104 protein-coding genes, 2 tRNA genes, 1 pseudogene and 1 riboswitch (1 of these 108 cut by a window edge) are annotated in these 112,792 nt (G+C 61.7%); of the genes and pseudogenes, 57 read left to right on the top strand and 50 right to left on the bottom strand.

What is annotated here, in order from left to right; translation table 11 throughout:
* From HAQ05_RS15415 to dnaQ, 6 genes are all read left to right on the top strand, one after another.
* Nucleotides 1-389, top strand: partial view of a FecR domain-containing protein gene (locus tag HAQ05_RS15415; RefSeq protein ID WP_190422114.1) — the 3' end only. 562 nt of this gene lie to the left of the window's left edge; only the last 389 of its 951 coding nucleotides appear in the window; its start codon lies beyond the left edge, outside the window; it ends in the stop codon at nt 387-389.
* 86 nt (nt 390-475) lie between these two features.
* On the top strand, nt 476-3,067 hold the full coding sequence (locus tag HAQ05_RS15410) for a TonB-dependent receptor (protein ID WP_238935061.1): 2,592 nt from the start codon (nt 476-478) through the stop codon (nt 3,065-3,067).
* 16 nt (nt 3,068-3,083) lie between these two features.
* Nucleotides 3,084-4,487: an arylsulfatase gene (locus HAQ05_RS15405; RefSeq protein ID WP_190422112.1), complete on the top strand. Its 1,404-nt coding sequence runs from the start codon at nt 3,084-3,086 to the stop codon at nt 4,485-4,487.
* Nucleotides 4,484-5,416: a formylglycine-generating enzyme family protein gene (locus HAQ05_RS15400; protein ID WP_190422110.1), complete on the top strand. Its 933-nt coding sequence runs from the start codon at nt 4,484-4,486 to the stop codon at nt 5,414-5,416. Before HAQ05_RS15405 ends, HAQ05_RS15400 begins: the two co-directional genes overlap by 4 nt.
* 439 nt (nt 5,417-5,855) lie before the next feature.
* The gene (locus HAQ05_RS15395) at nt 5,856-6,245 is read left to right on the top strand and encodes a response regulator (protein WP_190422108.1); all 390 of its coding nucleotides are present in this window, start codon (nt 5,856-5,858) and stop codon (nt 6,243-6,245) included.
* Nucleotides 6,246-6,369: 124 nt separating this feature from the next.
* Complete coding sequence (gene dnaQ / locus HAQ05_RS15390) at nt 6,370-7,110, top strand: DNA polymerase III subunit epsilon (protein ID WP_190422105.1); 741 nt, start codon at nt 6,370-6,372, stop codon at nt 7,108-7,110.
* Nucleotides 7,111-7,115: 5 nt separating this feature from the next.
* On the opposite strand, the gene HAQ05_RS15385 is transcribed toward dnaQ, so the two are convergent.
* Together HAQ05_RS15385 and HAQ05_RS15380 are read right to left on the bottom strand one after the other, a co-directional pair.
* Nucleotides 7,116-8,009: a LysR family transcriptional regulator gene (locus tag HAQ05_RS15385; RefSeq protein WP_190422103.1), complete on the bottom strand. Its 894-nt coding sequence runs from the start codon at nt 8,007-8,009 to the stop codon at nt 7,116-7,118.
* Nucleotides 8,010-8,203: 194 nt separating this feature from the next.
* The gene (locus HAQ05_RS15380; protein WP_190422101.1) at nt 8,204-8,425 is read right to left on the bottom strand and encodes a hypothetical protein; all 222 of its coding nucleotides are present in this window, start codon (nt 8,423-8,425) and stop codon (nt 8,204-8,206) included.
* A 335-nt stretch (nt 8,426-8,760) separates the two neighbouring features.
* Between HAQ05_RS15380 and brnQ the strand changes: the two are divergent.
* A pseudogene (gene brnQ, locus HAQ05_RS15375) lies at nt 8,761-10,073 on the top strand (branched-chain amino acid transport system II carrier protein).
* Between the two features lie 42 nt (nt 10,074-10,115).
* On the opposite strand, the gene HAQ05_RS15370 reads toward brnQ, so the two are convergent.
* Nucleotides 10,116-10,373 carry a hypothetical protein gene (locus tag HAQ05_RS15370; RefSeq protein ID WP_190422099.1) on the bottom strand — a complete coding sequence of 86 codons (258 nt, stop codon included), beginning with the start codon at nt 10,371-10,373 and terminating at the stop codon, nt 10,116-10,118.
* 214 nt (nt 10,374-10,587) lie between these two features.
* Here HAQ05_RS15370 and htpG point away from each other — a divergent pair, with 214 nt between their 5' ends.
* Together htpG and HAQ05_RS15360 are read left to right on the top strand one after the other, a co-directional pair.
* Nucleotides 10,588-12,495 (top strand): molecular chaperone HtpG, encoded by a 1,908-nt coding sequence (gene htpG / locus HAQ05_RS15365; RefSeq protein ID WP_190422097.1) that lies wholly within the window; start codon nt 10,588-10,590, stop codon nt 12,493-12,495.
* A gap of 76 nt (nt 12,496-12,571) precedes the next feature.
* On the top strand, nt 12,572-13,306 hold the full coding sequence (locus HAQ05_RS15360) for a dienelactone hydrolase family protein (protein ID WP_190422094.1): 735 nt from the start codon (nt 12,572-12,574) through the stop codon (nt 13,304-13,306).
* 56 nt (nt 13,307-13,362) lie between these two features.
* Here HAQ05_RS15360 and fabB read toward each other — a convergent pair whose 3' ends face one another.
* The 3 genes from fabB to HAQ05_RS15345 all read right to left on the bottom strand — a co-directional run bounded on the left by fabB (nt 13,363) and on the right by HAQ05_RS15345 (nt 17,256).
* Nucleotides 13,363-14,583, bottom strand: a complete 1,221-nt coding sequence (gene fabB / locus HAQ05_RS15355) for a beta-ketoacyl-ACP synthase I (RefSeq protein WP_190422092.1) — start codon at nt 14,581-14,583, stop codon at nt 13,363-13,365.
* A gap of 11 nt (nt 14,584-14,594) precedes the next feature.
* Nucleotides 14,595-15,110, bottom strand: coding sequence for a 3-hydroxyacyl-[acyl-carrier-protein] dehydratase FabA (fabA, locus tag HAQ05_RS15350; RefSeq protein ID WP_190422090.1), 516 nt, complete (start codon nt 15,108-15,110; stop codon nt 14,595-14,597).
* Nucleotides 15,111-15,354: 244 nt separating this feature from the next.
* Nucleotides 15,355-17,256: an ATP-binding protein gene (locus HAQ05_RS15345; protein ID WP_190422088.1), complete on the bottom strand. Its 1,902-nt coding sequence runs from the start codon at nt 17,254-17,256 to the stop codon at nt 15,355-15,357.
* Between the two features lie 193 nt (nt 17,257-17,449).
* On the opposite strand from HAQ05_RS15345, the gene HAQ05_RS15340 reads away from it, so the two are divergent.
* The 8 genes from HAQ05_RS15340 to HAQ05_RS15305 all read left to right on the top strand — a co-directional run bounded on the left by HAQ05_RS15340 (nt 17,450) and on the right by HAQ05_RS15305 (nt 23,545).
* A complete protein-coding gene (locus HAQ05_RS15340) occupies nt 17,450-18,475 on the top strand; it encodes an NAD(P)H-dependent glycerol-3-phosphate dehydrogenase (protein ID WP_190422086.1) in 1,026 nt (341 codons plus the stop codon).
* 12 nt (nt 18,476-18,487) lie between these two features.
* Entirely contained in the window at nt 18,488-18,835 is a 348-nt protein-coding gene (locus HAQ05_RS15335; protein WP_190422084.1) for a DUF4389 domain-containing protein, read from the top strand.
* Entirely contained in the window at nt 18,832-19,293 is a 462-nt protein-coding gene (gene sixA, locus HAQ05_RS15330) for a phosphohistidine phosphatase SixA (RefSeq protein WP_190422083.1), read from the top strand. Before HAQ05_RS15335 ends, sixA begins: the two co-directional genes overlap by 4 nt.
* A gap of 16 nt (nt 19,294-19,309) precedes the next feature.
* Nucleotides 19,310-19,753: a hotdog fold thioesterase gene (locus HAQ05_RS15325; protein ID WP_190422080.1), complete on the top strand. Its 444-nt coding sequence runs from the start codon at nt 19,310-19,312 to the stop codon at nt 19,751-19,753.
* Nucleotides 19,754-19,915: 162 nt separating this feature from the next.
* Nucleotides 19,916-20,731: an alpha/beta fold hydrolase gene (locus HAQ05_RS15320; protein ID WP_190422078.1), complete on the top strand. Its 816-nt coding sequence runs from the start codon at nt 19,916-19,918 to the stop codon at nt 20,729-20,731.
* 1 nt (nt 20,732) lies between these two features.
* Nucleotides 20,733-21,584, top strand: coding sequence for an alpha/beta hydrolase (locus HAQ05_RS15315; protein ID WP_190422076.1), 852 nt, complete (start codon nt 20,733-20,735; stop codon nt 21,582-21,584).
* 73 nt (nt 21,585-21,657) lie between these two features.
* Nucleotides 21,658-22,476 (top strand): DUF4892 domain-containing protein, encoded by an 819-nt coding sequence (locus HAQ05_RS15310; RefSeq protein WP_190422135.1) that lies wholly within the window; start codon nt 21,658-21,660, stop codon nt 22,474-22,476.
* A 22-nt stretch (nt 22,477-22,498) separates the two neighbouring features.
* A complete protein-coding gene (locus HAQ05_RS15305) occupies nt 22,499-23,545 on the top strand; it encodes an AI-2E family transporter (protein WP_190422074.1) in 1,047 nt (348 codons plus the stop codon).
* A gap of 27 nt (nt 23,546-23,572) precedes the next feature.
* Here HAQ05_RS15305 and xopAW read toward each other — a convergent pair whose 3' ends face one another.
* The 9 genes from xopAW to ppsR all read right to left on the bottom strand — a co-directional run bounded on the left by xopAW (nt 23,573) and on the right by ppsR (nt 32,845).
* Nucleotides 23,573-24,262: an EF-hand domain-containing protein gene (gene xopAW / locus HAQ05_RS15300; RefSeq protein ID WP_190422072.1), complete on the bottom strand. Its 690-nt coding sequence runs from the start codon at nt 24,260-24,262 to the stop codon at nt 23,573-23,575.
* A 239-nt stretch (nt 24,263-24,501) separates the two neighbouring features.
* On the bottom strand, nt 24,502-25,599 hold the full coding sequence (locus tag HAQ05_RS15295; RefSeq protein ID WP_190422070.1) for a sensor histidine kinase: 1,098 nt from the start codon (nt 25,597-25,599) through the stop codon (nt 24,502-24,504).
* Nucleotides 25,599-26,351 carry a response regulator gene (locus tag HAQ05_RS15290; protein WP_190422068.1) on the bottom strand — a complete coding sequence of 251 codons (753 nt, stop codon included), beginning with the start codon at nt 26,349-26,351 and terminating at the stop codon, nt 25,599-25,601. The genes HAQ05_RS15295 and HAQ05_RS15290 overlap by 1 nt, the downstream gene beginning before the upstream one ends.
* Before the next feature lie 235 nt (nt 26,352-26,586).
* Nucleotides 26,587-27,321: a phosphoadenylyl-sulfate reductase gene (locus tag HAQ05_RS15285; RefSeq protein ID WP_190422066.1), complete on the bottom strand. Its 735-nt coding sequence runs from the start codon at nt 27,319-27,321 to the stop codon at nt 26,587-26,589.
* 63 nt (nt 27,322-27,384) lie between these two features.
* Complete coding sequence (gene pabB, locus HAQ05_RS15280; RefSeq protein WP_190422064.1) at nt 27,385-28,734, bottom strand: aminodeoxychorismate synthase component I; 1,350 nt, start codon at nt 28,732-28,734, stop codon at nt 27,385-27,387.
* A 21-nt stretch (nt 28,735-28,755) separates the two neighbouring features.
* Nucleotides 28,756-29,733, bottom strand: a complete 978-nt coding sequence (locus tag HAQ05_RS15275) for an alpha-L-glutamate ligase-like protein (RefSeq protein ID WP_190422062.1) — start codon at nt 29,731-29,733, stop codon at nt 28,756-28,758.
* Entirely contained in the window at nt 29,733-31,274 is a 1,542-nt protein-coding gene (rloB, locus tag HAQ05_RS15270) for an osmotic stress tolerance membrane protein RloB (RefSeq protein ID WP_190422060.1), read from the bottom strand. Before rloB ends, HAQ05_RS15275 begins: the two co-directional genes overlap by 1 nt.
* Before the next feature lie 5 nt (nt 31,275-31,279).
* A complete protein-coding gene (locus tag HAQ05_RS15265; RefSeq protein ID WP_190422058.1) occupies nt 31,280-31,813 on the bottom strand; it encodes an ATP-dependent zinc protease family protein in 534 nt (177 codons plus the stop codon).
* A 213-nt stretch (nt 31,814-32,026) separates the two neighbouring features.
* The gene (ppsR, locus tag HAQ05_RS15260; RefSeq protein WP_190422056.1) at nt 32,027-32,845 is read right to left on the bottom strand and encodes a posphoenolpyruvate synthetase regulatory kinase/phosphorylase PpsR; all 819 of its coding nucleotides are present in this window, start codon (nt 32,843-32,845) and stop codon (nt 32,027-32,029) included.
* A 176-nt stretch (nt 32,846-33,021) separates the two neighbouring features.
* On the opposite strand from ppsR, the gene ppsA reads away from it, so the two are divergent.
* The 12 genes from ppsA to HAQ05_RS15200 all read left to right on the top strand — a co-directional run bounded on the left by ppsA (nt 33,022) and on the right by HAQ05_RS15200 (nt 45,292).
* Nucleotides 33,022-35,391 (top strand): phosphoenolpyruvate synthase, encoded by a 2,370-nt coding sequence (ppsA, locus tag HAQ05_RS15255; RefSeq protein WP_190422054.1) that lies wholly within the window; start codon nt 33,022-33,024, stop codon nt 35,389-35,391.
* Between the two features lie 165 nt (nt 35,392-35,556).
* Nucleotides 35,557-36,045, top strand: a complete 489-nt coding sequence (gene rraA / locus HAQ05_RS15250) for a ribonuclease E activity regulator RraA (RefSeq protein WP_190422052.1) — start codon at nt 35,557-35,559, stop codon at nt 36,043-36,045.
* A gap of 16 nt (nt 36,046-36,061) precedes the next feature.
* Nucleotides 36,062-37,057 carry a zinc transporter ZntB gene (locus HAQ05_RS15245; protein WP_190422050.1) on the top strand — a complete coding sequence of 332 codons (996 nt, stop codon included), beginning with the start codon at nt 36,062-36,064 and terminating at the stop codon, nt 37,055-37,057.
* 81 nt (nt 37,058-37,138) lie between these two features.
* Nucleotides 37,139-37,384 (top strand): CrfX protein, encoded by a 246-nt coding sequence (locus tag HAQ05_RS15240; RefSeq protein WP_190422048.1) that lies wholly within the window; start codon nt 37,139-37,141, stop codon nt 37,382-37,384.
* A 2-nt stretch (nt 37,385-37,386) separates the two neighbouring features.
* Nucleotides 37,387-38,211, top strand: coding sequence for a mechanosensitive ion channel family protein (locus HAQ05_RS15235; protein ID WP_190422046.1), 825 nt, complete (start codon nt 37,387-37,389; stop codon nt 38,209-38,211).
* Between the two features lie 113 nt (nt 38,212-38,324).
* Nucleotides 38,325-38,891, top strand: coding sequence for an RNA polymerase sigma factor SigX (gene sigX, locus HAQ05_RS15230; protein WP_190422044.1), 567 nt, complete (start codon nt 38,325-38,327; stop codon nt 38,889-38,891).
* Nucleotides 38,892-39,002: 111 nt separating this feature from the next.
* Nucleotides 39,003-40,055, top strand: coding sequence for an OmpA family protein (locus tag HAQ05_RS15225; RefSeq protein WP_190422042.1), 1,053 nt, complete (start codon nt 39,003-39,005; stop codon nt 40,053-40,055).
* Between the two features lie 257 nt (nt 40,056-40,312).
* Nucleotides 40,313-41,089, top strand: a complete 777-nt coding sequence (locus HAQ05_RS15220) for a hypothetical protein (RefSeq protein WP_190422040.1) — start codon at nt 40,313-40,315, stop codon at nt 41,087-41,089.
* Nucleotides 41,090-41,177: 88 nt separating this feature from the next.
* Nucleotides 41,178-41,711: a hypothetical protein gene (locus HAQ05_RS15215; protein WP_190422039.1), complete on the top strand. Its 534-nt coding sequence runs from the start codon at nt 41,178-41,180 to the stop codon at nt 41,709-41,711.
* A gap of 70 nt (nt 41,712-41,781) precedes the next feature.
* The gene (locus HAQ05_RS15210) at nt 41,782-41,973 is read left to right on the top strand and encodes a PLDc N-terminal domain-containing protein (protein ID WP_190422036.1); all 192 of its coding nucleotides are present in this window, start codon (nt 41,782-41,784) and stop codon (nt 41,971-41,973) included.
* A gap of 70 nt (nt 41,974-42,043) precedes the next feature.
* Nucleotides 42,044-42,904 carry a polyamine aminopropyltransferase gene (gene speE, locus HAQ05_RS15205; protein ID WP_190422034.1) on the top strand — a complete coding sequence of 287 codons (861 nt, stop codon included), beginning with the start codon at nt 42,044-42,046 and terminating at the stop codon, nt 42,902-42,904.
* 294 nt (nt 42,905-43,198) lie between these two features.
* A complete protein-coding gene (locus HAQ05_RS15200) occupies nt 43,199-45,292 on the top strand; it encodes an LTA synthase family protein (protein ID WP_190422032.1) in 2,094 nt (697 codons plus the stop codon).
* Nucleotides 45,293-45,349: 57 nt separating this feature from the next.
* Here the strand turns inward: HAQ05_RS15200 and HAQ05_RS15195 are convergent, their stop codons facing one another.
* From HAQ05_RS15195 to HAQ05_RS15180, 4 genes are all read right to left on the bottom strand, one after another.
* Nucleotides 45,350-46,714 (bottom strand): MFS transporter, encoded by a 1,365-nt coding sequence (locus tag HAQ05_RS15195; RefSeq protein WP_190422030.1) that lies wholly within the window; start codon nt 46,712-46,714, stop codon nt 45,350-45,352.
* A gap of 331 nt (nt 46,715-47,045) precedes the next feature.
* Nucleotides 47,046-47,219 (bottom strand): con-10 family general stress protein, encoded by a 174-nt coding sequence (locus HAQ05_RS15190; protein WP_190422028.1) that lies wholly within the window; start codon nt 47,217-47,219, stop codon nt 47,046-47,048.
* 172 nt (nt 47,220-47,391) lie between these two features.
* Entirely contained in the window at nt 47,392-49,500 is a 2,109-nt protein-coding gene (locus HAQ05_RS15185) for an acyltransferase family protein (protein WP_190422026.1), read from the bottom strand.
* A 319-nt stretch (nt 49,501-49,819) separates the two neighbouring features.
* Nucleotides 49,820-50,818 (bottom strand): sulfate ABC transporter substrate-binding protein, encoded by a 999-nt coding sequence (locus tag HAQ05_RS15180; RefSeq protein ID WP_190422024.1) that lies wholly within the window; start codon nt 50,816-50,818, stop codon nt 49,820-49,822.
* Nucleotides 50,819-51,019: 201 nt separating this feature from the next.
* Here HAQ05_RS15180 and HAQ05_RS15175 point away from each other — a divergent pair, with 201 nt between their 5' ends.
* The gene (locus HAQ05_RS15175; protein ID WP_190422021.1) at nt 51,020-51,379 is read left to right on the top strand and encodes a hypothetical protein; all 360 of its coding nucleotides are present in this window, start codon (nt 51,020-51,022) and stop codon (nt 51,377-51,379) included.
* A gap of 20 nt (nt 51,380-51,399) precedes the next feature.
* Here HAQ05_RS15175 and HAQ05_RS15170 read toward each other — a convergent pair whose 3' ends face one another.
* From HAQ05_RS15170 to HAQ05_RS15160, 3 genes are all read right to left on the bottom strand, one after another.
* On the bottom strand, nt 51,400-51,969 hold the full coding sequence (locus tag HAQ05_RS15170) for a GNAT family N-acetyltransferase (protein ID WP_190422019.1): 570 nt from the start codon (nt 51,967-51,969) through the stop codon (nt 51,400-51,402).
* Between the two features lie 141 nt (nt 51,970-52,110).
* On the bottom strand, nt 52,111-52,851 hold the full coding sequence (locus tag HAQ05_RS15165; RefSeq protein ID WP_238936538.1) for a CbtA family protein: 741 nt from the start codon (nt 52,849-52,851) through the stop codon (nt 52,111-52,113).
* A gap of 42 nt (nt 52,852-52,893) precedes the next feature.
* Entirely contained in the window at nt 52,894-53,112 is a 219-nt protein-coding gene (locus HAQ05_RS15160) for a CbtB domain-containing protein (RefSeq protein WP_190422015.1), read from the bottom strand.
* 216 nt (nt 53,113-53,328) lie between these two features.
* Between HAQ05_RS15160 and HAQ05_RS15155 the strand changes: the two genes are divergently transcribed.
* Entirely contained in the window at nt 53,329-54,102 is a 774-nt protein-coding gene (locus HAQ05_RS15155) for an ABC transporter ATP-binding protein (protein WP_190422013.1), read from the top strand.
* An 84-nt stretch (nt 54,103-54,186) separates the two neighbouring features.
* Nucleotides 54,187-54,939, top strand: coding sequence for an SRPBCC family protein (locus HAQ05_RS15150; RefSeq protein WP_190422011.1), 753 nt, complete (start codon nt 54,187-54,189; stop codon nt 54,937-54,939).
* Between the two features lie 71 nt (nt 54,940-55,010).
* On the opposite strand, the gene HAQ05_RS15145 is transcribed toward HAQ05_RS15150, so the two are convergent.
* Nucleotides 55,011-55,502: a SprT family zinc-dependent metalloprotease gene (locus tag HAQ05_RS15145; RefSeq protein WP_190422009.1), complete on the bottom strand. Its 492-nt coding sequence runs from the start codon at nt 55,500-55,502 to the stop codon at nt 55,011-55,013.
* A 168-nt stretch (nt 55,503-55,670) separates the two neighbouring features.
* On the opposite strand from HAQ05_RS15145, the gene ttcA reads away from it, so the two are divergent.
* Nucleotides 55,671-56,495: a tRNA 2-thiocytidine(32) synthetase TtcA gene (gene ttcA, locus HAQ05_RS15140; RefSeq protein WP_190422133.1), complete on the top strand. Its 825-nt coding sequence runs from the start codon at nt 55,671-55,673 to the stop codon at nt 56,493-56,495.
* A gap of 11 nt (nt 56,496-56,506) precedes the next feature.
* Here ttcA and HAQ05_RS15135 read toward each other — a convergent pair whose 3' ends face one another.
* Nucleotides 56,507-57,067 carry a flavin reductase family protein gene (locus HAQ05_RS15135; protein WP_190422007.1) on the bottom strand — a complete coding sequence of 187 codons (561 nt, stop codon included), beginning with the start codon at nt 57,065-57,067 and terminating at the stop codon, nt 56,507-56,509.
* 130 nt (nt 57,068-57,197) lie between these two features.
* Nucleotides 57,198-57,593, bottom strand: coding sequence for a ketosteroid isomerase-related protein (locus tag HAQ05_RS15130; RefSeq protein WP_190422005.1), 396 nt, complete (start codon nt 57,591-57,593; stop codon nt 57,198-57,200).
* Between the two features lie 109 nt (nt 57,594-57,702).
* On the opposite strand from HAQ05_RS15130, the gene HAQ05_RS15125 reads away from it, so the two are divergent.
* The 3 genes from HAQ05_RS15125 to HAQ05_RS29500 all read left to right on the top strand — a co-directional run bounded on the left by HAQ05_RS15125 (nt 57,703) and on the right by HAQ05_RS29500 (nt 60,010).
* Complete coding sequence (locus tag HAQ05_RS15125; RefSeq protein ID WP_190422002.1) at nt 57,703-58,287, top strand: GNAT family N-acetyltransferase; 585 nt, start codon at nt 57,703-57,705, stop codon at nt 58,285-58,287.
* Nucleotides 58,284-59,156 carry a carbon-nitrogen hydrolase family protein gene (locus HAQ05_RS15120; RefSeq protein WP_190422000.1) on the top strand — a complete coding sequence of 291 codons (873 nt, stop codon included), beginning with the start codon at nt 58,284-58,286 and terminating at the stop codon, nt 59,154-59,156. Before HAQ05_RS15125 ends, HAQ05_RS15120 begins: the two co-directional genes overlap by 4 nt.
* Before the next feature lie 83 nt (nt 59,157-59,239).
* Complete coding sequence (locus HAQ05_RS29500) at nt 59,240-60,010, top strand: RHS repeat-associated core domain-containing protein (RefSeq protein ID WP_190421999.1); 771 nt, start codon at nt 59,240-59,242, stop codon at nt 60,008-60,010.
* Nucleotides 60,011-60,464: 454 nt separating this feature from the next.
* Here the strand turns inward: HAQ05_RS29500 and HAQ05_RS15110 are convergent, their stop codons facing one another.
* A complete protein-coding gene (locus HAQ05_RS15110; protein WP_190421998.1) occupies nt 60,465-60,632 on the bottom strand; it encodes a DUF2897 family protein in 168 nt (55 codons plus the stop codon).
* A gap of 126 nt (nt 60,633-60,758) precedes the next feature.
* On the opposite strand from HAQ05_RS15110, the gene pyrF reads away from it, so the two are divergent.
* The gene (gene pyrF / locus HAQ05_RS15105) at nt 60,759-61,454 is read left to right on the top strand and encodes an orotidine-5'-phosphate decarboxylase (RefSeq protein ID WP_190421997.1); all 696 of its coding nucleotides are present in this window, start codon (nt 60,759-60,761) and stop codon (nt 61,452-61,454) included.
* A 42-nt stretch (nt 61,455-61,496) separates the two neighbouring features.
* On the opposite strand, the gene HAQ05_RS15100 is transcribed toward pyrF, so the two are convergent.
* Nucleotides 61,497-62,798, bottom strand: a complete 1,302-nt coding sequence (locus HAQ05_RS15100) for a PQQ-dependent sugar dehydrogenase (RefSeq protein WP_190421996.1) — start codon at nt 62,796-62,798, stop codon at nt 61,497-61,499.
* A 99-nt stretch (nt 62,799-62,897) separates the two neighbouring features.
* Nucleotides 62,898-63,096: riboswitch (cobalamin riboswitch) on the top strand.
* A 107-nt stretch (nt 63,097-63,203) separates the two neighbouring features.
* On the opposite strand from HAQ05_RS15100, the gene cobO reads away from it, so the two are divergent.
* From cobO to HAQ05_RS15050, 10 genes are read left to right on the top strand one after another with little or no spacing between them, the layout of a single operon-like run.
* The gene (cobO, locus tag HAQ05_RS15095) at nt 63,204-63,815 is read left to right on the top strand and encodes a cob(I)yrinic acid a,c-diamide adenosyltransferase (RefSeq protein ID WP_190421995.1); all 612 of its coding nucleotides are present in this window, start codon (nt 63,204-63,206) and stop codon (nt 63,813-63,815) included.
* Nucleotides 63,812-65,137, top strand: a complete 1,326-nt coding sequence (locus tag HAQ05_RS15090; protein ID WP_190421993.1) for a cobyrinic acid a,c-diamide synthase CobB — start codon at nt 63,812-63,814, stop codon at nt 65,135-65,137. The genes cobO and HAQ05_RS15090 overlap by 4 nt, the downstream gene beginning before the upstream one ends.
* Nucleotides 65,134-65,784, top strand: coding sequence for a 5,6-dimethylbenzimidazole synthase (bluB, locus tag HAQ05_RS15085; protein ID WP_190421991.1), 651 nt, complete (start codon nt 65,134-65,136; stop codon nt 65,782-65,784). Before HAQ05_RS15090 ends, bluB begins: the two co-directional genes overlap by 4 nt.
* Nucleotides 65,781-66,689 carry an adenosylcobinamide-phosphate synthase CbiB gene (gene cbiB, locus HAQ05_RS15080; RefSeq protein WP_190421986.1) on the top strand — a complete coding sequence of 303 codons (909 nt, stop codon included), beginning with the start codon at nt 65,781-65,783 and terminating at the stop codon, nt 66,687-66,689. The genes bluB and cbiB overlap by 4 nt, the downstream gene beginning before the upstream one ends.
* A complete protein-coding gene (gene cobD / locus HAQ05_RS15075; RefSeq protein ID WP_190421985.1) occupies nt 66,682-67,665 on the top strand; it encodes a threonine-phosphate decarboxylase CobD in 984 nt (327 codons plus the stop codon). Before cbiB ends, cobD begins: the two co-directional genes overlap by 8 nt.
* Nucleotides 67,662-69,134, top strand: a complete 1,473-nt coding sequence (locus tag HAQ05_RS15070; RefSeq protein WP_190421983.1) for a cobyric acid synthase — start codon at nt 67,662-67,664, stop codon at nt 69,132-69,134. Before cobD ends, HAQ05_RS15070 begins: the two co-directional genes overlap by 4 nt.
* Nucleotides 69,122-69,643, top strand: a complete 522-nt coding sequence (gene cobU / locus HAQ05_RS15065; RefSeq protein ID WP_190421981.1) for a bifunctional adenosylcobinamide kinase/adenosylcobinamide-phosphate guanylyltransferase — start codon at nt 69,122-69,124, stop codon at nt 69,641-69,643. The genes HAQ05_RS15070 and cobU overlap by 13 nt, the downstream gene beginning before the upstream one ends.
* Nucleotides 69,640-70,689, top strand: coding sequence for a nicotinate-nucleotide--dimethylbenzimidazole phosphoribosyltransferase (gene cobT / locus HAQ05_RS15060; RefSeq protein ID WP_190421979.1), 1,050 nt, complete (start codon nt 69,640-69,642; stop codon nt 70,687-70,689). Before cobU ends, cobT begins: the two co-directional genes overlap by 4 nt.
* Nucleotides 70,686-71,261: a histidine phosphatase family protein gene (locus tag HAQ05_RS15055; RefSeq protein ID WP_190421977.1), complete on the top strand. Its 576-nt coding sequence runs from the start codon at nt 70,686-70,688 to the stop codon at nt 71,259-71,261. The genes cobT and HAQ05_RS15055 overlap by 4 nt, the downstream gene beginning before the upstream one ends.
* Nucleotides 71,246-71,968 (top strand): adenosylcobinamide-GDP ribazoletransferase, encoded by a 723-nt coding sequence (locus HAQ05_RS15050; protein ID WP_190421975.1) that lies wholly within the window; start codon nt 71,246-71,248, stop codon nt 71,966-71,968. Before HAQ05_RS15055 ends, HAQ05_RS15050 begins: the two co-directional genes overlap by 16 nt.
* Before the next feature lie 45 nt (nt 71,969-72,013).
* On the opposite strand, the gene HAQ05_RS15045 is transcribed toward HAQ05_RS15050, so the two are convergent.
* From HAQ05_RS15045 to HAQ05_RS15025, 5 genes are all read right to left on the bottom strand, one after another.
* Nucleotides 72,014-73,291: an OmpP1/FadL family transporter gene (locus tag HAQ05_RS15045; protein ID WP_190421973.1), complete on the bottom strand. Its 1,278-nt coding sequence runs from the start codon at nt 73,289-73,291 to the stop codon at nt 72,014-72,016.
* Between the two features lie 151 nt (nt 73,292-73,442).
* Nucleotides 73,443-73,928 carry a hypothetical protein gene (locus tag HAQ05_RS15040; protein WP_190421971.1) on the bottom strand — a complete coding sequence of 162 codons (486 nt, stop codon included), beginning with the start codon at nt 73,926-73,928 and terminating at the stop codon, nt 73,443-73,445.
* A gap of 198 nt (nt 73,929-74,126) precedes the next feature.
* Nucleotides 74,127-74,351, bottom strand: a complete 225-nt coding sequence (locus HAQ05_RS15035) for a hypothetical protein (RefSeq protein WP_190421970.1) — start codon at nt 74,349-74,351, stop codon at nt 74,127-74,129.
* 815 nt (nt 74,352-75,166) lie between these two features.
* On the bottom strand, nt 75,167-78,643 hold the full coding sequence (locus HAQ05_RS15030; RefSeq protein WP_190421969.1) for a hybrid sensor histidine kinase/response regulator: 3,477 nt from the start codon (nt 78,641-78,643) through the stop codon (nt 75,167-75,169).
* A 126-nt stretch (nt 78,644-78,769) separates the two neighbouring features.
* Nucleotides 78,770-79,315 (bottom strand): TetR/AcrR family transcriptional regulator, encoded by a 546-nt coding sequence (locus HAQ05_RS15025; RefSeq protein WP_190421964.1) that lies wholly within the window; start codon nt 79,313-79,315, stop codon nt 78,770-78,772.
* 94 nt (nt 79,316-79,409) lie between these two features.
* Here HAQ05_RS15025 and HAQ05_RS15020 point away from each other — a divergent pair, with 94 nt between their 5' ends.
* Both HAQ05_RS15020 and HAQ05_RS15015 read left to right on the top strand, forming a co-directional pair.
* Nucleotides 79,410-80,582, top strand: coding sequence for an MFS transporter (locus HAQ05_RS15020; RefSeq protein ID WP_190421962.1), 1,173 nt, complete (start codon nt 79,410-79,412; stop codon nt 80,580-80,582).
* Between the two features lie 145 nt (nt 80,583-80,727).
* The gene (locus HAQ05_RS15015; RefSeq protein WP_190421960.1) at nt 80,728-82,596 is read left to right on the top strand and encodes an MFS transporter; all 1,869 of its coding nucleotides are present in this window, start codon (nt 80,728-80,730) and stop codon (nt 82,594-82,596) included.
* A gap of 58 nt (nt 82,597-82,654) precedes the next feature.
* Here the strand turns inward: HAQ05_RS15015 and HAQ05_RS15010 are convergent, their stop codons facing one another.
* Both HAQ05_RS15010 and rdgC read right to left on the bottom strand, forming a co-directional pair.
* A complete protein-coding gene (locus HAQ05_RS15010) occupies nt 82,655-83,581 on the bottom strand; it encodes a bile acid:sodium symporter family protein (RefSeq protein WP_190421958.1) in 927 nt (308 codons plus the stop codon).
* A gap of 32 nt (nt 83,582-83,613) precedes the next feature.
* Nucleotides 83,614-84,534 carry a recombination-associated protein RdgC gene (rdgC, locus tag HAQ05_RS15005; RefSeq protein WP_190421956.1) on the bottom strand — a complete coding sequence of 307 codons (921 nt, stop codon included), beginning with the start codon at nt 84,532-84,534 and terminating at the stop codon, nt 83,614-83,616.
* Between the two features lie 163 nt (nt 84,535-84,697).
* On the opposite strand from rdgC, the gene HAQ05_RS15000 reads away from it, so the two are divergent.
* Nucleotides 84,698-84,773, top strand: a tRNA-Val gene (locus tag HAQ05_RS15000).
* A gap of 21 nt (nt 84,774-84,794) precedes the next feature.
* Nucleotides 84,795-84,871 (top strand) — tRNA-Asp (locus HAQ05_RS14995).
* A 377-nt stretch (nt 84,872-85,248) separates the two neighbouring features.
* Here the strand turns inward: HAQ05_RS14995 and kdgR are convergent.
* Nucleotides 85,249-86,046 (bottom strand): DNA-binding transcriptional regulator KdgR, encoded by a 798-nt coding sequence (kdgR, locus tag HAQ05_RS14990; protein ID WP_190421954.1) that lies wholly within the window; start codon nt 86,044-86,046, stop codon nt 85,249-85,251.
* Nucleotides 86,047-86,198: 152 nt separating this feature from the next.
* Here kdgR and HAQ05_RS14985 point away from each other — a divergent pair, with 152 nt between their 5' ends.
* From HAQ05_RS14985 to uxuA, 6 genes are all read left to right on the top strand, one after another.
* Nucleotides 86,199-87,200 (top strand): sugar kinase, encoded by a 1,002-nt coding sequence (locus tag HAQ05_RS14985; RefSeq protein ID WP_190421952.1) that lies wholly within the window; start codon nt 86,199-86,201, stop codon nt 87,198-87,200.
* Between the two features lie 4 nt (nt 87,201-87,204).
* Nucleotides 87,205-88,416 (top strand): D-mannonate dehydratase ManD, encoded by a 1,212-nt coding sequence (manD, locus tag HAQ05_RS14980; protein ID WP_190421950.1) that lies wholly within the window; start codon nt 87,205-87,207, stop codon nt 88,414-88,416.
* A 66-nt stretch (nt 88,417-88,482) separates the two neighbouring features.
* Nucleotides 88,483-89,514, top strand: coding sequence for a Zn-dependent oxidoreductase (locus tag HAQ05_RS14975; RefSeq protein ID WP_190421948.1), 1,032 nt, complete (start codon nt 88,483-88,485; stop codon nt 89,512-89,514).
* A gap of 67 nt (nt 89,515-89,581) precedes the next feature.
* Nucleotides 89,582-90,874 carry an MFS transporter gene (locus tag HAQ05_RS14970; protein ID WP_190421946.1) on the top strand — a complete coding sequence of 431 codons (1,293 nt, stop codon included), beginning with the start codon at nt 89,582-89,584 and terminating at the stop codon, nt 90,872-90,874.
* Nucleotides 90,875-90,901: 27 nt separating this feature from the next.
* Nucleotides 90,902-92,359: a mannitol dehydrogenase family protein gene (locus tag HAQ05_RS14965; RefSeq protein ID WP_190421944.1), complete on the top strand. Its 1,458-nt coding sequence runs from the start codon at nt 90,902-90,904 to the stop codon at nt 92,357-92,359.
* A 17-nt stretch (nt 92,360-92,376) separates the two neighbouring features.
* Nucleotides 92,377-93,552 carry a mannonate dehydratase gene (uxuA, locus tag HAQ05_RS14960; protein ID WP_190421942.1) on the top strand — a complete coding sequence of 392 codons (1,176 nt, stop codon included), beginning with the start codon at nt 92,377-92,379 and terminating at the stop codon, nt 93,550-93,552.
* 133 nt (nt 93,553-93,685) lie between these two features.
* Here uxuA and HAQ05_RS14955 read toward each other — a convergent pair whose 3' ends face one another.
* From HAQ05_RS14955 to HAQ05_RS14885, 15 genes are all read right to left on the bottom strand, one after another.
* Nucleotides 93,686-94,507: an ABC transporter ATP-binding protein gene (locus HAQ05_RS14955; protein WP_190421940.1), complete on the bottom strand. Its 822-nt coding sequence runs from the start codon at nt 94,505-94,507 to the stop codon at nt 93,686-93,688.
* Nucleotides 94,508-94,538: 31 nt separating this feature from the next.
* On the bottom strand, nt 94,539-95,315 hold the full coding sequence (locus HAQ05_RS14950) for an ABC transporter permease (RefSeq protein ID WP_190421938.1): 777 nt from the start codon (nt 95,313-95,315) through the stop codon (nt 94,539-94,541).
* A complete protein-coding gene (locus HAQ05_RS14945) occupies nt 95,312-96,148 on the bottom strand; it encodes an ABC transporter permease (protein ID WP_202988085.1) in 837 nt (278 codons plus the stop codon). Before HAQ05_RS14945 ends, HAQ05_RS14950 begins: the two co-directional genes overlap by 4 nt.
* A 32-nt stretch (nt 96,149-96,180) precedes the next feature.
* Nucleotides 96,181-97,299 carry an ABC transporter substrate-binding protein gene (locus tag HAQ05_RS14940; protein WP_190421934.1) on the bottom strand — a complete coding sequence of 373 codons (1,119 nt, stop codon included), beginning with the start codon at nt 97,297-97,299 and terminating at the stop codon, nt 96,181-96,183.
* Complete coding sequence (locus HAQ05_RS14935; protein ID WP_190421932.1) at nt 97,296-98,132, bottom strand: class II aldolase/adducin family protein; 837 nt, start codon at nt 98,130-98,132, stop codon at nt 97,296-97,298. The genes HAQ05_RS14940 and HAQ05_RS14935 overlap by 4 nt, the downstream gene beginning before the upstream one ends.
* Entirely contained in the window at nt 98,129-99,502 is a 1,374-nt protein-coding gene (locus tag HAQ05_RS14930; protein WP_190421930.1) for an LLM class flavin-dependent oxidoreductase, read from the bottom strand. The genes HAQ05_RS14935 and HAQ05_RS14930 overlap by 4 nt, the downstream gene beginning before the upstream one ends.
* A 248-nt stretch (nt 99,503-99,750) precedes the next feature.
* Nucleotides 99,751-100,311, bottom strand: a complete 561-nt coding sequence (locus tag HAQ05_RS14925) for an RBBP9/YdeN family alpha/beta hydrolase (RefSeq protein WP_190421928.1) — start codon at nt 100,309-100,311, stop codon at nt 99,751-99,753.
* Nucleotides 100,312-100,466: 155 nt separating this feature from the next.
* On the bottom strand, nt 100,467-102,641 hold the full coding sequence (locus HAQ05_RS14920) for a TonB-dependent receptor (protein ID WP_190421926.1): 2,175 nt from the start codon (nt 102,639-102,641) through the stop codon (nt 100,467-100,469).
* A gap of 362 nt (nt 102,642-103,003) precedes the next feature.
* Entirely contained in the window at nt 103,004-104,662 is a 1,659-nt protein-coding gene (locus HAQ05_RS14915; RefSeq protein ID WP_190421924.1) for an ABC transporter transmembrane domain-containing protein, read from the bottom strand.
* Between the two features lie 148 nt (nt 104,663-104,810).
* Nucleotides 104,811-106,550: an ABC transporter ATP-binding protein gene (locus HAQ05_RS14910; RefSeq protein ID WP_190421922.1), complete on the bottom strand. Its 1,740-nt coding sequence runs from the start codon at nt 106,548-106,550 to the stop codon at nt 104,811-104,813.
* A gap of 75 nt (nt 106,551-106,625) precedes the next feature.
* Nucleotides 106,626-107,615: an aldo/keto reductase gene (locus HAQ05_RS14905; RefSeq protein ID WP_190421921.1), complete on the bottom strand. Its 990-nt coding sequence runs from the start codon at nt 107,613-107,615 to the stop codon at nt 106,626-106,628.
* A gap of 155 nt (nt 107,616-107,770) precedes the next feature.
* Entirely contained in the window at nt 107,771-108,124 is a 354-nt protein-coding gene (locus HAQ05_RS14900) for a c-type cytochrome (protein ID WP_190421919.1), read from the bottom strand.
* Nucleotides 108,121-109,893, bottom strand: a complete 1,773-nt coding sequence (locus HAQ05_RS14895) for a GMC family oxidoreductase (RefSeq protein ID WP_190421917.1) — start codon at nt 109,891-109,893, stop codon at nt 108,121-108,123. The genes HAQ05_RS14900 and HAQ05_RS14895 overlap by 4 nt, the downstream gene beginning before the upstream one ends.
* Complete coding sequence (locus tag HAQ05_RS14890; RefSeq protein WP_190421916.1) at nt 109,890-110,600, bottom strand: gluconate 2-dehydrogenase subunit 3 family protein; 711 nt, start codon at nt 110,598-110,600, stop codon at nt 109,890-109,892. The genes HAQ05_RS14895 and HAQ05_RS14890 overlap by 4 nt, the downstream gene beginning before the upstream one ends.
* Nucleotides 110,601-110,631: 31 nt before the next feature.
* Nucleotides 110,632-112,792, bottom strand: a 2,161-nt coding sequence (locus tag HAQ05_RS14885) for a TonB-dependent receptor (RefSeq protein WP_190421914.1), incomplete at its 5' end; no start/stop codon positions are given.

The following is a 112,792-nucleotide window of genomic DNA, read 5'->3' as shown; positions in this document are numbered from 1 at the left end:
GCCAAGAACTTGCCGGGTGGTGGGTGCTGGCGCAACAATCGCCGGTGCAGCTCATCGACGCCAAGGGCCTGGCCCAGCCACTGAAGGCCGGGCATTGGGCGCGCTTCAATGCACAGGGCCTATACGACAGTGGCCAAGCCGGGGGTGGGGAGGGCGACTGGGTGCGGGGCCTGCTCAATGCCAACGACCTTACGCTTGCACAGGTCGTCGAAGCGCTCAGGCCGTACCACCGTGGCGTATTGCGGGTGGCACCGCCGGTGGAGCACTTGCGGGTCAGCGGTATTTTTCCGCTGGACGACAGCCAGCATGCATTGCGAATGCTCACCGGTATTTTGCCGGTGCGCTTGAGCCGCATCACCGACTTCTGGATCACCCTCGAGCCGGCATAAGGTTAGATGAAAAGAGTCTGGGCCCGCGCTGGAAAACCGCGTGGTGATTTCGTCAACAGCGCGAGTTCACCCACCAGGACCACGCGATGAGTCACCTTCGTACACCCTTCGTTTGTAACCCGGCGCGCATGCCGCTCAATGGCTTGGTGCTGTCCATGGCCCTGGCGTGCGGCAGCGTGCTTGCGGGCTTGGCCAATGCGGTTCACGCCGCTGAGCAGCGCCAACATTTTGCGATTGCCGCGGGTTCGCTCGGCTCGATTTTGCTGGCTATCTCCCAGCAAAGCGGTCGGCTGATCGCATTCGACCCACGTGACGTGGATAACCTGTCGGCACCGGCGATCACTGGCAACCTGAGCTTCGATGAAGCGTTGGGCATCGCCCTGCACAGTACGCCTTTGCACTACAGCCAGGACGATAGTGGCGCGGTGAGCATCCGCCAAGGCCCGGCCGGTGCCGCCTCGGCACCGGTGGCCGCCCCGGCGCAAGCACTGAAAACCGTGACGGTAACGGCGCGCCGCCGCGAAGAACGTTCTCAGGACGTGCCCACCGCCATGAGTGTGCTTGGCGGCGATACCCTGGAAACCCAACGCAACTATCGCATCCAAGACATCCAGCAACTGGTGCCGAGCACCACCGTTGCCTATGTTCATCCGCGGCAGTCCAGCGTGGCGATCCGCGGCCTCGGCAACAATGCCGCGAGCGATGGCTTGGAGGGGAGTGTCGGCGTTTACCTGGATAACGTTTACCTGAGCCGGCCCGGCATGGCAGCTTTCGACCTGTTGGACATCGAGCAGATCGATGTGCTGCGCGGGCCGCAGGGCACGTTGTTCGGCAAAAACACCACCGCGGGCGTGCTCAACGTTAGCACCCGGGCGCCGACCTTTACCCCGGAACGCACCGTTGAAGTGTCCGCCGGGCAACGCGGTTATTTTCAAACGCGCGCTACGATTTCCGGGCCCTTGAGCGACACCTTGGCGGGTAGGCTTTCCGCCACCCGTACCCGTGACGATGGTTACATCAAGAACGAATATGACGGCCACGAACTCAACGGCGGCGAGCGAAACGGTGTGCGTGGGCAATTGCTGTACAAACCCAGTGATGCATTCAGCCTGCGCTTGATCGCCAGCTATAACGACGAAGACTCCAGCAGCGGTACCTTCCCGCTCTACAGCACCGGCCCGACTATCAACGGGGTTAACCGTTATGAGCAACGGGCCGCCGCCGCCGGCGCGCATCTGGTATATGGGCGCAAGGTCAACATCGATTCGGGGCAGAGCATCAGCGTGCATCAAAGCGGGCTCTCTGCCGAGGCCAACTGGAAACTGGATAACGATTTCACACTGACCAGCATCAGTTCTTATCGCACCTGGAACTTCAAACCGAGTAACGATGATGGGCTGGATGTGGCCGCTTATTACGGCACAGGTGTCGATGTGCGTGACCGCGAATGGTCCCAGGAGCTACGGCTGGCCTCGCCCAAAGGCGATAGGTTCGATTACGTGGTAGGTGCCTACTACTTTGGCCAAAGCCTGAAGAACCGATCGTTCACCGACTATGGGCCGAAAGCCGACATTTGGACCGGTACCGCGGACGGTGCGCTCAATAATGTCTCGTCCTATGGCCATGGCCATATCGATGTGGACAGCTTCGCGTTGTTCGCACAGGGCACCTGGCACTTGACCGACAAGCTGGATTTCACCGCAGGGATTCGCGGTACTTACGAAGAGAAAAGCGGCTGGGTCGACCGCGATGCGCCTGTCGGCGGCGCGGCGGTGAGTGGGGCGGCAGCCTCTGCGCGGCGCGCGCAGGTCGGCGCTTACGATTCAGGCGGCATCGGCTTGCACGCGTTCAGCCCGTCCGGGCTGCTGAGCCTGAATTATCACTTTACCGACCAGGTGATGGGGTATGCCTCGTTGGCCCATGGCGAAAAATCTGGCGGTATCAACCTCACGGTCGCCAGCGCCCCCACGGCCGGGGCCAACAGCCTTCTGGTGGGCAGCGAACGCGCCAATGACGCCGAATTGGGCATCAAGACCAGTGGCTGGAACAACCGCTTCATCTTCAATGCCGATGTGTTCTGGACCCAGGTCGATGGGTACCAAACCAATGCCTATGATGTCGCCAGCACCTCGTTTTACTTGACCAACGCCGGCAGTGTGCGCTCACGTGGTATCGAGTTCGATGCCTCGGTACTGCCGTTGCGCAACCTCACCCTCAACCTGAATGGTTCCTACAACGACGTCACTTACCTGGATTACAAAGACGCCCCCTGCCCAACGGAAGTCAGCTTCCAGCCCAATGCGCCGAAGACCTGTGACCTCACCGGCCACACCGTGGCCAACGCGCCGAAGTGGATCGGCAACATCAATGCCGAGTACCACTGGAATCTCGAAGGCGGGCTAGTGCCCTACGTGACTGGCAGTTACTCGTATCGCGGCAAGGCACCAGGAACACTGGACGATTCCAGTTATGCGCAGTTACCGGCCTATGAGCTGGTCAACCTGAGCACGGGCCTGCGCGGCACCCTGCCAAAAGGCCAGTGGGACGTGTCGCTGTGGGCCAAAAACGTATTTGACCGCCGCTACTACACGGGGCTTTCAAACAAGAACAACGGCGGTTTCGTCTCGTTCGTGGGCGACCCGCGCACGCTCGGTGTCACTGCCCGTTACGACTTCTGAGCCAGGAACCTACCGCATGAGTGATTCAATGTACGACCTCGATCGCCGCCGCTTTTTGCAGCTTACCGGCACCGCCCTGGCGCTGGCCACACTCCCGGCCCTTGCCAGCGAACGCCGCAAAGCACCCAATATCATTTTCATTCTGGCCGATGACCTTGGCATCGGCGACGTTGGCTGCTATGGCCAGACGCGGCTGCGCACCCCGAACATCGACCGCTTGGCGCAGGAGGGCAAGCTATTCACCCAGGCCTACGCCGGGGCGCCGATTTGTTCGCCCTCTCGTTGCACGCTGATGACCGGTTTGAACACCGGCCACAGCCGGATACGCGGTAATTTTGCGTTGGCCGGCGGGATTGTCGGCAGCAAGGGCAGCGAGCGTGTACGGCGCACCAATTTGCAGCCACAAGACATCACCGTTGCCCAGCAGTTGCGGGCTCTGGGCTACCACACGGGGTTGATGGGCAAATGGCACTTGGACGGCTATGACCCCGGGGCGACGCCCCTGGACCATGGCTTTGACGAGTTTCGCGGCTGGCTCATTCAGGCGCCATCGACCCAGGGGTATTTTCCCACCCAGCGCTACCACCAGCGCGAATTGGTCGATATCCCGCAGGCGCTGGGGCAGACCGCCGCCCATTACGAGACGGACCTGTGCACGGATGATGCCTGCGATTTCATTCGTAGAAACGCCGCCCAAACGGCACCGTTCTTCTTGTTCCTTGGTTATTCCGCGCCGCATAGCCCGTATATTTCGCCCAGTTACGGATCCTTTGCCGGTGAACCCTGGACGCAGGACCAGAAATCCTATGCGGCGATGATCGAGCTGATGGACCAGGGTATCGGCAGCGTGCTGCGGACCCTCAAAGAGCAGGGCGTGGATCAAGACACCGTGGTGTTCTTTGCATCCGACAACGGCGCACGTTCCGAAGCGACGCCCGAGCAAACAGCCGTCGTTGAGTTTTTCGCATCCAGCGGGCGCTATCGAGGCTATAAGCGAGACCTTTATGAGGGCGGTATCCACGAACCGTTCATCGTGCGCTGGCCCGGCACCATCAAGGCCGCCAGCACCAGTGACGAGCCGGTGTACTTCCCGGACTTCTTGCCCACGGCGCTAGCCTTGGCGGGTGGCACCGCAAGTACCACCGATGGGGTGGATTTCAGCCCATTGCTCAGTAATGACGGCGCCCGTTTAAAGCCTAGGTATTTCTACTGGGAAACCTATGAGCCGGAATTTCGCCAGGCGGTCCGGCGCGATAACTGGAAGGCGATCCGCCTAAGTGCCGGGGCCCCGCTGGAATTGTACGACCTGAAACAAGACCCCTCGGAAACCCACAACATCGCGAGCCTGCACCCACAGGTCATCACTGAGCTGGAACAGTATTTGTCGACCGCCCGCACCTCGTCGGTGGAGTACCCATGACGCGCAGTTGCTGCACACCTTCACGAGAAAGAAACGAAGCCCCCTTAGCCGAAGCGAAGGTGCTGATGACCGGGGCGGGCAGTGACGGGCAGATGCTGGCGATACCTGCCGGGAGCTACTGGCTGGGGGGCGAAGGGCCGCAGTGCAATGCGGGCGACGGTGAAGGCCCGGTACGGGACGTTTGGGTCGATGGCTTTCTGATGGACGTTACCGCGGTGACCAACGCGCAGTTTGCCCTTTTCGTCACGGCCACGGGGTTTCGTACGGACGCTGAGCGTTTTGGTGAGTCGTTCGTTTTTGCGGGTTTGTTGGGGGACACGCAAGCACCCTCGGTGGCGCAGGCGCCTTGGTGGAAGCGAGTACCGGGTGCTTATTGGCGAGCCCCGGAGGGGCCGGGCTCGACAGTGGCTAGGCGCGCCCAACACCCGGTGGTGCATGTGTCCTGGCGCGATGCCAGCGCCTATGCGCAGTGGTGCGGTAAGCGTTTGCCAACCGAAGCCGAGTGGGAGGCGGCGGCCCGGGGCGGCCGCGTGGGGGGGCTGTTTCCGTGGGGCGATGAACTGGTGCAAGGCGGCGTTCATCGCTGCAATGTGTGGCAAGGTCGTTTTCCGGACCATGACAGCGGCGAAGATGGCTTCGTCGGCACAGCACCGGCCAATAGTTTCGAACCCAACGGTTATGGTCTGTACAACATGCTCGGTAATGTCTGGGAATGGTGTGCAGACTACTGGAGCCATCACGCACATTCGAACGCATCGCCACAACACCGGCATAACCCTGGCGGCCCGGCACAGGGCACCTCGCGGGTGATCCGGGGTGGCTCATACTTGTGCCATGCGTCGTACTGCAACCGATACCGCCTTTCGGCCCGCAGCCACAATACGCCCGACAGCAGCACTGGCCACATGGGGTTTCGTTGTGTGATGTAGCCGGCGCGCCGTTATCCGGTGGCAGTTCGGCGCTGCCACGGGCCGCGGGCCAGTGTTCGTACATCAAGTTAGCGATGCGAAGCATTTAAGCCCGACCATCGCCGCTGGCAACCGGGCCGGCGGTGCACTCACCTTGAGGCTTGGTTTGCGCAATAGGTTATGCCAGCGCAATGGTAGCGGCTGCGCCGATTATTGCCCCAGGGCAGAACGGGGTCGGCGCCGGGCGCGCATGTTCGTGGCGCCGGTGTGATGGCGCGGTACGCGCTACCGGCCACGCCGGCAGAAGGTTGCGCATGGAAAATGCGCCACGCCAAAAATACCCGGTAGGCATCGGCCCACGGTCGGTGGTACACAGCCGCGTGTCTAAAACGCAGTGCAATTGAGCACAAGCGTTAGTAGGCTAAATAATTGCGGTGAAAGCGTAGCAAGCGGAGCATAGATGAAAGGTGTGTTGGTTGTGGACGATGATTCGCTCATCCGGGTAATGATGTGCGAGGCATTCAAGGAGGAGGGTTACGAGGCTTATTCGGCCGAAAACGCCGATGATGCCCTCATGGTGTTGGCGAGCCGCTCGCACTCCATCCATTTGGTTGTGACGGATGTGCAAATGCCAGGTTCGATGGATGGCTTGCAATTGGGCCACGTGGTTGCTGAGCGCCATCCAGACGTCGCGGTGTTGACCATGACGGGCTATACGCTAAAGGAAAAAGCTCAACAGGCCATCGGCCCGTTGCTGCAAAAACCATTCGACATCGAGCAGTTGATGCAAACCGCTGCGGTCATCATGGAAAAAGGCCGTTTCTGGCGGAACATGATGAGGGTGCGTTGATACGCCCCTGGCTCGCTGTAGGCCTTTTGCGCGACCTCTATGTTATTCTCGCCGGCGATGAACGGCGGCGGCCGTGTGGTCGCGCCGCTAACGTTGTATTGCGCTGGTTTGAGAAGAGAGCAGCATGGCAGTGAACACCCCGGGCGAACGCTGGGTAGTCCTCGATACCGAAACCACCGGCATGCCGGTGACCGATGGCCACCGCGTGTTGGAAATCGGCTGCGTCGAAGTGGTGCGCCGCCGCCTGACCCGCCACAATTTCCATGTGTACCTGCAGGCAGACCGTGAAAGCGACGACGGCGCCATCGGCGTGCACGGTATCACCAGCGAGTTTTTGCGCGACAAGCCGCGCTTTGCCGACATCGCTGATGAGTTCTACGCGTACATTCACGGCGCCACGCTGATCATCCACAACGCGACGTTCGACATTGGCTTTTTGAACAACGAATTCGCCTTGCTTGGCCAGCACGACCGCGCCGACATCAGCCAGTACTGCACCATCATCGATTCGTTGGCGGTGGCCCGCGCCCGCCACCCCGGCCAGCGCAACAGCCTCGATGCGCTGTGTAAGCGTTATGGTATCGACCTCTCGGAGCGTACCTTGCACGGCGCCTTGCTCGACTCCGAGCTGCTGGCAGATGTGTACCTGGCCATAACCGGCGGGCAAACCAGCTTGTCGCTGGCCGGCAGTGGTGGCGACAACGACGGGGCCGGCAACCAGGTCAGTACCATCCGCCGCCTGCCACCCAGCCGCCAGCCTTCCCGGGTCATCATGGCCAGCGAAGCGGAACTGGCCGAGCACGCCGCGCGCCTCGAAGTGATCGCCAAGGCCGCCGGCGGGCCGGCGCTCTGGGCACAGCTCTGATTCGTTCAGTTGCCGGCGCTACCCGCTTTTTCCGTGACGATCTCCAACAGTGCGCGCATGGCCGCGCCCTGCGGCGCTTGGCCATGGCGGGTGAGGGCATACACCGGCACATCGATTGCCGGTGAAACAGGGCATACATCCAACCCGCTGGCGCGCGCTGCTTGCGCCGTGAAGGGGTCGACCAGGGCCAACCCTTCGCCGGCCTCCACCATTGCCCGCAGCCATTGGTAACTTTGCACACGGATACGCACCCGCGGTGCCGGTGCGACCTTGCGCAACCGTTGTTCCAAAGCGATGGCCAGCCCATCGGGCTGCTGCAACCCGAGCATGCCTTGCCCAGCAAGGGCGGCCAGCCCTATATGGCGCTGGCGCGGGCCCAACCAGCCATGGGGCGCGAGAAAGTGCACCTTGCCCACGGCCAGGGTGGTGCTATGGATGTGGGGGTGTTCGGCCGGTTCGAGGGCCAGCGCCAGGTCGCATTCGTGCAGCAGTAAGGCGTGCTCCATCGCCGGTAATGCATCGCTGGCCAGTTGGCAGGTGACGTCGGGAAAGCGTTTGCGCAGCGCCGCCACACTCTGCGCCAGCAGGTGCGCCACCAACGGTTCGCTGCACATCAGCCGCAGTGGCGGGGCTTGATGCTCGCGCAGGGCTTCGACCTGCCGGCGCAACGGTTCGAGCCCGCCCAGTACGTATTGAATATGGGGCTGCAGGGCCAGCAGGTCAGGGGTGGGCTGCAAGCGCCCCCGGCTGCGGGAAAACCACAACACACCATTGTCGCGCTCGGTTTCGGCCAGCCGGCTTTCTACTTCCAGAGGGCCCAGGCCCAACCATTCAGCCGCCGCGTTAACGGTGCCGGTGCGCAGCAGTGCATCGATCACTTCGAGGTGGCGCAAGTGCATGGGGTGCGTCCTTACCGAACAGCCCCCATGCTAATGGGGTGTTTCAGGCCTTGGCTAGACAATTTTCGGCGGTGCCTTTTGCGGCCGGGCCGCGTAGCCGCGCCCCGCCAGAGCGTGGCTATGGCCCGTAAGGTACGGGCCAATGCTCGTGCGGACGCCTACCACACCGCATCAGGGCATTGGGCGAGGAGGGCTCATGGAAGATCCCGGGTAAGTTCGACGCCGCTTCGCAACAGTTTGAAACGGTCATCGCCCAGGTGCGTCACCCGTTCGCCAATGGCCAGGCGATAAGTGACTACCGGCGCGCTGGGCTGGCTGCCGTCTTCGGCTTGGGGCAACTCATGAAATTCATGCACCGGGTAGACGCGCCCCTCGGCGTCACGTGCGTGGAAATGCGCTACCAGAATTGCACTCATGTTGCGTCAACCTCTGAAACAATGCGCGTTAAGCGGTACGCAGGTAGACCCTTGTTTTTTCGACAAGTTTTACCAGGGTAAAAAAATACTACAGCCGGCCGAAATCGGCGTCGCTCTTCAGGAATGCTCTGAAAGGAGGCGCCAAAGGCCGGATTGCGACTACTGGTGCCCCGCAAAGGTGCGCGGACGGGGGTTTTGCGGTAGGCTTGCCGCCCTGCGCTGGCCGCTTCATAAGAGCAGGCTGGCCTGGCGCCCTACGTGGGCGCACCGCTTCAGCCAACCCACAAGGTCAAGCCCCTTCCCAGACGTCTTTCGCAGTGTGGTTTTGCAAACAAATGAACGTGTTGAAAGGCCAGGATATCCTGGCGCTTGGTTTTATGACTTTCGCCCTGTTCGTGGGCGCTGGCAATATCATTTTCCCGCCGATTGTCGGCCTGCACGCTGGGCCCTGGGTATGGGCCGCCGCCGCTGGCTTTTTGATCACTGCCGTGGGTTTGCCGGTGATCACGGTCATCGCCCTGGCCAAGGTCGGCGGTGCGATGGATGCCCTGAACTCGCCCATCGGGCGCACGGCCGGCACGCTGCTGGCGGTAGTGTGTTATTTGTCCGTTGGGCCCCTGTTCGCCACGCCGCGCACGGCCACGGTGTCTTTCGAGGTGGGTGTGGCACCGCTGACCGGCGATGGGCCGCTACCGCTGTTTTTTATAGCCTGGGTTACTTTTTGCTGGTGCTATGGGTGTCGCTGTACCCTGGCCGGTTGCTCGACACGGTAGGGCGCTTTCTCGCGCCGCTGAAAATCGCCGCCCTGGCGGTGCTCGGTGGTGCGGCGTTCATGCTGCCCGCAGGGCCGGTGGGCGAGGCCATCGAGGCCTATGCCGCCTCGCCGTTCTCGCAGGGTTTCGTCAATGGTTACCTCACCATGGATACCTTGGGTGCACTGGTGTTCGGTATCGTCATCGTCAATGCCATCCGTTCCCGTGGGGTACAGGCACCGCACCTGATCACCCGTTACGCGATCATCGCCGGCCTGATCGCGGGCTTGGGGCTGGTGTTGGTCTACGTCAGCTTATTCCGCCTGGGCGCGGGTAGCCATGCGATCGCCGCCGGCGCCAGCAACGGCGCGCAAGTGCTGCACGCTTATGTACAGGCAACCTTCGGTACGCTGGGCAGCGGGTTCTTGGCCGTGTTGATCGCGTTGGCCTGCCTGGTGACCGCGGTCGGCCTGACCTGCGCCTGTGCTGAGTACTTCGGGGGCTTGCTTGGGGTTTCGTATAAGGCGCTGGTGGTGTTATTGGCAGGCTTCTCGCTGCTGGTGTCGAACCTGGGCCTGACCCAACTGATCCACTTCTCGGTGCCTGTGCTGACCGCGATCTACCCACCCTGCATCGTGCTGGTGGCGCTGAGTTTCTGCCATCGGCTTTGGCGCTCGCCGCAGGTGGTGGTCGGCCCGGTGATGCTGGTGTCGTTGGCGTTCGGTATGGTCGATGCGCTCAAGGTGGCTCGGCTCGACGCTTGGCTGCCGCAGGCGGCCGAGCACTTGCCGTTATCCGAGCAGGGCCTGGCTTGGCTGGTGCCGGTGGTTGTGTCGCTGGCAGTGGCGGCGCTATGCGACCGGCTGATCGGGGCCCAAGCCTTGCGCAAGGCCTGAGCCTGCCACCGCCAGCCGCGTTGGGCGGCTGGCGGTAGGCGGTTACGGCTGCTTGGGCGTTGTGCTGTCCGGGGCCGGCGTGCTTTCTTGCTGGGCCTTTTCTTGAGCTTGGCCTGCATCTTTGTTGCCTTCGGCGTTTTCTTTCGCCGCGTCGTTCAGATGCTCCTGGGCTTTGTCCATCTGCTCCTGGGCGGCTTCCTTATGGTCCTGCGCGTCCTTGGCCTTGTCGGAGGCGTTGTCGCAGGCGGCCAGGCCCAGTGAAGCAGCGAGAATCAGGGCAGTGGCAAGTGTTTTTCTCATGGGTGTTTCTCCTTATGGTGATTTGTGCCTTTCAGAACCTGGAGCGCGCCATAGGTTCAATTGTTTCGCCCTTATAACTAATGGATACGTAAGGGTATTTTCATCGCGCTCAAGGCCTTGAAATTGAAAGGCGCGGGCCCCATTTGCTTGTCATCGCGCCGGGTAACCGGTACCGACCCAATAGCCAGAGCCATCCGATCGGAGTGACAAGAGCATGAGCGTGGAAACTCAAAAAGAAACCCTGGGCTTCCAGACAGAGGTGAAGCAACTGCTTCACCTGATGATCCATTCGCTGTATTCGAACAAAGAAATCTTCCTGCGCGAATTGATCTCCAACGCTTCCGACGCCGCCGATAAGCTGCGTTTCGAAGCGTTGGCCAAGCCTGAGCTGCTCGAAGGTGGCGCCGAGCTAAGGATTCGCGTGTCGTTCGACAAGGACGCGCGCACCGTCACCCTTGATGACAACGGCATCGGCATGAGCCGCGATGAAGTGGTCACGCACCTGGGTACCATCGCCAAGTCAGGCACCGCCGACTTCATGAAGAACCTTACGGGCGACCAGAAAAAAGACTCGCACCTGATCGGCCAATTTGGCGTAGGCTTCTACTCGGCGTTCATTGTCGCAGACCAGGTTGACGTCTACACCCGCCGTGCCGGCCTTCCCGCCAGCGAGGCGGTGCACTGGTCGTCGCGCGGCGAGGGTGAGTTCGAGGTCGCGACCATCGACAAGCCCGAGCGCGGTACCCGTATCGTCTTGCACCTGAAGGCCGATGAAACCGAATTCGCCGATGGCTGGCGCCTGCGCAACGTTATCAAGAAGTACTCCGACCATATCGCCCTGCCTATCGAATTGCCCAAGGAGCAGGCGCCCGCCGAGGGCGAAGCTGCACCGGCCGAACCGGAGTGGGAAACCGTCAACCGCGCCAGCGCGTTGTGGACCCGCCCCCGCGCCGAGATCAAGGACGAGGAATACCAAGAGTTCTACAAGCACATCAGCCACGATTTCGAGAACCCGCTGAGCTGGAGCCACAACAAGGTCGAAGGCAAGCTGGAGTACAGCTCGCTTCTGTACGTACCGGCCCGGGCACCGTTCGACCTGTACCAGCGTGAGGCGCCGCGCGGCCTTAAGCTGTATGTTCAGCGCGTGTTCATCATGGACCAGGCCGAATCGTTCCTGCCGCTGTACCTGCGCTTCATCAAGGGTGTGGTCGATTCCAACGACCTGTCGCTGAACGTGTCGCGGGAGATCCTGCAAAAAGACCCGATCATCGATTCGATGAAGTCGGCGTTGACCAAGCGCGTGCTCGACATGCTCGAGAAGCTGGCACAGAACGAGCCGGAGCAATACAAAACCTTTTGGAAGAACTTTGGCCAGGTGCTCAAGGAAGGCCCCGCCGAAGACTTCGCCAACAAGGAAAAGATCGCCGGCCTGTTGCGTTTCGCCTCTACCCAGGATGACAGCGGTGAGCCGACCGTGGGGCTGGCCGAGTACTTGGCGCGTGCCAAGGAAGGGCAGGACAAAATCTATTACCTCACTGGCGAAAGCTACGCCCAGGTCAAGAACAGCCCGCATCTGGAGGTGTTCCGCAAAAAAGGCATCGAGGTGCTGCTGCTGACCGACCGTATCGACGAGTGGCTGATGAGCTACCTCACCGATTTCGACGGCAAGGGCCTGGTCGATGTTGCCCGCGGCGACCTGGACCTGGGTAAGCTCGACAGCGAAGAAGACAAAAAAGCCCAGGAAGAAGTCGCCAAGAGCAAGGAGGGCTTGGTGGAGCGCCTGAAGGGCGCCCTGGAGCAATCCGTGAGCGAAGTGCGGGTGTCTCACCGCCTGACTGACTCGCCCGCGATCCTGGCAATCGGTGAGCAGGACTTGGGCCTGCAGATGCGCCAAATCCTCGAGGCGAGCGGGCAGAAAGTGCCGGATTCCAAGCCGATTTTCGAGTTCAACCCAGCCCACCCGCTGATCGAAAAGCTCGATGCCGAGCCTGACGAAGACCGTTTCAACGATTTCGCCCATATCCTGTTCGACCAGGCCGCCTTGGCGGCGGGTGATAGCCTGAAGGACCCCGCGGCGTATGTGCGCAGGCTGAACAAGCTGCTGATCGAGTTGTCGGTGTAAAACCGCTACGCTAAAGCCCGCTTCGGCGGGCTTTATCTTTTTGAGGTTTTTTAACAGGGGTTAATGAGGAGCAGCCATGAGCGCGATCACCCTAGAATCGCTGGTGTACCAGATCGACGGCACGGCATACGAAAGCCGCTTGGTGTTCGATGCCAATATCAGTTCCCCACGCCCCGGCCTGGTCATGGCGCCTAACTGGATGGGTATTACCGAGGGTGCCGAACGCATTGCGCAAGCGGTGGCATCCCAGGGTTATGTAGTGCTGCTGGCCGACCTGTATGGGCAGGGCGTACGCCCAAGCAGCCCCGGCGAAGCCGTGGCGGCGATGACGCCGCTGAAGAGCGACCGTGCTTTGCTACGCAAGCGTATGAAACAAGCACTGGAACAGTTGAAAGCCCAAAAGAGCGCCAGCGTAGACACGGCCAACCTTGCAGCCTTCGGCTTTTGTTTCGGCGGCGCCTGCGCCTTGGACTTGGCCCGGGCCGGTGCCGAGCTTAAGGCGGCGGTGTCGTTCCATGGCACCCTCGATGCACCGGACCCAGCCGACGCCAAGCGCATTACAGGCTCGGTGTTAGTGCTGCACGGCGAGGCCGACCCTTTGGTGCCCAGGGAGCAGATCCCAGCCTTCATCGATGAAATGAACGCCGCCGGCGTAGACTGGCAGTTGGTCAGCTATGGTGGCGCATACCATTCGTTCACCGACCCCGAAGCCAACAACCCAGGTAAGCAGGTGTACAACAAGAAGGTCGCCGACCGGGCCTTCCAGGCCATGCATAACCTGCTGGCCGAAGTTTTTCAGCCACAGCTGTAAACCGGCCCCTAAAAGAAACGGCGCTGATGCGCCGTTTCTTTTAGGGGTTCAAACGGTCACTTGCCCTGCCAACGCTTGAGTACCAAGGTGGCATTGGTGCCGCCAAAGCCGAAGCTGTTGCTCATCACCGTGTCGACCTTGGCGTTTTCGCGGGTTTCGCGCAGGATCGGCATGTCAGCCACCTCAGCGTCCAACTCGTCGATGTTGGCCGAGCCTGCGATGAAGCCGCCTTCCATCATCAGCATGCAATAGATCGCCTCGTGCACCCCGGCGGCCCCCAACGAGTGACCGGACAGGCTCTTGGTCGAACTGATTGCGGGCGCGTTTTCACCGAACACTGCGCGCACGCCCTTGATTTCCGCGACGTCACCGACCGGGGTGGAGGTGCCGTGGGTATTGAGGTAGTCGATTGGGGTATCGACGGTGGCCAGGGCTTGCTGCATGCAGCGGATGGCGCCTTCGCCACTGGGGGCAACCATGTCGTAGCCATCTGAAGTGGCACCGTAGCCAACGATTTCAGCGTAGATTTTGGCGCCGCGTGCCAAGGCGTGTTCCAGCTCCTCGACCACCACCATGCCGCCGCCGCCGGCGATAACGAAGCCGTCACGCTTGGCATCGTAAGCCCGGGAGGCTTTCGTCGGGGTTTCGTTGTACTGGGTAGACAATGCGCCCATGGCGTCGAACAGGAACGACTGCGACCAATGCTCTTCTTCACCGCCGCCGGCGAAAACGATGTCTTGTTTGCCCATTTGGATCTGTTCCATCGCGGTACCGATGCAGTGCGCGCTGGTGGCGCAGGCCGAGGCGATGGAGTAGTTCAGGCCTTTGATCTTGAACGGGGTGGCCAAGCACGCCGATACGGTGCTGCTCATGGTGCGGGTGACCCGATAGGGGCCGACGCGCTTTACGCCTTTTTCGCGCAAAATGTCCAAGGCTTCCATTTGGTTCAGCGTCGACGCCCCACCGGAGCCGGCGATCAGCCCGGTACGCGGGTTGGATACCTGTTCGGGGGTCAGGCCCGAATCCTCGATCGCCTGTTCCATCGCCAGGTAGGCATAGCCCGCGGCGTGCCCGACAAAGCGAAAGATCTTGCGGTCGATCGCCTCTTCGAGGTTGATGTCGACGGAACCGGACACCTGGCTACGCAGGCCCATTTCTTTGTACTCGGGATTGAAGCGGATGCCCGGGCGGCTTTTGCGCAGGTTTTCGGAAACGGTCTGTTTGTCATTGCCCAAGCAGGAAACGATGCCGAGGCCGGTGATTACGACGCGACGCATGCCTATAACCCTTAGAAGTTTTCAGTGGAGGTGAACACGCCGACTCGCAGGGCTTCGGCGGTGTAGATCTCGCGGCCGTCGACACTGACCGAGCCATCCGCGATGGCCATGTTCAGCTTGCCCTTGAGCACGCGCTTGATATGAATGTTGTAGGTCACCTTCTTGGCCCGGGGCAGCACTTGGCCGAAGAACTTGACCTCGCCCGACCCCAGTGCGCGGCCGCGGCCGGGCAGGCCTTGCCAGCCAAGGAAGAAGCCGACCAACTGCCACATGGCGTCCAGGCCCAGGCAGCCGGGCATCACCGGGTCGCCCTCGAAGTGGCAACCGAAGAACCACAGGTCTGGTTCGATGTCGAGCTCGGCGACCAGTTCACCCTTGCCATACTTGCCCCCTTCGGCACTGATGTGAGTGATCCGGTCGACCATCAGCATGTTTGGGGCGGGCAATTGCGCGTTACCCTGGCCGAACAGCTCACCGCGACTGCAGCGCAGCAGATCTTCCCGAGTAAAGGCGTGTTGTGTGGTCATGCGAGCTCCTCAATAGTCCCCACGGTACAGGGCGAATCGTCTGGCCGGCCGTCCGGTGGCATGTACCTGGCCGTTGTGCACAGTCATAGACTATTGCGTATTGATGAAAGTCACAGTGCCAAGCGCAGACGATGTACACCTGTGCACTGAAATTGTGTCGCCACGCCGCTGCCTGCAACGAGCGACTCCATAGGCCGCAGCACTTTACCACCGTTCGGTGCGTGATTCGACCGTATCCGAACGTTCACGCCAGCCACCTTTGGAGCAGTTGTTGCAGGTCGGCACGTTTGAACGGTTTGGCCAGGTAATCATTCATCCCGGCGGCCAAGCAGGCCTCGCGGTCCCCCAGCAACGCATTCGCGGTGAGGGCAATGATGGGCAAGGCCTTACACCCTGGCAACCGGCGTATTTGCCGGGTGCTTTCGTAGCCATCGACTACCGGTAAGCGGCAATCCATCAATATCGCGGCGTAGTGGCCGTCGCGGACCTGGATCACCGCTTGGGCGCCATCGGTGGCCACGCTCACTTCGTAACCCAGGCTGCGCAGCATGGCCTCGATCACCGTTTGGTTGACGGGGTTGTCTTCCACCAGCAACACATGCTGGTTTTGACCGGCCTGGGCGGGGTTGGTTCGGCCTGTGGCTGCATGCACAGGTGCCGTGGCGACGGGCTGGGCTTGCAGGGCCAGGGGCATCTCTAGGGTGAACACCGAGCCTTGGCCCGGCTCGCTGCGTGCATGCAGGGTGCCGCCCATGCGCTCGGCCAGGGTGCGCGCGATGGGCAGGCCCAGCCCGGTGCCGCCATAGCGGCGGGAAATCGAGCTGTCGGCCTGCTGGAAAGCAATGAACATGCGTTCGAGGGTTTCAGCCGCGATACCGATGCCCGTATCGGCAACCGAACAGGTAAACCAGACCAATTGCCGGTCGAGCACTTGGCACTGGGCCTGGATGCTCACGGCACCTTGCTCGGTGAACTTCAATGCATTGCCGACCAGGTTGACCAGGACCTGCCGGATACGGGTAGGGTCGCCAATCACCTGCCAGCGCTCGAAGTCGTCGGGGAGGTTCACGTCCAGTAGCAGGCCTTGCTGCTGTGCGGTGAGCTGGAACGGGTTGACGCTGTCGCGAATGAGCTCGGCTAGGCCGAATGGAATGTGCTCGATTTCCACATTCGCGCGCTCAATGCGGGAAAAATCGAGGATGTCATTGATCACCTTGAGCAGGTGCTCGGTGGACTGAGTGGCCAGCGTTGCGTATTCATGCTGCTCGTCATTGAGCGGCGTGGTTTCAAGTAATTGCAGCATGCCCAGCACGCCGTTCATTGGTGTGCGTAATTCGTGGCTCATCATGGCCAGGAATTCACTTTTGGCGCTATTGGCGCGCTCGGCTTCTTCGCGGGTCTGGATCAATTGCGCCATGGCTTCGCGCTGCTCAAGGCTGGCTTGCTCCAAGCCTAGCGCCAGGTCGTTGATATGCCGGGCGAGCTCACCCAGTTCACTGCCGGGCTCTTCGGGCAGGGTGGTGCGAAATTCGCCACGGCGGATCGCCTTCACCGCTTCGCTCATGTCACTGATCGGTTGCGACAGGCTGCGCGCCAGGCGGCGGGCCAAAAGGAAGGTCAGCAGAAGGGTGAACAAAGCCAGTACGGCGGCCTTGAGCAGGATCTCCTGCTGGCGCTGGTTGAAGGCGTCGTCGCTCATCCCGACCAGTACCCGGCCGAGGTAGTCATCTTCGTGCAAGGCCTCGCCGCCGGGGCCGCCGGCCTCGTCACTGAGGTAGCGTTGGGCCCGGATCGGCGCCTTGAACAATTCCATCTTTGGCGCGCGCGGCCCTTGGCCGGGCTGTTCGACATATACCAGGGTGTTGCCGTCGCGGTCTTGCACTTCGAGCGAGCGCACGTGGGGGATGCTCAGGGTGGCCCGCAGCAAGCTGTCGAGCACCGCATCGTTGGCCGAGAGCACGCCATACTCGGCTGCCGGTGCCAATTGGTTGGCGATCAGCTGCCCGGTGTGGTTCATCTCCAGGCGCAAGTCCTGGATCCGCACGAACGTGAAGAAGCAGATCAACAGTAATGTCAACAGCAGGGCGGGGCCGAGGCTGATGATATGGGTTCGGGCGTGGATGTCGCCGCGCCACCTGAAACTCATGGAAACAATTCTCCGAAGGCGCGGTCGAGAGGAGGGCGCCGCGCCATGTTACCCGGCTTGCGCCGCTCCGGCCATGCGTGCGGGCCGGCAACACCGCAGCATGGGCGAACAGATGGCTCGGGGCACTGGCCGCGCGGAGCCTGCACCGTATAATGCTTGAATAGCCTCGCAAGAGCGTTCAACGGGATTGACTATGACTGAGCGGCAACCAATTGCGGTGCTGGGTGGCGGCAGCTTCGGCACCGCCGTGGCCAACCTATTGGGCGAGAACGGGCACGCCGTGCGCCAATGGATGCGCGACCCCGAACAGGCGCGCGCGATGCGCGAGCAGGGTGAGAACCCGCGCTACCTCAAGGGTATTCGGCTACACCCGGCGGTGCAGCCGGTGACCGACCTTGTGCATACCCTACAGGGTTCCTCGCTGATTTTCGTGGCACTGCCTTCCAGTGCGCTGCGCGCGGTGCTTGCACCCCATGCCGGCGTGCTGGCGGGGCGCATGTTGGTCAGCCTGACCAAGGGCATCGAGGCTCACACCTTCAAACTGATGAGTGAAATCCTCGGCGAAATCGCCCCGCAGGCGCGCCTGGGCGTGTTGTCGGGGCCTAATCTTGCGCGCGAGATCGCCGAGCACGCACTGACCGCGACCGTGGTGGCCAGCGAGGACGAAGACCTCTGCCGCCAGGTGCAGGCGGCCTTGCACGGGCCTACCTTCAGGGTCTACGCCAGCAGCGACCGCTTCGGTGTCGAACTCGGTGGCGCACTGAAGAACGTCTACGCCATCATGGCCGGGCTCGCTGCGGCCGTGGGCATGGGTGAAAACACCAAGAGCATGCTGATTACCCGCGCCTTGGCCGAGATGACCCGCTTCGCCGTGAGCGAAGGGGCCAACCCCATGACATTCTTGGGCTTGGCGGGGGTCGGCGATTTGATCGTGACCTGCTCCTCGCCCAAGAGCCGCAACTACCAAATTGGCCAGGCGCTTGGCCAGGGGCTGACGTTGGACGAGGCGGTCACCCGCCTGGGCGAAGTCGCCGAAGGGGTGAACACACTCAGGGTTCTCAAGGCAAAGGCCGACGAATTGCAGGTCTATATGCCGCTGGTGGCCGGCTTGCATGCCATTCTGTTCGAAGGGCGCACACTGGCGCAGGTGATCGAATTGCTCATGCGTGCCGAGCCGAAGACCGATGTCGACTTTATTTCTATCGATGGTTTCAAATAACAAGGGGGCGGCATGGCTGATCCACGTGCCACGGGTGAACGCGAAACGATCCTGCTAAGGGTGTTCTGGATGCTGCTCTACCTGCTGGTTTGGCAGGCCGCGCAGATGCTGCTGGGCGTATTGGTGGCGGTGCAGTTGGTGTACCGGCTCATCTACGGGGCGCCCAATGGGCGGATGATGAGCGCGGGCGATAGCTTGAGCCAGTTTCTCGCCCAGATCGGCCGTTTCGGTGCTTTCCATACCGAGCAAAAGCCTTGGCCGTTCGCCGACTGGCCAGCGCCACGCCCACCGGAGGGTGCGCCACCGCATAGGCCGCCGCCCGCGGCCCAGCCCGCGGCGGGCGAGGCGCCCAAGCCATGAGACTATGGATAATGCGCCATGGCGAAGCCCAGGCTCATGCGCCAAGCGATGCCCTGCGCCCACTGAGCGCACGCGGCAAGGCCCAGGCCCTGGAAAGCGCTGCCCAGCTACGTGGGGTGCCACTGGCCGGTATTCTCGCCAGCCCTTATACGCGGGCGCAGCAGACCGCGCTGTTGGTGCAACAGGCGCTGGGCGGGGCGCTGCCGCTGCATACCGTGCCTTGGCTCACGCCTGATACCGACCCGGGCGCTACCTTATGCGGCCTGGAAGGCCAGGCGCTTGGCGAGTGGCTGCTGGTCAGCCACCAACCGTTGGTGGGGTGCCTGCTCGGCCTGCTCGAGCGGGGCGAGCCCGTGGCCTTGCACCCGATGAACACGGCCAGCCTTGCCGAATTGGACGGCGAAGGGGCCTTGGCTGGGCTGATGACGCTGCGCAACCTGTTCCACCCACAACAATGATAAGGAGCTGGGCCCTATGAGCCTATGGCGTGACCCCCCAGACTTAGAAGCCCTCAATGCCAAGCAGCACGGCACTATTGGGCAAGCCCTGGACATCCGCTTCGAACGTTACGACGAACAGTCGTTGACCGCCAGCATGGTGGTCGATGGCCGAACCCGCCAACCCTATGGGTTGTTGCATGGTGGGGCGTCGGTGGTGTTGGCCGAAACGGTGGGTTCATCGGCCAGTTACCTGTGCATCGATACCGAGCGGTTCTACTGCGTGGGCATCGAGGTGAACGCCAACCACTTGCGCGCCGTGCGCAGCGGGCGAGTGACCGCGACCGCTCGGCCGGTGCATATAGGGCGAAGCACACATGTGTGGGATATTCGCCTGGCCGACGACAATGGTACGCTCACCTGTATCTCGCGCCTGACGGTGGCGGTAGTCGCACGGGGCGAAACGCCAGCGGGGCATTGAGGGGCATGGTTAGTTTGGCCACGCGCTGCATTGCTCTGCACACCCCACAGGCCCCTTGAGGGCGCGGCCCGATCGCCCTATGCTCTGGCCGAAGCGGGCGTTGCACAGGCACGCGCGGCGCTCGACAATAACCCGGTATCCCTCAGGCACGCGGGGCGGCGGATGGCCGAAAAGTTGTTTTTTGCGCATGCCAACGGGTTCCCGTCAGGCACCTATGGCAAGTTGTTCCAGGCATTGGCGCCGCAGTACGAGGTCGCCTGCCTGGCGGTGCACGGGCATGACCCGCGCTTTCCTGTGACCGACAATTGGCCGCACTTGGTGCAGGAACTGATTCATCACCTGCAGGCGCAACCGGGCCCGGTTTGGGGGCTGGGGCATTCCTTGGGTGGGGCCCTGCACTTGCACGCCGCACTGTTGCAGCCGGGCTTGTACCGGGGGTTGATTCTACTGGACTCACCCTTGCTGGCCTTCTGGGAACGCTGGGCGGTCCGGCTGGCCAAGCGGCTAGGCCTGATCGATCGTATCACGCCGGCCGGCCGCACCTTGGGGCGGCGCGAGTATTTTGTCGATGTGGCCAGCGCCCGCGCGTATTTTGCCAGCAAGGGCCTGTTTCGCGACTTCGACCCCGACTGCCTGGAGGCTTACCTGCGTCACGGCTTACGGCAGCAGGCCGGGCGCTTGTGCCTGCGCTTCGAGGCCGCTACCGAGATCAGCATCTACCGAAGCGTGCCGCACCGGGTGCCGGCGCCACTGCGCCAGTTGCAACTGCCAGTGGCCTTGGTGCGTGGGGCCCGCAGTGACGTGGTTGCCCCTTACCATGGGCGCTTGGTGCGCAGCCTGCCACGGGGCGAATACCATTGCGTGGCAGGTGGGCATATGTTCCCGCTCGAGCAGCCCCTGCGCACGGCGGGGTTGATCCGTGAGCTGCTCGCGCGCTGGCAAGGGTGCCAGGGCCATGCCAGCCTGGCGGCCAGCTAACATGGCCATGCTGCAGCCGGTTTGCCTGGCGTTGCCCCATATAGACCTGGCCGGTTACTTCAGCGGGCCCCGCGACGGCGCGCCGGCGATTTCGTTGCATGGTTGGCTCGACAACGCCGGCAGTTTCGCGCGTTTGGCGCCGCGGCTCGAAGGGCTACGTGTGTTGCATCTCGACTTGGCCGGGCATGGCTTATCAGGGCATCGTGCGGCGGGCGCCGGCTACCCGTTGTGGGCCTATGCCGAGGATACACTGCAGGTGGCCGAGCACTTGGGGTGGCAGCGCTTTAGCCTGATCGGCCATTCGCTGGGGGCGATCATCAGTGTGCAATTGGCCGCTGCCTGCCCGGAACGTGTCGAGCGCCTGGCATTGATCGACGGCTTGCTGCCCCCCACCGAAGCGCCCGAGCATGGCCCCGCGCGGCTTGGCCAAGCGCTGCGTGAACGGCTGGCATTGGCGAACAAACGCAAGCCCCTGTACGCCCACCGCGAACGCGCCATCGAAGCGCGCATGCGTGGGCGCCTGGCGGTCAGCCGTGGCGCTTCCGAATTGTTGGCCGAGCGCGGCTTGGTCAGCGTGGAGGGCGGCTACACCTGGCGCAGCGATAGCCGTTTGATGTTAGCCTCGCCAGTGCGGCTGACCTTGGACCAGGCGCTCGCTCATGCCGGCGCGCTGACCTGCCCAGCCTTGCTGATGCTGGCCGAGCGCGGCATTCTCAGGGACCACCGGGCAGTGCTGGCCGGGTTGCCACTGCAACAGGTGACACTGGCGGGCGGTCACCATTTGCACATCGATGACGACGTGGGCGCTCAGCTTGTTGCAGACTGTATCAATCGTTTCTTCGCGTTTTCTTGACTTGGGCAGGGCAACTGCAGAGGCTTGGCGGCCTGTAGAGGAGAACGCCATGCTGTTGATTGCCGCCACCGCCATGCAAACCGGTGCCAGATGGATTTTTGGTGCTGCGCGTGGGCGCCTGCTGGCGGCGCTGTGCCTGTTTGCCTTGGCCGCTACCGGCCAGGCCCAGCCAGCGCTGGAAACCTTGATGCAGCAGGCCGATGCGCGTGTAGTAGAGCAACGCCCGCCCGCCGAGGCAGAGCGCCGTTATCCGCTGGGGGCACTGCGCAAAATCAGCGGCCGGTTACGTATGGAGGGCCGTATAGAGGCCCGCGGTGTGGTGAGCACGGTGACCTATGAGCTGCCCCCGGAGCGCTCGGTGGCATCGACCTTCAGCCAGGCCCGTGATGGGCTGCGCGACCCACAGGCGCAGGTATTGTTCTGGTGCCAGGGCCGCGATTGCGGTGAGAGCAGCCTATGGGCCAATGAAGTATTCGGCAATGCCCGCCTGCTCGGTGCCGACGACCAGCAAGCTTTCCTGCTGGTGCGCCAGGACGCCCGAACTCTACTGGCTGTGTACACCGTTATCCGCGGCAACCGCCGCGTGGCGCTACACCTGGAACAGTTCGAGGCGGATCAACCCCTGGGCACCGTATTGCCTACCCCCGCGACGCTGCTGCGCGAGTTGCGCGAAACCGGTACCCTTCAGTTCGCCCAACTGGCCAATGGCCCCGATGCGCAATGGGCCAGTGTAATCGCCCGCGCGCTGAACCTGGACAGCGCGTTGCGCGTGAGTGTGAACGGCGCACAGGCCCAGGCCTGGTGCGACGCCCTGCAAGCCGAAGGCGTGCGCGCGGCGCGCTTGCAGAGCATAGAACGAGTGGGCGCGCTGGAACTCCAATGGCTGCGCTGACCTACGTCCAAGGATGCCCCCGATGATCAATACCGATCGCTTGCTGGTGCAGGTGCTCTTGCTGCTGTTGTTGGTCGCCTGTGTATGGGTGATGTTGCCCTTTGCCTCAGCGCTGCTATGGGGGGCGATCCTGGCCTACGCCAGTTGGCCGCTGATGCGCGGGCTGACACGCCTGCTGCGGGGGCATGCGACACTGGCCGCGGCAGTACTGACATTGGGCTGGGCGTTGTTGGTATTACTGCCCCTGATATGGCTGGGCTTCAACCTCGTCGACCACGTGCGGGATGCCACGGCGCTTATCCGCGACGTGCAGGTCGACGGCTTGCCCGCTGCGCCGGCATGGCTTGGCCAGGTGCCATTGTTCGGTGATCGCCTGGTGACGTGGTGGAACACCCTCGACCAGCAAGGCGCGGCGATGTTGCAGTCGCTGAAGCCCCATATGGGGCAGTTGGCCAATTGGCTGCTGGCGCGCAGTGCCCAGCTCGGCGGCGGCGTGCTGGAGCTGACCCTGAGCTTGGTGTTCGTGTTCTTCTTCTACCGTGATGGGCCGCGGGTGGAGGCGTTCGTATTGAGCCTACTGCAGCGGCTGATCGGTGCGCGTGCCGATTATTACCTGCAACTGGTGGCCGGGACGGTACAGCGTGTGGTCAATGGGGTAATCGGCACCGCTGCGGCGCAGGCGGCCTTGGCGTTAATCGGCTTTTTGATCGCCGGTGTGCCGGGGGCGCTGGTATTGGGGATCTTTACGTTCCTGCTCAGCCTGGTGCCGATGGGGCCACCGCTGGCATGGATTCCAGCCACCCTTTGGCTGTTTTGGAAAGGCTCCTGGGGGATGGGTATCTTTCTGGCGATTTGGGGTACGTTCGTGGTCAGTGGCGTCGACAACGTGCTCAAACCCTACCTGATCAGCCGTGGTGGTGACCTGCCGTTGGTGATCGTATTGCTGGGGGTGTTTGGTGGGCTATTAGCGTTCGGCTTCATTGGGCTATTCATTGGCCCCACGCTGCTGGCGGTCGCCTATAGCCTGCTCACCGATTGGGCGCGGGGGCAGGGTGTGAAGGCCCCCTGACCCCGCGCGTGGCGCGGCGGCACCGGGTTAAACCGCCGTACTGATGGTGCTACCGCTGGCGCTGCTGGCCGTGCCGTATTGCTTGCTGAGGTTGGCAATCATCCGCTGCAGCGCCTCGGCAGCCTGTTGCTGGCTGCTGCTTTGGGTGCTATCGGAGGCTTGCACGCTCTCATCGCGGGTGCCAGCGCTGTCGGCCTGGTCGGTTGGCAGCGGTGGCATCAACGCGGCGGCCAGTTCGCTTTCACTGACGCTACCCTCGTCGTCGCTGTCCAACGAGCTCAGCCATTCACTGGCTTGGTCGCTGCTGCTGGCCAAGCTGGTGCTTAATGCGCTGCTGAGCTCATCGCTGCTGATTTCACCGTTGCCGTCGCTGTCCAGGGTGGTGAACAGGTCATCCACCGAGGCTTTGCCGGCCGTTGGCGGCGGCGGGGCCATCGCCGAAAACTCGTCCAAGCTCAGGCCGTCGTCTGAATCGCTGTCTAGGTCGCTGAAGCTTTGGCTAAGGCTGACCAACACCCCTTGTTTACCGGTGTCACCGCTTTGCTCAGCGCTGTCCAGGGCAGTGGTCAGCTCACTGCTGCTGACTTCACCATCGCCATCGGTATCAAGCGCGGTGAGTAATTTTTTCTGAAACGAGTCATCGCTGGAAGGGGCCGAGGTACTGCTGCTCGAACGGGTGAAATAATCGCCCGAGGAACCACTGACGCCACTGATCATGGGGTTGCTCCTGTGTGGTGCCTGCGCAATTCCGAGGCATTTGGGACGCTGGGGTGGTGTCTCAGAAGTTGGCTGCCCCTTTTGAGGGTGCCTTTTGCTGCCGGGCCGTATTGCCGGCTGCTATGGCTGGCGATGGCGCAATGCCCGGCAACATATCCGGCGTCAATGCTGATGCGAACTTCTGGGCCATCAGCTTGGCGAACAGTGGTATCGGTGGTATGTGGCCTTTGTAACCGCGGTTATACCTTGGGCAGGCGCGGTATGCGGGCCGTGGCGGTGAGCCCGCCCCCTGGGGTTTTCTCCAGGGCCAGCGAACCGCCCAGCCGCAGCGCGGCTTCACGGGCAATGGTCATGCCCAGGCCTACGCCGCCGGAATTGCGATTGCGCGAACCTTCCAAGCGGTAGAACGGCTCGAATACGGTTTCAAGCTTGTCGGCACTGATGCCTGGGCCATGGTCGATCACCCGTATGACCAATTCGCCGGTGCTGTCTTCCAGCGATACCGTGGTGGGGCCAGCATAGCGCAGGGCATTGTCGAGCAGGTTCGTCACGCATGAACGCAACGCCATCGGTTGGGTGTATAGCGGCGCGCACTGGCCTTGCGCCTGGGCCGGGCTACCGTTCTCTTGGGCGTTTTCGCATAATGACTCGACCAGCGCCTGCACGTCGTACCATTGCAGCGCTTCGCTGGTACGTTGCTCGTGCAGGTAGGTCAGGGTGGCATCGAGCATGCCGATCATGTCATCCAGGTCTTGGCGCATCTGGTTCTGCAGTTTTTCCTCCGACACCTGCTCCAACCGTAGCTTAAGCCGTGATAGTGGCGTGCGCAGGTCGTGGGATACCGCCCCGAGCATGCGCGCACGTTGTTGTACTTGCTCACGGATGCGCCGCTGCATGCGGTTGAAGGTTTGCGCGGCCTGGCGCGCTTCGCGCGGGCCCAAGTCTTCTTCCATCGGCGCGCTGTCGAGGTTCTCCGACAGCCGCTCGGCCGCCTCGCTGAACCGGCGGATGGGCCTGGACAGCAACTTGGCACCGTACCAGGCCGCCGCCACCAGCGTAACCAGTTGGAACAGAAATGGCACCACGGGCCCGCCAAAAAACGAGCGCTCCGGTGGGCCGGGAAAGTGCTTTGGCCCGGCGGTGGGCGGGGTACCTTCGAAGGCCTCGCCTAGGCCGGGGTCGTCCAGGCGCTGCTCGCCCATTGGATACCCTGGCGGCGGTGGTGGCGGCGGCGCCCCATACTGCTGGAACCATAAGAACGCCAGCCCATGTGCGAGCACGATGGCCACCAACGATACACCGAACAGGCGGGCGAACAGCGTATCGGCACTGCGCATCAACCGATGTCCCGGGCGTCGAACAAGTAGCCTTCACCGCGTACCGTTTTGATCAGGGCCGGGGCTTTTGGGTCGTCGCCAAGCTTTTGCCGCAGCCGTGAAACCAGCAAGTCAATGCTGCGATCAAACGCCTCTATGGACCGGCCCCTGGCTGCATCGAGCAGTTGCTCGCGGCTCAGTACCCGCCGTGGGCGTTCCAGGAATACCCAAAGCAGGCGGAATTCGGCGTTGGACAAGGGCACCACTAGGCCTTCGAGCGATACCAATTGGCGCAGCACGCTGTTCAGCCGCCAATTATCGAAGCGGATGTTGCCGCGCGGGTCGCCGCGATCATCGCGTACCCGGCGCAAGACGGTTTGGATCCGGGCTACCAATTCGCGAGGTTCAAAGGGTTTGGCCATGTAGTCATCGGCGCCCAGTTCCAAGCCGATGATGCGGTCGGTAGGCTCGCAGCGGGCGGTCAGCATCAGTATCGGGATGTCGGATTCGGCACGCAGTTGCCGGCACAGTGCCAAACCGTCCTCGCCGGGCAGCATCAGGTCGAGCACTACCACGTCGTAGGTGTCCTGTTGCATGGCTTCGCGCATTTCTACACCATCGCTCACACCATGCCCCCGAATGCCGAAACGCGCGAGGTAGTCAATCAACAGTTCGCGGATCGGCACATCGTCATCGACGATCAGCGCGCGAGTGTTCCAGCGTTTTTCATCCTCGAGCGTGCCATTGGCATCGCCGGCAGTAGTCGTTTGCATGCGTAGGTCATCTAGCCGAGTGGGCGCCTGGTAGCGATTTGTAGAAAGGATAGGCCCATGGCGGCATAGCCGAAAGGGCATTGATCAGGCCAGGCTACCAAGCAAAGGTGTTGCGGGAATTTCCTTAATGTATCGGCCAAGATACAAAAACCGAGAATCACTTCATAAAGGGTCGAAGGCAACCGCCCCGGTGGCCTCACCGTTTCCGCGCTAAGCACTTTTTATAGCGGCAACGTCATTGCCGGGCGATAACGTTGCCGGCATGTAAGCCGCATTCCTTCTGGGTGGCTTCTTCCCACCACCAACGCCCCTCACGTTCGTGCTGGCGTGGCAGCACTGGGCGCGTGCACGGTTCGCAGCCGATGCTGATGAACCCGCGCTCATGCAGGCTGTTGTAGGGCAGTTCGAGCATACGGATGTACATCCACACCTCTTCGCTGCTCATCTGCGCCAAGGGGTTGAATTTGTACAAAGGGCGTTCGGGGGTAGAGAAAGCCCCGTCGAGTTCTACCGCGGCCACGTGGCTGCGCGTGCCGGGGCTTTGGTCGCGGCGCTGGCCGGTGGCCCAAGCGGTCACGGTGGCTAACTTCTTGCGCAATGGGGCGATCTTGCGGATGCCGCAGCATTCACCATGGCCGTCCTTATAAAAGCTGAACAAGCCTTTTTCCTTGACCATTGCTTGCAATGGCGTCGGCTCCGGCGACAGCACCTCGATAGCAATGCCGTAATGCTCACGTACCTGCTCGATGAAACGATAAGTTTCGGCGTGCAACCGGCCAGTGTCCAGGCTGAATACCTTCACGTTCGGGTTCAGTTTCCAGGCCATGTCTACCAGCACCACGTCTTCGGCACCGCTGAACGATACCCATAGTTCATCACCGAAATGCTCGAAGGCGAGTTTCAGAATGTCCTGGGGTGACTGGCCCGCATAGGCCGCCGCGGTTTCGGCGACATCGAAGGGGTGGCTCATCAGACGGTTTTCCTGGTGGCTATGGCGCTTTGGCGCTCGAATGAGGTAAATGGTAACAAAAAGTCAGCCCGGCAGCTCGGCCAGGGCCTCCAGCAACACCTGTACTTTATAAAACGATTCGTCGAATTCGGCTTGGCAATTGGAGTCGGCCACCACCGCGCCGCCGCCCCAGCAATGGATGCGCTCGCCTTTGACGAGCAGCGTGCGGATGGCGATGGAGCTGTCCATTTCACCACGCACGTCGAGGTAAAGCAGCGAGCCGCAGTAGATGGCCCGTGGGCTCGGCTCGACCTCGTCGATGATTTGCATGGCGCGGATCTTCGGCGCGCCGGTGATCGAGCCGCCGGGGAAGCTGCCGGCCAGCAGGTCCAGGGCATCCTTGCCCGTGGCCAGCTCGCCCTCGACGCTGCTGACCATATGGTGAACGTTAGGGTAGCTCTCCAACGCGAACAGTTCGGGTACCCTCACGCTGCCGACCCGGCAGTTACGCCCCAGGTCATTGCGCAGCAAGTCGACGATCATCAGGTTTTCGGCCCGGTCTTTGGGGCTGGCCAACAATTGCTCGGCATAGGCATGGTCCTCGGCTGGGGTGTGGCCGCGGGGGCGCGTGCCCTTGATCGGGCGCGCCTCCACCCGCCGGCCATGCACGGCGATGAAGCGCTCCGGCGAATGGCTGAGCAGGGTGATGCCGCCTGCCAGGTGCAGGTATCCCGAAAACGGTACTGGGCACACTTGGCGCAGGTGCTGGTAAGCCACCCATGGGTCGCCCTGGCATTGGCCACTGAAACGGCGGGTGAGGTTGACCTGGTAGCAATCGCCGGCAGCGATATACGCCTGTACCTGTTCGAAGGCCTGCCGGTACTGTGTGGCATCCACATCGCTGGCCAGCGCAGCGGTCAAGTGGAAGCGAGCAGGTGCAGGCGCGGCCGGGCTTTGAAACAGCTCGGCCAGGCGCTTGCCTTCGGCCGCGGGCAACGCTGGGTGCAGTACAAGGGTACTGCTGCGGGCGTGATGGTCGCTGATCAGTGCCCAGGCGTACAGCCCCAAGGTGGCGCTGGGTAGTTGTAGGTCGTCGGGGTTGGGCTGGGGCAGCGGCGCCAGGTGGCGCCCGAAGTCGTATGCCAGGTAGCCAATCAGGCCGCCGGCAAACGGCAGAGGGTTACCGCTGGGCAGTTCGGCGGGGCCGAGGCTGGCCAGGGCTTGGCGCGCGCGTTCGAAAAAAACCTCGCCATGCTCCTGGGGCCCTGGTTGCAGGGTTGCCAGCGGCCAAGCGCTGAGCAGGTCGAAGCGGCCGCGGCCGGCATGGGGGCGGCCGCTATCGAGTAACACGGCCCCAGGCGCTTGGCGAATACGGTCGAAATAGCGGGCCGGGTCAGCTTGATAAGGCAAGGCAAGGAGGGTGCAAAAAGGCATGGCCGGGGAACTAAAGAACCTTCAGGGGCCGACGTGGCCGAACAGGGATTGGGTGAATCGTACCCGTTCTTCGGCGTTTTCGCTGGCGCCGTTTTGTGCAAGTTCTGCCAAATGCCGCTCTACTGCTTCGGTACGGTGGGCCAAGCCACAGTCGTTGGCAATCTGGATGTTCAGGCCGGGGCGGGCGTTCAGCTCGAGAATCAGCGGGCCCTTCTCTTCGTCCAGCACCAGGTCCACCCCGATGTAACCCAGTCCGCATAGCTCGTAGCAGCTCGCGGCCAGCGCCATGAAACCCGCCCAATCAGGCAGTTGCACGCCGTCGACCGCATGGGTGGTGTCAGGGTGCTTACGAATGATCTTGTTCAGCCAAGTGCCCTGAAGCGTTATACCCGTGGCAAGGTCCACGCCCACGCCGATGGCGCCCTGGTGCAAGTTTGCCTTGCCGCCGGACTGGCGAGTGGGCAAGCGCAGCATGGCCATGACCGGGTAGCCCATCAGCACGATGATGCGGATGTCTGGCACGCCTTCATAACTGATGGCACGAAAGATCGGGTCAGGTTTGACCCGGTATTCGATCAATGCTCGGTCACGATGCCCGCCCAGTGAGTACAGGCCGGTAAGGATGCTGGAAATCTGGTGTTCGAGGTCTGCGCGGCTCAGCAGGCTGCCAGAGACCGTGCGGTAGTGGTCTTCAAAACGGTCGGTGATTACTAAAATGCCATCGCCGCCCGCGCCCTGGGCCGGCTTGATGACGAAGCCATCCCGGGCGTCTATGAAAGCGCCCAGGCGGCTGATCTGTTTTTCGGTGCTGATCACCCCATAGAGGTCTGGCACATGGATGCCCGCGGCCAGCGCGCGCTCTTTGGTGGTGATCTTGTCATCGACGCCAGGGTAGAGCCTGCGGTCGTTGTACTTCAGCACGTAGTCGGCATTGCGCCGGTTGATGCCCATGATGCCGCGGGCCTGAAGCGCCTTCCAGGTTTTGAGAAAAGCAAACATCAAGCGCCGGCCTCGTTATCCTGGGTAAACGCCTTGAAGCGGATCAGTTCGCTGAGCCGGTAACCGCGGTACCTGCCCATGGCCAGCATGAAACCCACCAAGATCAGCAAAACGGCCGGGAAGGTGAATACGAAGTAGATCATCTGCGGTACGCTCATCAAGATGTGCGCAAGCGACGCGGCCAGCAGCGTGCCGGCCGCCACCTTCATGGCGTAGCCACCGCCACGCTCTTCCCAGGTAATCGACAGTCGCTCGATGGTCATGGTCAGGATCACCATCGGAAACAGCGCTACCGACAAGCCGCGCTCCAGGCCCAGTTTGTGGCTGAGCAAGCTGATGGTGGCAATCATCACCACCACGAAGGTGAGCACCACCGAAAGCCTGGGCAGCATCTGCAGCTTCAGGTGCTCCAGGTACGAGCGCAGCGACAGCCCCAGGGCGGTGATCAAGCTGAACAAGGCGATGCCGTAGCCCAATTGGGTTTCGCGAAAAGCCAGGGCGATCAACACGGGGGTGAATGTGCCCAGCGTTTGCAGGCCGATCAGGTTACGCAAGATGAGGATCACCCATACTCCGATGGGGATCATCACCATGATCATGAAGGTTTGCTGGGTTTGCAGGGGCAAGCTGTACAGCGAGTATTCGAGAAAGTCTGCGTCGGTATTCTCGTCGGTGAGCTTGGCCAGGCGTATCGCGTTCATTTCGCTGTTATTGAGGGTGAAGCTGACCAGCACCTTTTTTCCGCCCTCGACCGCGACCAGGTTGTCGTCGCCGGTCCACCAGATCAACCGGTCGGCAGGCAGGCCTTGTTCGCCGGTTTCGGGGTTGAAGTACAGCCAGTCGTTACCATTGAAGCTGCGCAGCCACAGTTCGGGCACCTGGGGCATATTGGCAACCAGGCGCAGGGTGTGCACCCGCTCCAGCGGCACGTGGGCGACCGACAACAGCAGGTCTATCACCCGTGCCTTGTGCACAGGGGAACTGTCGCCACCCAACAGCAACTTGACGTTGTCGTCGTTCAGGTTGTTGACCCGCTTGATCGTTTCGCCAATGAACGTTTCGACGTCTGCAGAGTGCTGGCGGATCGGTGCCAGCAGGGCGTCGGCAGCGACCTTCTCGGGACCATCCAGCGGCACGCTGTCGCGAAAAACAGGCCCTTTGACCTTGGGTTTATCCTGGCTGTAACGCTTGGTGAGCACCAGGCGGTAGTAGAGCGTTTGGTTACCCGAGGCGCGCCGCGCCGACCAGGTGACCTTGCGGTTGCCATCGATGCGGTTGACGTTCACCCCATAGTTGTTGGAGATGAAGCTTTCATTGAGGCTCACGAAGTCATGGGCCAGCGGCGGCACGTACATTTGCACCTTGACCGGCACATTCGGCGTGGCGATGAAGGCGACCTTGGCGTCGATATTCCACAGGTCATCGGTTTCATCTTCGCTGACCGGAATGCCCAGCACGAAGATTTGGTAGCCCGTGATGCCTGCGCCTAACAACACCAATACGGCAATGAGGATCTTCAAATGAAGGTTCAGCGAACGCATTCGGTCTACTCGGCGGTGGGCGCGACAGTGGCGCAGGTGGGCTTGCCAGCGCTGTACCTCAGGCTGGGATCGACCACGACATTGAACTGTTCGAGCCCTTCGGCACCGATCAACAGCGGATACTGGAAGGTGCTACGGTTGGTCAGGTTCACCTGCAGGGTGCGCAAACGGTCGCCCATGCACACGCTGAGTTCGACCACGGGCCGGGCGGTGTAGCGCGGGCCCTGTTCGGCGTCGTAGTCATCCGCCCGGCGCTTGATACGGCTGACCCGTGCGAGTGGGCGCTCGATGGGGTGAGCATGGGCATTATCGATGGCCAGGTAAAAGCGAACCCAGGGTTGCCCGTCGCGCTTGAAACGGGTGATGTCCCGGGCGCTGAGCGAGGCGGTGACGGCGCCGGTGTCGAGCTTTGCCGGCACTTCCAAGTCGATGTCGAGCCGTGCGTATTCGTTGAGCCCGAAGGTCACTTTGCCCTGCGCCAGGCCCAGGCCAGGCAGCAGCATCAGGCCAAGCAGGGTGGGGAGCTTGGTGTGGGTCATGTGTCCTATGTTTGGCAGTGGCCGACGTGAGCATGTGCGAAAAACGCCAGAAACCTGGGTTTTTCGTACCCACCCCACGGCCCTTGATGGGCGGCGGATTCTAGCATGGTGTGTTTATGGCGCCAGCGCCACGCGGCCTGCGCAGCAGGACCCACACTGTCGCCCAGTGCTGCGGTTTTTATGCCGTTTTAAACGACATCGGCGAACTTTGACCTATTTGAACCGCCGTTCGACGCCCATTTGCGCAAGAATGCGGGTAGAGATTTCCTCCACCGAGAAGTGGGTGGAGTTAATATTCGGAATATTCTCACGGCGGAACAGGTTTTCGACTTCGCGCACTTCGAACTCGCATTGGGCGAAACTCGAGTAGCGGCTGTTGGGCTTGCGTTCGTGGCGGATGGCGGTAAGGCGGTCGGCGTCGATGGTCAGGCCGAACAGTTTCTGCCGGTGCGCCTGAAGCGCGCCTGGCAGTTGCAGGCGCTCCATGTCGTCTTCGGTCAATGGGTAGTTGGCGGCGCGGATGCCAAATTGCATGGCCATGTATAGGCAGGTGGGTGTTTTGCCACAACGCGAGACGCCGACCAGAATCAAGTCGGCCTTGTCGTAATAGTGAGTACGCGCTCCATCGTCGTTATCCAGGGCAAAGTTTACCGCCTCGATGCGCTCCATGTAGGCGGCGTTGCGGGCAATGGAGTGGGACTTGCCCACCGAATAGGACGAATGGTCACCTAGCTCTTGCTCCAAGGGTGCCAGAAACGTCGAGAATATATCGATCATGAAGCCGTTGGAGGTGGCCAGGATGTCGCGTATGTCCCGGTTCACGATGGTGTCGAAGATGATCGGGCGCACGCCGTCGCGCTCGGCGGCAGAGTTGATGTGCGCGACCATTGCCCGGGCTTTGTCGATGCTATCGATGTAGGGCCGGGTGAACTTGTTGAATGTTATGTTTTCGAATTGTGCCAACAGGCTTTGGCCCAGGGTTTCGGCAGTGATGCCAGTACCATCGGAAATGAAAAAGGCGGAACGTTTCATCTGTTCAGGGGCCTTAAGCTGCCGGATTTTCTTGGCTATGATACGCCCGTTTTCGCCGGCCACGGAGACCGCGTTCTCAGGGTTTTTTTGAGGGTCTAGGCCAATGTTGCCAGGGAGTGCCCTTGTAAGCCTCCCGGTTTCTGAGTTGTTCCAACCCAGTCAGTGGAGAGATCACCTTGGTAGAGTACGTAATTTCCCTCGAAAAGCTGGGCGTGCATGATGTGGAGCACGTGGGCGGCAAGAACGCCTCCCTGGGCGAGATGATCAGCAACCTTGCCGGCGCTGGGGTGTCGGTGCCTGGTGGCTTTGCGACCACCGCGCAGGCGTACCGCGATTTCCTCGAACAGAGCGGGCTGAACGACCAGATCCACGCCGCACTCGATGCGCTGGATGTCGATGACGTCAGCGCCCTGGCCAAAACCGGCGCACAAATTCGCCAATGGGTGATGGAGGCTGAATTTCCCGAACAGCTCAATCGGGAGATCCGCACGCATTTTGCCGAGCTGTCCAAGGGCAACCCAGACATCGCCGTAGCGGTGCGCTCGTCGGCCACTGCTGAAGACCTGCCGGACGCCTCTTTTGCCGGCCAGCAAGAAACCTTTTTGAATATCCGCGGTGTCGACAACGTGATCCGTGCGGCCAAGGAAGTGTTCGCGTCGCTGTTCAACGACCGCGCCATCGCCTACCGCGTGCACCAGGGCTTCGATCACAAGCTGGTGGCGCTGTCGGCAGGCGTGCAACGCATGGTGCGCTCCGAAACCGGTACCGCGGGGGTGATGTTCACACTCGACACCGAGTCGGGGTTTCGTGACGTGGTGTTCATCACGGCCGCCTATGGCCTGGGTGAAACCGTGGTGCAGGGCGCGGTCAACCCGGATGAATTCTATGTGCACAAGGGCACGCTCGAGGCGGGGCGCCCGGCGATCCTGCGGCGCAACCTGGGCAGCAAGGCGATCAAAATGGTCTATGGCGACGAAGCCAAGGCCGGCCGCTCGGTCAAGACCGTAGAGGTCGATAAAGCCGAACGCGCCCGCTTCAGCCTGACAGACGCCGAGGTCAGCGAGTTGGCCAAGCAGGCGTTGATCATCGAGAAGCACTATGGCCGGCCAATGGACATCGAGTGGGCCAAGGACGGGGACGATGGCCAACTGTATATCGTTCAGGCGCGCCCAGAAACCGTCAAAAGCCGCGGCAGCGCCAACGTGATGGAGCGCTATCTGCTCAAGGAGAAGGGCAAGGTGCTGATCGAAGGCCGTGCCATCGGCCAGCGCATCGGCGCGGGCAAGGTGCGGGTGATCCACGATGTGTCCGAGATGGACAAAGTCCAAGCCGGTGACGTGCTGGTGTCGGATATGACCGACCCCGATTGGGAACCGGTGATGAAGCGCGCCAGCGCTATCGTCACCAACCGCGGCGGGCGCACCTGCCACGCGGCGATCATCGCCCGCGAACTGGGCATCCCGGCGGTGGTCGGTTGCGGCAATGCCACTGAATTGCTTAAAGATGGCCAGGGCGTGACGGTGTCGTGTGCCGAGGGCGACACCGGCTTCATTTTCGAAGGCCAGTTGGGCTTCGACATCAAGGAAAGCTCCGTTGATGCCATGCCGGCGCTGCCATTCAAGATCATGATGAACGTGGGCAACCCCGACCGCGCTTTCGACTTCGCCCAGTTGCCCAACGAAGGCGTGGGGCTGGCGCGGCTGGAGTTCATCATCAATCGCATGATCGGCGTGCACCCCAAGGCATTGCTCGGCTATGCCGACTTGCCACCTGAGGTGAAACAAAGCGTCGACAAGCGTATTGCCGGGTATCCGGACCCGGTGGGCTTCTACGTCGAGAAACTGGTCGAAGGTATCAGCACTCTAGCGGCGGCGTTTTACCCCAAGAAAGTGATCGTGCGGCTGTCGGACTTCAAGTCCAACGAGTATGCCAACCTGATTGGCGGCAAACTGTTCGAACCCGAAGAAGAAAACCCGATGCTGGGCTTTCGTGGGGCGTCGCGGTACATCAGTGAGGCATTCCGCGATTGCTTCGAACTCGAATGCCGCGCGCTCAAGCGCGTTCGCAACGACATGGGGTTGGCCAACGTAGAGATCATGGTGCCGTTCGTGCGCACCCTGGGCGAAGCCAGCCAAGTGGTCGACCTGCTCGCCAGCAATGGCCTCAAGCGTGGCGAAAACGGCCTGAAGGTCATCATGATGTGCGAATTGCCGTCCAATGCGTTGCTGGCCGACGAATTCCTGGAGTACTTCGACGGTTTTTCCATCGGCTCGAACGACCTGACCCAATTGACCCTGGGCCTGGACCGCGACTCGGGGATCATCGCGCACCTGTTCGACGAGCGTAACCCGGCGGTCAAGAAGCTGCTGGCCAGTGCCATTGCCGCCTGTAACAAGGCCGGCAAATACATCGGTATCTGTGGCCAAGGCCCCTCGGACCATCCGGACCTGGCCAAATGGCTGATGGAGCAGGGTATCGAAAGCGTATCGCTGAACCCCGATTCGGTGCTTGAAACCTGGTTCTTCCTCGCCGAAGGCCAGCCCTGAACCCTGCTCGGTTAGCAACCCCATAAGGGGGCGTGAGCGCAGTGCCTCATACGAGGCAACGCTCACGGCCCGCCCGGCAACCGTCTCAAGCCAGGGTGGCTCGGCGGAGGTGTTCACGGCTAAGCTTTGCGGTAATGCTGCATGCCTTGCCCATAGGAGTTCACCATGCGCTACCTCACTCCCGATTTGTGCGACGCCTACCCGGACCAGGTGCAGGTGCTGGAACCTATGTTTCTCAACTTCGGTGGCCGCGATACCTTTGGTGGCCAGATCGTGACCGTCAAATGCTTCGAAGACAACTCGAGGGTCAAGGAACTGGTCGAGCAGCACGGTGCCGGCAAGGTGCTGGTGGTCGACGGTGGCGGCTCGCTCAGGCGGGCCTTGCTCGGTGACCTGCTCGCGGAAAAAGCCGCGCGCAACGGCTGGCAAGGTGTGTTGGTTTACGGCTGTGTGCGTGATGTAGACGTGCTTGCGCAGATTGATCTGGGCGTGCAGGCCTTGGCCGCCCACCCCATGAAAACCGATAAGCGCGGCATTGGCGACGTCGGGGTGCCGGTGACCTTTGCGGGGGTTACCTTGCGCCCAGGTGAATTCATCTATGCCGACAACAACGGCGTTATCCTGTCTCCGGTCGCCTTGAGCCTGCCCGAATAAGGATGCTGAGTTAAGGATGTTCGAAGAAGAAAACGCCGCATGGGGCCTAGTGCATGCCTTGGTGCTGGACGGCCAAGGTGGCGCACGTTGGTTGCGCTATGGCGAACTGCACGCCCTGCAATTGGCCCCCGGGCACAGCCTGTGGCTGCACTGGGACCGCGGCCACCCCCTGGCCCAGGCCTGGTTGCGCGATAACAGCGGGTTAAGCGAGTTCGTCTGCGACCTATTGCTCGAAGAGAACACCCGCCCGCGGCTGTTGCCGCTGCCCGACGCCGAGTTGCTGCTCTTTTTGCGCGGGGTCAACTTGAACCCCGGCGCGCAACCCGAAGACATGGTGTCGGTGCGTATTTTCGCCCAGGCCCAGCGCGTGGTGTCGCTGCGGCTGCGGCCGCTACGCGCCACTGACGAGTTGATTGGCCAACTGATGGCGGGCAAGGGGCCGCGGACTGCCTCGGAACTTATTCTGTATATCGCCCAGCACCTGACCGAGCGCGTTCAAGACCTGGTCGGCGGCCTTAGCGACACCCTCGATGAAGAAGAGGAGCGCATCGATGCCGACGACCGCTACCAGCCCGAGCACAACGGCCTGTTGCAACTGCGCCGTCGGGCGGCGGGCTTGCGCCGTTTCCTCGCCCCCCAGCGCGACATCTATGGGCAATTGGCCCGGGCCAAGCTACCGTGGTTCGCCGCCGATGACGGCGATTACTGGAATGAGCTCAACAACAGCCTTACCCGCTACCTTGAGGAGTTGGAGTTGTCTCGTGAGCGGGTGGCCCTGCTGCTGGAAGCCGAAGACCGTAGCCTGAACGAACGGATGAACCGGACCATGTACCGCTTTGGCGTGATTACCGGGATCTTCCTGCCGATGACCTTCCTTACCGGCCTGCTGGGCACGAATGTGGGCGGCATCCCTGGCGCGTCCAACCCCTATGGGTTTTTTGTGACCTGTGCGTTATTGCTACTGTTGGCCGCGGCAGAGTGGTGGATGTTCCGCCGCTTGCGCTGGTTGTAGCAATGATGAAAGTTCGCTCAGGGCATGTGACCCACCGCGACCATGGCACGTCTCCCGTTCATATTTAACGAGGAGTGCCCTATGCACGATCCGTTCGAACAGTCGCTGCGCGACATGCTCAACGCCCCAGGTGCCCACCGCGATCACAGCGAGCGGCTGGGCCGTGTATTGAAAACCGCGAACCGCCAGGTAGGGGCAACCGACCTATTCGGCCTGATGGGCCGCTGCCTGCAGGCGTTCATGATTGCGGTGAACAATGGCTCGGCGCACGTGGCCCCCGTTTCCCGTCGTACCCGCCGCGCAGAAGGCGCGGATAAGGCTGATTGAACATGGAACTCGACCTCTGGACACAGAGCCTGGTCACGGCGATGACCGCATTGTGGACCAAAGTGGCAGGCTTCATCCCCAACCTGTTCGGTGCGTTGGTGGTGGTGCTGCTGGGCTTTGTCGTCGCCAAATTGCTCGACGCGCTGCTCTCGCGTTTGCTTGCCAAGCTCGGCCTCGATCGGATCATGGGCGGCACCGGCTTGACCAAACTGATGGGCCGCGCCGGTATCCGCGTGCCGATTTCGGCGTTGGTGGGCAAGATCGTCTACTGGTTCGTGCTGCTGGTGTTTCTGGTATCGGCGGCCGAATCCCTTGGCTTGCAGCGTGTTTCAGCGACCCTCGATGTGCTGGCGCTGTACCTGCCGAAAGTATTTGGTGGCGCCTTGGTGTTGCTGGTGGGGGTGTTGCTCGCACAACTGGCGAACGGTATCGTGCGCGGTGCCGCCGAGGGCGTGGGGCTAGACTATTCCGCGGGGCTTGGCCGTATCGCGCAGTGGCTGGTGATAGTCATCAGCATTTCCGTGGCCATCAGCCAGCTTGAGATCAAGACCGACCTGCTCAACCATGTGATCGTCATCGTGCTGGTCACCATTGGCCTGGCGGTTGCCCTGGCCATGGGGCTGGGTAGCCGCGACGTCGCCGGGCAGATCATCGCGGGCATTTATGTACGGGAGCTATACCAGGTGGGCCAACATGTGCGGCTGGATGGCGTAGAAGGGCACATCGAGGAGATCGGTACGGTGAAGACAACCCTGATTACAGAGGAGGGCGAACTGGTTTCGCTGTCGAACAAGCGCTTGCTCGAGCATAACGTGACTAGCCGCTGAGGGGGCAAATGCTGGTAGTATGCCGCCCCGAAAAATGCTTGCTGGTGCGGGCATTCGTGGATGTGAACTTGATACCGGCTAGACCCGACTTGACTACAGTGCCCCAGCCTCCGATGCGTTATGACCCGCGCGCGCTCTCCGATGAGGCGCTGGTGGCGCGTTCGCACGAAGAGCTGTTCCACGTCACGCGCGCCTATGAGGAGCTGATGCGCCGATATCAGCGCACGTTGTTCAATGTGTGCGCACGTTATCTTGGGAACGATAGAGATGCCGATGATGTCTGTCAGGAGGTGATGTTGAAGGTCCTGTATGGCCTGAAGAACTTCGAAGGTAAATCGAAGTTCAAAACCTGGCTATATAGCATCACTTACAACGAATGCATCACGCAGTACAGGAAGGAACGGCGCAAGCGCCGCCTGATGGACGCATTGAGCCTCGACCCAGTCGAGGAAGCGTCTGAAGACAAGGCGCCCAAGCCGGATGAGCGAGGAGGACTCGACCGCTGGTTAGTGCATGTGAACCCGATTGACCGGGAAATTTTGGTGCTGCGCTTCGTGGCAGAACTGGAATTTCAGGAAATTGCCGATATCATGCACATGGGGTTGAGCGCTACGAAAATGCGATACAAACGTGCCCTGGACAAGCTCCGAGATAAATTCGCGGACATGCCTGAAACTTAAAATGGCACGGATATCTCTAACGGGCGTCAAGTTCTGCTAGAATTGACGTCGAGTTGCCCTCCAGGCATTTTGGGAGGGCCGCTTAACAATCACCATATGGGGATTTAACGGATGAAATTGAAAAACACCTTGGGCCTGGCCATCGGCTCTCTTGTTGCCGCAACCTCTTTCGGCGTACTGGCGCAGGGCCAAGGCGCAGTCGAGGGTGAGCTTTTTACCAAGAAGTACTACACCGATAGCTCCCGTGACCTGAAAGATGGCAACCTGTACGGCGGCTCGATCGGTTACTTCCTGACCGACGACGTCGAACTGCGCCTGGGTTACGACGGCATTCACAACATGCGTTCGAAGAACGGTACCGGTAGCCAGAAGATCCACGGTGGCGACGCGGCCATCGACGCTCTGTACCACTTCGGTACGCCCGGTGTAGGCCTGCGTCCGTATGTCTCGGCCGGTTTCTCCCAGCAGAGCATCAGCAACGTTCAAGCCGACGGCCACAGCGGCCGTGACCACTCCACCTTCTTCAACGCGGGTGCCGGTGCCAAGTACTACTTCACCGAGAACATCTATGCTCGTGCAGGCGTCGAGGCGATGTACAACATCGACCGTGGCGAAACCGAGTGGGCACCTAGCGTAGGTGTTGGCGTGAACTTTGGTGGCGGCACCAAGAAGGTTGCCGAAGTGGCGCCCGCTCCGGTGGCAGACGTTTGCTCCGACGCCGACCAAGATGGCGTATGCGACAACGTCGACAAGTGCCCGGATACCCCGGCCAACACTGCTGTCGATGCCGACGGTTGCCCGGCCGTTGCGCAGACTGTTCGCGTCGAATTGGACGTGAAGTTCGATTTCGACAAGGCCGTGGTCAAGCCTAACAGCTATGCCGACATCAAAAACCTCGCTGACTTCATGAAGCAGTACCCGCAGACCACCACCACCGTGGAAGGTCACACCGACTCCGTGGGTACCGATGCTTACAACCAGAAGCTGTCCGAAAAACGTGCTGCCGCTGTGCGTAACGTGCTGGTCAACCAGTACGGCGTTGAAGGTAGCCGTGTGAATTCGGTTGGCTACGGTGAGTCCAAGCCGGTTGCTGACAACGCCACCGAAGCCGGTCGCGCTGTAAACCGTCGTGTTGAAGCTGAAGTAGAAGCACAATCCAAATAATTGGTGAGTGCGTGAGAAAGCCCGGCCCTGTGCCGGGCTTTTTTATGCGCGCCCGTTGCGGGCAGCCGCTTGGCGCTGGGGCCCGTGGCGCCCTTGTACAACCCCCATACTGGCACGGCTGGCGGCGCAAGGTGTTAAGGGTTGCCGGCATTGGCCTTTGGGACGAACGGCGTGCGCGGCGTCAGATTTTACCGGCATGGTGCGCTGGCTGTGGGAGAATTAGCGGTTAATGTTAACCGCATACATGGTCTTTGCTCGTGTCGTCCAGCCTTCAATTCAGTTCGTTTTGCCAAGCGATTGCTCAAGCTTTGTCCGACGATGGTGTCGCCTGCGACGCCGGGCGCGTTCAGCAGGGGGTGCGTGCCACGCTCCACGCCATGGGCTTGGAGGGCCCATCGGCGACGCTGATTCAACCCTTCTTGGAGCGGTGGGTGCCGCTGCTGGAAAGCGAGTTGGGGTTGACGGCGATGGGGGCGCAAGGGGAACGCCGTTTTCACGGCATGCCAGCGCTCAATGCCCGCTTGGCGCAATTGCGCGGGGCGGCTGCCCGCCCTGCGGCGCCGGCGCAGGCGGTGCGCATGGAGCTAGACTTGCCGAGTTTCTGCCAAGGGCTTAGCCAAGCGCTGGCGGCCGATGGTAGGGAGCTGGCAGCGGCCTGGCTGGAGCACAGCTGGGTCACCCTGGGCACTGATGAGCGCGCTCAGGGTGTCGGGCTGCGCAAGGAGCAAGGGCGTTGGAAGCTCGAACTGCATTGGTTGGCCCAACATTATGCAGCGTGGCTGGCACAGTTGGCCGCGGCCCTCGGCGCACCGGGCCAACCTGGCGGGTGGCTGCACGCCTGGCCGCACACCCGCGCCAAGTTGGACCAGCTTGAGCAGGTGCTGCACACCCAGCTTGACCTCAGCCGTGGGCAGGTCAGCGGCCGGCGTGGATGGGTGGGCGAGGCGATCGTGGCGGCGGCGGCGGGAGAGCCGGCCGAACAGGTAAGCGCACGGGTGCACCGGGCGCGCTTTGGCTTGCGCGCTGTTCACTGACGTACCTGGCGGCGGCCGCGCCCGGCCGGCCGCTCGGCTTTCTGCTATGCTGCGCCCTCGATTTCTCAGCCTACAAGTGATTGCACCGATGAAAACGCTGCTGATCGAACTCATCACCTTGATCAGTTCCGGCTGCATGCAAGCCGAAGAGATCGAGCAGGTCGCCGCCGAAGCGGCCCAAGCCCATGCCGACGCGGCTGCCTTTCTGGCTGCCAACCCGGATATCAACTACGACGACAGCTTTCCGATCCCGCTGTGGCAGTGGATAGTGCTCGGTAGCCTGCCCGATACCGTGTTCTTCCAAGCCGACAGCTACGCCGAACTGTTCGGGCAGGTGAGCGCCTCGTTCGGCGAGCAAGTGGCCATCCACCTTAAGCCCAAGCAGTTGGCCCGCACTGAACCCTTGGCCGCGCTCACCCGTATCCAGACGCAGTTGGCGGCACTGAGCAAAGACCTGGGCGGCTATGTGTTGGTCGATTTTGGCGAACGGCTGGATTTCGAGCTGCAGATGGTGCTGGTGTACGGGCACGATGTGCCACGGGTGGTCGAACTGTGCACGCAATTGGGTATCGCCGCGGCACCCTCGCTGCAGGCACTGCGTGTCGCCCTCCACACCGGCTGAACGCGCCACGCCAGGGAACCGCCGGCCATGGCCACGGCCTAAGGGAGGTGCCATTAGCAAGGAGCCAGACATGGGTTCGACTTTCAACAGCTTGGTGGGCTTGGTCATCCTGGCGTTGGATATCTGGGCGATCGTTAACGTACTCAAGAGCAAGGCCGAGATCGGCATGATGGTGTTGTGGATTTTATTGATCGTACTGCTGCCGGTGTTGGGGCTGATTATCTGGGCCATAGCTGGGCCGCGGGGAAACGTTCGCTTATAAACACCGGGTTCGATTTGTCACGCCCTTCGACGTAGAATGCGCCCCTTTCCATCGTTGTAGGGGCATGCCCATGAGCGACTACCAGGAAACACTGTACGAAGGCTATGGCCAGCGTTTTCGCATCGAGAAAATGCTGCACGAAGTGCGTACCGAGCACCAGCACCTGGTGATTTTCCAGAACCCGGTGATGGGCCGGGTGATGGCGTTGGACGGTGTGATCCAAACCACCGAGGCCGACGAATACATCTACCACGAAATGCTCACCCATGTGCCGATCTTCGCCCACGGCGCGGCCAAGCGCGTGTTGATCATCGGTGGTGGCGATGGCGGCATGTTGCGGGAGGTCTGCAAGCATGCGTCGGTGGAGCACATCACCATGGTTGAGATCGACGCCACGGTGGTCGATATGTGCAAAACCTACCTGCCGGAGCATTCCAAGGGCGCTTTCGAAGACTCGCGCCTGAACCTGGTGATCGACGACGGCATGCGGTTCGTGGCCAATACCCGCGAAACCTTCGATGTAATCATTTCCGACTCTACCGACCCGATCGGCCCAGGCGAAGTGTTGTTCTCCGAGAACTTCTACCAGGCCTGCCACCGCTGCCTGAACGAGGGCGGCATTCTAGTTACCCAGAACGGTACCCCCTTCATGCAGCTTGGCGGCGTAAAGAACACCGCGGGGCGCCTGCGCGGGGTGTTCGCCGACTGGCACTTCTACCAAGCGGCGGTGCCCACTTATATCGGTGGCGCCATGGCCTTCGCCTGGGGCGCTACCCGCAGCGATTACCGCAAGCTGCCGGTCGAAACCTTGCACCGGCGTTTCGCCGGCAGTGGCATCGTTACCCGCTACTACAACCCAGCCATTCACGTGGGTGCTTTCGCCTTGCCACAGTATGTGTTGCAGGCCGTGAACAAGCCCAGCAATGCCTGACAGCACAGCCCAGGCGGCATGGTCGCTTCTCCCAAACGAATTTTTCACTCGGGTTCGCTGACAATTGGCGGCTAGTATGGTGTTTCAGAATTTGGTTGCACAATGTGGGTGGTGTGCTCTATTGCCGGGCTGCGTTGCCGCGTCTCACCATAGCCCTGCTATGGCGGGTGCGGTGCCATGCCCCACAACCTCCGCCCACCCATCCGGCTGCGAACTTCTGACGCACTCCACTAGCTCGCCTGGCTTTCGCTCAGGCGACCTTATGTTCAACCGCTTACGGAAAACCAACCACACATGGCCATCCAGGATGCCCTGAGCCCGGCGGGCAAGCCGCCGCGGCGGCGACAGCCCACCCTTAAGTCGCACCTTGCCTACCTGCTGTTGTGTACCCTGGCGCTTATGCTGCTGCAAAGCGGCCTGCGCTTGGCGTTGCTGATTTACAACCGCGACCAGATCGGCACCACGCCGGCGGCCACCTTCTTCGAAGCGTTCGGCAATGGCCTGCGTTTCGATGCCAAGGTGACGGTATACGTAATGGTACCGGTGCTGCTGGCGACGTTGTTCGCCTATACCATGCGCTGGCGCGGCGTGTTCCGTTTCTGGCTCACCGCAGCCGCCAGCGCCGTGCTGTTGTTGGGGGTGATGGAACTCGACTTTTACCGGGAATTTCACCAGCGGCTGAACGGCCTGGTGTTCCAGTATATGAAGGAAGACCCGAAAACGGTCTTGAGCATGATCTGGTACGGTTACCCGGTAGCGCGCTATTTGCTCGCCTGGGCGTTGGTTACCTGGCTTTTGAGCCTGGTGTTCAAAGGCATCGACCGCCTGACGCTGCGGCGTGACGCCCTGGCTACCGAGGCGCCAGCCGGCCACCACGTGGCCCCCTGGTATGGCCGGGTGGTGGTATTCCTGGTACTGCTGTGCGTGGCGGTGGTCGTCGCTCGCGGCACCTTGCGCCAGGGGCCGCCGTTGCGGTGGGGGGATGCCTTCACCACCGATTCGATCTTCGCCAACCAGTTGGGGCTCAATGGCACCCTCAGCCTGGTGGAGGCCTACCGCACCGCCACGGGTGAGGACCGGGCGAACATCTGGAAGGCGACCTTGCCGCAGCAGGAAGCGACGGCACAGGTACGCCAGATGCTGCTGACGCCTAACGACCGGTTGATAGATACTGACAGCGCTGCCGTGCGCCGAGTGTTCACCCCGCCGGTAGAGAACACCCTGCCTGGCATCAAGAACGTGGTGGTGATCCTGCTCGAAAGCTTCGCCGGCCATTCGGTGGGCGCGCTGGGCAGCGACGCGGGTATAACGCCGTACTTCGATGCGCTGGCCAAGCAGGGGCTGTTGTTCGACCGGTTCTTCTCCAATGGCACCCATACCCACCAGGGTATGTTCGCCACGATGGGGTGCTTTCCCAACTTGCCGGGCTTCGAGTACCTGATGCAAACCCCGGAGGGCAGCCACAAGCTGTCGGGCTTGCCGGCGCAATTGAGTGCCCGCCAATACCATGATGTATACGTGTACAATGGTGATTTCGCCTGGGACAACCAGTCGGGTTTTTTCGCCAACCAGGGTATGACCACGTTCATTGGCCGCAACGACTTCGTTAACCCGGTATTCTCCGACCCTACCTGGGGTGTATCCGACCAAGACATGTTCACCCGTGGCAACGAGGAGCTCGACAAGCTCTCCGCCACCGGCAAGCCGTTCTACGCCTTGCTGCAGTCGCTGTCGAACCATGTACCCTATGCGTTGCCACCACAGTTGCCAGTGGAGCGGGTAACGGGCCATGGCAATTTCGATGAGCACCTGACCGCGATGCGTTATTCGGACTGGGCGTTGGGGCAGTTCTTCGAGCGGGCCAAGAAATCGCCCTACTACAAAGACACCCTGTTCGTGATCGTGGGTGACCACGGCTTCGGCATCAACTACCAGGTTACCGAGCTGGACCTGGCACGTTTCAACGTACCGATGCTGATGATTGCCCCGGGTATCCAGGAAAAATTTGGTGCCGTGAGCCATACCGTGGGCACCCAAGTCGACATCGTTCCCACCATCATGGGCCGCCTGGGCGGCCCCACCCAGCACCAGTGCTGGGGCCGCGACCTGCTCAACCTGCCGGCCGGCGACGCCGGCTTCGGTGTGATCAAGCCTTCAGGCAGCGAGCAAACGGTGGGTATCGTGCGTGGCGACCGCCTGTTGATCGAGTCCAAGGAGCTTGACCCACGGCTGTACCACTACACCCTGGGGCGGCACTTCGAGGCAGAGCGGGTCGATGACCCGGCCAGTATCGAGCAAGGGCGCAAGCTGCTGGAAAGCTACATTCAGACTGCGACCAAAAGCCTGCTCGACAATACGGCCGGCGCGCAGCAAAGCCCGCGCGAATGACCCTTGGCCATCTTGGTGTTTCAGCGGTTCGGTTGAACGGCTGAACACCCTACAGGCTTAGATAGCGCGGGCGAACCCGGAAAGCCGCAGGCCGCTGGCGATCGCCCCAACCAGGGCGAAAGCACAGCCTAGCCACAGCGCGACCTGCGGCCCGGCACCGGGCGACAGGTGGAAACACAGCGCGACCAGCGAAGCGCCCAGGGTTTGCCCCACCAACCGCGATATGGCGACCACGCCGCTTGCCCCGCCACTGCGTGAGGTGGGGGCGCTGGTCATCAGCGCTTTGAGGTTGGGCGACTGAAAAAAACCGAAACCAGCACCGCACAGCGCCATGCGCCAGCCGATGTCCAGCGCGCTGGCGCCCGGTTGTAGCAGGGCCAGGCTGCACATCCCCGCGCTTAGCGCCAGCAAACCCAGGCCGCCGAGCAACCCCGGCGGGTAACGGTCCGCCAAGCGCCCGGCCACCATGGCCATCAACGCCACCACCGCCGGCCACGGCGTAATGAGATAGCCTGTAGCCACCTGACTATGGCCAAGCTGATGCTGCAGCAAAAAGGGTAATGCCACGAACGCCAGGCCCTGGGTGCTGAACGAACATACCGAGGTCAGCGAAGACAACGCGAACAGCGGCCGGCGGTATAGGTCTTGGGCTAGGATAGGCGCCGGGTGGCCAGCCTGGCGGCGCAATAGCCAGGCGCCGCATAGCAGCGCCAGCAGCAGTTCCAACACGGTCGCCACAGGGGATACGCCCTGTACACCGGTGGTCAGGGCCAAGGTGAGGCCGCCGAACAGCCCGGCGCACAACAGCGCTGCACCGCGATCGTACACATGGGTCGAGCGCTCAAACTGCGGTAAATTGCGCGAGGCCATCCAGCCGGCTGCTAGGCCCAGCGGAACGTTGATCAAGAATAACCAATGCCAGGATGCCAGTGAAAGAATCGCCGAGGCCACCGTTGGCCCCAGGGCAAACGACATTCCCACCACCAGCGCGTTGATGCCCATGCCTTTGCCGAGCTGGCGCGAAGGGTAGATAAAGCGCAGCAGTGCTGCATTTACACTCATCAAGGCCGCCGCCCCCAGCCCCTGCGCGACCCGCGCTATGGCCAGCGATGGCAGCGACCAGGCCAGACCGCACACCAGCGAGGCCAGTACGAACACCCACAACCCAGCCAAATACACACGGCGGTGGCCAAGTACCTCGCCGAGCGAGGCGAACGGTAGGATGGTTGCGACCATCACCAACTGGTAGGTATTCACCACCCAGATCACTGATGCGGCGTCGGTACCAAGGTTAACCGCCAGAGTGGGCAGGGCGGTATTGACGATCGCGGTATCGAGGGTGGCCATGCCAACGGCCAGGCATACGGCGATCATGGCGGGGATCAAGCGCTCGCGGGGTAAACCATCGGTAGGGCCGGCCATTGGCGTCCTTAAAAGGTTATAAAACAGCAGCGGGCCTTAGCCTAGCAGTTGGCTTGATCAATTTTGTAAGATTTTTCGGGCAAGCATGCCTGGTGTGGTGGCTCGGCGGTTTGCCCTGGTATTGACGGGTAAACGCTATTTTCGAGTACGGCGCGATGGCCGATCATAACCAGGGTATGGCGAGCAGCGACAACGCGGCTCGGCAGCGAAAGATGCCCGCGAAATGATGCGCCGGCGCCAGGTGCTATCGCCCTTAGCCAAGCCGCGCCAGCGACGGCGGCCGGATAACCTGGCGGTTAACCGGCCGTTTTTCAGCGTTTACGTTTGCCGGTCAGCGGCTGCCGCTATGGCTGTTGTGGCCGCCTTTGCGGCCAGCCTCGGCGGCACGCTCGCGGTCGTGGGAGAAATTGCCCCCCGAGGATTGCCCGCCCTTCTTGCCGGCGTCGGAGGCCTTTTCGCGATCGTTTGCAAAGTTGCCGGGGTTGCTATTTCCGCTTTTGCTCATGATGCTCTCCTAAGTATCAATGTTCATACCTGAATGGTTCAGGTAAGAACTGTGACCGGCCGCCGGCGATACATGACTCACTCTTTTTTAATAGGCCCGATGAGCGGTAAGTTGAGAATTTAAATATGTAGACCTGTTAATTGTTCTATCGATTTATTAAGTGCTTGGCGTTTTATCGCCCTAATAAATAAGCGCCCGGGGCGCCGGGCAATGTTCTTGCATTTGGCTGGGAAACGGCTATGCCGCTGGCCATGGCTTGAGCGTCGAGCATCTGTGCCACCACTGGCATAGCCTTGTACGCACCCTCGCCATTGAGGTGGTCGTTGTCTTTATACCAAGATTGCTGCGGGTCGCCGAGCAAGCAGCGGCGGGTATCACAGAACACGCCGTCAAGGTCGAAGAGGCGAACCTGCCCGGTGCTCGCCATTGTTTCGAACACACCACGGTTAAACTGTTGTAACCGTTGGTGCGCCCCATAAGGCACCGACAACGCTTGTACCGTTTGCAATTTTTGTGCATCGCTTTGGCCAACGTGCGCCAGCCGGTAATACACAGTGCGTGGGCTGGCCAGTTGCTGTGGCGCTTGGGCCAGTACGTCGACTTGAACGCCCAGGGCCCTATAGGCCTCGACCGTGCGCTGCACCCCTGCGCGGAACACTTGCCGGGAGGTGGCTTGGTCTTGGGCCATATGCTGGGCATCGACCAAAAAATATCGAACCTTGCGTTCGCCCTCGTAACCGCCGTCGGTATACAGCGACCAGCGCGCAACCAGCACCACATGGCGGATGCCGTGGGCCTTGACGTAATCGAACTGCCGCTGGGCCAAGGTTTCACAGGCGCCGCGGGCGTAATTGCCGGCAGCTACCGCCACCCCCAGCAGGGGTGGGCAGCCGCCGACACCCAGGTGCACCACGCTCAAACCCAGGCGCTCGCCCAATTCAGCGAAGGTCGGCAACAGGGCTTCGGAATGGCTGTCACCGAACACGGCTACGGCCGCACCGTCGGCACCGGCCGGCGCCCCGAAAAAGCATAAGCCGATACCAAAGCCGCTCCCGTCGTAGCCACGGTCGCAGGCTGTGCGGATAGTCGGGTCTTCGAAGGCCTTGAGCATTGCCGGGTCTATGTCGTAGCGCTGTGGGAAACCCTGCTGCTGATAACCGGCCAAGCCCAGGCCGACGAACAATAATGAGGCCAGCGCACTGCCCGTGAAGATTTGCCTTCGGCTTACCCGTTGCTTATCGCGAAACGGCGTTTCGATAAAGCGCCAGCTCAGCCATGCCAGCAACAGGGACAGCGCTGCTAGCCCAAGCATGAACGAAAGGCTTGGGGGTAACAGGCTGCGGTTGCGCGCCAAGGCGAACAATGGCTGGTGCCAGAGGTAGGCGCTGTAGCTGACCAGCCCCACCGCTACCAGTGGTCGGCTGGCCAGCCAACGCCCGGCCAGGGTCTTGGCACTGGTGCAGGTAATCACCAGCGCCGCGCCCATTGTCGGCACCAAGGCGTGCAGCCCAGGGAACGGCGTGGCCTTGCCATAGCTGAATACCGCAAAGCCGATCAACCCCAAGCCTAGAAGCCCGCCGGCCTCGTGGTGCCAGCCGGCGGCAGGCACCCGGCGCGGATGGGCGCTAAACCAAAAGGCTAGTAACGAGCCGACCAACAGTTCCCACGCACGCCCTGGTAGCAAATAGAAGGCCGCACTGCTGGCCAACTGCGCGCCATGCTCGGCCAAGGCCAAGCTGGCAACCGCCAACAACCCGAGTAGTGGCAGCAGCGTGCGGCGGCCGACCCTCCAGCCGAGCATCAGCAACAAGGGGAACAGCACGTAATACTGCTCCTCCAAGGCCAGCGTCCAGGTATGGATTAACGGCTTGGCGTCCACCCCGGCGTCGAAATAGCCGCTTTCCATCCAAAACAACGCATTGGAAGAAAAAAACGGCACCGCCACCAGGCTTTTTGCGAAACCCTTCAGGGAGATGGGATCGAGCCACAGCCAGGCCAAGGGCAAGCAGGCCGCCATCATCAACAACAGTGGCGGCAGGATACGCCGGGCACGGCGCTCATAGAAGCTGACCAGGGAAAAGCGCTGCTGCGCCAGTTCGGCGAGAATGATCGAGGTAATCAAATAGCCACTGATCACAAAGAATACGTCGACGCCAACGAACCCGCCGGCCATGTGCGCAACGCCGGCATGGAACAGGATCACCGGAATGACGGCGACGGCGCGCAGGCCGTCGACTTCCGCGCGATAGGGCACGCAAGCAACAGGGTTGGGGGTGTGCATGGGGCTCGGCCTGGAAGGGGGGAAACGCTTGGCAACGCCCACGCTACCGCCACTGCGCATAGGCAGCGGGGCAGGGCGTTTGGAGGGGATAGGTGGCTTTTTTACCGCAGTGGCGTCGCTTTGTCGAGTAGCAGGCCCGCGCCTGCTTTTAAAGGTACGGGCACGGGTGGGCTGTTTGAGACGTTCGTACCCGCATAGGCGCATGAGCATTGCTGCCGGGCAAGGCGCCGCGACGAGTCATCTCAGGGTTATGGCCTGGCCCGCCGGCAACAGGCCGCGCCTACTATGTGCCGCCCACTGCGGAAACACCTCATTCCGGTTATGGCTGGTAGAGCTGGTCGAACACGCCGCCGTCGGCGAAGTGGGTTTTTTGCACGGTGCGCCAGTCACCGAAGGTTTTTTCCACCGAGATCAAATCTACCTTGGGAAAACGATCAGTGTATTTGGCGGCGATGGCAGGGTCGCGCGGGCGTAAGTAGTTGTCGGCTGCGATCTGCTGGCCTTCAGGCGACCACAGGAACTTCAGGTACGCCTCGGCGATCGCGCGGCTGCCTTTTTTGTCTACCACTTTGTCGACCACCGTCACCGGTGGTTCAGCTTCGGCAGACACACTCGGGTAGATCACCTCGAACTGGTCGCGGCCGAATTCGCGGGCAACCATTTCCGCTTCGTTTTCGAAGGTCACCAGCACATCGCCGATCTGGTTTCTCATGAAGGTCGTCGTGGCGGCCCGGCCGCCGGTGTCGAGCACCGGCACTTGCTTGAAGAGCTTGCCGACGAACGCCCGCGCCGCAGCGTCATCACCGCCGTGCTTGAGTGAATAGGCCCAAGCCGACAGGTAGGTGTAACGCCCGTTACCGCTGGTCTTGGGGTTAGGCACCACCACCTGTACGCCGTCCTTGAGTAAGTCTGGCCAGTCTTTCAGTTGCTTGGGGTTGCCCTTGCGCACGATGAATACCGTGGCCGAGGTGAACGGGGCGCTGTTGTCTGGCAGGCGGCTGGCCCAATTCTTGGGTACCAGTTCGCCGTTGTCGGCCAAGGCATTGATGTCGGTGGGCATGTTCATGGTGATCACATCGGCTGGGAGGCCGTCGATCACCGAGCGAGCTTGCTTGCCGGAACCGCCGAACGACATATCGATGTTGATTTTCTCGCCATGCTCGGCGGCCCAGTGTTTCTGGAAGGCGGCATTGTAGTCGCGATAAAAGTCGCGCATTACGTCGTAGGAGACGTTCAGTAGGGTAGTGGGCGCGGCGAGGGCCGAGCCGGCCAAGGCCATACCGGCAACGAGCAGGGAGGCGCTTAACAGTTTTTTCACGTGCGAAAGGTCCTTTTATGTGGCAGGGCAAAAGCTGCTCGCGACTATAGCTGGCGGCCGCCCCCGCCGAAAGTACGTAACGTGCTGACCTTATGCGTTTAAAAGTGGGTGGCGTGCAAGGCCGGCGGCATTGCCGGTAATGGCTGGAAGGCTTGCCCGCCCTGGCAGTGATATAGTCGGCGCTTTTGCGAGGGTGCAACGATGCAACGAAACGTGGGTGCCGTGGCGCTGTTGGCGTTAGCGCTGGCCGGGTGTGCCGGTTACAAGATGGACCACACCCGGGACGGTGGGCCGATCGGAACGCTGGAGTCTGCCCGGCCACCGCAAGAGCTGGCGCAATGCGTGGAGGCCACGTGGCAGTCCGAAGCTTTGTTCGGCGCCGTGGCGGACGCCTTCACCGAGCGTGCCGGCAACGGCCAATACACGGTGTCGGACCACGCTTCGGATTATTTCGTAGACATCAATCCTAATGGCCCCGGTAGCGTGCTGCGTTTTTATGGCAACCCACGCAGTGGCGAGGTGGCGCAAAAGCGCCAGGCCACCGTCGCGACCTGCCTGTAGCGTAGCTGTGGCAGCGTTGGCTATCGGCGCCCTTGCCGGGGGCGGGATACTTCCGCCTCGATGTTCTTGCGGCCGATCAGGGCCGCGCGTTCGTGGGCAGGCTCCGCCAGCCATTTATACATCACCAAGCAATCGACCAACCCCAATTGGGGATGGCGGTAAGCCTTAGGTAGGCGGCCAACTTCTTCGAAGCCAAGCTTGCGCCACAGCGCCACCGCCACTTCGTTGCTGGCCACTACCGAGTTGAATTGCATGGCCAAAAAGCCGGCTTGGCGTGCCTGCTCTTGCGAGTGCTCGCACATCAACCGCGCCACCCCCCGGCCGCGGGCGGCTTCGCAGACCATATAGCCACAATTGCTCACGTGGCTGCCGGGGCCGGCGGCGTTTGCCTTGAGGTAATAGCTGCCGAGCAGTTGGGCGTTTTCTTCGGCCAGCCAGGTCTGCAATGGCAGCCCCAACCACAGGTTTTCGGCTTGTTCGCGGGAGGTTGCCGGGTCGTAGGCGTAGGTGGCTTGTGCCTTGGCTACGGCTTCGAAGGTGGGCCAGAAACGATCGAAGTCTGGGGCTTGCATGGGGCGCAGGGTGATCATCGGGGCGGTTCCGGGCTATCGAGGTCGTTGATGATACCTAAGTGTGGTGTTTCAGAAATTGGCTACACAATTTTGACGGTGCCTTTTGCTGCAACTGTTGTGCGAACCTCTGAAACACCACACTGAACGCCCCACCTGCGTTCAGCCGCGCAAGCGCGCCCCGCGCCGCACCTTAGGCGCGCCCAGCAGGTAACGCTCGGCCAGCCAGCCAAAGGCCAGCCCCAGGGCGGCCCACAGGACCACTTGAATGCCCAGGGAGGCGACACGGAATTGCCATAGCAGGCTTGCCGGGAAGTGCTCCGGCACCTCGTTGAAAGTGGGGAATGCCACGGCGGCGGCCACCATGACCGCCCCATAAAGCAACCCGGCGAGCAACGTGGCATTCCAGCCGCCCAGGCGCGGCAGTAGCGCCCTGGCGGCATTGATGGCCAGCACCATCGCCGCCACCGAAACCAGCATCAGCAAAAAGAATAGCCGGGTGCGTTGGCCAATGGTGGCGGGGTCGCCCACTGCGGGTGGGTTGGCCGGGTATTTCAAGCCCGGCACCACGAACACGGCGACCAACGCCAGCATCGCCAATAGCGCGGCGAGGCCGCGCGGGCCCAGGCCAAACGCACCAAGGCGACCCATGGCATAGGCGAATACCAGGGCAAACAACCCGCCCATGGAAAGGCTGTAGACCATCACACCGGTGAATAGCCCGATGCCCGCCTGGGTTTGCCGGCTGAACACTTCCTCTTCTTCCGGCGCGGCGCTGGCATCGCCGTGGCTGTGTTCGTGGCCGGTGCTTTCTTCGAAAGCGATGGCGCGGTCTACCTGGGGTTCGCCGAACACCGTGGCAAAGCCGAACGCCAGCATGCCGGCCAGCAGGCCCGCGAACAGGCCGCGCAGCAGCAAGTTACCTGTCATGTAGAAGCTCCGGTGTCAATGGCAGGGGAAACCCAGCATGTGGCGACCGTCGTGCACGAACTCATGCACCGCGGTGCCGGAAAACATCGACGTGGCGCCTTGCTCGGCACCGACGAAGTACAGCGCCAGTATCAGCAGCAGGCCGCCGAAGATGGCCCAGGGCAGGATCTGGCCCAAGGGCAGGGCGGGCAGCGAAAGGTCGCCGGATGGGCTGCTTGCGGTACGAGTGGTCATGTGAACTCCTGGGAAAGCGCGTCCCGGTGATGGGTAATGGGCACGGAACAGGGTCTGGCTCTCGATCAACGATTACAGTGGCGCGACCGCGCCGGGCTTGCACCGGCTTCCTGCTGCGTGGTGCAAGCATAGGGCCACAGGTTAGAAGCAGCAAGCTTGCAGCGTGGCGCGGCTTGCCCGACACTTCGTTCCCCCCGGCCGTTTAGTCTGAAGCCCATGATCGAATTCAAGAATGTCTCAGCCTTCCAGCAACAGCACCAGGTGTTCGAGCAGTTCTCGCTGACCATCGGCGAACACGAGCGCGTGGCCATTCTCGGGCCCAACGGCGCCGGCAAGAGCACGTTGCTAAAGTTGGTGACCCGGGAAATCTGCCCGCGGGTACGCGATGGCAGCTACCTGAAGCTGTTCGGCGATGAAACCGTGAACCTATGGGCGCTGCGTGCCAAGCTCGGGTTCGTATCGCAAGACCTACAAGAGGACTACACCCCGCACACCACGGCGCTTGAGGTGGTGACTTCAGGGTTTTTCGGCGCAATTGGCGCCCATGGCCATCTGCAGCCCACTGCTGAGCAGGTCGCGCAGGCGCGGGCGATGCTCGCCACGGTGGACATGGCCGAGTACGAAGCGCGAATGTTCCAGCGTTTATCTACCGGCCAGAAGCGCCGCCTGCTGCTGGCGCGGGCCCTGGTGCATGGGCCGCGGGCGCTGATCCTGGACGAGCCAGCCAATGGCCTGGACATGGGCGCCAGCCTCGGCATGCTGGCGCTGATGCGCAAGTTCTGTGGGCAGGGCAGGGGCATGATCATCACGACGCACCATATCGATGAGATCATCCCGGAAATCGACCGCGTGGTGCTGCTGGACCAAGGTAAAATCGTTGCCGATGGGCCCAAGGCCGCGGTGGTGACCAGCGACAACCTGTCACGGCTGTACCACACGCCGCTGCGCATCACCGAGCAAGAAGGTTGGTATCGTTGCTGGCATGCCTGAACGTGCGGCCGGTCGCGGGGGAGGAAATTTTCTTCGCGTGCGCGGTTCAGAAGGTGAACATATTATTTTCACGAGGACCACACCATGACCGACCGCCTCCGCAGTGCCAATGCCGCCGCCAACACCGCCCCCGGTGCGCTGGATGCGCCTGAGCGCGCGCTGTGCTTGGCCGGCAGCAGTGTGCTGATCGCCAATGGCTTGCGCCAAGGCGGGGCCGGCGGGCTGCTGCAGGTGGCCGCTGGGGCCTGGGCCGGCTGGCGCGGCTACCGGGGGCATTGCCCGGCCAAGGCGCGGCTGTGCGCGCAAAGCTCGCCGGTCGACAGCGCCCTGGCCAGCGCGGTGGCTGTGCGCAGTATTACCGTAAACAAACCGCTTGATGAGGTGTTGGCGTTCTGCAACCACCCCGCCAATATCGGTGCATTGCTGCCTTGGGTAGACACCATCGAAGAGACCGCCCCAGGGGTGTATCGCTGGGCCGTACGTGGCCCTGGTGAGCGGACCTTGCATTGGGTACTGGAACAGCACCCCGTGCCGGAAGGTGATGGCTTGCATTGGCGCACCCCCGCTGATAGCCGCTGGCCGGTGGAGGTTCAAGCCAGCCTGAGGCTGCCGCGCCATGGCGAGGGCACCCGGTTGCGCGTGCTACTGAGCGCCGCCCCATTTCCCAGCAGAGCTGGCCAGGTATTTGCCGGCAAACTCAGCCGCTTTGCCGACGGTGCCCTGCGCGAGTTGCTGCAACGGGTCAAACAACAAGTGGAAACCGGCGAAGCTGAGGTACTAGACAAAGACGCCAACGACTTTATCTTCGTGCACCCCGCCAGCCCTGAAGGCGACTGAAGCACGGCTATTGGTGTGGCCGCAGCCCATCGCGGCACCGGATTGCTACACACCGCCACCGGCCAAGGTGCTCACTCCAGGCGGGTTTCGCCACTGAATACCAGGGTTTGCCTGCACTGCCGGCATAAATAGCGGCGGCCCTGGCGCACCAGGCTGTGGCGCTGGGCGCTGAAGGGGAACTCACTGGCGCAGGGGCAGTGGTAGATATAGCGGGTAACTTGGCGGCGTTTAACGGCGTAGGTGTGGCAGCGCAACGGCGCAAGTTCATAGACCCCGCGCATGATCAGTTGCCATTCGTGGCCGTGCGGCGCGATACGTTCGCCGAACATTTGGTGGGCGACCAGGTGCGCCACTTCATGGGGCACTGTCTGGTGCAGAAAATCCTCGGTATTTTCCTCGAACAGCTCCAGGTTGAAGCGCAATTTGTTTTCGTGCAAATGGGCAACACCGGCCCTTTGCCCGCGTAGCTTGAGGCTCACTTCAGGGCGGGTAAAGGGGCGTTTGAAAAAGGTCTCGGCCTGCACGAAGCAGCGTTCGACCCGTTCGAAAAGGCAGTCTGACATGGTTACATCGCTCCAGTGGGAGGATTATGCACCCATCCCGACGGTTCTGCCGAGCCGCTTGTCCTCTGCCAGGTGGTTTCGCTTTCAGCGCCCAGCGTGCTGCAGGGCTGCACCGATAGCGGTAGAATGCGCGCCTTTACGGCTTACCTTGCGGACCTACACAACGCCATGGGCACCTTTTCGGTCAACCAGAACAAACTGCAAAAACGCCTGCGCCGCCTCGCCGGTGAAGCTGTCGCCGACTACAACATGATCGAGGATGGCGACAAGGTGATGGTGTGCTTGTCCGGCGGCAAGGACAGCTACACGATGTTGGACGTGCTGCTGCACCTGCAGAAAGTGGCGCCGATCCGTTTCGATATCGTGGCCGTGAACATGGACCAGAAGCAGCCGGGGTTTCCCGAGCACGTGCTGCCGGCGTACCTCAAGGAGTTGGGCGTGGAGTACCACATCATCGAGAAGGATACCTACTCGGTGGTGAAGGCGTTGATCCCCGAGGGCAAGACCACGTGCTCGCTGTGTTCGCGCTTGCGCCGTGGCACCTTATACACCTTCGCCGACCAGATCGGCGCGACGAAAATGGCCCTGGGCCACCACCGTGACGACATTGTCGAGACATTCTTTCTCAACATGTTCTTCAACGGTGCGCTCAAGGCCATGCCGCCGAAGCTTCTGGCCGACGATGGCCGTAATGTGGTGATCCGCCCGCTGGCCTATTGCGCCGAGAAAGACATCCAGGCGTACGCGACCCTGAAGCAATTCCCGATCATCCCCTGCAACCTGTGTGGCTCGCAGGAGAACCTGCAGCGCCAAGTGGTCAAGGACATGTTGGTGGAGTGGGAGCGCCAGCACCCCGGCCGCACTGATAGCATTTTCCGTGGTTTACAAAACGTGGTGCCGTCGCAACTGGCCGACCGCAACCTGTTCAACTTCACTGAGTTGCGCATCGACGCCAGCGCTGCATCGCGGTTCGTCGAAGTGATGAACCTGTAGGGAACACCCTACTAGAGCATTTGCGGGCGGAACAACGCGCGGCGTTCGAACTGGCCGCCGGAGCGGGTGAACACTCCGTCACCGGTGTAGTGCAGGGTGCGTGGGTACGCGGGGCGCGGGGCCACATGGGCCACGACCACCTCGAAAATAAAGAAGTTGTAGCGCCCCACCAGGGCATCATCGAACAACCGGCATTCGAAGCAGGCGTGGCATTCGCCAACCAGCGGCGCGCCTACGTCGCTGGCCGCCTGGGCGGTGAGGCCAAAGGTCGCAAATTTATCGGTGTCGCTGCCGCTGCAGTTACCGATTTTTACCACCGTATCAGCCAAGGCCACCGTGGGCACGTTGATTACGCACTCCCGGGCCTTGCGAACCATGTCATGGCTATGGTTACCCGCGCTGATCATCAGCCCGACCAGTGAAGGTGAGAACTCAAGCACCGTGTGCCAGCCGAGCGTCATGATGTTCTGTTGACCTTGCCATTGGGAACTGACCAGTACGATCGGGCCGGGCTCCAGGTAGCGGCGCACTTGGTGGGTGGGGAAGGGTTCCTTGCGCGGGCAGCGTGGCATAGCGGGCTCCAATCAGCTGGGCGAACGAACGTTGGACCACCTGGGGTGGTGGGTTATCCCGCCGGGGTGGGCCGAATGGCATCAGCAGCCCTCCGTTGGCCGCCGGTGCTTCGCCCGTCGCGTGCCGGCTTTATTCGCCCACCTGTTCGAGCCAATCGTTGAGGTTGTAATAATTGGTCACCCGCGCGACCTGGCCACCTTTGACCAGGAAGAACGCCCCCGCCGGCAGGGTATAGCTTTGACCACGGGCAGGCGGCAGGCCTTCGTCGCTGGCCAGGTACTGGCCGTGTACGATGAATTCGGCGGCAGCGCGCTCGCCGTTGGCCATGATCGTGATGTCACTGAGGCGTTCGCGGTAGCAGCGGTTCATATGCTGCATGAAGCGAGCGAAGGCGGCCTTGCCGTGCTGCCGCTCGCCCTGGTTGATGTCGTGCACGACATCGTCGCTCAGTACAGCCATAAAGGCGTCCATGTTGCCTGCGTTGAAGGCATCGTAATAGGCGGCGATCACGTCGTGGGTGCTCATGGGGGCTCCTGTGGCCTGCACAACTATTGTGGGTTCGGGCAGCTATGATAGGTTAAGGGCCCAACCCCCGGCATACCCGCCTGCGCCTTCCATTTGCCAGAACGCCCCTATGCAGATCGAACTTTACCACGGCGCGGCCATTGAGCCGCACATCCCAGGCCTTGCGCGCTTGCGCATCAGTGTGTTCCGTGAATTTCCCTACCTGTACGACGGTACATTGGCGTATGAAGCGCAATACCTTGCCACCTACACGCGCTCGGCCAACAGCCTGTGCGTGATCGTGCGTAGCGGGCAAATGATCGTGGGCGCGGCCACTGCACTGCCGCTGGCCGATGAAACCGACAACGTAAAAATGCCATTCCTCGCCGCCGGCTATGACGTCAACAAGGTGTTCTATTTTGGTGAGTCCTTGCTGCTACCGGCGTTTCGTGGTTTAGGTTTCGGCAAAAGGTTTTTCGCTGAGCGTGAGGGCCACGCCCGCCGATTGGGGCATTTCGACTGGTGCGGGTTTTGCGCTATCCAACGCCCCGCGGACCACCCCCGCCAGCCGCCGGGTTATTACCCGCTGCACGGCCTGTGGCGCGCGCAGGGCTTCGAACCGCACCCTGAGCTGCGCGCCGAATTTAACTGGCAAGACCTGGACGAACGGGCGCCGTCGGTCAAGCCCATGGTGTTTTGGCTTAAGCGCTTATGATCCGCCTCGCCGCCTGCCAATACGCCATCGACCATTGGCCCAGTTGGGCCGCCTATGCCACGCACCTCACCGAGCTATGTGAAACCGCGGCCGCGCAGGGCGCCCAGGTGTTGCTATTGCCGGAATACGCCGGGCTGGTCCTTAGCGCCCAACTGCCAGCGGCGCAGTGTGCCGACTTGCACGCCAGCCTGGCCGGTATCCAGCCGTTGGTGCCGCGCTGGCGCGCACTGTGCGAACAGCTTGCACGGCGGCTGGGGGTTTACCTGCAACCTGGCAGCCTGCCCGTGCTCGACGACGACGGCCGCTACCGTAACCGCGCCTGGCTGTTCGGGCCTGACGGTGAGCTGGGCCACCAAGACAAACTCATCATGACCCGCTTCGAGCGCGAGGTGTGGGGTGTACACGGCGGCCGCGAGGGCCTGCGCAGCTTCGACACGGCCTTTGGCCGGGTGGGCATCTTGGTTTGCTACGACAATGAATTCCCGTTGCTGGCCCGCACCCTGGCTGAACAGGGCGCCGACCTGATTCTGGCTCCCAGTTGCACCGACACTGAAGCCGGCTATTACCGAGTACGCATTGGCGCCCAGGCCCGTGCCCTGGAAAACCAGGTTGCCGTATTGCAATCGGCCACCGTGGGGCGGGCGAACTGGTCGGCGGCTTTGGATGAGAACATTGGCCGGGCTGGGCTGTACGTGCCGCCCGACTATGGCCAGCCGGCCAATGGCGTGGTGGCTGAAAGCACCGAACTGTGCCCGGCGTCAAGCCAATGGCTGTTCGCCGACCTGGAGCTGGCGGCGTTGCGCCGTGTGCGAGACGAGGGCCAGGTGTTTACGCGGCGGGATTGGCCATTGCAGTGGGAAGTGTTATGAGGTGTCAACCTATTGGATCTACCAGTTTTCGAGCGGCCCGAATATGCGTTACGGTAGGCTGAACCGAATTGGTAGGTGAAGCCATGACGATGCTGCTGATCACGGATATGGCCCATAGCGTGCTCGGTGCCGGCGGCCCGCGAGCAGGGTATACCCCGGCGGGATATACGTCGGGCGCAGTGGGTGCCTGCGGCTTTCACGGCCAACGGCTCGACGGTCATGGCACTTTTTATGTCCTTGGCCATGGCCGACGCGCTTACGGCCCTGCGCAGATGCGGTTTATCCAGCCTGATGTGCTCAGCCCCTTCGCAGAAGGTGGGCTGAACAGCTATGCCTATTGCGGGGCGGAGCCGGTGAACAGGGCAGACCCCACCGGGCAGTTCTTTGTGGCCTTGCGCCGTTTGCTGGGTAGGGTAAGTAAAAACCGTGGAGGGCCGCTGCGCGACCTTTCTACAACACTAACGCCGGCCGCCTCGCTGCGTACCAACACCACGGCCAACCTGTGGCGAGACGGGGGGCCGTTGCCGAAGTTTAATCGTTTCAGCAGGGGCGGTGCACCGGATGGGTTTGTGTCTAATCGATTTCGCAAGCGCGCGCAGGCCCCTATAGACAGGGGGTTAAGCGACCTTGCGCCTCAGTCCCCAGCCGCTCGACCCTCGCTGCGTTTGCCTGCTGAACCGGCCCCTGATTATGGACCCTTGGCCCTCCCAGTGGTTAGGGCAAAGCGCGGCAGAGCTATGAAAGTCCGTTTTCAGGAAGAGGCTTCGGTTGTGGTGTATCCAGCAGACTGTCCAGACATTCCATTGGCTGATGCGCTAAATGCAAAGGTACCAATATTTCGCGAGACACTTTGAGGGCGGCATTCTGCTATGGAGGTTAGAATCTGTGTCGGCGTACCGCTTGGTGTGGCTCCGCTCATGCCCACGGGCCTCGGCAATTGTTCAATTTATACTCAATCGGCGATGGGCCTTGCTGGCCGGGGGCGCTGGGCAGCCACCCCCAGGTTATGCACAGGCTGATGCAGGTAAATATAGGATAAAAGTCAGCGAAAACAGCCTCCTGGCGTATGTGGGCAAGAAACGGCCACAAAAACGTCAGCAAAAGCTCCTTTTGGTCAAATATTGCACACCATGCTGGGCGCCACGGATGGCCGGGGCTACGGAGGCATTCCCCCAGCTTATCAACAGGCTCGCTCAGGGTTTTTCGGGATAAACCATCTGGCCATAGGCCCGCCTGGGCAATCCGATCAAGCGTCGGGGCCGCGTACCGTCCTCTAACGGCCTGAGTACCGATCACCCGTGGCTAAGGTCATCGATCTTGCGCATCCTTGGCGTCCGCCAGTGCATTGCGCTCATGAACACGTTTAAGTTGCTCTTCGGTTAAAGGCAGTTTTTCTGCGTTTTCACGCAGCAGTAGCAGGCCGCCAACGATCGAACCGATCGCCAGCACCAAGATAAGCCAAGCGTACCAGGGCATGGGGTGTCTCCTTTATTGTTCAGAGCCGGGCCGCCGGCAGTTGGTTCCGGCTGACGGAGTGTGCCCCAGCGCCAGGCGAATCCGCTACAATGCGCGCCGTTTCAGTCAAGCCTAGAGAGCCCGCCCATGCCCGCCTGCCAGACGCCTGTGATCGTCGCCCTGGATTTCTCCACTCGTGAAGCCGCCTTGGCCTTGGCCGACCAACTCGACCCGGCCCTGTGCAGGGTGAAAGTGGGCAAGGAATTGTTCACCAGCAGTGCGGCAGGCATTGTCGAAACCCTCAACGCCCGGGGTTTCGAAGTGTTCCTCGACCTTAAGTTCCACGACATTCCCAACACCACCGCCATGGCCGTTAAGGCCGCCGCCGAGATGGGCGTGTGGATGGTCAACGTGCACTGTTCCGGTGGGCTGCGCATGATGGCTGCCTGCCGTGAGGTGCTGGCCAAGCGCCAAGGGCCCAACCCGTTGCTGATCGGTGTCACCGTATTGACCAGCATGGAGCGCGAAGACCTCGCCGGTATTGGCTTGGACGTAGAGCCGCAGGTGCAGGTGCTGCGCCTGGCTGCGCTGGCGGAAAAAGCCGGCCTGGATGGCCTGGTGTGCTCGGCGCTCGAAGCACCGGCACTGAAAGCCGCGCACCCAGGCCTACAGCGGGTCACCCCGGGCATTCGCCCGGCCGGCAGCGCCCAGGACGACCAGCGCCGTATCCTCACCCCACGCCAGGCGTTGCAGGCCGGCAGCGATTATTTGGTGATCGGCCGGCCGATCAGCCAGGCAGCGGATCCGGGCGCGGCGTTGCGGGAGATTGCCGGGCAGTTGTAAATCGCCCCTGCCAGCCGGCGTCGGCAGCGACGGCGGGCTCGCTTATTTCGCCGCGGTAATGCGCCACACTTTGTTGCCGACATCATCGGCCACCAACACGCCGCCTTTATGGTCGCCCACCACCCCCACGGGGCGGCCGAGGGCGTTTTCGTCCTTGTCCAGGAAGCCGGTCAACAGGTCCACCGGCGCGCCGTTGGGTTTGCCATCGGTAAACGGTACGAACAGTACCTTGTAGCCACTGTGCGGTTTACGGTTCCATGAGCCGTGCTGGCCAATGATCGCGCCATTGTCGAAGGGCGCTGGCAAGGCGCCTTGCTCAGCGAACATCAGCCCCAGCGAGGCGGTGTGGGCACCCACCGCGTAATCCGGGGCGATGGCTTGTTGCACCTTCTCGGAGTTGCCCGGCGTTACCCGGGTGTCTACGTGTTGGCCCCAGTAACTAAAGGGCCAGCCGTAAAAGCCGCCGTCTTTAACTGAGGTGATGTAGTCTGGCACCAGGTCGTTGCCCAGTTCGTCGCGCTCGTTCACCGCCGCCCACAGCTTCCCGCTTTGTGGGTTCCAGGCCAGGCCATTGGGGTTGCGCAGGCCGGAGGCGAACAGGCGTTGCTGTTTACTGGCCGGGTCCACTTCCCAAATGGCCGCGCGGCCTTCTTCGGCCTCCAGGCCGTTTTCGGCCGCGTTGCTGTTGGAGCCTACCGTCACATACAGCTTCTTGCCGTCGGCGCTAGCGATGACGTTTTTCGTCCAATGGTGGTTGATCTTGCCTGCTGGCAAGTCGACGACCTTTTCACCGGGCCCTTCGAGGCTGGTGGCGCCGGGGGTGTAGGTGTAGCGCAACAAGGCGTCGCTGGCGGCCACATACAAGCTGTTGCCCACCAGCGCCATGCCGAACGGCGAATTGAGGCCTTGCAGGAACACCGTGCGGGTTTCCGCCACGCCATCACCGTTGCGGTCGCGCAGCAGGCTGATGCGGTTAGGGCTGGGCACGTTGGCACCGGCACGGCTCATCACCACGCTAGTGGCCAAACCCTTCAAGCCCTTGTTGTCGTCTGGCTTCGGGGGTGAGTTGGTTTCGGCCACCAGTACGTCGCCATTAGGCAGCACATACAGCCAGCGCGGGTGGTCCAGGCCTTCAGCGAACGCCGCCACCTGGGTGCCTGGCGCGGCCACCGGCTTTGCGCCCTGCGGCCAACCCACCGCCGGGGCGGTGTTCACCGTGGGGATCAGCGATTTTTCCGGCGCGGGCAACGTGGGGTTGGGGCCGAAGCCGGCGGGCAGGGCGGTGCCGTCGGCTTGGGCGGTACCGGCCAGTAGCAGGCAAAGGGGCAGCAGGGCATGTCGCATGTGGCTATCCTTTTCGCGTTTGGGATTGGCAGTGAAAAATTGGAAAGCGTGCCCAGTGTTTGGGTTCATTCGATTGACGCTACCCGCGCCAGGCTCTAACCTTCGCGGTTCGTTTCAGGTGCCCAGCGTGTTGGGTGAAACTGGGAAGCCGGTGCGAAACCGGCGCTGCCCCCGCAACGGTAAATGAGTTGATGCCAAGCCACAGGCCACTGGGAAACCGGGAAGGCGCCTGGCACGTGGGCATTGCGGTACGCCCTACTCATCAAGCCCGGAGACCGGCCTGTCACGTTTTGATTCCAGCCATGGCCGCGCGGGTGCGAGCGGCATCGACGTGAAGCGGCCATCGCCCCTGTGGGCCGTGGGCGTTCGTCGGTGCATGCCCCGGCGGCGCCGCGGAGAGCCCTGATGAGCGACACCACAGACCGAGACGCGCGCCATCTGGCGCGCATGCAGCGCAAAAAAGCCGTAATCGACGAACGCATCGCCCATTCGCCCGATGAATGTGGCGTGTTGCTGGTACTCAGCGGCAATGGCAAAGGCAAGAGCAGTTCGGCCTTCGGCATGCTCGCGCGGGCCCTGGGCCATGGTATGCACTGCGCCGTGGTGCAGTTCATCAAGGGCCGCAACAGCACCGGGGAAGAACGGTTCTTCCGGCGGTTTCCCGATGAAGTCACCTACCATGTGATGGGCGAGGGCTTCACCTGGGAAACCCAGGACCGCCAGCGTGACATCGCGGCTGCCCAGGCCGCCTGGGCCAAGGCCCGTGAAATACTCAACGACCCGGGCGTGCAGTTGGTGGTACTCGATGAGCTCAACATCGCCCTCAAGCACTGTTACCTTGATCTGGACCAGGTGCTGGGCGATCTGCAGGCGCGCCCGCCGATGCAGCACGTGATCGTCACCGGCCGCGGCGCCAAACCCGAGATGATCGAACTGGCCGACACTGCTACGGAAATGGGCCTGGTCAAGCATGCATTCGCCGCCGGCATCCGCGCGCAAAAAGGCGTGGAGCTGTGAACCCGGCACGCCATTGCCCGGCAGTGCTGGTGGCGGCGCCCGCCTCGGGGCAGGGCAAAACCACCGTGACCGCGGCCTTGGCGCGCCTGCACCGGCAACAGGGCCGGCGTGTGCGGGTATTCAAGTGCGGCCCGGACTTTCTTGATCCGATGATTCTTGAGCAAGCCAGCGGTGCGCCCGTGTACCAACTCGACCTGTGGATGGTCGGCGCCGAGCAAAGCCGCCGCCTGCTCTGGGAGGCGGCCGGTGAAGCCGACATCATCCTGATCGAAGGGGTGATGGGGCTGTTCGATGGCACCCCGTCCAGTGCGGACCTGGCCCGCCACTTCGGCGTGCCCGTGCTGGCGGTGATCGATGGCAAGGCCATGGCCCAGACCTTCGGCGCCCTGGCCTTGGGCCTGGCCAGCTATCAGCCGGGGTTACCCTTTGCCGGTGTCCTCGCCAACCGGGTGGGCAGCGCCCGCCATGGCCAATTGCTCGAAGGCAGCCTGCCGCCGGGGATGCGCTGGTATGGCGGCTTGGCCCGGGACAGCAGCATCGAACTGCCCAGCCGCCACCTTGGCTTGGTGCAGGCCGGTGAGCTGGCCGACCTGGAACAGCGCCTGGACGCTGCCGCTGCCGCCCTGGCCGCCAGTTGCCAACACCTGTTGCCGCCGCCGGTGTGCTTCGATGCGCCGGCCACCGAGCCGCTGGTGCCATTGCTGGCTGGCCGGCGCATCGCGGTGGCCCAAGACGCGGCGTTTGCCTTTGTGTACCGGGCCAACCTGGATGTGCTGCGCCGGCAAGGCGCCGCGCTGAGCTTTTTTTCCCCGCTCGCCGAGGCGGCGTTGCCACCGTGCGATGCGCTGTACTTGCCAGGCGGCTACCCGGAGCTGCATCACCGCGCATTGGCCGCCAACACGCCGATGCTGGCGGCGATCCGCGCCCACCACGCGGCCGGCAAGCCGTTGCTGGCCGAATGCGGCGGCATGCTCTACCTGCTCGAACGGCTGACCGACGTCGACGGTCACAGCGCCGAGTTGCTCGGGCTGCTACCCGGTGAGGCGACCATGCAGGCGCGTTTGGCGGCCCTGGCGCTGCAACAGGTTTGCTTGCCCGAGGGTAACCTGCGCGGGCACACCTTCCACCATTCGCTGACCCGCACCCCATTGGTGCCGCTGGCGGTGGGCAGCAGCCCCAACGGCGGCCGTGGTGCCGAAGCGGTGTACCGCAGCGGGCGGCTCACGGCCTCCTATGTGCATTTTTATTTCCCCTCCAACCCGGCGGCGGCCGCGGCGTTGTTTGCCGGCCAGGCCCCGCAGCAGCCAGGCCATGCGCCATGAACGAACACAGCTTTACCGCCGCCGAGCGTTTGGCGGTATACCGCGCCATCGGCGAGCGCCGCGACATGCGCCACTTTACCGGTGGCACGGTGGCGCCGCAGGTGATGGAGCGCTTGCTGCAAGCCGCGCACCAGGCCCCTAGCGTCGGCTTGATGCAGCCCTGGCGTTTCGTGCGGGTCAGCGACCCGGCCCTGCGCCAAGGTATCCACGACTTGGTCGAAGCCGAGCGGGTGCGCACCGCCGAGGCGCTGGGCGAGCGCGCGGATGCCTTCATGCAACTGAAGGTCGAAGGGGTACTCGACTGCGCCGAATTGTGGGTGGCCGCCCTGATGGACGGGCGCGAGCAACATGTGTTCGGCCGCCGCACCCTGCCTGAAATGGATTTGGCCTCGCTGGCCTGCGCCATTCAAAATCTTTGGTTGGCCGCGCGCGCCGAAGGCCTGGGGCTGGGCTGGGTGTCGCTGTTCGAGCCGGCGCCATTGGCCCGCCTACTGGCGATGCCCGAGGGGGCCAAGCCGCTGGCGGTACTGTGCCTAGGCCCGGTCAAGGCTTTCTACCCAGCGCCCATGTTGGTGCTGGAGCATTGGGCGGCGGAAAAACCCTTGGCCGACATGATTTTCGAAAACCAGTGGGGCCAGCACCCATGAGCATTGCCCTGGCCTGCGCCATGGCGCTGGCGCTCGATCTGCTGCTGGGCGAGCCGCGGCGCTGGCACCCGCTGGTGGGCTTCGGCCACCTGGCAGGGCGCCTGGAGCAACGCTTCAACAGCGCAGGCCGTGGTTGGCGCAGCCATGGCGTGACCGCCTGGGGCGTTGCGGTCATACCGTTAACCGCCCTGTGCACACTGTTGTCATGGTTGCCCGTGGTGGGCGACGCAGTGGCGGTAGGGGTGTTGTATTTGGCGCTGGGGTTACGCAGCCTCGGCGAGCACGTGGCCCCGGTAGCCCAGGCGCTGCGTGGCAACGACTTGCCTGAAGCGCGGCGCACGGTAAGTTTTTTGGTCAGCCGCCACACCGAAGCCCTCGATGCCACCGGTGTGGCCAAGGCTGCCACCGAATCGGTATTGGAAAACGGCAACGACGCGGTGTTCGCGGCGCTGTTCTGGTTCGCCGTGGCCGGCGTGCCCGGGGTGGTGCTGTACCGCCTGAGCAACACCCTTGACGCCATGTGGGGCTACCGTAATGAACGCTTCGAGCGCTTTGGCTGGGCGGCGGCGCGTATCGACGATGTACTCAATTATGTGCCAGCACGGTTGGTTGCGCTGACCTATGCGCTGTTGGGCAAAACCGCCTTGGCACTGCGCTGCTGGCAACGCCAGGCCCCTTACTGGGACAGCCCCAACGCAGGCCCGGTGATGGCCGCTGGCGCCGGAGCGCTGGGCGTGGAACTCGGCGGCCCGGCCGTTTACCACGGCCAAGGCCATGACCGCGCGGTGCTCGGCGAAGGGCCGGCCGCCGATGCGGCATCCATCGAGCATGGCTGGCAACTGGTGCAACGCGGTGTAGGGTTGTGGGTGTTGATACTGTGCGCGGGGGCGGCTTTTTATGCTTGAACATGGCGGCAAACTGGGCGCCGCGGCGGCGCGCTTCGGTATCGCCCGCGAGCAGTGGCTGGATTTGTCCACGGGCCTAGCGCCTTGGGCTTTTCCGATTCCGACCATCGCGCCGCAGGCGTGGGCCCGCTTGCCGGAGGCGGACGATGGCCTGGAAGCCGCCGCCCGTAGCTATTACAACGCGACGCAGGCGCTGCCAGTGGCCGGTTCCCAGGCTGCCATTCAAGCGTTGCCACGGCTGCGCCGGCCGGGCCGGGTGGGGGTGTTGTCGCCCTGCTATGCCGAGCACGCTGAGGCTTGGCGGCGGGGCGGGCACGTGGTGCGGGAAATCGCCGACGCCGAAGTCGATTATTTTCTCGAAACCCTCGACGTGCTGGTGTTGGTCAACCCCAACAACCCGACCGGGCGCCTGCTGCCGCCCGACCAACTGCTGCAGTGGCATGCTCGCTTGAGCCAGCGTGGTGGTTGGCTGGTGGTCGACGAAGCGTTCATGGATACCACCCCGGCGCTGTCCCTGAGCCCCTACAGCGAGCGCCCGGGGTTGCTGGTGCTGCGCTCGTTCGGTAAGTTCTTTGGCCTTGCCGGGGTGCGCCTGGGCTTTGCGCTGGGCGGGGCACCGCTGCTGCAGCTGCTCGCCGAGCAGTTAGGGCCCTGGGCGGTGCCGGGCCCCACGCGCGAAGTGGGCCGGGCCTGCCTGGCCGACACCGTGGGGCAGCAGCGGCAGGCCCAGCGCAGCCTGGCCGCGAGCGAACGCCTGGGGCAATTGCTGGTGGCCCATGGCTTAACACCGCAAGGCGGCTGTGCGCTGTTCCAGTGGCTCTCGACTGCCCATGCGCTGGCCCTCTACGAACACATGGGCGCGCGCGGTATCCTGCTGCGGCTGTTCCACCATGACAGCAGCCTGCGTTTCGGCCTACCGCCCGATGAGGCCGGTTTTACCCGCCTGGCTCAGGCGTTGGAGGCATTCGCGCCATGACCACACTGATGGTGCAGGGCACCACTTCCGATGCCGGTAAAAGTACCTTGGTCACGGCGCTGTGCCGCTGGCTCAAGCGCCAAGGCGTGGCGGTGGTGCCGTTCAAACCGCAGAACATGGCGCTCAACAGCGCAGTGACTGCCGAGGGCGGTGAAATCGGCCGCGCCCAGGCGGTGCAGGCGCAGGCCTGCCTGTTACCGCTGCACACCGATATGAACCCGGTATTGCTCAAGCCCAACAGCGAAACCGGCGCCCAAGTGATCGTCCATGGTCAAGCGGTGGGGAACATGAACGCGGTGGCTTATCACCGCTATAAGGCCATCGCCATGGAGGCGGTGCTGGCTTCTCACCAGCGCCTCGCGCAACGGTACGCGGTGGTGATGGTCGAGGGCGCCGGGTCACCGGCGGAAATCAATCTGCGCGACGGCGATATCGCCAACATGGGCTTTGCCGAGGCGGTCGACTGCCCGGTGATTTTGGTCGCAGACATCAATCGTGGCGGGGTGTTTGCCCATTTGGTTGGCACCCTGGCGTTACTCTCGCCAAGCGAGCAGGCGCGTGTTCAAGGGTTTGTGATCAACCGTTTTCGCGGCGACATCGCCCTGCTACAACCGGGCCTGGACTGGCTCCAGGCGCACACCGGCAAACCGGTGCTGGGGGTGTTGCCATACATTGCCGACCTGCACCTGGAGGCCGAAGACGGCCTCGACCGGCGCCAGGCTGGGGATACCGCTGCGCAGCGTTTGAAAGTGATCGTGCCGGTGCTGCCGCGGTTGTCTAACCACACCGATTTCGACCCGCTGCGCCTGCACCCCCAGGTAGACATACAATTCATTGGCCCTGGTGAGCCCATTCCACCGGCGGACTTGATCATTTTGCCCGGCTCCAAGAGTGTACGCGGCGACCTGGCGCAATTGCGCGCGCAAGGCTGGGAGCAGGCCATCGCCCGGCACCTGCGCTATGGCGGCAAGCTGCTCGGGATTTGCGGCGGCCTGCAGATGCTCGGCGAGCGCATCGCCGACCCCCTGGGCCTGGAAGGGCCACCCGGGGAGAGTACCGGCCTCGGGTTGCTGCGGTTGCATACCACGCTTGAAGCACACAAACAGCTGCGTAATGTGGCCGGGCACCTATGCCTGGGTGGTGCGCCTGTCGCCGGCTACGAGATCCATGCCGGTGTCAGCCAAGGCGCCGCCCTTGCACGCCCGGCCGTGCAACTGGCCGACGGTCGCAACGAGGGTGCGCAAAGCGCCGACGGCCAGGTGCTGGGCACCTATTTACACGGGTTGTTCGAGGGCACCCAAAGCTGCGCCGCATTGCTGCGCTGGGCCGGCCTGGAACAGGTGCAGGCGGTCGATTACCACGCCCTGCGCGAACGCGACATCGAACGGCTGGCCGACCTGGTCGAGCAACACTTGGACACCGCGCGGCTGCGTGCGCTTTGTGAGGTTCCCACGCCATGCACCAATTGATCCTGGGCGGCGCACGCTCCGGTAAAAGCCGCCTGGCCGAACAGCTTGCCGCCGCCAGCGGCTTGCCTGTTACCTACATCGCCACCAGCCAGCCAATGGATGGCGAACTGAACGAACGGGTGCGCCTGCATCGCCAACGCCGCCCGGCACACTGGGGCTTGGTAGAGGAGCCCTTGGCCTTGGCCGGGGCGTTGGCCCGGCTGGCTTTGCCTGGCCAATGCCTGTTGGTTGACTGCTTGACCTTGTGGCTGACCAACCTGCTGATGCTGGGCGACGAAGCCCGACTGCAGGCCGAATGCCAAGCCTTGCTCGATGGCCTGCCTGGCTGGCCGGGTGAGATCGTATTCGTTAGCAATGAAACAGGCCTGGGGGTAGTACCCCTGGGTGAATTGACCCGGCGTTACGTTGACCACGCCGGGCTTTTGCACCAAGCCCTAGCCGAGCGCTGCCACCGTGTGGTGCTGACGGTGGCCGGCTTGCCCCTGACCCTTAAAGGACCTGCACTATGACCCACCCCTGGTGGTTGAACCCCTGCCAGCAAGCTGACCTTGCAACTGCCGAAGCGGCCAGCGAACGCCAGCGGCAGTTGACCAAACCGGCGGGCTCACTGGGCCAGCTCGAACAGTTGGTAGTGTGCCTGGCGGGCCTGCAGCGCCAGCTCAAGCCCCAAGCCGAGCGGGTCTGGGTGGCGATCTTCGCCGCAGACCATGGCGTGGTCGCCGAGGGGGTGTCAGCCTACCCGCAGGCGGTTACCGGGCAAATGCTGCAGAATTTCGTTACCGGCGGCGCTGCGATCAGCGTGCTGGCCCGTCAGTTGGGGGCCACGTTGGAGGTGATCGACCTGGGCACTGTTAATGCCCTGCAACTGCCCGGTGTGCGCCACCTGAACATTGGCCCGGGAACTGTTAATTTCACCCAGGGGCCGGCCATGACCGCCGCCCAAGGCGAGCTCGCGCTGGCGGCGGGGCGCGAGGCCGCGCTTCGTGCACACACGGCCGGCGCGCAGGTGTTCATCGGTGGTGAAATGGGTATCGGTAATACCTGCGCCGCCAGCGCCCTGGCCTGTGCGCTGCTGGGTTGCCCCGCCGTAGCACTCGCCGGGCCTGGCACTGGCTTGGCCGCCGCCGGTGTGGCGCATAAGGCCCGGGTGATCGACCGCGCATTGGCCCGGCATGCCGGGGTTACCGAGCCTTTCGAGCAGTTGCTGGCCCTGGGTGGTTTCGAAATAGCTGCATTGGTGGGGGCCTATCTTGGCTGTGCCCAGGCTGGCATCGCCGTACTGGTCGACGGCTTCATTTGCAGCGTTGCCGCATTGCTGGCTGTGCGCCTGAACCCGTCGGCCCGGCCTTGGTTGCTGTTTGCCCACCAAGGCGCCGAGCCTGGCCACCGGGCGGTGCTTGAGGCGCTGCAAGCCGAACCGCTGCTGGCCTTGGGATTACGCCTGGGCGAAGGCAGCGGCGCGGCCTTGGCGGTGCCCTTGTTGCGGTTGGCCTGTGACCTGCACGGGCAAATGGCGACGTTCGCCGAAGCCGCCGTGGCGGACCGCCCGGCGTGACGCTGCGCCTGAGCCTGCTGCGCCATGGCGTAACCACGCGGGGTGGGGGCTTTCGCGGCAGCCTTGACGATGCGCTGACCGCCGCGGGCTGGGCACAGATGCGCGCGGCGTTGGCCGGACGGGGCGGCTGGGCGCGTGTTGTGAGTTCCCCGTTGCAGCGGTGTGTGCGCTTTGCCGAAACGCTTTCGCTGCCGCTACTGATCGAGCCGGCGCTGCGCGAGCTTCACTTCGGCGAATGGGAAGGCTGCAGCGCAGCGCAGGTGCATGAGCGCGACCCGCAGGCGCTGGCACGCTTCTGGGCCAACCCCTACGGCGCTACCCCGCCGGGCGGTGAGCCTGTGGCGGCATTCGCCGAGCGCGTGTGGCGCGCTGTCGATGGGTTAGCGGTGGCCTACCCGGGCGAAGCGCTGCTGGTGGTGACCCACGGTGGGGTGATCCGCCTGTTGCTCGCCGCCGCGCGGCGGATGGCCCCCGAGCGCCTGTTGGAAGTCAGCGTGGGCCATGGAGAGTTGTTCACCCTCGAAGGCGAGCCTGGCGCCTGGCAGGAGGTAGAACCGTGCGGCCGCTGCTGATTGCCGTGCAGTTTCTCACCTGCCTACCGGTGCGCTTGGCGGGCAGGCCCAAGGCCACGGAGCTTGGCCGTTCACTGCTTTACTACCCGCTGGTAGGCGGTGTGTTCGCCCTGTTGCTGGGTTCCGTGAGCGTGCTACTTGGCGACCGGCTACCGTTGTTGCACGCAGCGCTGCTGCTGGCCGCCTGGGTATGGCTCAGCGGCGGCCTGCACTTGGATGGGTTGGCCGACAGTACCGATGCCTGGGTGGGGGGCTTCGGCGACCGCGAACGTACGCTGGCCATTATGAAAGACCCACGCAGCGGGCCCATGGCGGTGGTCGCCTTGATATTGGTTTTGCTGCTGAAGTTGTGCGCCTTGCTGGCGTTGTTAGGCCACGGTGCGGCTTGGTGGCTGGTGCCGGTGTTGGGGCGGGCGGCACTGCTGGGTTTGTTTTTGACCACGCCCTATGTGCGCAAGGAAGGGCTCGGCCAGGCAATGGCCGAACACCTGCCGCGCCGCGAGGGTTGGTGGGTAATGGCCGGATGTCTGCTGCTGGCACTGTCGTGGTTGCCGTGGCACCAGGTGGGGGCAGGAATAGTAGCGTTCGTTTGCTTGCGCTGGCTGATGCTCAAACGCCTGGGCGGTTGCACCGGCGACACCGCAGGCGCCTTGCTGGAACTCACCGAAACGGTGTTGCTGGTGGCGGGGGCCTTGGCGCTGCCTTGAAAGCGAACCGCCCCTGGGTAGGGGCGGTTCGGTGCAGCGACTGCCTTAGAACTTATACGTCAGCGAAGCCCCCAGGCCATGGGCGCTGTTTTTATAGGTGGAGCTATAGGCACCCTTCGAGGCGTTGTACAGGTTCACCTTGGTGTCTTCTTCCTTAAGGTAGGAATACGCAACGTCAATGGTCATGTTCTGGGTTGGGCTGTAGCCGGCGCCCAGGCTGAGAGCACGACGGTCGCCCGTGGGAATGCGTGGCGAGCGGTTGGTGTTGTTGGTGGGCGACTGGTCGATGGTAAAGCCGCTACGCAGCACCCACTGTGGGTTGAGCTTGTAGCTTACGCCGACGGCATGGGCCCATGTATCGTGCCAGTTCTGCTCTTCGGTAATGGTACCGATGGCCCCGGCACTGCCGCCCAAAAGTGCCGGCACACCGCTATTTTCGACGGTGATTTGCTTGAGCCGGCTCCATCGGGTCCAGGTGCTGCCACCGTACAGCGTCCAACGGTCGTTCAGCTCGTGGGTAAACGATGCGTCGATGGACTCCGGCGTGTCGATGCTCAGCGATGCATCGTATTTGGAGCCGGTATAAGGGCCGAAACCCACGCCGCGAATCTTGGTATGGCCGTCGAGGTTGTAACTGACCTTGGAATGGTAGGTCAGCCCCAGGCGCGTTTTGTCGGTCGCTTGCACCAGCAGGCCGACGTTGAAGCCCACGGCGGTGTCGTCGCCTTTGATTTTTACCTCGCCATCGTTGCTTCCCGGTGTCGCGGCGGTGAGCGTGCGCGAAGTCAATTCGCCCTCGATGCGGTTGATCGTCGGGCCGAACCCGATCGACACCCGGTCATTGAAGGCATAGCTAACGGTGGGTTGGAACGTGAGTACCTTGACCACGCTCTTGTCTGCGAAGTATCGCCCGGCAAAGCCGCTCTCGTAGTCGGTAGACAGGCCGAAAGGCACGTAGACGCCGAAACCGACCGCCCAGTGATCGTCCAGGGGCTTGACGTAGTAACCTAACGGAACACCGATGAACGGGACCATGTCGCCCTGGTTACTGCCACCGAACGTCGAGCCGTGGCCGTTGATATCGCTTTTGGCATAGATCGCCGCCGCGCCCACCGTAAACTGCTCTTGCTTGAGCCGCGCCATGCCGGCCGGGTTGCCCGCGACGGTAGAGGCGTCTTCGGCCGACGATGAGCGCCCGGCGAAGCCCACGCCCATGCCGCTGATACTTTGCTCGTTAATGGCAAAGCCGCTGGCGAAGAGTTGGGAGGATACGAGTGTGACAGCCAGCCCAAGGCTGGATTTGACCATGATATTTTTTTTCATTGTTGTTGTAACTCCACGGTGATCAACACGACGCAAATTACCAACATTTCTTCCCCTGCGCTATAGGGCCGAACCTGCGATGTTAGAGCGGTTTTGTAGGACAATCCAACGTATATTCGGTGAGTTTACGCCTAACTTGGATGTTGGGCGTTCAGTCAAGTATGTGTTCAGGTTCTGAAACACAATTTCGCCACGCATCGGCAAAATCGCGCAAGCGCCCGCTCGGGTGAAACACGGCTTTCCAGATTCGCGCCATAGCCATTACATCGCTGGCGGGGGGTAGCTGCGGGTGCTCATGCTGCACCAGCAACCAGGCAATGGCTGTGGCATAGCGAAGGTTCACCGTGAGTTCCAACTCTGGCCCGGTGAAGAATGCATGCTGGCTGGCCAGGCCGCGCACACGGCTGGCCAAATGCGGGTCCAGGGCGAGGTAACGGTCCCACAGCAAGGTGTGTCGAGTTTTGTCTATGCCATATAGGCCGTGGCCGCGGCGCGCGCACAGGGCGCCGCCGAGCCGGCTTTGGCTGGCGGCGATGCCTAAAAGCAGCGCTTGGGCGTTGCGGCGGGGGCGTTGGCCAAGGTACGCCAGGGTTGGTTGGATAACATGCTGACACAAATCCTTTGCGGCAATGCCCATGGTCGCCTCGCACCTTCGATAGAGGGTGGCGGGCCCAGCGCTGGCAGCAATGAATCGGTAGGGCCCACCGTAGGGCATGCGAAAACACACCCTACTTAAAGTGTAGTGTGAATTTACGCGGGTAAAGGGCTGTTTTTAAAACATTAGCGGCCACCTAAGGTGGCCGATATTCCGCTTGGCGATTATGCGGCCCTGCGCTCAGGCCATCAGGGCCTGGCGGGTGCGGTCGATCACGGCCTGTAAGGGCGCAGCCGCGCCATATTGGTCGGGGTACAGCCGCTCGCTACGGCGGGCGACGCCGTGCTCATTGACCACGGTAAAGCTGAAGCTGCCATTGCGGGTGGCCAGGATCATGCACTTGAGCGGCGCAAACGCGTGGGTCAAGGTTTCGATGGCTTGGTGGGCCTGTAGGTTATGGTTCATATTGTGTGTTCCTGCGTAGACACGGCATCAGAGCCGTGTGAAATCAAAACGTTCCAATCACGCCGGCCGACAGTGGGCCGCACGGAGAACTCGTCGGAACGATAAGGCCGGCATGTGACGCCTGTGTGAATAGGCGCCGGCAGTAGGTACATGAGAGGCCAGGCAGCGCAAGGGGATCGGTTCAATCCTCGGCGAAGGCCCTGGGTCAATTTGCCGTTGCGCCACGTCGCGGTATGCAATGTGCGGTGCGCAGGTAAGGCCGGAGGGTCCGTCAGGGCAGCAGGAATAGGTATCGGCGGATACCTGAAAAGCTGGAGGGGGACTTGCGCGGCCAAAAATTGAATTTCAGCTTGGTACTTACAAGCGGCGAACCCTACAGGTAATCGGCCCGCTTAGCAAGCGTAAATATCGCCAGTGGCCGTGGGGGCTTCGGTTCATTTGGCCGGCCTTTATGCCAAATCGATCACAAAAAGCAGGAAACTTTCGGCTTTGCCCCCTTGCCTTTTTTTTAAGCGTTGTGCACACGCCGCGCAAAACTGTCACATTCACCGCACCGCCTGGCCTACGCTGTTTTGCTGGGTTAAGTCAATGAAACCACACGCTTTTTTTAGTTGGTGAAAAAATCGACAGTTTGTCTCCAGCCCCCTATCCATAAGCCTTTGCGAGATATTACTGGGCGTTGTCCACTAGGTTATCCACAGCTTCTGTGGATTGTAACCTTTAGCCTCTCTAGCATGCGGTTGAGAGGCGGCTGAGAGCCCTGCGGGCCTTACCTCACGCGGCACCATCCATCCCCCGCCGGCGTATCGCCAGGCTTATATCAGTGCTTTTTGCCGCTGGCGGTTGAGCAGGGCGCGTAGGGCCGCCGGCTTTACCGGCTTAGGTAGGTAGTCCAGGCCCATGGCCTGGACGCGGGCCACGGTTTCGCTGCGCGCGTCTGCGCTGATGACCACCCCGGCGATGGGCGCTTGCAGCCGCGCGCGTAACCACGCCACCAATTGCGGGCCGGTATCGCCGTGGTCCAGGTGGTAGTCGACCAACACCCACTGCGGTTGCAAGCCCTGGCTGAGCGCCTGTTCGCATTCGTGGCGGTCACGCGCGGTCCACACCTCGCACCCCCAACGGCTGAGCAGGCTGTGCATGCCTACCAGGATGCTCTCTTCGTTGTCGACGCACAGTACTCGCAAACCGGTGAGCGCGCCGCGTTCTTCCGCCGCTGGGCGCAGTGGCCGGGGCGCGGCCTGCACCCGTGGCACGCTGACGCTGAACATGCTGCCGCGGCCCACCCAGGAACGTACCGCCAGGCGGTGGCCCAGCACCCGGCACAGGCCGTCGGCGATCGCCAGGCCCAACCCCAAGCCCTTCTCGGCCCGGGTTTGCTGGGTGTCCAAGCGCTTGAATTCTTCGAAGATCACTTGCAGTTTATCCGCGGCGATACCGGCGCCCCGGTCCCATACCTGCAGTTCCAACGCAGCGCCACGGCGGCGTACCCCGAGCAGAATTGGACCTTTGCCGTAGCGAAAAGCATTGGTCAAAAAATTCTGCAGCACCCGCCGCAGCAGCTTGATGTCACTGCTTACCTGCAGGCGGCTGCCACGTACGCGAAAATCCACGCCCTGCTGCTGGGCCAGGGCGCGGAATTCGGCGCCAAGGGTGTCATACAGCTCGGCCAGGGCGAAGGGCTTACATTGCGGCATGACACGGCCATTTTCCAGGCGCGAGATGTCCAGCAGGTCGCCGATCAACTCTTCGGCCGAACGCAATGAATGATCCAGGTGGTCGACCAGTTCCCGGCTTGGTTGCGGCAATTGCTCGGTTTGGTGTGACAGCGCTGCGCAGAACAGCCGGGCGGCATTCATTGGTTGCATCAGGTCGTGGCCTACCGCGGCGAGGAAGCGGCTTTTGGAGCGGTTGGCGGCCTCGGCCGTGCCCTTGGCCTCGCTCAGCGCCTGGTTCAGTGCGCGCAGTTCGTGGGTGCGTTCGGCCACGCGTTGTTCGAGGCTTTCGTTGGCGTTCTTGAGGGCGCGTTCAGCCTCGCGAAAGGCACTGATGTCGGTAAAGCTCATCACGAAGCCACCGCCTGGCATGGGGTTACCCACCAGTTCGATCACCTGGCCGTTGGGGAACACCCGCTCGGACGTGTGCGCGCGGCCCTGGCGCATCCAATGCAGGCGCCGCGCCACGTGCACCTGCGCCTCGCCGGGGCCGCAGAAGCCGCGTTCGGCATTGAAGCGAATGATGTCGGCGATGGGCCGGCCCACGGCGATCAGCCCGTCGGGGTAGTTGAACAGTTCAAGGTAGCGGCGGTTCCAGGCCACCAGGTGCAGGTTCTGGTCGACCACGCTAACGCCCTGGTTGATGTTCTCGATTGCGCCCTGCAGCAGGGCACGGTTGAACTGCAGCACTTCGCTGGCTTCGTCGGCGATTCGCACCACGTCATCAAGCTGCATGTCATGGCCTTCGATGGCCGCCTTGACCACCGCGCGCGAGGACGAAGTACCCAATACCCCTGCGAGCAGCCGTTCGGTATGGGCGATCCACTGTGCATCGGCACGTTGGCTGGGGTTGAAGCCCTTACCCTGGCGGTGGGCGAAGCGGTTGAAGCTGGCCCGTGCACGCTCCTGGCCAACGAAGCGCCCGGCCAATTGCAGCAGGTCGTCTAGCCGCACTGCCAGCAGGCCCCGGCTGCTGCTGCGCAGGTAGCTTTGCTGGCCCACGAAGCGCGCGGCCTGCCAATGCTCGGCCACACGGGTGCGGGAAAACAGCGATACCCAAACGAACAACGCAAGGTTACCGGCGAACGATAGCGCCACCCCTTGGGTCAGGGGCGAGGCGGGCAGGTGCAAGGGGTTGGCATGCAGCCAGGCAAGGCCGGGGAAAGTGCTCAGCGGCAGGCCCAAACCGTGGGCCGCCACCGGTAGCACCAAGGTATAGCACCAGATGAAAATACCTGCGCCAAGGCCGGCGAACACCCCTTGGCGGTTGGCTTGCTTCCAATACAAGGCGCCGAGCATGGCCGGCGCCAGTTGGGTGATCGCGGCGAATGCGATCTGGCCGATCGTCGCCAGGCTAGCGGTGGAACCCAGCAAGCGGTAGCTCACGTAGGCCAGCAGCAGGATGACCACGATGCTTACGCGGCGCACGCTCAGCATCCAATGGCGGAACGCTTCGAACGGCCGCTCGGCGTTCTGCCGGCGCAATAGCCAAGGCAGCAGAATATCGTTGGACACCATGGTCGACAGCGCCACGCTGGCCACGATCACCATCCCAGTGGCCGCCGAGGCGCCGCCGAGAAAGGCCAACAGGGCCAAGGCCGGATGCGCTTCGGCCAGCGGCAGGCTGATCACGAACGAGTCGGGAAGCACCGAGGCCGGCAGATGCATCTGGCCCGCCAGGGCGATAGGTATCACGAACAAACTGGCCAAGCCCAGGTACACCGGAAATACCCAGCGCGCCAGGCGCAAATCGTCGGGTTGGGTGTTCTCTACCACGATCACGTGAAATTGCCTCGGCAGGCAGATAATCGCCATCATCGCCACCGCACTTTGCACCAGCATGGCCGGCCAATTCACGGTCTCCTGCCAATACGCCTGCAGGCGCGGGGCCAGGCTTGCTTGGCGCAGCAGGTCGTCGAAGCCATCATAGAGGCCGTAGGTCACGAATACCCCCACAGCCATGAACGCCAGCAACTTCACCAGCGCCTCGAAAGCAATGGCCAGTACCATGCCGCGGTGATGCTCGGTGGCGTCCAGGCTGCGGGTGCCGAACACGATGGTGAATAGCGCCAGCGCCAGCGAAATCACCAGGGCAGTGTCTTGTACGCGGCTGCCAGTGGCATCGGCACTGGCGCCGATCAGCAGGTTCACCCCCAACACGATGCCCTTGAGCTGCAAGGCAATATAAGGCAGCACACCGATCAGGCAGATTAAGGTGACCACCACTGCCAGGCTTTGCGATTTGCCGTAGCGCGCGGCGATGAAGTCGGCGATCGAGGTGATGTTTTCCTGTTTGCTGATCAGCACCATTTTTTGCAGCACCCAGGGCGCGAACACCATCAGCAGTATCGGCCCCAGGTAAATGGGCAAAAACGCCCATAATTGTTCGGCCGCTTGGCCAACGGCGCCGAAGAATGTCCAACTGGTGCAGTACACCGCTAGCGACAAACTATAGACCCAGGCGCGCGCCCGCGGCGGCAGCGCGGCACGGCGGCGGTCGCCCCACGACGCGATGGCGAACATGATGGCCATATAGGCCAAGGCGACGACGGCAATCAGGCCGCTGGACAACGTCATGAGGGGCTCCGCTGGCAGAACGGGACACGCATGGCGGCAGTCTCGCATGGGGGCGGGTAGGTGAACAGCCTGTGAAGTGGGCGAGCGCCTTGGCGCTCATACAGTGCTAATCGGCTTGCCTGGCGCTTACCTGGCCAACGCCCGTGCGACCCAAACCTTCAACTGCGCGGTGCTGGGTAACTGCTCGGAGAACACGACCCGGTACACCATCGGTGCAGCCAATTGGTCCACCAGCAGGTCGGCTGCCGGGGCCTGTTCGCCGCGCTGCAAGGCGCGCTCGGTGATGTGTTGCAATTGCCCGCGCAGAAGGTTCGAGCATTGGCAGGCAGCGCCGCTGTTGATGAAGTCACGGACCATCGCCCGGCCCGGTTCGGAGCCCAATTCGTCGACGTATTGTTCGGCCCAGGCGAGCAGGTCGCCATGCAGGCTACCGGTGTCCGCAGGGGCTGTGTCTGGGCGCAGGCGCTCCAGGCTCACGTCGGCGAGCAGCGTGGGTAGGTCGCCCCAACGCCGGTAGATGGTCGAAGGCGTGACCCCGGCGTGGCTGGCGATCAAGGGCACGGTCAGGCTTTCGCGCGGCTGGGTAGCCAGCAACTCGCATACGGCCCGGTGAATGGACTGTTGCACGCGGGCGCTGCGCCCACCGGTACGGATAGGTTCTCGAATGGCCATGGGCCGCAGCTTATCACAAAGGGTTTGCGTTAAGAGGTCGGTGCCGCGCACACTGCGCCTAACGCAAAAACTTAGCTTTTGTTAGGAGGCACCCATGTCCCCCCGGCTTTCCCTGGCCTACCTAGCGTTTATTCTGTTGTGTTTGCTGGCGGCCTCCAGCGCACCCACACCGTTGTACCCGCTGTATCAACAGGCCTGGGGCTTTTCCCCGGCTATGCTGACACTGATTTTCGGTATTTATGCGCTGAGCCTGCTGCTGGCACTGCTGACAGTGGGCAAATTGTCCGATCACTTGGGCAGGCGCCCGGTTATCGCGGTGGCACTGGTGCTGGAAGGCCTGGCCATGGGCTTGTTTTTGCAAGCACAGAATGTCGCCTGGCTGATCGCGGCGCGGGTGTTGCAAGGCTTCGCCACAGGTATGGCCACCAGTGCGCTGGGCGCCGCAATGGTCGACCGCGACAAAACCCAAGGGCCTTTGCTCAACAGCGTGGCGCCCCTGTTGGGCATGGCCGCTGGGGCGCTGGGCTGTAGCGTGCTGGTGGTGTACGGGCCTTGGCCCCTGCGGCTGGTATATGCACTGATGGCCGTGCTGTTCGTGGTGCAACTGGCCTTGCTCCCTTGGCTCTCTGAAAGCGTTAGCCGCGCGCCCGGGGCGCTGGCCTCGCTGGTGCCGGCGTTACAGGTACCGCAGCAGGCGCGCGCAGCTTTGTGGCAAGTGTTGCCAGTAGACATCGCGTGTTGGGCGCTGGGGGGCTTTTTCTTGTCGCTGGCGCCGTCGTTGGTTAGCGCGGCCACGGGGCTGGCCAGCCACCTGCTGCCCGGCGCCCTGGTGGCTACCCTCACCGTGGCGGGGGCATTGGCCATCTACCGCCTGCGCCAGCACAACCCGGCATGGGTGCTGCGCTTCGGTACCCTGATGCTCGCGTTTGGGGTGGTGCTGCTTTTACTCGCCGTGCACACCGGGCAGGCGGCGCTGTTTTTTGTGGCCACGCTCATTGCCGGGGTAGGCTTTGGCTCCAGTTTTTCTGGCGCGGTACGTAGCGTGATCCCCCTGGCTCACGCCCATGAGCGGGCGGCACTGATGTCGGCGTTTTATGTGCTGAGCTACCTGGCTTTTTGCGTGCCGGCGCTGCTGGCCGGGCTATTGGTCAAGCGCTTTGGCCTAGTGGTGACCAGCGACGGTTATGCCACCTTGTTGCTGGTGCTGTGTATGCTGTCGGCGCTGGCGATGTGGCGTGCGAGCGATTCGGCACGTTCCAACGCCTAATGGGCTGTTTCAGATGTTTGCTGCACAATGCTGACGGTGGATTTTGCCGCCAGGCGACTCGGCTTGGTGGTAAAACGATTGCCAAAAATGGGCTGCTGACTTCTGCAACGTACCTGATCAAAAGGCAACCGAGAACCCTAAGCCCATGCGCTCACAAACCGGCCTGCTGCGCACGCGCAGATTCCTGCCCTTTTTTATTACCCAATCGTTGGGTGCATTCAACGACAACCTGTTCAAGCAGGCGCTGATCCTGGCGATTCTCTATAAGTTGACCCTGGGCGGGGATCGCACGGTGTGGGTCAACCTTTGCGCGCTGTTGTTCATCTTGCCGTTCTTTTTGTTTTCAGCGTTGGCTGGGCAGTTAGGCGAAAAGTTTGCTAAACACCGGCTGATTCGCGCGATCAAGCTCGGCGAAGTCGCGATTATGGCGGTAGGGGCCGCCGGCTTGGTCAGTAGCCATTTGCCGTTGATGCTGCTGGCGTTGTTCGCGATGGGCGTGCACTCGGCGTTGTTCGGGCCGGTGAAGTATTCGATCTTGCCACAGGCGTTGCGCGCTGATGAGCTATTGGGCGGCAACGGCCTGGTGGAAATGGGCACCTTTTTGGCGATCCTGGCCGGGACCATCAGCGCCGGTGTGCTACTGAGCCACCAGGGCTATGGGGGGGCGGTGTCGTTGGCCATCGTGGGGGTGGCCGTTGCCGGTTACCTGGCCAGCCGCTTCATTCCACCGGCCCCTGCCGCCAGCCCGGCGCTGGTGCTGGACTGGAACATCGCCCGGCAAACCTGGCTCACCTTGAAGCTGGGGCTAGGCCAGCCCCAAGCGGTGTCTCGTTCCATACTTGGCAATTCCTGGTTCTGGTTCGTGGGCGCGATCTACCTCACGCAGATCCCGGCCTACGCCAAGCAATGGCTGCACGGTGATGAAACCGTGGTCACGCTTATCCTGACGGTGTTCTCGGTGGGCATCGCGCTCGGTTCGCTGCTGTGCGAGCGATTGTCGGGGCGTAAGGTTGAGATTGGCTTGGTGCCGTTTGGCTCTTTTGGCCTGTCGCTGTTCGGCTTGCTGTGGTGGTGGGCCAGTGGCCAAGTGCCGGCAGCCGCTACGCCCTACGATTGGCTGCAGCTACTGGCCATTGGCCCGGCCTGGTGGGTATTGGCGAGCATTCTGGGGCTGGGCGTATTCGGCGGCTTTTATATCGTGCCGCTGTACGCGTTGATCCAATCGCGCACCGCCGAGGGCGAGCGGGCCCGGGTGATTGCCGCCAACAATATTCTCAACGCGCTGTTCATGGTGGTGTCGGCAGTGCTGGCGATCCTGTTGCTCAGCGTGGTGAGGCTGTCGATCCCTCAGCTGTTTCTGCTGGTATCGCTGATGAACGTCGCCATCAATGTGTACATTTTCAGCATCGTGCCGGAGTTCACCGCGCGGTTTCTCATTTGGCTGCTCGGCCATTCGATGTACCGGGTCAGCCACCATGGGCTTGAGCACATTCCCGAACACGGCGCCGCGCTGCTGGTGTGCAACCATGTGTCGTTCGTCGATGCCTTGCTGTTGGCGGGGGCCATTCGCCGGCCCATTCGCTTCGTGATGTATTACCGCATCTACAACCTGCCGCTGCTCAATTTCGTGTTCCGCACGGTGGGGGCCGTGCCGATTGCCGGGCACTCGGAAGACCTGGCCGTTTACCAGGCGGCCTTTGAGCGCGTGGCCGCTTACCTGGCCGCTGGTGAACTGGTGTGCGTGTTCCCGGAGGGCAAGCTCACCACCGACGGCGAGGTCGATGCCTTCAAGGGCGGGGTCAATACCATTTTGCAGCGCAGCCCAGTGCCGGTCATTCCGTTGGCACTGCAAGGCTTGTGGGGCAGTTTTTTCAGCCGCGCGCCCCATAAGGGCTTATTCAAGCGCTTGTGGTCGCACGTGGCGGTGGTCGCCGGGGAGCCCCTGGGGGCGGAAGAATCGGTACCCAGTGTGTTGCGCGAGCGGGTGATGGTGCTGCGCGGGGAGGGGCGTTAGTGCGCTATTTAAGAAGTTGGCTACACCGGGGTGCAGCCTTTTCTGAAAACACTACGGGTTAATCCTTCAACCGGCGGAACCAGGTTGACAGCAACGCCCCGCTGATGTTGTGCCACACGCTGAACAACGCACTGGGCACGGCGGCCAACGGCGAGATATGCGCGGCGGCCAGCGCGGCGCCCAGGCCGGAGTTCTGCATGCCCACCTCCAGCGCCAGCGATTTGCGTTGCGCCAGCGGCAGGCCAAACAGGCGGGCGGTGCCATAGCCGAGGAGGTAGCCAAAGCTGTTGTGCAAGATCACCACGGCCATGATCAGCAAGCCGGTTTCGGCGATCTTCGCCTGGCTGGCCGCTACCACCGCGCACACGATCATCACGATACTGACCACCGACACCAACGGCAGCACCTCCACCGCCAACTGCACCTTGTTGCCGAGCACGCGTTGGGCCAGCACGCCGAGCACGATCGGCAGCATCACGAACTGCAAGATCGAGAAGAACATCTCCCAGAACGACACCGGCATCCAGGCCGAGGCCAGCAGCCAGATCAACGCCGGGGTGGCCAACGGGGCGATCAACGTGGTGACCGCGGCGATGGCCACCGACAGCGCAAGGTCACCCTTGGCCAGCCAGGTCATCACGTTCGATGAGGTGCCGCTGGGGCAACAGCCCACCAGGATCACGCCCACGGCGATCTCCGCCGGCAACTGGAACAGCTGGCACAGCCCCCACGCCACGCCGGGCATGATCACAAAGTGCGCCACGCAGCCCAGCCCCACTCGCCAGGGCTGGCGAAACACCGCGGCGAAGTCATCGAGCTTCAGCGTCAAACCCATGCCGAACATCACCAGGCCTAGCAGGGGCACGATGGCGCCTTTGAGCACGATGAACACGCTGGGCGCGAAGAACGCCAAGATGGCGAACAACAGCACCCACCAGGCAAAGGTGTTGCCAACGAAACGGCTAAGGGCGGCTAAGGCACGCATGGTTGTTCCTATTTGTTATGGGGGGCAGGCGGTCAAATGCCTTGTGGGGTGTCTTCGCCGCCCAGGGCGTCGAACAGCGCCGGGAGGAATTGGCCGAAGGTCAGCATCATCAAGGTGAAGCTGGCGTCCAGTTGGCCCAGGGCCTCGTCACCGCCATCCTGCTCGGCTTGTTCCTGCAGCAGCTCTTCGAAGCGCAGGCGCTTGACCGTGAGCTTGTCGTCGAGCACGAACGAGAGTTTGTCTTGCCATCCCAGGGCCAGTTGGGTAACCAGCTTGCCGGTGCTCAAGTGCAGCTGGATTTCGTCGCTGGTCAAGTCTTGGCGCTTGCAGCGCACGATGCCGCCGTCTTCGTCGGTGTCGCGCAACTCGCACTCGTCCAGTACGTAGAAGTCTTGGGCGGCTTGTTGCGCCTTGACCCAGCCGGTCATGGTCGCGGTAGGGGCTATTTTCACCGTCAGCGGGCGCACCGGCAGGGTGCCGAGCACTTCGCGCAGGGTAGAGAGCAGGTCTTCGGCGCGCTTGGGGCTCGCCGAATTGACCAATATCAAGCCCATTTTCGGGTCGATGGCGGCGAAGGTAGACGAACGGCGAATAAAGGCGCGGGGCAGGAAGGCCTGGATGATCTCGTCCTTTATTTGGTCACGCTCCTTTTTATAGACCTTGCGCATTTGCTCGGCTTCGATTTCATCGACCTTTTCCTTGACTGCGTCACGCACCACGCTACCAGGCAGAATGCGTTCTTCCTTGCGTGCCGCGACCAGCAGGAAATCCCCGCTCACATGCACTAGGGGCGCATCGGCGCCCTTGCCGAACGGCGCAACGAAGCCATAGGTGGCCAGTTCCTGGCTGGCACAGGGGCGTGCGGGCTTGCTCGCCAGGGCGCCTTCCAGCGCTTGCGGGTCGAAGGGGATATCCTGGGTCAGGCGGTAGACCAGTAGGTTCTTGAACCACATGGGGCTTGCGTCTCCTCAATGCATAAGGGGCGCATTATTCTCCGGGACGGGTGCCGGCGCCAACCATTGGCTAGGTCTTTGAAAGCACTGAAGAAAAATATTAAAAAAGTGCTTGCCATAGCGGTATGCCCTCCGTAGAATGCGCGCCACACCGAGAGACGAAGGGTGATTAGCTCAGCCGGGAGAGCATCTGCCTTACAAGCAGAGGGTCGGCGGTTCGATCCCGTCATCACCCACCACTCGTTCACGAGGTGTATCGCGCAGCGGTAGTTCAGTCGGTTAGAATACCGGCCTGTCACGCCGGGGGTCGCGGGTTCGAGTCCCGTCCGCTGCGCCATATTCGCTTCCATCAAGGCCCACTGAACGCCTGGAAGCTACGGAAATGGCGGCCTTGTGCCGCTTTTTTTGTTTTCTGAATTCCAATGGAATCCCTCGCCAGCCACGGTTTTAAGTACGCATTTAACTACACTGCTGGCACAGCCTTTTACGATTTCTTGCTCATCAATTCTCGTATGGGTTAGCCGAGGACAGCAAGCCGTAGATGGCGCGCCGAGCGTCAGGCTCGGGGCAGAGCAGAGCGCATTTTTTGGCAAGCGATACTTTGCGAACGTACTGAGCCAAAAGGCTGCGGGGTCGGATATCGTGCATAGCACAAAAGGGCTCTAAGGCACCAAATCCCGCCGGTAGCTCCCAGCATTGGTGGGCGGAAAATAATCAGAAAGAAGCTATCGGCTGCACGTGCCAGCCTAATTGGCCGGAAATCTGCGCCGTGGTTTCCATGAGCCGCTTGACATAGTCCTGCTTGAGTTCTTCGCGAAAGCGAAAGCAGGGGAATGACACGCTCATGCCGCCGATCACATGACCAAAGCGGTCGCGGATGGGTGCGGCCAGACAGCGCATATTGTCTTCGAATTCTTCATGGTCTTCGGCGTAGCCCTGGGCGCGAACCACTTCCAATTCTTGCAGATAGGCCTCGATGCTGGTCAGGGTGTTGGCTGTACGGCGCTCGAAGCTTTCGTCCTGCAAATGGGCGATTAGCTCGGGCTGCTCCAACCATGCCATCAGTACCTTGCCGATACCGGTGCAGTACAGCGGTGCACGTCGACCGATGCGTGAGTACATGCGCAGGTTGTATTTGGAGTCGATCTTGTGCACGTAAACGATGTTGCCTTCGTCGAGAATTCCCAGGTGCACGGTTTCGCCGGTCAATTCGTTGATGCGGCGCATGCCCGGTTCCGCCTCACGGATGATGTCCAAGTGGGGAAGGGCTTGTGCGCCCAGTTCAAAAAGGCGAACGCTGAGCCGATAGCGATCTTCGGCATCCTGCACTACATAGCCCCGAGCCTTGAGTGACTGCAGAAAGCGATAAACCGTACTTTTGGACATGTCCAGTTTTTGGGCGATTTCCGATACACCGCTTTCCTCTGGATGATCGGCCAGGGCCTCAAGGACGGCCATCGTCCGGCCGACGGCAGAGACCAGTTCGTTATTCTGGATGGTGCTGTGGTCCATGAAGGCTCCAACGGGATCGGAAAACCCAAAATATATGCCGGCAGATCAAAACGCCGTTTCATTTTTGTTGACAGCTTAGGATATCTGATTAAAATCGGCCACAGGTTTTTTAAAATGAAACGCCGTTTTAAATATAACAAAGGCGCGTAATTATGAAGGTGCTTTCCGGGCAAAGCCCGCAATCCGTGTCACCTCGGCCACTCAAAGTGGCGCTGGTGGGCGAGTGCATGATCGAGATGCGCGGCGAGCCAGCCTTAGGTTTCAGCCAGACCTTCGGTGGCGACACGCTCAACGCTGCGGTTTATCTTTCCCGTTTGAATCCCTGCTCCCGGATTGTTGCGGACTACATCACCGCCATCGGTGCCGATAGCTTCAGTGATGCCATGCGCCAGTTGTGGCGCGACGAAGGCGTCGGCGACCAGCATGTACGCGTGATCGAGGGTGCGCTGCCGGGGCTGTACTTCATCCAGACCGACACCCAAGGCGAAAGACGCTTTCTCTATTGGCGTGGCGAAGCCGCAGCGCGGAGCATGTTCGACGGTGTTGACGCCGGCGCTGTGTTGCACGCTCTGGCGCATTACGACTACATCTACCTGAGTGGCATCAGCCTGGCGATTCTCACGGCCAATGGCCGGCAGCGGCTGATGCAGGCCTTGCACCTTGCCCGTGAATCCGGCACGCGCATCGTCTTCGACAACAACTACCGTGCCCATCTGTGGCCCGATGCCCCAACGGCACGCCAGGCCTATGAGGACATGCTGCGCCTGACTGACCTGGCCCTGATCACCTGGGAGGACGACGCCGCACTGTTCGGTTATACCGATGTCGAGGCGTTGTTCCGCGCCTACGCGCATTTTGGTGTCGCCGAAGTCGCCCTCAAGCGTGGCGTCGCTTCGTGCTTGGTCCAGTGCGCCTTAGGTCGTTTCGAAGTGCCTGCCGAGCAGGTGGGGCGGATCATCGACACCACGGCGGCGGGCGATTCCTTCAGCGCGGCCTATCTTTCGTGCCGCCTGCAAGGCGGTGATCCACAACTGGCTGCACGTTGGGGCCATCGCCTGGCGGCCGAAGTCGTCCAGCATCGCGGTGCGCTGATCCCCAGCGCCGCCATGCCCAGCCTGGACATGCCTTCATTTATTTGTGCGGCAGAGGCCTGATCCTATGAAAATCACTGAAGCCCGCGTCATTGTTACCTGCCCGGGTCGCAACCTGATTACCCTGAAAGTCATCACTGATTCCGGCCTCTACGGCATCGGCGATGCAACCTTGAACGGCCGCGAACTGGCGGTGGTCGCCTACCTTCAAGAACACGTGCTGCCAGCACTGATCGGTCGCGATGCCCAGCGCATCGAAGACATCTGGCAGTACCTGTATCGCGGGGCCTACTGGCGCCGTGGCCCGGTGACCATGACCGCCATTGCTGCCGTAGACGTCGCCCTGTGGGACATCAAGGCCAAGGCTGCGCAGATGCCGTTGTACCAGTTGCTCGGTGGCAAAAGCCGTGAGCGGGTGATGGTCTACGGGCATGCCACGGGCAAGGACATCGAAGGTTGCCTGGATGAAGTCGCCCGTCATGTCGAGCTGGGTTACAAGGCCGTGCGCGTGCAATGCGGGATTCCCGGCATCGCCACCACCTATGGCGTGGCCAAGCGCAGCGGTGAACGTTACGAACCGGCCGACAGCGACCTGCCCGCCGAACATGTGTGGGACACCGCCAAATACCTTAACCATGTCCCACAGTTGTTTGCCGCTGTGCGCGAGCGCTTTGGCGATGGCTTGCACATCCTGCATGACGTGCATCATCGCCTTACACCCATTGAATCAGGGCGCTTGGGCAAGTCGGTCGAGCCATTCAACCTGTTCTGGCTCGAAGACTGCACCCCGGCCGAGAATCAGGAAGCCTTCCGCCTGATCCGCCAACACACCACTACGCCGTTAGCGGTGGGTGAGGTGTTCAACTCCATTCATGACTGCCGCGAACTGATCCAGGAACAGTTGATCGACTATATCCGTGCCACCCTGGTACACGCCGGTGGCATTACTCATGTGCGACGCATTGCTGATTTTGCCGCGCTCTATCAGGTGCGCACCGGCTTTCATGGTGCCACCGACCTGTCGCCGGTGTGCATGGGCGCGGCGCTGCATTTCGATACCTGGGTGCCCAACTTCGGCATCCAGGAATACATGCCCCATGACGAACGTATCGACGAGGTTTTTCCCCACGCCTATCGCTTTGAAGACGGCCACTTCACCCCAGGCGAAGTCCCAGGGCATGGCGTCGACATCGATGAGAACCTGGCAGCGAAACACCCCTACAAACGCGCCAGCTTGCCGGTCAATCGCCTTGAAGACGGCACGCTCTGGCACTGGTAGGGCCGTTTCGACTGATCAATAACTATAAGAACACAGGGCCCCACCCGCCCTGGCAGGAGTTACCCGATGAAAGCTTTCCAAGTAAAAGCACCTTTTGAATTCGGCCTGGCGCAAGTCGAGAGGCCTCAAGTGGCGCCCGGTGAAGTCAAGGTAGACGTCGCCTACGCCGGTATTTGTGGCTCGGACATGCACATCATCCACGGGCAAAACGCCTTTGTGCGTTTTCCGCGAGTGACCGGCCATGAGTTCTCAGGCGTGGTACGCGAAGTGGGCGAGGGCGTCGAGAACCTTAAGGTTGGCGACCGTGTGTGCATCGACCCGGTAATCAGTTGTGGCAGCTGTTACCCATGCCGGATCAATCGGCCGAACGTCTGCACTCGGCTGCAAGTAATTGGCGTACACCGCGATGGCGGTTTCAGTGAGCAAGTCTGCGTGCCAGCTGGCAATGCCCATCGCTTGCCTGACTCGTTGTCCCTGAGCCATGCGGCACTGGTGGAACCTTACTCCATTGCCCTCAATGTGCTCGATCGCATGCAGCCCCATCCGGGCGACAGCCTATTGATCTACGGCGCGGGCGTGATTGGCCTGACCTTGGTGCAAATGGCCCGGGCGCTAGGGTTGACCGATATCACCGTGACCGACGTCATCGATACTCGCCTGGAAACCGCCATGGCCCTGGGCGCCAGCCGCACCCTAAACGGCAAGGATGTCGACGTCGAGACGACCCTGCGCGAATTGACCCATGGCGAAGGCATGCCGCTGATCGTCGATGCGGCCTGCATTCCGGCGCTGATGCCGCAAATGGTGCGCCTGGCCTCGCCAGCGGGGCGTATTGGCCTGCTGGGTTTCAACGCAGTGCCGAGCGACCTGGTGCAGTTGGAAATGATCAAGAAAGAACTGACGCTGGTGGGGTCGCGGCTGAACAATCGCAAGTTCCCACGGGTGATCGAACTGATCGCCAGCGGCAAATTGCAAGTCCAGGAAATGATCAGCCATCGCGTCAGCTTCGACGACATGCCGGCGGCAATCGGGCTGATCGAAAGCCATCCTGAACAGACTCGCAAGATCCTCGTGGAACTGAGCGGCGCTCCCCAATAGCCATTTGTAAATAGTCGTGCTCATCTGGGCACCCTCACCGAATAAACACAAGAAGCGGGAGGTTCCAATGTTTGGTCAAGGCCGCACGTTAATCATCATCATGTTGTTCCTGGCAGGCGTCGTTAATTACCTGGATCGCTCGGCATTGTCCGTTGCGGCTCCATTCATCCAGAACGACTACGGTCTGACAACGGGTGAAATGGGCATGATCTTCAGTAGTTTTTTCGTCGGCTATACGGTGTTCAACTTTGTCGGCGGCTGGGCAGCCGACCGCTACGGAGCGAAAACCACGCTGTTGCTGGCGATGGCGCTGTGGTCGCTGTTCAGCGGCCTTATGGTGCTGACGATAGGCTTCGCGTCGCTGGTGTTCATCCGCATCCTGTTCGGAATGGGTGAAGGGCCGTTGAGCGTCACCACGAGCAAGATGGTCAACAACTGGTACACCCCCAAACGTCGGGCGCGGGCGCTGGGCACCTCGATGTCCGGTACACCGTTGGGCGGCGCGATTTCCGGGCCGGTGGTAGGCTTTATCGCCATCAGTTACGGCTGGAAGGTGTCGTTCATCATCATTATGACGTTGGGCCTGATCTGGGCGCTGGTGTGGTTCAAGTTTGTCAAGGACAAGCCTCAAGGCAAAGTCGCCGATGAGATTCTGAAGGCAGAGGGCAAAAGCGAAGTTGCGGCGCTGCCGGTTCATCCGCTGCGTTACTACCTCAAGCAACCGACGGTGCTGTTCACCGCGCTGGCATTCTTTTCCTACAACTACACGCTGTTCTTCTTCCTGACCTGGTTCCCCAGCTACCTGACCATGGCCCGCGGCCTGGACGTCAAGGACATGAGCATCGCCACGGTCATCCCCTGGCTGTTGGGTTTCCTCGGTTTGGCCTTGGGCGGTTTCATTTCCGACTTCGTGTTCAAGAAAACCGGGCGGATGATGTTCTCCCGTAAAGTGGTACTGGTGACATGCCTGTTGGTCTGCGCCGCCTGTATTGCCTTTGCCGGGATGGTGAACGCCCTGTATCCGGCGGTCATTCTCGTCGCCTTGGCAGTGTTCTTCCTGTACCTCACCGGCGCCATTTACTGGGCGATCATCCAGGACACCGTGCCTGCGGCACGGGTGGGGGGTGTCAGTGGCTTCATGCACTTCCTGGCTAACACTTCGGGCGTCATTGGCCCGACCTTGACCGGCTTCCTGGTGCAATTCACCGGTTCGTTCACCAGTGCGTTCCTGCTGGCGGGGCTATTGACGGTGATCGGTGCCGGGTGTGTGGCACGCTATGTCAAACCTCTTTCGGCGGCGGATACCGGTAACTCGGAGGTGCGACGCCCGCAATCGAGTTCGGCCCTGAGCCGGCCATAACGAGTCATGAACAGAAGGAGCGTGTCGATGCCGGTTGTGAAACGTGTGCCTTCTACCAGCCCTGTCCGTGAGATCGGCATCGTGCATCTTGGCTTGGGGGCGTTTCATCGCGCACACCAGGCGGTCTATCTGCAACGCCATCTCAACCGCCATGGCCAAAGTGAATGGGGATTGTGTAGCGCTAACCTGCGCTCGAATCGGACATTGGTTGATCAATTGCGCGAGCAAGACGGCCGTTACCATGTGGCCGAGTATCGCGACCGCGAGCAGGTGACGCTGCGTGAGATTGGTGTATTGCGCCAGTGCTTGTATGTGGGCGAGGGCGGCCATGAACTGGAGTTGCTGTTGCAGCGCATGGCCGCGCCGCAGACGCGGATCGTTACGCTAACTGTCACCGAGAAAGGTTACTACTTGAGCCCTGCCACCGGGCAGTTGCGTATTGAGGATCCGGCGATTGCCCATGACATCGCTCATCCGCAAGCGCCGCGTACAGCCCCCGGTATTATCCTTGAAGCCTTGCGCCGCCGCCATGCCGCAGGCGTTCCGGCGTTCACCGTGTTGTGCTGCGACAACATGCCAGACAACGGCCAGCGCACTCGCCAGGCAGTCAGCGCATTGACGGCGATGCAGGATGAAGGGTTGGCGCAGTGGATCAACGACCACGTGGCGTTCCCTAGCTGCATGGTCGACCGGATCGTCCCCTCCATGGATGCCGAGTCGTTCACTCGGCTGGAACGGCAACTGGACTGCCGCGACCCTGCGGCGGTGGTCTGTGAAAGTTTCACCCAGTGGGTGATCGAGGATCACTTTCCTCTCGGTCGTCCGGACTGGGAGGTGGAAGGCGTGCAGATGGTGGACAACGTTCGCCCATTTGAAACGATGAAACTGCGGATGCTCAACGGCAGCCATTCGTTGCTGGCCTACGTGGGTTTGTTGGTCGGCCACGAATCGGTGTTCGAGGCTATCAACGATGCGGATCTGGCCCACTTCGTCGAGCGCTACATGGCCCAGGAAGCGGCGCCTACCCTGGACATGCCGGCGGGCATCGATCTTGCGGTCTACGCCCACGATCTGAAAGCGCGCTTTGCCAATGACAGCCTGCAACATCGCCTACGCCAGATCGCCATGGACGGCTCACAGAAACTGCCGCAACGCTGGTTGCTCGGCGCACAGCAGTTGCTCGAAATGGGACGAGGCCTAGCCTGCACCGCGGTGGGTATCGCCGCATGGATTTACTATTGCACGCAGCCGCTCCCCGACGGTTCGGCGCACGTGGTTAACGACCCCTTGAGCGCAACCTTTGCCGATCTCGCAGGAAGGTTCGAAGGCGAGTCGTTGGTCGACGCCTTTCTCAATCTGGACGAGGTTTTCCCGGCTGTGCTTGCTGAACGCTCAGCCTTTCGCGATGCGGTGCAACGGGCCTATGGCGCCCTGGCCTGCGACGGCATGGGCAGCCTTTTGCACACCTTTGCCGCATACGACTGACAACAAAGGAGAACCACATGGAACAAACATGGCGTTGGTTTGGCCCCAAAGACCCGATCTCCCTGGCGGACGTCCGCCAAACCGGTGCGACCGGCATTGTTACCGCGTTGCACGAAATCCCCAATGGCGAAGTCTGGCCGGTGGATGTTATCGCGGCGCGCAAACAGATGATCGAAGCCGCAGGCTTGAGTTGGTCGGTGGTGGAAAGCATTCCGGTGCATGAGGACATCAAGCGTGGCTGCGGTCGACGCGACGAGTACATTGCCAACTACCAGCAGAGCGTGCGCAATCTGGCAAGCTGCGGCGTCGATATTGTGTGCTACAACTTCATGCCGGTGTTGGATTGGACCCGCACTGACCTGGCCTGGGAGTTGGCGGACGGCGGTTGGGCCCTACGTTTCGATCAAACCGCGTTTGCCGCGTTCGACCTGTTCATCCTCCAGCGCCCGGATGCGCAAGCCGAATACAGCGCCGAGGATATCCACCAGGCCAGGGCCTACTTCGAGCGACTGACACCAGCCCAGAGCGAAACATTGGTCAACACCTTGATAGCCGGCCTGCCCGGCGCCGAGGAACACTACAGCCTGGAAGACTTCCGGGCCTTGCTACGCAGCTACGCGGAAATCGACGAAGCCAGGTTGCGTGAACACCTGGGGTATTTTTTGCGCGCGGTGATTCCGGCTGCAGAGCAAGTGGGCGTGCGCATGGCTATCCACCCGGACGATCCACCCCGGGCTCTGCTGGGATTACCGCGCATCCTGTCCACTGCCGAAGACGCCCAATGGCTGTTGGACGCAGTGCCAAGCCCGGCCAATGGCCTGACGTTCTGCACCGGTTCCTATGGCGTACGCGAAGACAACGACCTGGTGGCAATGGCCAAGCACTTTGCGCCTTTCATTTACTTCACCCATCTGCGCTCAACCCGACGCGAGGCTGACCCGCGCAGCTTTCACGAAGCTCATCATCTGGACAGCGACGTCGACATGGTTGGGGTTATCAGTGCCCTGGTGGCAGAAGAGCGCAGGCGTAAACGCGAAGGTGGCCCACGCTTGCCGCTACGTCCGGACCATGGGCATCAACTGCTCGATGATCAGCACCGTAAAAGCAATCCCGGCTATTCGCTGATCGGTCGACTCAAGGGCCTGGCAGAAATCCGCGGCGTAGAATTGGCTGTGAATCACCAGATGAATTGATGATTAGAAACTACTGAGAAATAGTTAGCGGGAAAGCTCCGTTTATTACAAGCTCTGCAGAACGACAGTCTTGAAGAGCCCTGTCTGCGACAACCTCGAGCTTATCAGCTACCAGGCGCACCATGGAGTAAAGCTACCAACTGAATCGCCAACTGGGCGACAGCCCGTGGGTAGGCGGCGGGGCAGGCTCTGGCGGTGCAATCACTTCGCTGAAGTCCGCCATCACATCGGCCTTGATCGCGGCAAACGCGTAGCTGCCCCGATCGCGAGGGCGTGCCAGGGGCACGTCGACCACGCGCTTGATGCGGCCCGGCCGTGGTTCCATGACCACGATCCGGTCCCCTAGGTACACCGCTTCTTCCACATCGTGGGTCACCATGATCGCGGTGATCCCTTCTTGGCGCAGGATCGTTTGCAGTTCGCGCTGCAAGTGGCTGCGGGTCAGCGCATCCAGCGCGCCGAAGGGCTCGTCGAGCAAGAGGATTTCAGGCCGGCTGACCAAGGCGCGGGCAATTGCCACGCGTTGTGACATGCCACCGGACAACTGGCCTGGCCAAGCGTTTTCAAAGCCCTTGAGGCCGACCATTTCGATGTGCGCGTGCACCGCGTCATGCTTGCTTTTACTCGACTGGTTCGCGTTGAGCAGGCTGACGGCAATGTTCTGCTCGACGGTCAGCCAGGGGAAAAGACGATGTTCCTGGAATACGATTCCGCGCTCCAGGCTGGTGCCGACAATGGGCTGCCCGTCTACACGGATCTCCCCTTGATACTCTTTTTCGAGCCCAATGATCAGCCGCAATAACGTCGATTTACCGCAACCGCTGGAACCGACCACGCTGATGAACTCGCCGGGGTTGATGCTCAAGTCGATATTTTCCAGCACCGGCATAGGCTGGTTGTCCACGATGTACTGCTTGTTCAGGTGTCTGATTTCCAGCGCGGCTGCATGGGCCATGTGGAGTCCTCGGGAAGTGTGAATGAGGCCGTCAAGCGCCAACGGTGTTTTCCCGCCAGCGCAGCAGCCGGCGCTCAGTGGCCTTGGCAATGATGTCCAGCGCGAAGCCGATGAACCCTGTCAGCACCAAGCCCACCAGTACCACGTCCATCTTGAATTCGGCGCGGCTTTCGAACAGCAGGGTGCCCAACCCAATCCCTGAGCCGAGCAAATACTCAGCGCCCAGCGTTGCCAGCCAGGAAAACACCAGTGACAAATAGATACCGTTGAAAATAGAAGGCAGCGCGGCCGGCAGTACCAGGCGGGCAAACATTTGCCAAGGCGTGAAGTGGCTCACCCGTGCGACATCCACCCAATCCCTCGGCACGTTGCCGACCCCTTCCAGGGTATTGAGCACCACCGGGAAAAACGCCGCCAGTGCGATGAATACCACCTTGCTGCCGTCTTCATAGCCGAACCACACAGAGATAAGGGGCAACCAGGCGAATAGTGAAACCTGCTTGACCGAATGCAGCGTCAGGCTAAAAAAGCGCTCGGTTCGTGACGACATGCCCAATAACACGCCCATGATCAGGCCGATACCGGCGCCCAGGATGAAGCCACCCATGGCACGCAGCAGGCTTTGCCCGACCGCGGGCCATAATTCGCCGGCCTCGCTCAGCGTGGCGGCGGCGGTAAGCACCTGGCCCGGTGGTACAAACAATTTCGAATCAGTGATGCCGAAGGCATACACCGCCCACCAAGCCAAGAGGATCAAGGCCGGGATTGTCGTGCCTCGGCGCAGTTTACGCAGGCTGATCACGCTCATGAGGCAAACCCCGCGCGGCGCCAGCGCAGGATGCGTTTCTCGATCATGGCCAGCACTTGGTCCAGCACGAAACCCACCACGCCGATACTGACCACCGCCACCAGCATCGCGTCCAACCGGTAGAGTTGGCGACTGTCGACCATCAAAAACCCCAGGCCCTCGGAAGACGCCAACAGTTCTACCACCACCAGGGCCAGCCAGCTTTTGGTCAACCCGTAGCGGATACTGCTCCAGACCATAGGGAACGCCGCCGGGAGAATAATCCGCCACAGCGCTTGGCGGCGGCTGAACCCGTAAATGCGGCCAACCTCCACATAATGGGGCGGCACTGCACGGATGCCGTTGTAGGTATTCAGCGCCACTGGCAACAGGGCTGCCTGGGCGACGAGTACGGCTTTCAGGGTTTCGCCGATACCGAACGCCAACATCAGCAGCGGCAGCCAGCCGAGCAGCGGAACGTACGCGATCAAACGCACCAGCGGATAGAGATAGTCACTGGCGCGTTCCGACAGCCCCATCGCCGCGCCCAAGGCCAAGCCGAGGGCCGAGCCCAACAGAAAACCTTCAAGCACGCGCTCGAGGCTGATCAATACATCCCGCTGTAACTCACCACTGGCCAACAGCTCGGTTAAGCTGTCGAGCACCTCGCCGGGACTGGGCAATACTTGTGAACCGAGCCATTGCTGGCGGCCACCCAGCCACCAGAGGCCCAGGATGATCAGCGGTAGCAACCAGGGCCAGAGCCAATAATCCAGCTTGGCTGCGCGCCGGCGCCAGGCCAACGCGCGCAGGCTGGGCAGCGGTTGCTGCTGGCGGTGTTTAGCTGCAGGCATGAGCGCCAGGCTCGGTCTGGGCTGGCCCATGCTTATTGCCCGGTCTGCGCGATGGGCTGGCCGTGTTCGTCCAGCTCGGCCCAGAAATGTTCCAGGTGCAGGTCCTTGAGGGCCGCGTCCAGGAAGCTATGGTCCATCCATTGGTCAACGTCGAAATCCTTGCCGCGCAGCAGCTTCAGCTCTTTGGCGAGGCGGTAAGTGTCGTGATATTGACTGACCAGGAATTTATCGAACAGTGGGCTGGCACGTTCACTCCAGGGCCGGTCGCTGCTGTCCTCCTTGAGTGCGTCTTGTAAGCGAAAGCTCCACCACGGGCCATACACCTGCTCTTTGTTGGCGTCATCTGAAGCCCACTGCGCGGCGCGCACCAGCACCTTGACGATTCGCGCGGTAGTTTGCGGGTAGCGGGTGGCGAAGTCATCGCGCACGATCAGCCCGGTCTGTGCCGTGGCATTGGGCGCATTGCCCCGGGTGGTGTAGATAATCCTGGCCAGGCCGCTATCCCGCAGCGCCAACAGTTCCGCGCCGCCGAACAAGGCATCGATGTCGCCGGTGCCCAAGGCGGCGGTGGACGTTGCCTGGTCCAGGTTCATCTGCACCACGTCCTTCTCCGTCATGGCGTTGGCGGCCAGAATGCGGATGACTTGAGGGTGAATGTAGTTGCCCTTGAGATACGCGACTTTCTTGCCCTTGAGGTCGGTGACGGACTGGATCGCGGAATCGGCCTTGACCGCCAGGTACGCGTTGCCGAACTTGCTGACCGGCAAGATATAACGCGTCTTCACCCCGGCCGAGCGGCCTATCATCGAGATCAGGTCGCCTTGGCCGGCGAAATCCAGCTTGTTGGTCGCCAACGCCTCGCTGACCATGGGCACGGTGTTCAGCCCGATGAATTGCAATTGGGTGTCGTCGTTACGAAATTCTTCTTGAAACAAACCCCTGGCATGGGCGATGCCCAGCAAGCCCCACCCCCAGTGTTCGTTATTGGCGGTCGACAGGCTTGGGCCGCCCAGGCGGATCTGCTTGGGTGGGGTTTCGGTAACGGTCGCGTCTGCATACGCGCTTGGCATCCCGGCTGTCGACAGGCTAAAAGCCAGTATGGCCAAACCCAAGCGCCGATAGAGGCTGCACAGTAACGTGGACTGGATCACGAATGGCTCCCGTGGGGTCGGTTGGCGGCCTGTAAAAGGTCCGGCTGTTCTTTCACGATGCTTTGATACAGCGGTTGGAAGTTCAGCCAGCCGTTGTAAGCCTGGAAACGCTCGGCGCCGCGCCGGGCATGCTCTTCTTCCATCGTCTGCGCCGAGCCGATGGATTCGGCGGCGATCTGTGACTGGCAAATTTTTTCCAGCGAAATAAACAGATAAGCCGCTTCATCGACGGTTTGGCCCACGGTCAACAAACCGTGATTTTTCATCAACAGCGCGCGGTTGGTGCCCAGGGCATTGACCAGGTTGTCACCCTCGCCATGGGCATGGCTGTCATAGAGCGCATGCTTGCCATAAAACACCGCCGACTCGGCGCTGGCCGCCGGCAGAAGCCGCCCGGTCGTGCTCCAGGTTCGCCCATACAGCGAATGGGTATGGGCCACCGAGACGATGTCCGGGCGCAGGGTCAGAATCGCCGAATGCAAGGGAATGCCGCCGGGGTGTGGGCAGCCGTGGCCCTCGATCAGGTCGCCGTCCAGGCTTACACGTTGCAGGTCACCGGCGGTTATCAAGTTGAAGCTGAGCCCAAATGGATTGATCCAGAAATGTTGGGGGTTCTCCGGGTCGCGGGCTGAAATGTGGCCCATCACCCCTTCGTCATAACCCAACTTGCCAAAAATACGAAAAGCCGCCGCAAGCGTTTCCTTACGGTGCTGGCGTTCGCCTTCGGCGCTACTGAACACCGGGGGCTGAGGGCGTGGATAGGTTCTGGCTTTTTCGAAACGTTGTTCGATGCTTAGGGCTGTGTTGGCCCGGGGCTGGATAGGCGTATTCATGGCAAAGACTCCAGCGCCGAAATGGCAGCGGTGGATGGGGAGGAGGGCGAGGGGGGCGTCGCGTGCGGATGAGTGGGGAAATCGAGCCCCAGGTTTCCACGAAAGGTGCCGGCCTCATAGTCGGTACGAAACAGCCCGCGCTCTTGGAGAATGGGCACCACTTTTTCGATGAAAGCGCTCGCATGGCGCAACGCGCCAAAAATGATAAAACCGTCTACCACCGGTGTTTCGAACAGGTGCTGAAGCTTGTCGGCAATCGCCACCGGCGTACCGACGAACCCGCCGCGGGGGTTCGCGGCCCTGAGCGCCAGTTGGCGCAAGGTGAGTTTTTCTTCGCGGGCGATGCGCTTGTAATATTCGGCGGTGGATTTGAAGCTGTCCTTGCCGATATCGCCCAGGTCGGGCAGTGGCTCATCGAGCGGAAATTGGGAAAAGTCGAAGAAACTGAAGTAACGGCTCAGGTACTTCACCGCAAAATCGATATCGACATACTTCGACGACTCCTGATACAGGTGGTCCGCCTCTTCTTGGGTGTCGCCCACGATAGGACCGATTGAGGGAAAAATAAGCACTTTTTCCGGGTCTCGGCCATGGGCTTTGACCCTGCCTTTTATGTCCTGGTAATACGCCTTCGCCTGCGCTGGGTCGCCGGCACTGGCGAAGTCGGAGAAAATCGCATCGGCAAAACGCGCCGCGAGATCGCGCCCGGCATCGGAGGCGCCGGCCTGGAATTGCACAGGCCGGCCCTGGGCAGAGCGCTCGATGTTGAGCGGGCCCTGTACCGAAAAGAACTCACCCTTGTGGTTCAGGGTGTGCATTTTGTTCAAGTCTACGTACTGGCCGGTTTCACGGTTACGCACAAAAGCATCGTCTTCCCAGGAATTCCACAGCCCGGTCACCACCTCGATGTATTCCTGGGCGATTCGGTAGCGCAGTTCGTGGGTGTGCAGCGTGTCGTGGCCATGGTTTCGCGCCACCCCCTCCAGGGCGGAGGTCACGGCGTTCCAGCCTGCCCGGCCACGGCTGATTTTATCCAGCGAGGCCAGCTGCCGGGCGGTCGTGAACGGTTCACTGTAAGACGTGGTCATGGTGCCGACCAGCCCGATGTGGCGGGTGACCGCAGCCACTGCCGACAAGGCACTGATCGGTTCTAGCCGGCTCAGAAATGGCCAGGTGGCATCGCGGGTGATGTAAGCGGAGTCGGCAATAAACGCAAAGTCGAATTTGGCCGCTTCACCCAGCTGTGCCAAGCGTATGTAACTGTCGATATCCGAGGCTGCACCATCGGCTATTTGCGGGTCGCGCCAATGGCCGCCGCCGCCCTGGATGCCGATACCAAAACGAAGTGTGCGTGAATCGTTGCGAGCCATGATGTGTTCTCCAAACCAGCGTCGGCGCAGTTGATCGGCCGGGCCTGTTAAACATGGATATCGAGTGGTTTGAACGGGACCTGTTCACAGGGCGAGCCGTTCAGAAGTTTCAAACTACGCACGCGCGGGCAGATGCGGAACCGCTAAAATCGGCAATGCTTATGCGAAAACATGGCAAGGGGCCAACTTAAAAGGGCGAATAGTTATCATCTGATCCGCCTATTTATAAATACGCAGAAGTTGTAGGCTTATTCCAAAACGGCCTTGTCAACTTTCTCGCCGATCAAGCCCCGCAATAGCCGCGCGCCGAAGTCCCACGCGCCGAGTTCGGCGGCCGAGCCCAAATGGCCGTGGGCGCCGGCAATTTCCAGCGTTGCGCCCCAGGCCTCGGCGAATTGTTCGGCCCTTGCCAAGGTCACTTTAGGGTCGTCGGTACTGGCCACTACCACGGTGCGGAACGGCAGCGGTTGCAGTGGAATGGGTGCGAAACCCACGGTGCCGGGCGGGTAGTCTTCGGCTTCGACGTCGCTGGGTGCGACCAATAACGCGGCCTTGACCGGCCCACTATGGTGTTTGGCCCAGTGGCTGACCAGGCTGACCGACAACGAATGAGCCACCAGCACCACCGGGGTTTGGTCGTGGTTGATCGCCGCGTCCAGCGCCTGCACCCAATCATCAAGGTCAGGGTTATCCCACTCTTTTTGCAGCACCCGCTGGTATGCGGGGTGGTTGCTTTCCCAAATGCTTTGCCAGTGTTGTTCTCCCGAATTGCCGCGGCCGGGCAGAATCAGAACTCGCACATCACTCATCTATTTCTCCTTGGTCTTACGTTTTTATCATCACTGCGGGCAGTGTCTGGCAAGCGGTAACAGGCATCCCGGCACCGTTGCGGCATGGTAGGGGAGCGGCGCGGGGCAACGAACCGATATAAAGTGCAATGCATAGCTGTTGGGTTCATAACCACTCAGAAGTCGTAGCGCACCCCCGCCAGCCATTGGCGCTGGGTGTTGTACGAATAGCTGTAGACCGAAGGCGTTTCATAGGTCCTGTCGAACAGGTTCTTGACGGTCAATGAAAAGGTCAGCTGCGAACCGGAAGGCGTATAAAAGCCGCCCAGGTCTACCAACGTTTGTGCTGGCGTGGCGTAGGTATTTTCCGGGCCGCTGTAATATTTGCTCGAATATTTCGCTGTACCGTTGAGGCGCAAATCGCCACCGGGCACACGGATGTCATAAACGGCGTTGGCGTTCAGGGTCAGGTGCGGGGCGAAGGGCAATTCGTTACCCGTGTAATCGGCGGCCGTGGTGCCGCTTTTCAGGAATTGGTCGAATTTGGTCCTCAGGTAAGACACAGAAAAGTTGGTCTGCAAGGCCGGGGTGAAGCGAATCGAGGTTTCCAGTTCTGCACCGTAGGTGTGCGCCTTATCAACGTTGGTCAGCACCGAGCCGAGCACCACATTGTTATTGATGGTCGGGTTGGTGAGGTTGGTCTGATAGTTCCGGTAGTCGTTGTAGAACAACGCAATATTGTTCTGAACCCGATTATCGAATGCTGTCGACTTCACCCCCCATTCGTAGGAAATTACCTCTTCAGGGTCGATGGGTACGGTGGCCAACGCCAGTGACCCTGCGGGCGCAGGGTTCCAGCCGCCCGAGGTTTCGCCCTTGGCGATGGTGAAGTAGGTGAACAGCCCCGGCTGAAAGGTGTAGTCCAGCGTGAGCTTAGGGGTCACGGCGTGGTTGCGCTGATCAATACCCTCTACAGAAAATTGCCGGGCCAGCAAATCCCGGTGTGCGTCGCTGGCATAAGCGTCGGCATCCAGCGTGTGCTGTTCGCGTGAGTAACGCAGGCCGCCGGTAATGCCGAAGGCGTCGGTCACTTTGTAATGCAGTTGGCCGAATACGCCATAACTTTCCTTCTCGTTCCAGGAACGCGTGACCTGCCAGTTGCTACCCGCCTTGGTACTGGTCACCCGGTCAAAATTAAAATGCTCGCGGAACGCGGTCGCACCGGTGACGAAATCGAAGTTGCCGTAATCGCCGAGCAGCTGGAACTCTTGGGAAAACTGCCGCTGGTTGATGTACTGCTGGAATTTGAATATGCCCTCGCTAATGGGCAAGCCATCGGAATCCCAGGGTTGGTCGTCCTTGATTCGGCGCCAAGCGGTAATCGACTTCAGCGTTAAATGGTCGTCCAGTTCGTCGCTCGCCCTGAGCGAAATGCCGCCGTTCTTCTGATCGGTGCGGGTGTCCCAACCTGCCAATGTATGCCGATCGCTCAGGCCACGATTGATCGGCGTACCCACCGCGTTATCCGAGTTATCATCGGCCTCATCGACGGCCAGGTCGAAGCGCAGTTGGTCATTGGGCTTGAACAGCAACTTGGCCCTGGCCTGGGAGGTATCGAATCGGTTTACATCCTTGTCCAGCGTGTCGTTATGAAAATAACCGTCGTTGCGTCGGTGTGCCACCGCCAGGCTCGCACTCAAAATGTTCGGGACCAAGGCGCCACTGACGTGGGCCTTGGTTTCCACCGTGCCCAGGTTGCCACCGGCCACATCGAGCGAGCCATGAAAGGCGTCGCTCGGGTCGCGGCTAATGATCTTGATCGCACCAGAGCTGGTGTTCTGCCCATAAAGGCTACCTTGTGGGCCACGCAGCACTTCAATGCGTTCGATGTCCGGTAGGTTGGCGAAGGCGTTACCGAATTGCCGGGCGATATAAACGTCATCGATATACACGCCGACCGAAGGGTTGCCCGCGGGGCGTGAGTTGCCGATGCCACGTATGAACACGTACTGCTGGTTAAGGTACGGGCTCGGCAGGGTCAGGCCAGCGGCTTGCCCCGCCAGATCGGCAAGGGTATGCACCCCTCGTTCCTGCAACTGGCTTTCGCCGATGGCGCTGACCGCCACCGCGGTTTTCTGCACGTCTGTGGCACGCCGCTCGGCCGTCACGGTGACAGTTGCCAGGCTGGAATCACCCTCGGCCTTGGCAGGTGCCGCGTCTGCCTTATCTTCATCTGCCGCCGCTGCCAACGTGCTGAAAAGCGCCAGTGTGATGCCCAGTATCAGCGGGTTGGGTTTGCCGGCAAAAGATACCGCGCCCAGGCAACGCTTGGCTGTTCGATGACTCGTCATGCTGTACCTCATAAAGGGTTCATTAAAATTCACTACATGGCCTGGGCGCCCAGGTTTGGGCCGGTTCCGGTATTCACATAGGCGCACAGGGGCGGCCAAAATGGTGTGGCGGCATAAATGTGTGAATGAGGTAAGTTCAGCGCGGCAGGGCTTGCTCAGCCGATGCATAGCCTGCGCCAGAGGTTAACGGGGGGCGTGAAAAGAACGAACTGATATTATCTGCAATACAAAGCTGGGTTATTCATATAGGCGTTTTGCAAAGCGCCCGAGATGTTAAACCCGGAGTAAACCCTCACAAGCCTTGGGCAGTGCAAACTTTAACTGTTGGATATAAGAATATAACGTAATAAGTGAGGCGGCGCTCAATACGCAGCACCTTGCTGTTCCACATACAAACTGTGGTACGCCCCGGCGTTATTCATTAACTGATCGTGGCTTCCTTTCTCCACGATTCGGCCTTGTTCCAGCACCACGATTTGATCGGCCTGGCGAATGGTGCTCAGCCGATGGGCGATGATCAAGCAGGTGCGGCCCTGCATCAGCCGCGCTAGCGCCTGCTGCAGGTGTACTTCGGTCAACGTGTCGATATTGCTGGTGGCTTCGTCGAGAATCAGTATTTTCGGGTCGGCAAGAATCGCCCGGGCAATGGTCAGCAATTGCCGCTGGCCTTGGCTGATGTCGCCGCCTTCATGCCTCAAGAGGGTGTGGTAACCGCGCGGCAGTTTCTCGATGAAACCATGGGCGTTGGCCAGCCTACAGGCCGCCTCGATTTGCGCGTCGCTGGCCTCGGCCCTGGCGTAGCGGATGTTGTCGCGCACCGAGGCGTCAAACAGCAGCGGCTCTTGCATGACGAAGCCCATTTGCCGCCGCACGTCGCGGCGCCGCAGGTCACGCAGGTCGATGCCGTCAATAAGGATTCGCCCGCCACTGACGTCGTGAAAGCGACTCAACAGTTGCACCAGTGTCGTCTTGCCCGCGCCAGTCGGGCCGATCAACGCGAGGGTTTGGCCTGCCGGCACATGCAGGTCAATGCCGCAAACCACCGGTAAACCCCCGGCATAGGCAAAGTCCACACCTTCGAAGCGAATGTCCCCGCGCAATGACCTTTGCTCGATCAACCCGTCGGGCTCTTGCGCTTCGTCGAGCATCTCGAATGCGCGTTCAGCCCCGGCCAGGGTGGCCAGCACCGTACTGATCTGGGTCGAGACTTGATTGAGTTGCCGGGAGAACTGCCGTGCATATTCGCAGAAGGTGATCACTACGCCGATGCTGGCCTTACCGTTGAGCGTAAGGATCGCCCCGACCACCAAAATCAGTGAAAAGCTCAGGTTGTCGCATACATACATCAGCTTGGACAGAAAGCCCGAGTAAGCCTGCGCCCAATAAGCCGAAACGTGCAGATGCCGGTTGCGTTGCTCGAACGCCTCGACCGCGGCGTGCTCCCGGCCAAAGGCCTTGCTCGCCATGTGTACCGCCAATGCCTCATCGGCATACCCGGCCAACGCGCCGAGGTCGGCCTGCTGGCGCTTGAACAAGACCGGTGTGCGCGAACCGACCCAGCGCAAGCCGCCGAACATCATCGGCACCACGATCAAGCTGACGATGGCCAATAATGGGTTGAGCCAGAACATCAAGCCCAGCATGCCGATGAATACCACAAGGCTGGTGCCGATTCGCAGCACCGCCTGGCTGAGCGTTTGGCCTAGATTTTCCAGGTCGTTGGTCAGGCGGCTGGCAACTTCGCCGGCGTGCCGGGCGGCGAACCAGGCCAACGGCAGGCCATGCAAATGTGCGAACACCTCTCGCCTGACATGCATCACGGTATGCTGGGCCAGGCTGATCATTACGTAGTTCTGACCCAGGGCGACGCCCAGTTGCAACAGATAGACTACAGCCAGTGAGGCGATCATGGCCCAGGCTGAGCCCGTGGGCTGTACAACCAACAGTTGATCGATGGCAAGCCCCAACAGGTAAGGCGCCAGCAGCACCAGTGCGGCACCGATCAGGACACTGGCAAGCACCAGTAGAAGCCTTGCACGGTAATCGACCCTATAGCGCCACAGCCGCGCAAGCGTCTTGCTCCACCCCGTGTTACGTGTTCTCGGTACCCCTGCGCTGTTCGCGCGGCCCAGCAGCGGCATGGCGCCATAGCGGCGTAATAACGAAGGTTCAGGCACTGAGGGCGACCCCGGCATTGCGCGATTGTGACTCGACGATTTGCCGGTAAACAGTGCTTTTTTCAAGCAGCTCGGCATGGGTGCCTTGGGCCGTCAATTGGCCGCCCTCTAGCAAAAGAACGGTATCGGCGCGGCGCGCTGCGCTGATTTTCTGCGTAACCAGCAATGTGGTGCAGGGCAGGCCATTGATCACGTTCAATAAGGCGGCTTCAGTGTGCGCATCCAGGGCGCTGGTACAGTCGTCGAGCAGCAGCAGGTCGGGCTGGCGCAACAGGGCCCGGGCCACGCACAGGCGCTGTTTCTGGCCACCGGACAGGTTGCCACCGTGGGCCTGTAGCACCGTGTCGTAACCGTCCGGCAGGCTCAGGATCAACTCGTGAATCTGGGCCTTCTTAGCGGCTTCGGCCAGTTCTGCCAGGGTGGCGTCGCGTTTGCCCCAGCGCAGGTTATCCGCGATGCTGCCCGATACCAACATAGGCGCCTGCGTGACGTAGCCGATGCGTTGGCGCAGGGTTGCCAGGGGCACGCCCTGAATGTCCTGGCCATCGAAGCATAATTGGCCCTCGTCGGTGTCGTGCAGGCGTGCCAGCAATTGAAGCAGGCTGGTCTTGCCGGAACCGGTGGCGCCGAGGATCACGGCGGTGTGCCCCGGCTGCACGGCAAACGAGACGTTGCGCAGCACCTGTTGGCCTTGGCCGGGATAAGCAAAGCCAAGGTGCGTGCTCGTCACCGCGGGTGCGGCACAGGGCTGGCGCTGGGGAGGCTCCTCTAGACCCGCCTCTGTTTCTCCATCGAGCACTTCGCTGACGCGGCCCAGTGCCGACCTGGCCATGCTTAGGTTAGTCAGGATCATCGACAGGAAAGCGAACTCACCAATGATTCTGGCCGTGTAATTGAGGATCGCGACTACTTCACCTGGGCTGATACCGTGGTTCATTATCCGCCGGCTGCCGCCCCATAAAATCGCCAGGGTGCACAGGTTTAACAACAGGATCAGCGCCGGGACCACCATCTCCGACAGTTGCATCGCTTGGGTCGCCCTCCGGCGCAGCGCCTCGGCAGCGCCGATAAAACGCAATTGCTCGTGCTCACCCCGCCCATAAGCGCGGATCAACTGCATGCCGTTGAAGTTCTCCCGCAGCAGGCTGGTCAGGCGGTCCAGTTGCTCCTGTGCCAGGCGAAACAAGCGTAGGCCCCGGCCTAATGTCCAGCTCAGGGCGAAGCCTATCAGCGGGGTGGCCAGTGCCAACACGGCGGCGAGTGTGGAGTCGACGGCCAGCGCCAGAACAACGGCCCCGAGGATAATCAGTGGCGCGCGTAGATAGAGCCGCACGCACATGAACACGGCGTTTTGCAACTGGTTGGTGTCGCTGGTCAAGCGAGTCAACAGGCTCGCTGTGGACAGCCGCTGAAACGCTGCCAAGGGCGCGAAGGCGAGCCGGCTGAATAGCGCAGCGCGCAGGTCGCGGGCAAAGCTTTGCCCGCCATCGGCTGCATAAAAGGTGCTGGTGATACCGCAGGCGAAACTGAACAGTGCAAGGATGACCATCGAGCTGCCCCACAGCAGAACCTGCCGCTGATCATGGGTAAGCACGCCACGGTCAATCAATTGGAGCATGAACAGCGGGTATGAGAGTTCCACTAGCGCTTCGCACAGCATCAGACCGAAGGCGATAGAGAGCGAGCGCCGATGAGGGCGCAAGTACGGCAGGAGTATCGAAAAGCGTGCCATTGAGAGGCTCTCGTTCGGAACAAACACTAATGGCACACTCACGCTTGGCCGCCCTGGCGCTAAAGCCCGGACGGTTTAACGCACGGCATCGCCGAAGCGATAGTCGTGGGTCACTTCATCCAGCCGCGCCTTCAGTTGTGGGTCCAGGGCCAGATCGGCGGCCGCCAGGGTCTGTTGCAATTGCTCTGGCCGGCTGGCGCCGATCAGCGCCGTGCTGACCTGTGGGTTGGCCAACACCCAGGCGATCGATAGGGTAACCAGATCGATAGCGTGTTCGTTGGCCAAGCCCTTGAGCGCTTCGAGGGTGTTGAATTCGCGCTCATGCCAATAGCGCGCTTGATAGCGCCCGGCGATGCTGCCCAATGTGAAACGGGTACCGGGGGTAGGGTCGCCTAAGCGATGCTTGCCACTCAATAACCCCCCGGCCAGGGGGTTATAGACAATCACGCCGATGTCCTGCTCGGCAGCCAGCGGCAGCAGTTCTCGCTCGATTTCCCGGAACAGCAGGCTGTAGCGCGGTTGCACCGAGATGAACCGGCTGAGTTGGCGCACATCGGAGCGGCCCAACGCCAATGCCAGGCGATAGGCGAGAAAGTTCGACACGCCGATATAACGCACCTTGCCCGTACGGACCAGGCTATCCAATGCCTCGAGGGTTTCGTCCAGCGGTGTCTCGGCGTCGTCTGAATGCAGTTGGTAGAGGTCGACGTAGTCAGTGTTCAGGCGGCGCAACGAATCGTCCAGCGCCTTCAGCAAATGTTTGCGCGAGGCGCCTTGGTTCCAGGGGTGAGGGCCGACCTTGGCCACCGCTTTGGTCGCGAGGATGATGTTATCGCGACGGCCCGGGAGCCAACGGCCAATGATTTCCTCGGTGCGGCCCACGGTTTCCAGGCTGCCGCCGATAGGGTAGACATCAGCGGTGTCAATGAACGTAACCCCGGCGTCGACCACCCGGTCGAGAATATCCCGCGCGGTGGCTTCATCGCTTTGCAGGCCAAAGGTCATGGTGCCGATGCCGAGCCGGGAAACAGTCAGGCCGGTATTGCCGAGGCGGGTATATTGCATCGCGAGTCTCCGGGCAGCGAAATGGGGCGGTGAACGGCTGCAGCGCCTACGGTACGTAATCCTGAGGCGCCGCAGAATCAATAAATTCAACTATGGTTATGACGCTTTTGCTCCGCCCCAGGGCTGAACGCTGTGCTCAACGGCCCGGGGCTTGCTCAGTGCTCACCCTTAAGATAGTCGATGACCGCTTGGGTTTCTTCGTCAGTATCAAGCCCGGAAAAGGCCATCCGGTTGCCCGGCACTTTGGCTTGGGGATCTTGCAAAAACTCGAACAGATTTTCTCGGGTCCAGACGATGTTGCTTTTGAGTAAGGCGTTGGAGTAACGAAAGCCTTGGCGCGCGGCGGCGCGGCTGTTGAGCACGCCGTGTAGGTCGGGGCCGATGCCACCGCCTTCGCCGTCGAGCGAATGGCAGGCCTGGCATCTGACGAAAACGCTTCGCCCGTCCACCTGCGCCCAGGCGTCAAGGCTTGCACACGTGATGAGTAATGCAAGCCAGTAGCGGCTCATACCAACCCCCGCTGATGCCGGGCGTAGCGAAGCTTGATGGCGTCGGCGGTATGGTAGGCCAGGCTGCTCACCAGCAAGGTTGGCGGGTAAGCCGCGTCATGGGGAAACACCGACGCCCCCGCGATAAATAGGTTATCCAGCGCCCACGCCTGGCCATATTTATTGACCACGCTGGTGTGCGGGTCCGCGCCCATGATGGTGCCGCCGGTGTTGTGCGTGGACTGATAATGCTCCACCGACCAGCTTTGCGCGGCTTTGGCCTGGGTGCGGTGAGTAGGGTTCAGTTGGGCGGCGATCTGGTTGAGGATCCCGGCGCTGTGGCGGGTCAGTTTCCTTTCGTTTTCGCTGTAGTCGAACGTCATGCGCAGCAGCGGTTGGCCGAGCGCGTCGCGATAAGTGGGATCGAGGTCCAGGTAGTTCCAGCGATTGGCCATGGTCGAGGAGTGCGCCGCGATAGTCATGGTGCGCGGGAACCATTGGGTAGTCTGCTGCTTCCAGGCGCTGCCCCACAATGAGCTGCCTTGGGGCAGTGCTCGGGCGCCAATTGGCAGGCCCTGGGACGCACCGGCATATAAAACCGAGCCGCCGATGGCGCCGATCTGGCTTCGGTCGAAGTCCGCGTTGGCATTGAAGTCGTCAAGGCTGGTCAGGCCCCCATTCATATAAGGGTTGAACAACTGGTTTTCGAAGAACAGCGCGACACCGGTGCCTGCTTGATAGGCGTAATTGCGCCCGACCACGCCGTTGCCGCTGACCGGGTCGTAGGGAGTATCGATGCCCGATAGCAGCATCAGGTGCACATTGCCCAGCGCGTATGAGGCCAGCACCACCACGGCGGCCGGCTGGAAGTGCGTTTGCCCCGACGCCAGGTTGGTGTATTCGACCCCCGTTGCACGTTTACTGCCGGCGTCTTGGGTGATTTTCGATACCCAGGCATGGGTGCGTAGCTCGAAATTCGCCTCGCGTTGGGCCAGCGGAATCATCGTGTGATGGGGGCTGCCCTTGGCATTCACCTCACAGCCATACCCGCCGCAAAACCCGCAATACTGGCATTCGCCGAAGGCCACACCGTCCGGGTTCACATAGGCTTGCGATGCCCGCGCCATGGGCGTGACATAGGGATGGTAGCCGAGGCTGCTGGCGGCGGCATTGAACAGCTCTCCGGCCAGCCCGGTATCCAGGGCGGGTAGCGGATACCCACGCCGCCTAGCCGCCTCGAAGGGGTTGCCCCCCGCCGGGCCAGCGCCTACCGCCCGGCGTTGGCCGACGTTGTGCGCGACCCCGGAAACACCGGCCATGTACTCGAACTTCTCGTAATAGGGCTCAAGTTCGTCATAGCTGATCCCCCAATCCTGGATCAGTAAGCCATCACTGGGTTGCGCCTTGCCATAACGTTGTTCAGTCATTGACTTGAGCTTGAACTCCTGATCGGTCCAGCGCAGGCTCAAGCCGCCCCAATGAATACCCGAACCGCCGACGCCTTCCCCGGGCAGAAACGAGCCCAGCTTGCGCATCGGCAAGGCGCGTTCATTCACGTTGTTGCGCACCGTCACTGTAGTGCGGGTGAGGTCTTGCATCAGTTCATTGCGTACGGAGTAGCGCAGTTCATCCCTGATCCACGGAACGGCAAAATCTTCCTGGGTCGTATGGCTGCCGCCTCGCTCCAAGCCGACGACATGCAGGCCCGCCTGGGCCAATTCCTTGGCAATGATGCCGCCGGTCCAGCCCATGCCGATGATCACCACGTCCACTTCTTTATGGGTTCTCATGGTTGGCCGGTCCACCCTGACACGTCTGCGATGCTGATCGGTTCTACCCGATAGGGGCGGTTGCGGTAACGGGCGATATTGCGTTTGTTGGACTCGATCACACCGGGAAAATCAAGCATGCGCCAGCCCGCCTTGTTTCGGTTGCCGCCATAGGCCGGGTCGGCAAACAGCCCTTCGCGAACCAGCGCGTACAGCAGGTTGAAATATTCCCCGGATGGCACATCGCTGGTTAGCTCAGCGCGGCCATCCTTGAGGCGGTGCAGTAGGTCATCCAAGTCTTCCGGGGCCAATTGATTAAAGCGTTTGCCATAGGTTTGCTGGGCATATTGCAACGTGGCCTCGGTGCCAAGCCGGAACAGCCGGGCAGGGGTCAGCGCCAATTGATAGCCCTGGTTCGGGGTGCCTTCGAGAAACGGCCCCTGCAGGTAAACCCGCTCACCCTTGCCCCACCCACTGGAAAGGGCCCGGTCGATATAGACCGGGATACCGAGCTCGTTGCCCGACGGTGACAGAGCGTCGGCAGGCACCATATGGTCAGCCAGGCGTTCGACGAAAGCGCCTTCGCTGGGGCGCAGGTACGTATAGGCCAGCGCTTGCGGTGCCCCCTGTTGTTCGTCGGCCGCGGCGGGCGCCACAGCCGACGAGGTGATCAGCACCGCGATGCCCGCCGGCGCGGCCTTGATAAACGTTCTTCGATCCACGCTCATACCTTTCTCCTGCCGAGAGGGTGTTCGGCTTTCAAAAAAAGTCCCGTTTTACGCTGACCAGCAAGGTCCGGGGGTCGTTGTAGGTCTGGCTCAGAATGTCGAAAGCCGATACGTAAGTGCGGCTAAGCGGGTAGGTTTTATTGAGCACGTTCTGCACATTCACCGACACGCTCCAATGGTCACCCGGTAGGTTGTAAAGCGCGCCGAGGTTGACCAGGATTCTGGCGGGCAGCGGCTCGGGATAGTCATTGAGCTGGTGTTCCTTGCCGCGATAACTGACGTCACCGAAAAACGCTATGCTCCCCGGCAGCGCGGGGATGTCCGGTTGATAATCGAACCCCGCACCGGCGAGCCAGCTTGGCCCGGGTACGGGCCGGCCACTGTAGTCGGAATTGGCGTTGCCGGTCGGGTTAAGGAAGTCCTTGAACTCAGACTTGATATAGGTCGCATTGAGCCTCAGTTGCAGGGTACGCGTGGGGCGGGCGCTGACTTCGAATTCGGCGCCATACAGCACAGCCTTGGCGGCGTTTACGAACACCGCGCCGTTGATGACCTGGCCATTGACCACGGGGTTGGAGATGGAGGCCTGATAATCGTCGAAATCGTTATAGAACACCGCGACGTTGGTTTGCAGGCGGCCCTCTAACGCCGTGTTTTTAAGGCCCAGTTCATATGAGGTGACTTTTTCCGGGTCGACGGGCACACCGGCTACCGCCGCGGAGCCTGCGACCACGTTATAACCACCGGCCTTTTCGCCCTTTGCGTAACTGAAGTAACTGAACAGGTTGTCGGTGAGTTGATAGTCCAGGCCCAGCTTGGGGGTCCAGCTTTGGGTATCTTGGCTCAAATCGTCGAGGCGCCCGGTCGTCCCGAGGTTAGCCAGCGCGGCGTTGGAGCGATAACTGGTCCAGTCGTAATCATCTTGTTGTTTGCTGAAGCGCACCCCGGCGGTGAAGCCAAGCTTATCGGTCAGCTTGTAGTGGCCCTGGCCATAAATACCCAGGGTCTGAACGTCGGTTTTACTGGTGATGCCGTTGTAGACATTGTTGGTCCAATTCGGCCGGTTCACCTTGACGTTCTCGACAAAACCGATGACTCCGGTGGTGTAGGTCAGTGCGCCATAGTCACCGTTGAGCTGGAATTCCTGCGACGCCTGATGCTGCTCAAGGTTGAATTGCCAGCCGTATTTGCGGTCAGCGATACCGTCATAGGACCAAACATCCGGGTCGGTCTTGAAGCGCCGCCAGGCGGTGATGGATTTAAACTGCAATTGGTCGTTGAGCTGGCTGCTGACTTTCAGCGAAATGCCGCCGCCCTCGTTCTTCACATCCAAGGGTTTGTTTTCATAGGTCACGCGTTTTTGCCAGCCCGGAACGTTGACCCGCGTCGGCGCATAGTTATCGGACGTGTCCTTCAGTGCATCAAGGCTCAACACCGCCTCGGTGGCCTCATTGAACACCAACCGTAGCTTTGCCCTTGCCTGGTCGGTATCGATGCGGTTCACGTCCTTATTCAGCGTCTTGTTCCTGACGGTGCCGTCATTCTCTCTTCGGGTGTAGGCAAAACTGCCATACAGCACACCCGGCGCCAGTGCGCCGGTAATGAAACCTTTGCTTTCCCGTGCACCATGGTTGCCGGCGCCAACGGACAGCGAAGCATGGTATTCGTCGGTGGGGGTAGCGGAAATGACCTTGATGGCGCCCGCGCTGCTGTTCTGGCCGTAGAGGGTGCCTTGGGGGCCGCGCAGCACCTCGATCCGCTCGATATCCGGTAGCCCGAAAACGCCGCTGTTGATGATTCGCGGGATGTAAACATCGTCCAGGTAAAGCGCCACTGCGCTGTTTTGCCCGGGTACACCGGTGCCGATACCCCGTATTGAGCGGTAGCCCATACTCGGCGCGGTATTACCGGGTACGTCCAACCCCGCCACCGTACCGGCGGCGAGGTCATGCAGCCCTTTGGCGTTTTTCTTGTCGAGCTCGGCGCCCCCGATCACACCGACGGCCACTGGGGTTTTTTGCAATGAGGTTTCCCGTCGTTCCGCCGTTACGGTAACGTCCGGTAGCCGGGCTTCGTCCGTGGCGGGGGCATCCTCGGCCATGGCGTTGGCAGGGATGGCGGCCAGCCCCAGGTTGACGCTGCACAAAAGCGCCAGGTTGGCGGCCCGGCGTAACGATCGGGGCGTAGGGGAG

Origin of the sequence: Pseudomonas typographi (assembly GCF_014694385.1) — a bacterium.
Classification (GTDB): domain Bacteria; phylum Pseudomonadota; class Gammaproteobacteria; order Pseudomonadales; family Pseudomonadaceae; genus Aquipseudomonas; species Aquipseudomonas typographi.
This window is presented reverse-complemented; position numbering and strand designations above follow the sequence as displayed.

Bases quoted from the DNA above. Each gene is read 5' to 3' on its own strand.
- HAQ05_RS15195 (WP_190422030.1), bottom strand. From the start codon at position 46,714: ATGGCCGGCCCTACCGATGGTTTACCCCGCGAGCGCTTGATCCCCGCC.
- cbiB (WP_190421986.1), top strand. From the start codon at position 65,781: ATGAGCATTGCCCTGGCCTGCGCCATGGCGCTGGCGCTCGATCTGCTG.
- HAQ05_RS14910 (WP_190421922.1), bottom strand. From the start codon at position 106,550: ATGGCACGCTTTTCGATACTCCTGCCGTACTTGCGCCCTCATCGGCGC.
- HAQ05_RS14955 (WP_190421940.1), bottom strand. From the start codon at position 94,507: ATGGCCCATGCAGCCGCGCTGGAAATCAGACACCTGAACAAGCAGTAC.
- cobO (WP_190421995.1), top strand. From the start codon at position 63,204: ATGAGCGACACCACAGACCGAGACGCGCGCCATCTGGCGCGCATGCAG.
- HAQ05_RS15410 (WP_238935061.1), top strand. From the start codon at position 476: ATGAGTCACCTTCGTACACCCTTCGTTTGTAACCCGGCGCGCATGCCG.
- HAQ05_RS15340 (WP_190422086.1), top strand. From the start codon at position 17,450: ATGACTGAGCGGCAACCAATTGCGGTGCTGGGTGGCGGCAGCTTCGGC.
- HAQ05_RS14935 (WP_190421932.1), bottom strand. From the start codon at position 98,132: ATGAATACGCCTATCCAGCCCCGGGCCAACACAGCCCTAAGCATCGAA.
- pabB (WP_190422064.1), bottom strand. From the start codon at position 28,734: ATGCCTTTTTGCACCCTCCTTGCCTTGCCTTATCAAGCTGACCCGGCC.
- xopAW (WP_190422072.1), bottom strand. From the start codon at position 24,262: ATGATCAGTGGCGTCAGTGGTTCCTCGGGCGATTATTTCACCCGTTCG.
- HAQ05_RS15395 (WP_190422108.1), top strand. From the start codon at position 5,856: ATGAAAGGTGTGTTGGTTGTGGACGATGATTCGCTCATCCGGGTAATG.
- HAQ05_RS14920 (WP_190421926.1), bottom strand. From the start codon at position 102,641: ATGACGAGTCATCGAACAGCCAAGCGTTGCCTGGGCGCGGTATCTTTT.
- HAQ05_RS14890 (WP_190421916.1), bottom strand. From the start codon at position 110,600: ATGAGCGTGGATCGAAGAACGTTTATCAAGGCCGCGCCGGCGGGCATC.
- HAQ05_RS15275 (WP_190422062.1), bottom strand. From the start codon at position 29,733: ATGTTTGCTTTTCTCAAAACCTGGAAGGCGCTTCAGGCCCGCGGCATC.
- rraA (WP_190422052.1), top strand. From the start codon at position 35,557: ATGCGCTACCTCACTCCCGATTTGTGCGACGCCTACCCGGACCAGGTG.
- HAQ05_RS14905 (WP_190421921.1), bottom strand. From the start codon at position 107,615: ATGCAATATACCCGCCTCGGCAATACCGGCCTGACTGTTTCCCGGCTC.
- HAQ05_RS15160 (WP_190422015.1), bottom strand. From the start codon at position 53,112: ATGACCACTCGTACCGCAAGCAGCCCATCCGGCGACCTTTCGCTGCCC.
- HAQ05_RS15130 (WP_190422005.1), bottom strand. From the start codon at position 57,593: ATGAGCACCCACGACGTGATCGCCGCCTATTACGATGCCTTCAACGCA.
- pyrF (WP_190421997.1), top strand. From the start codon at position 60,759: ATGCCCGCCTGCCAGACGCCTGTGATCGTCGCCCTGGATTTCTCCACT.
- kdgR (WP_190421954.1), bottom strand. From the start codon at position 86,046: ATGGACCACAGCACCATCCAGAATAACGAACTGGTCTCTGCCGTCGGC.
- HAQ05_RS15335 (WP_190422084.1), top strand. From the start codon at position 18,488: ATGGCTGATCCACGTGCCACGGGTGAACGCGAAACGATCCTGCTAAGG.
- HAQ05_RS15025 (WP_190421964.1), bottom strand. From the start codon at position 79,315: ATGGCCATTCGAGAACCTATCCGTACCGGTGGGCGCAGCGCCCGCGTG.
- HAQ05_RS15200 (WP_190422032.1), top strand. From the start codon at position 43,199: ATGGCCATCCAGGATGCCCTGAGCCCGGCGGGCAAGCCGCCGCGGCGG.
- fabB (WP_190422092.1), bottom strand. From the start codon at position 14,583: ATGCGTCGCGTCGTAATCACCGGCCTCGGCATCGTTTCCTGCTTGGGC.
- HAQ05_RS14945 (WP_202988085.1), bottom strand. From the start codon at position 96,148: ATGCCTGCAGCTAAACACCGCCAGCAGCAACCGCTGCCCAGCCTGCGC.
- HAQ05_RS14950 (WP_190421938.1), bottom strand. From the start codon at position 95,315: ATGAGCGTGATCAGCCTGCGTAAACTGCGCCGAGGCACGACAATCCCG.
- HAQ05_RS15035 (WP_190421970.1), bottom strand. From the start codon at position 74,351: ATGAACCATAACCTACAGGCCCACCAAGCCATCGAAACCTTGACCCAC.
- bluB (WP_190421991.1), top strand. From the start codon at position 65,134: ATGAACGAACACAGCTTTACCGCCGCCGAGCGTTTGGCGGTATACCGC.
- HAQ05_RS15190 (WP_190422028.1), bottom strand. From the start codon at position 47,219: ATGAGCAAAAGCGGAAATAGCAACCCCGGCAACTTTGCAAACGATCGC.
- HAQ05_RS15360 (WP_190422094.1), top strand. From the start codon at position 12,572: ATGAGCGCGATCACCCTAGAATCGCTGGTGTACCAGATCGACGGCACG.
- HAQ05_RS15325 (WP_190422080.1), top strand. From the start codon at position 19,310: ATGAGCCTATGGCGTGACCCCCCAGACTTAGAAGCCCTCAATGCCAAG.
- htpG (WP_190422097.1), top strand. From the start codon at position 10,588: ATGAGCGTGGAAACTCAAAAAGAAACCCTGGGCTTCCAGACAGAGGTG.
- HAQ05_RS15015 (WP_190421960.1), top strand. From the start codon at position 80,728: ATGCGCTCACAAACCGGCCTGCTGCGCACGCGCAGATTCCTGCCCTTT.
- manD (WP_190421950.1), top strand. From the start codon at position 87,205: ATGAAAATCACTGAAGCCCGCGTCATTGTTACCTGCCCGGGTCGCAAC.
- sixA (WP_190422083.1), top strand. From the start codon at position 18,832: ATGAGACTATGGATAATGCGCCATGGCGAAGCCCAGGCTCATGCGCCA.
- rloB (WP_190422060.1), bottom strand. From the start codon at position 31,274: ATGCGTTCGCTGAACCTTCATTTGAAGATCCTCATTGCCGTATTGGTG.
- HAQ05_RS14965 (WP_190421944.1), top strand. From the start codon at position 90,902: ATGCCGGTTGTGAAACGTGTGCCTTCTACCAGCCCTGTCCGTGAGATC.
- rdgC (WP_190421956.1), bottom strand. From the start codon at position 84,534: ATGTGGTTCAAGAACCTACTGGTCTACCGCCTGACCCAGGATATCCCC.
- HAQ05_RS15150 (WP_190422011.1), top strand. From the start codon at position 54,187: ATGACCGACCGCCTCCGCAGTGCCAATGCCGCCGCCAACACCGCCCCC.
- HAQ05_RS14975 (WP_190421948.1), top strand. From the start codon at position 88,483: ATGAAAGCTTTCCAAGTAAAAGCACCTTTTGAATTCGGCCTGGCGCAA.
- HAQ05_RS15305 (WP_190422074.1), top strand. From the start codon at position 22,499: ATGATCAATACCGATCGCTTGCTGGTGCAGGTGCTCTTGCTGCTGTTG.
- HAQ05_RS15010 (WP_190421958.1), bottom strand. From the start codon at position 83,581: ATGCGTGCCTTAGCCGCCCTTAGCCGTTTCGTTGGCAACACCTTTGCC.
- HAQ05_RS15110 (WP_190421998.1), bottom strand. From the start codon at position 60,632: ATGCCCTGGTACGCTTGGCTTATCTTGGTGCTGGCGATCGGTTCGATC.
- HAQ05_RS15225 (WP_190422042.1), top strand. From the start codon at position 39,003: ATGAAATTGAAAAACACCTTGGGCCTGGCCATCGGCTCTCTTGTTGCC.
- HAQ05_RS15120 (WP_190422000.1), top strand. From the start codon at position 58,284: ATGATCCGCCTCGCCGCCTGCCAATACGCCATCGACCATTGGCCCAGT.
- HAQ05_RS15135 (WP_190422007.1), bottom strand. From the start codon at position 57,067: ATGCCACGCTGCCCGCGCAAGGAACCCTTCCCCACCCACCAAGTGCGC.
- uxuA (WP_190421942.1), top strand. From the start codon at position 92,377: ATGGAACAAACATGGCGTTGGTTTGGCCCCAAAGACCCGATCTCCCTG.
- HAQ05_RS14985 (WP_190421952.1), top strand. From the start codon at position 86,199: ATGAAGGTGCTTTCCGGGCAAAGCCCGCAATCCGTGTCACCTCGGCCA.
- HAQ05_RS15040 (WP_190421971.1), bottom strand. From the start codon at position 73,928: ATGGGCATTGCCGCAAAGGATTTGTGTCAGCATGTTATCCAACCAACC.
- HAQ05_RS14925 (WP_190421928.1), bottom strand. From the start codon at position 100,311: ATGAGTGATGTGCGAGTTCTGATTCTGCCCGGCCGCGGCAATTCGGGA.
- HAQ05_RS15285 (WP_190422066.1), bottom strand. From the start codon at position 27,321: ATGAGCCACCCCTTCGATGTCGCCGAAACCGCGGCGGCCTATGCGGGC.
- HAQ05_RS14900 (WP_190421919.1), bottom strand. From the start codon at position 108,124: ATGAGCCGCTACTGGCTTGCATTACTCATCACGTGTGCAAGCCTTGAC.
- HAQ05_RS14895 (WP_190421917.1), bottom strand. From the start codon at position 109,893: ATGAGAACCCATAAAGAAGTGGACGTGGTGATCATCGGCATGGGCTGG.
- HAQ05_RS15240 (WP_190422048.1), top strand. From the start codon at position 37,139: ATGCACGATCCGTTCGAACAGTCGCTGCGCGACATGCTCAACGCCCCA.
- cobD (WP_190421985.1), top strand. From the start codon at position 66,682: ATGCTTGAACATGGCGGCAAACTGGGCGCCGCGGCGGCGCGCTTCGGT.
- cobT (WP_190421979.1), top strand. From the start codon at position 69,640: ATGACCCACCCCTGGTGGTTGAACCCCTGCCAGCAAGCTGACCTTGCA.
- dnaQ (WP_190422105.1), top strand. From the start codon at position 6,370: ATGGCAGTGAACACCCCGGGCGAACGCTGGGTAGTCCTCGATACCGAA.
- HAQ05_RS14970 (WP_190421946.1), top strand. From the start codon at position 89,582: ATGTTTGGTCAAGGCCGCACGTTAATCATCATCATGTTGTTCCTGGCA.
- HAQ05_RS15045 (WP_190421973.1), bottom strand. From the start codon at position 73,291: ATGAAAAAAAATATCATGGTCAAATCCAGCCTTGGGCTGGCTGTCACA.
- HAQ05_RS15320 (WP_190422078.1), top strand. From the start codon at position 19,916: ATGGCCGAAAAGTTGTTTTTTGCGCATGCCAACGGGTTCCCGTCAGGC.
- HAQ05_RS15380 (WP_190422101.1), bottom strand. From the start codon at position 8,425: ATGAGTGCAATTCTGGTAGCGCATTTCCACGCACGTGACGCCGAGGGG.
- HAQ05_RS15290 (WP_190422068.1), bottom strand. From the start codon at position 26,351: ATGCAAACGACTACTGCCGGCGATGCCAATGGCACGCTCGAGGATGAA.
- HAQ05_RS15370 (WP_190422099.1), bottom strand. From the start codon at position 10,373: ATGAGAAAAACACTTGCCACTGCCCTGATTCTCGCTGCTTCACTGGGC.
- HAQ05_RS15295 (WP_190422070.1), bottom strand. From the start codon at position 25,599: ATGCGCAGTGCCGATACGCTGTTCGCCCGCCTGTTCGGTGTATCGTTG.
- HAQ05_RS15215 (WP_190422039.1), top strand. From the start codon at position 41,178: ATGAAAACGCTGCTGATCGAACTCATCACCTTGATCAGTTCCGGCTGC.
- HAQ05_RS15030 (WP_190421969.1), bottom strand. From the start codon at position 78,643: ATGACGTTGTCCAGCGGCCTGATTGCCGTCGTCGCCTTGGCCTATATG.
- HAQ05_RS15020 (WP_190421962.1), top strand. From the start codon at position 79,410: ATGTCCCCCCGGCTTTCCCTGGCCTACCTAGCGTTTATTCTGTTGTGT.
- HAQ05_RS29500 (WP_190421999.1), top strand. From the start codon at position 59,240: ATGACGATGCTGCTGATCACGGATATGGCCCATAGCGTGCTCGGTGCC.
- cobU (WP_190421981.1), top strand. From the start codon at position 69,122: ATGCACCAATTGATCCTGGGCGGCGCACGCTCCGGTAAAAGCCGCCTG.
- HAQ05_RS15175 (WP_190422021.1), top strand. From the start codon at position 51,020: ATGCAACGAAACGTGGGTGCCGTGGCGCTGTTGGCGTTAGCGCTGGCC.
- HAQ05_RS15245 (WP_190422050.1), top strand. From the start codon at position 36,062: ATGTTCGAAGAAGAAAACGCCGCATGGGGCCTAGTGCATGCCTTGGTG.
- HAQ05_RS15145 (WP_190422009.1), bottom strand. From the start codon at position 55,502: ATGTCAGACTGCCTTTTCGAACGGGTCGAACGCTGCTTCGTGCAGGCC.
- HAQ05_RS15185 (WP_190422026.1), bottom strand. From the start codon at position 49,500: ATGCACACCCCCAACCCTGTTGCTTGCGTGCCCTATCGCGCGGAAGTC.
- HAQ05_RS15125 (WP_190422002.1), top strand. From the start codon at position 57,703: ATGCAGATCGAACTTTACCACGGCGCGGCCATTGAGCCGCACATCCCA.
- HAQ05_RS15310 (WP_190422135.1), top strand. From the start codon at position 21,658: ATGCAAACCGGTGCCAGATGGATTTTTGGTGCTGCGCGTGGGCGCCTG.
- fabA (WP_190422090.1), bottom strand. From the start codon at position 15,110: ATGACCACACAACACGCCTTTACTCGGGAAGATCTGCTGCGCTGCAGT.
- HAQ05_RS15265 (WP_190422058.1), bottom strand. From the start codon at position 31,813: ATGACCCACACCAAGCTCCCCACCCTGCTTGGCCTGATGCTGCTGCCT.
- HAQ05_RS14930 (WP_190421930.1), bottom strand. From the start codon at position 99,502: ATGGCTCGCAACGATTCACGCACACTTCGTTTTGGTATCGGCATCCAG.
- HAQ05_RS15155 (WP_190422013.1), top strand. From the start codon at position 53,329: ATGATCGAATTCAAGAATGTCTCAGCCTTCCAGCAACAGCACCAGGTG.
- ppsR (WP_190422056.1), bottom strand. From the start codon at position 32,845: ATGAAACGTTCCGCCTTTTTCATTTCCGATGGTACTGGCATCACTGCC.
- HAQ05_RS15210 (WP_190422036.1), top strand. From the start codon at position 41,782: ATGGGTTCGACTTTCAACAGCTTGGTGGGCTTGGTCATCCTGGCGTTG.
- HAQ05_RS15170 (WP_190422019.1), bottom strand. From the start codon at position 51,969: ATGATCACCCTGCGCCCCATGCAAGCCCCAGACTTCGATCGTTTCTGG.
- HAQ05_RS15405 (WP_190422112.1), top strand. From the start codon at position 3,084: ATGAGTGATTCAATGTACGACCTCGATCGCCGCCGCTTTTTGCAGCTT.
- HAQ05_RS15400 (WP_190422110.1), top strand. From the start codon at position 4,484: ATGACGCGCAGTTGCTGCACACCTTCACGAGAAAGAAACGAAGCCCCC.
- HAQ05_RS15235 (WP_190422046.1), top strand. From the start codon at position 37,387: ATGGAACTCGACCTCTGGACACAGAGCCTGGTCACGGCGATGACCGCA.
- sigX (WP_190422044.1), top strand. From the start codon at position 38,325: ATGCGTTATGACCCGCGCGCGCTCTCCGATGAGGCGCTGGTGGCGCGT.
- HAQ05_RS15315 (WP_190422076.1), top strand. From the start codon at position 20,733: ATGGCCATGCTGCAGCCGGTTTGCCTGGCGTTGCCCCATATAGACCTG.
- HAQ05_RS15385 (WP_190422103.1), bottom strand. From the start codon at position 8,009: ATGCACTTGCGCCACCTCGAAGTGATCGATGCACTGCTGCGCACCGGC.
- HAQ05_RS15100 (WP_190421996.1), bottom strand. From the start codon at position 62,798: ATGCGACATGCCCTGCTGCCCCTTTGCCTGCTACTGGCCGGTACCGCC.
- ttcA (WP_190422133.1), top strand. From the start codon at position 55,671: ATGGGCACCTTTTCGGTCAACCAGAACAAACTGCAAAAACGCCTGCGC.
- speE (WP_190422034.1), top strand. From the start codon at position 42,044: ATGAGCGACTACCAGGAAACACTGTACGAAGGCTATGGCCAGCGTTTT.
- HAQ05_RS15345 (WP_190422088.1), bottom strand. From the start codon at position 17,256: ATGAGTTTCAGGTGGCGCGGCGACATCCACGCCCGAACCCATATCATC.
- HAQ05_RS15070 (WP_190421983.1), top strand. From the start codon at position 67,662: ATGACCACACTGATGGTGCAGGGCACCACTTCCGATGCCGGTAAAAGT.